The organism is Niameybacter massiliensis (genome assembly GCF_001282685.1).
GTDB lineage: Bacteria > Bacillota > Clostridia > Lachnospirales > Cellulosilyticaceae > Holtiella > Holtiella tumoricola.
In genome coordinates this window covers 2,501-117,843 of sequence record NZ_LN875033.1, presented here as the reverse complement: position 1 = coordinate 117,843, position 115,343 = coordinate 2,501, and the positions used below count along the sequence as shown (strand labels likewise).

General features: G+C 33.9%; 100 protein-coding genes, 1 riboswitch and 1 other annotated feature (2 of these 102 running past the window's edge). Of the genes, 80 read left to right on the top strand and 20 right to left on the bottom strand.

The features are described 5' to 3' along the window. From BN2390_RS02260 to BN2390_RS02245, 4 genes are all read left to right on the top strand, one after another. On the top strand, positions 1-469 hold the 3' portion of the coding sequence (locus BN2390_RS02260) for an ATP-binding protein (protein WP_053982728.1). The gene continues 242 nt to the left of window position 1, outside the view; the window shows 469 of its 711 coding nt (coding positions 243-711); its start codon lies off the left edge, out of view; it ends in the stop codon at positions 467-469. A gap of 172 nt (positions 470-641) precedes the next feature. Further along, positions 642-1,688 (top strand): P-loop NTPase family protein, encoded by a 1,047-nt coding sequence (locus BN2390_RS02255; protein WP_154668756.1) that lies wholly within the window; start codon positions 642-644, stop codon positions 1,686-1,688. A 37-nt stretch (positions 1,689-1,725) separates the two neighbouring features. Next, positions 1,726-1,923: an excisionase gene (locus BN2390_RS02250; protein WP_053982726.1), complete on the top strand. Its 198-nt coding sequence runs from the start codon at positions 1,726-1,728 to the stop codon at positions 1,921-1,923. Positions 1,924-2,022: 99 nt separating this feature from the next. Then, positions 2,023-3,273, top strand: a complete 1,251-nt coding sequence (locus BN2390_RS02245; protein WP_053982725.1) for a tyrosine-type recombinase/integrase — start codon at positions 2,023-2,025, stop codon at positions 3,271-3,273. 189 nt (positions 3,274-3,462) lie between these two features. Here BN2390_RS02245 and BN2390_RS02240 read toward each other — a convergent pair whose 3' ends face one another. After that, complete coding sequence (locus BN2390_RS02240; RefSeq protein WP_053982724.1) at positions 3,463-4,782, bottom strand: helix-turn-helix domain-containing protein; 1,320 nt, start codon at positions 4,780-4,782, stop codon at positions 3,463-3,465. Between the two features lie 238 nt (positions 4,783-5,020). On the opposite strand from BN2390_RS02240, the gene BN2390_RS02235 reads away from it, so the two are divergent. After that, positions 5,021-6,010, top strand: a complete 990-nt coding sequence (locus BN2390_RS02235) for a diaminopimelate dehydrogenase (RefSeq protein WP_053982723.1) — start codon at positions 5,021-5,023, stop codon at positions 6,008-6,010. Between the two features lie 68 nt (positions 6,011-6,078). Here BN2390_RS02235 and speB read toward each other — a convergent pair whose 3' ends face one another. The 3 genes from speB to speD are packed head-to-tail and all read right to left on the bottom strand — an operon-like array spanning position 6,079 to position 8,642. Then, positions 6,079-6,939: an agmatinase gene (gene speB, locus BN2390_RS02230; RefSeq protein ID WP_053982722.1), complete on the bottom strand. Its 861-nt coding sequence runs from the start codon at positions 6,937-6,939 to the stop codon at positions 6,079-6,081. Next, entirely contained in the window at positions 6,932-7,786 is an 855-nt protein-coding gene (gene speE, locus BN2390_RS02225; RefSeq protein ID WP_334291880.1) for a polyamine aminopropyltransferase, read from the bottom strand. Before speE ends, speB begins: the two co-directional genes overlap by 8 nt. A gap of 22 nt (positions 7,787-7,808) precedes the next feature. Beyond that, a complete protein-coding gene (gene speD, locus BN2390_RS02220) occupies positions 7,809-8,642 on the bottom strand; it encodes an adenosylmethionine decarboxylase (RefSeq protein ID WP_053982720.1) in 834 nt (277 codons plus the stop codon). Between the two features lie 441 nt (positions 8,643-9,083). Between speD and BN2390_RS02215 the strand changes: the two genes are divergently transcribed. The 9 genes from BN2390_RS02215 (at position 9,084) to BN2390_RS02175 (ending at position 22,269) form a co-directional block, all read left to right on the top strand. After that, entirely contained in the window at positions 9,084-11,477 is a 2,394-nt protein-coding gene (locus tag BN2390_RS02215) for a Lon protease family protein (protein WP_053982719.1), read from the top strand. Positions 11,478-11,621: 144 nt separating this feature from the next. Then, positions 11,622-12,110, top strand: a complete 489-nt coding sequence (gene ilvN / locus BN2390_RS02210; RefSeq protein WP_053982718.1) for an acetolactate synthase small subunit — start codon at positions 11,622-11,624, stop codon at positions 12,108-12,110. A gap of 23 nt (positions 12,111-12,133) precedes the next feature. After that, positions 12,134-13,834, top strand: coding sequence for a sensor domain-containing protein (locus BN2390_RS02205; RefSeq protein WP_053982717.1), 1,701 nt, complete (start codon positions 12,134-12,136; stop codon positions 13,832-13,834). A 151-nt stretch (positions 13,835-13,985) separates the two neighbouring features. Beyond that, positions 13,986-15,404: a transcription termination factor Rho gene (rho, locus tag BN2390_RS02200; protein ID WP_053982716.1), complete on the top strand. Its 1,419-nt coding sequence runs from the start codon at positions 13,986-13,988 to the stop codon at positions 15,402-15,404. 109 nt (positions 15,405-15,513) lie between these two features. Further along, positions 15,514-15,711, top strand: coding sequence for a 50S ribosomal protein L31 (gene rpmE / locus BN2390_RS02195; protein ID WP_053982715.1), 198 nt, complete (start codon positions 15,514-15,516; stop codon positions 15,709-15,711). 175 nt (positions 15,712-15,886) lie between these two features. Next, positions 15,887-16,831, top strand: coding sequence for a DUF1385 domain-containing protein (locus tag BN2390_RS02190; RefSeq protein ID WP_053982714.1), 945 nt, complete (start codon positions 15,887-15,889; stop codon positions 16,829-16,831). Further along, positions 16,791-17,672, top strand: a complete 882-nt coding sequence (gene prmC, locus BN2390_RS02185; protein ID WP_053982713.1) for a peptide chain release factor N(5)-glutamine methyltransferase — start codon at positions 16,791-16,793, stop codon at positions 17,670-17,672. The genes BN2390_RS02190 and prmC overlap by 41 nt, the downstream gene beginning before the upstream one ends. A 21-nt stretch (positions 17,673-17,693) precedes the next feature. Next, positions 17,694-18,767, top strand: a complete 1,074-nt coding sequence (prfA, locus tag BN2390_RS02180) for a peptide chain release factor 1 (RefSeq protein ID WP_053982712.1) — start codon at positions 17,694-17,696, stop codon at positions 18,765-18,767. 235 nt (positions 18,768-19,002) lie between these two features. Further along, positions 19,003-22,269: a 5'-nucleotidase C-terminal domain-containing protein gene (locus BN2390_RS02175; RefSeq protein ID WP_053982711.1), complete on the top strand. Its 3,267-nt coding sequence runs from the start codon at positions 19,003-19,005 to the stop codon at positions 22,267-22,269. Positions 22,270-22,359: 90 nt separating this feature from the next. Here BN2390_RS02175 and BN2390_RS21555 read toward each other — a convergent pair whose 3' ends face one another. Next, positions 22,360-22,500, bottom strand: a complete 141-nt coding sequence (locus BN2390_RS21555; RefSeq protein WP_154668755.1) for a hypothetical protein — start codon at positions 22,498-22,500, stop codon at positions 22,360-22,362. Positions 22,501-22,681: 181 nt separating this feature from the next. On the opposite strand from BN2390_RS21555, the gene BN2390_RS02170 reads away from it, so the two are divergent. The 7 genes from BN2390_RS02170 (at position 22,682) to uvrA (ending at position 32,092) form a co-directional block, all read left to right on the top strand. Continuing rightward, a complete protein-coding gene (locus BN2390_RS02170) occupies positions 22,682-23,236 on the top strand; it encodes a DUF4358 domain-containing protein (protein ID WP_053982710.1) in 555 nt (184 codons plus the stop codon). A gap of 148 nt (positions 23,237-23,384) precedes the next feature. Continuing rightward, on the top strand, positions 23,385-24,113 hold the full coding sequence (locus tag BN2390_RS02165; protein ID WP_053982709.1) for a ZIP family metal transporter: 729 nt from the start codon (positions 23,385-23,387) through the stop codon (positions 24,111-24,113). Between the two features lie 101 nt (positions 24,114-24,214). Further along, positions 24,215-26,263 carry a copper amine oxidase N-terminal domain-containing protein gene (locus BN2390_RS02160; RefSeq protein ID WP_053982708.1) on the top strand — a complete coding sequence of 683 codons (2,049 nt, stop codon included), beginning with the start codon at positions 24,215-24,217 and terminating at the stop codon, positions 26,261-26,263. A gap of 94 nt (positions 26,264-26,357) precedes the next feature. Continuing rightward, the gene (locus tag BN2390_RS02155) at positions 26,358-26,669 is read left to right on the top strand and encodes a DUF1540 domain-containing protein (RefSeq protein ID WP_053982707.1); all 312 of its coding nucleotides are present in this window, start codon (positions 26,358-26,360) and stop codon (positions 26,667-26,669) included. A gap of 69 nt (positions 26,670-26,738) precedes the next feature. After that, positions 26,739-26,903 (top strand): hypothetical protein, encoded by a 165-nt coding sequence (locus BN2390_RS21550; RefSeq protein WP_154668754.1) that lies wholly within the window; start codon positions 26,739-26,741, stop codon positions 26,901-26,903. A gap of 267 nt (positions 26,904-27,170) precedes the next feature. Then, entirely contained in the window at positions 27,171-29,165 is a 1,995-nt protein-coding gene (uvrB, locus tag BN2390_RS02150) for an excinuclease ABC subunit UvrB (protein WP_053982706.1), read from the top strand. Positions 29,166-29,266: 101 nt separating this feature from the next. Then, positions 29,267-32,092: an excinuclease ABC subunit UvrA gene (gene uvrA / locus BN2390_RS02145; RefSeq protein WP_053982705.1), complete on the top strand. Its 2,826-nt coding sequence runs from the start codon at positions 29,267-29,269 to the stop codon at positions 32,090-32,092. Between the two features lie 65 nt (positions 32,093-32,157). Here the strand turns inward: uvrA and BN2390_RS02140 are convergent, their stop codons facing one another. Continuing rightward, positions 32,158-33,285 (bottom strand): stalk domain-containing protein, encoded by a 1,128-nt coding sequence (locus BN2390_RS02140; RefSeq protein ID WP_053982704.1) that lies wholly within the window; start codon positions 33,283-33,285, stop codon positions 32,158-32,160. A 117-nt stretch (positions 33,286-33,402) separates the two neighbouring features. Beyond that, complete coding sequence (locus tag BN2390_RS02135) at positions 33,403-33,831, bottom strand: hypothetical protein (RefSeq protein WP_053982703.1); 429 nt, start codon at positions 33,829-33,831, stop codon at positions 33,403-33,405. A 134-nt stretch (positions 33,832-33,965) separates the two neighbouring features. Between BN2390_RS02135 and uvrC the strand changes: the two genes are divergently transcribed. The 10 genes from uvrC (at position 33,966) to BN2390_RS02090 (ending at position 46,285) form a co-directional block, all read left to right on the top strand. Further along, positions 33,966-35,801, top strand: coding sequence for an excinuclease ABC subunit UvrC (gene uvrC, locus BN2390_RS02130; protein ID WP_053982702.1), 1,836 nt, complete (start codon positions 33,966-33,968; stop codon positions 35,799-35,801). Between the two features lie 49 nt (positions 35,802-35,850). After that, positions 35,851-36,789, top strand: coding sequence for an HPr(Ser) kinase/phosphatase (hprK, locus tag BN2390_RS02125; RefSeq protein WP_053982701.1), 939 nt, complete (start codon positions 35,851-35,853; stop codon positions 36,787-36,789). Between the two features lie 20 nt (positions 36,790-36,809). Then, positions 36,810-37,763, top strand: a complete 954-nt coding sequence (locus BN2390_RS02120) for an ROK family protein (protein ID WP_053982700.1) — start codon at positions 36,810-36,812, stop codon at positions 37,761-37,763. 86 nt (positions 37,764-37,849) lie between these two features. Further along, the gene (locus tag BN2390_RS21320; RefSeq protein ID WP_082238540.1) at positions 37,850-38,008 is read left to right on the top strand and encodes an aspartyl-phosphate phosphatase Spo0E family protein; all 159 of its coding nucleotides are present in this window, start codon (positions 37,850-37,852) and stop codon (positions 38,006-38,008) included. Between the two features lie 121 nt (positions 38,009-38,129). Beyond that, complete coding sequence (locus BN2390_RS02115; RefSeq protein ID WP_053982699.1) at positions 38,130-39,878, top strand: ABC transporter ATP-binding protein; 1,749 nt, start codon at positions 38,130-38,132, stop codon at positions 39,876-39,878. A 13-nt stretch (positions 39,879-39,891) separates the two neighbouring features. Continuing rightward, positions 39,892-41,940 (top strand): ABC transporter ATP-binding protein, encoded by a 2,049-nt coding sequence (locus BN2390_RS02110; RefSeq protein ID WP_053982698.1) that lies wholly within the window; start codon positions 39,892-39,894, stop codon positions 41,938-41,940. Between the two features lie 52 nt (positions 41,941-41,992). Continuing rightward, positions 41,993-42,520, top strand: a complete 528-nt coding sequence (locus BN2390_RS02105; RefSeq protein ID WP_053982697.1) for a YcxB family protein — start codon at positions 41,993-41,995, stop codon at positions 42,518-42,520. Positions 42,521-42,553: 33 nt separating this feature from the next. Continuing rightward, the gene (locus tag BN2390_RS02100; RefSeq protein ID WP_053982696.1) at positions 42,554-43,540 is read left to right on the top strand and encodes an apurinic/apyrimidinic endonuclease family protein; all 987 of its coding nucleotides are present in this window, start codon (positions 42,554-42,556) and stop codon (positions 43,538-43,540) included. 114 nt (positions 43,541-43,654) lie between these two features. After that, positions 43,655-44,626, top strand: a complete 972-nt coding sequence (locus tag BN2390_RS02095) for a C40 family peptidase (RefSeq protein WP_053982695.1) — start codon at positions 43,655-43,657, stop codon at positions 44,624-44,626. A gap of 279 nt (positions 44,627-44,905) precedes the next feature. After that, complete coding sequence (locus BN2390_RS02090; protein WP_053982694.1) at positions 44,906-46,285, top strand: MATE family efflux transporter; 1,380 nt, start codon at positions 44,906-44,908, stop codon at positions 46,283-46,285. A 103-nt stretch (positions 46,286-46,388) separates the two neighbouring features. Here the strand turns inward: BN2390_RS02090 and BN2390_RS02085 are convergent, their stop codons facing one another. Beyond that, complete coding sequence (locus tag BN2390_RS02085; protein ID WP_053982693.1) at positions 46,389-46,829, bottom strand: RrF2 family transcriptional regulator; 441 nt, start codon at positions 46,827-46,829, stop codon at positions 46,389-46,391. 200 nt (positions 46,830-47,029) lie between these two features. On the opposite strand from BN2390_RS02085, the gene cysK reads away from it, so the two are divergent. The 8 genes from cysK (at position 47,030) to BN2390_RS02050 (ending at position 58,127) form a co-directional block, all read left to right on the top strand. Beyond that, on the top strand, positions 47,030-47,962 hold the full coding sequence (gene cysK / locus BN2390_RS02080) for a cysteine synthase A (RefSeq protein ID WP_053982692.1): 933 nt from the start codon (positions 47,030-47,032) through the stop codon (positions 47,960-47,962). A 146-nt stretch (positions 47,963-48,108) separates the two neighbouring features. Continuing rightward, a complete protein-coding gene (locus BN2390_RS02075; protein WP_053982691.1) occupies positions 48,109-48,297 on the top strand; it encodes a hypothetical protein in 189 nt (62 codons plus the stop codon). 113 nt (positions 48,298-48,410) lie between these two features. Beyond that, positions 48,411-49,139 (top strand): HAD-IB family hydrolase, encoded by a 729-nt coding sequence (locus tag BN2390_RS02070; RefSeq protein WP_053982690.1) that lies wholly within the window; start codon positions 48,411-48,413, stop codon positions 49,137-49,139. Positions 49,140-49,261: 122 nt separating this feature from the next. Continuing rightward, complete coding sequence (locus BN2390_RS21545) at positions 49,262-49,423, top strand: hypothetical protein (protein WP_154668753.1); 162 nt, start codon at positions 49,262-49,264, stop codon at positions 49,421-49,423. Positions 49,424-49,554: 131 nt separating this feature from the next. Beyond that, the gene (locus BN2390_RS02065) at positions 49,555-49,968 is read left to right on the top strand and encodes a hypothetical protein (protein WP_053982689.1); all 414 of its coding nucleotides are present in this window, start codon (positions 49,555-49,557) and stop codon (positions 49,966-49,968) included. A 122-nt stretch (positions 49,969-50,090) separates the two neighbouring features. After that, positions 50,091-53,507, top strand: coding sequence for a PD-(D/E)XK nuclease family protein (locus tag BN2390_RS02060; protein ID WP_053982688.1), 3,417 nt, complete (start codon positions 50,091-50,093; stop codon positions 53,505-53,507). After that, positions 53,473-57,495: a helicase-exonuclease AddAB subunit AddA gene (gene addA / locus BN2390_RS02055; RefSeq protein WP_053982687.1), complete on the top strand. Its 4,023-nt coding sequence runs from the start codon at positions 53,473-53,475 to the stop codon at positions 57,493-57,495. The genes BN2390_RS02060 and addA overlap by 35 nt, the downstream gene beginning before the upstream one ends. A gap of 17 nt (positions 57,496-57,512) precedes the next feature. Then, a complete protein-coding gene (locus tag BN2390_RS02050; RefSeq protein WP_053982686.1) occupies positions 57,513-58,127 on the top strand; it encodes a hypothetical protein in 615 nt (204 codons plus the stop codon). Positions 58,128-58,201: 74 nt separating this feature from the next. On the opposite strand, the gene BN2390_RS21540 is transcribed toward BN2390_RS02050, so the two are convergent. Beyond that, positions 58,202-58,378: a hypothetical protein gene (locus BN2390_RS21540; RefSeq protein WP_154668752.1), complete on the bottom strand. Its 177-nt coding sequence runs from the start codon at positions 58,376-58,378 to the stop codon at positions 58,202-58,204. 215 nt (positions 58,379-58,593) lie between these two features. Between BN2390_RS21540 and BN2390_RS02045 the strand changes: the two genes are divergently transcribed. The 3 genes from BN2390_RS02045 to BN2390_RS02035 all read left to right on the top strand — a co-directional run bounded on the left by BN2390_RS02045 (position 58,594) and on the right by BN2390_RS02035 (position 60,692). After that, positions 58,594-58,839 (top strand): (2Fe-2S) ferredoxin domain-containing protein, encoded by a 246-nt coding sequence (locus BN2390_RS02045; protein ID WP_053982685.1) that lies wholly within the window; start codon positions 58,594-58,596, stop codon positions 58,837-58,839. Positions 58,840-58,856: 17 nt separating this feature from the next. After that, complete coding sequence (locus tag BN2390_RS02040; protein ID WP_053982684.1) at positions 58,857-60,323, top strand: monomeric [FeFe] hydrogenase; 1,467 nt, start codon at positions 58,857-58,859, stop codon at positions 60,321-60,323. Positions 60,324-60,455: 132 nt separating this feature from the next. Then, a complete protein-coding gene (locus BN2390_RS02035; protein WP_053982683.1) occupies positions 60,456-60,692 on the top strand; it encodes a hypothetical protein in 237 nt (78 codons plus the stop codon). Positions 60,693-61,047: 355 nt separating this feature from the next. On the opposite strand, the gene BN2390_RS02030 is transcribed toward BN2390_RS02035, so the two are convergent. After that, positions 61,048-61,473 carry a DUF3783 domain-containing protein gene (locus BN2390_RS02030; protein ID WP_053982682.1) on the bottom strand — a complete coding sequence of 142 codons (426 nt, stop codon included), beginning with the start codon at positions 61,471-61,473 and terminating at the stop codon, positions 61,048-61,050. A 25-nt stretch (positions 61,474-61,498) separates the two neighbouring features. Further along, positions 61,499-63,361, bottom strand: coding sequence for a molecular chaperone HtpG (gene htpG / locus BN2390_RS02025; protein ID WP_053982681.1), 1,863 nt, complete (start codon positions 63,359-63,361; stop codon positions 61,499-61,501). Between the two features lie 274 nt (positions 63,362-63,635). On the opposite strand from htpG, the gene BN2390_RS21315 reads away from it, so the two are divergent. Continuing rightward, the gene (locus BN2390_RS21315; protein ID WP_082238536.1) at positions 63,636-63,812 is read left to right on the top strand and encodes an alpha/beta-type small acid-soluble spore protein; all 177 of its coding nucleotides are present in this window, start codon (positions 63,636-63,638) and stop codon (positions 63,810-63,812) included. Between the two features lie 89 nt (positions 63,813-63,901). Here the strand turns inward: BN2390_RS21315 and BN2390_RS02020 are convergent, their stop codons facing one another. The 3 genes from BN2390_RS02020 to truA all read right to left on the bottom strand — a co-directional run bounded on the left by BN2390_RS02020 (position 63,902) and on the right by truA (position 65,318). Then, on the bottom strand, positions 63,902-64,084 hold the full coding sequence (locus BN2390_RS02020; RefSeq protein ID WP_053982680.1) for a hypothetical protein: 183 nt from the start codon (positions 64,082-64,084) through the stop codon (positions 63,902-63,904). A gap of 9 nt (positions 64,085-64,093) precedes the next feature. Then, entirely contained in the window at positions 64,094-64,510 is a 417-nt protein-coding gene (locus BN2390_RS02015; protein ID WP_053982679.1) for a DUF5721 family protein, read from the bottom strand. A 67-nt stretch (positions 64,511-64,577) separates the two neighbouring features. After that, complete coding sequence (truA, locus tag BN2390_RS02010; protein ID WP_053982678.1) at positions 64,578-65,318, bottom strand: tRNA pseudouridine(38-40) synthase TruA; 741 nt, start codon at positions 65,316-65,318, stop codon at positions 64,578-64,580. 214 nt (positions 65,319-65,532) lie between these two features. On the opposite strand from truA, the gene BN2390_RS02005 reads away from it, so the two are divergent. From BN2390_RS02005 to BN2390_RS01935, 15 genes are all read left to right on the top strand, one after another. Next, entirely contained in the window at positions 65,533-67,428 is a 1,896-nt protein-coding gene (locus BN2390_RS02005; protein ID WP_053982677.1) for a sensor histidine kinase, read from the top strand. Between the two features lie 13 nt (positions 67,429-67,441). Next, entirely contained in the window at positions 67,442-68,239 is a 798-nt protein-coding gene (locus BN2390_RS02000; RefSeq protein ID WP_053982676.1) for a response regulator transcription factor, read from the top strand. A 328-nt stretch (positions 68,240-68,567) separates the two neighbouring features. Beyond that, positions 68,568-69,437, top strand: a complete 870-nt coding sequence (locus tag BN2390_RS01995; RefSeq protein ID WP_053982675.1) for a carbohydrate ABC transporter permease — start codon at positions 68,568-68,570, stop codon at positions 69,435-69,437. Positions 69,438-69,470: 33 nt separating this feature from the next. Next, positions 69,471-70,361: a carbohydrate ABC transporter permease gene (locus tag BN2390_RS01990; RefSeq protein WP_053982674.1), complete on the top strand. Its 891-nt coding sequence runs from the start codon at positions 69,471-69,473 to the stop codon at positions 70,359-70,361. Between the two features lie 57 nt (positions 70,362-70,418). Beyond that, positions 70,419-71,831, top strand: a complete 1,413-nt coding sequence (locus BN2390_RS01985) for a phosphoglucomutase/phosphomannomutase family protein (RefSeq protein WP_053982673.1) — start codon at positions 70,419-70,421, stop codon at positions 71,829-71,831. A 143-nt stretch (positions 71,832-71,974) separates the two neighbouring features. After that, complete coding sequence (locus BN2390_RS01980) at positions 71,975-73,585, top strand: glycoside hydrolase family 3 protein (protein WP_053982672.1); 1,611 nt, start codon at positions 71,975-71,977, stop codon at positions 73,583-73,585. An 81-nt stretch (positions 73,586-73,666) separates the two neighbouring features. Further along, positions 73,667-76,297, top strand: a complete 2,631-nt coding sequence (locus tag BN2390_RS01975; RefSeq protein WP_053982671.1) for a GH36-type glycosyl hydrolase domain-containing protein — start codon at positions 73,667-73,669, stop codon at positions 76,295-76,297. A gap of 86 nt (positions 76,298-76,383) precedes the next feature. Continuing rightward, on the top strand, positions 76,384-77,535 hold the full coding sequence (nagA, locus tag BN2390_RS01970) for an N-acetylglucosamine-6-phosphate deacetylase (RefSeq protein ID WP_053982670.1): 1,152 nt from the start codon (positions 76,384-76,386) through the stop codon (positions 77,533-77,535). A 10-nt stretch (positions 77,536-77,545) separates the two neighbouring features. Further along, entirely contained in the window at positions 77,546-78,286 is a 741-nt protein-coding gene (gene nagB / locus BN2390_RS01965; RefSeq protein ID WP_053982792.1) for a glucosamine-6-phosphate deaminase, read from the top strand. A gap of 247 nt (positions 78,287-78,533) precedes the next feature. Next, on the top strand, positions 78,534-78,791 hold the full coding sequence (locus BN2390_RS01960; protein WP_053982669.1) for an HPr family phosphocarrier protein: 258 nt from the start codon (positions 78,534-78,536) through the stop codon (positions 78,789-78,791). Positions 78,792-78,828: 37 nt separating this feature from the next. Next, entirely contained in the window at positions 78,829-80,478 is a 1,650-nt protein-coding gene (gene ptsP, locus BN2390_RS01955) for a phosphoenolpyruvate--protein phosphotransferase (RefSeq protein WP_053982668.1), read from the top strand. 11 nt (positions 80,479-80,489) lie between these two features. Beyond that, positions 80,490-81,323, top strand: coding sequence for a PRD domain-containing protein (locus BN2390_RS01950; protein ID WP_053982667.1), 834 nt, complete (start codon positions 80,490-80,492; stop codon positions 81,321-81,323). A gap of 29 nt (positions 81,324-81,352) precedes the next feature. After that, entirely contained in the window at positions 81,353-81,838 is a 486-nt protein-coding gene (locus BN2390_RS01945) for a PTS sugar transporter subunit IIA (protein WP_053982666.1), read from the top strand. Between the two features lie 326 nt (positions 81,839-82,164). Beyond that, positions 82,165-82,998: an NlpC/P60 family protein gene (locus BN2390_RS01940; protein WP_053982665.1), complete on the top strand. Its 834-nt coding sequence runs from the start codon at positions 82,165-82,167 to the stop codon at positions 82,996-82,998. A 189-nt stretch (positions 82,999-83,187) separates the two neighbouring features. After that, complete coding sequence (locus tag BN2390_RS01935; protein WP_242847636.1) at positions 83,188-83,904, top strand: polysaccharide deacetylase family protein; 717 nt, start codon at positions 83,188-83,190, stop codon at positions 83,902-83,904. Between the two features lie 59 nt (positions 83,905-83,963). On the opposite strand, the gene BN2390_RS01930 is transcribed toward BN2390_RS01935, so the two are convergent. After that, the gene (locus BN2390_RS01930; protein WP_053982663.1) at positions 83,964-84,170 is read right to left on the bottom strand and encodes an aspartyl-phosphate phosphatase Spo0E family protein; all 207 of its coding nucleotides are present in this window, start codon (positions 84,168-84,170) and stop codon (positions 83,964-83,966) included. Between the two features lie 93 nt (positions 84,171-84,263). Further along, on the bottom strand, positions 84,264-87,230 hold the full coding sequence (locus tag BN2390_RS01925; RefSeq protein ID WP_053982662.1) for a vitamin B12-dependent ribonucleotide reductase: 2,967 nt from the start codon (positions 87,228-87,230) through the stop codon (positions 84,264-84,266). 240 nt (positions 87,231-87,470) lie between these two features. Here BN2390_RS01925 and BN2390_RS01920 point away from each other — a divergent pair, with 240 nt between their 5' ends. The 5 genes from BN2390_RS01920 (at position 87,471) to BN2390_RS01900 (ending at position 91,170) form a co-directional block, all read left to right on the top strand. Then, positions 87,471-88,088: a hypothetical protein gene (locus tag BN2390_RS01920; protein WP_053982661.1), complete on the top strand. Its 618-nt coding sequence runs from the start codon at positions 87,471-87,473 to the stop codon at positions 88,086-88,088. A 108-nt stretch (positions 88,089-88,196) separates the two neighbouring features. Further along, positions 88,197-88,856 (top strand): single-stranded DNA-binding protein, encoded by a 660-nt coding sequence (locus BN2390_RS01915; protein ID WP_053982660.1) that lies wholly within the window; start codon positions 88,197-88,199, stop codon positions 88,854-88,856. A gap of 109 nt (positions 88,857-88,965) precedes the next feature. Then, positions 88,966-89,634, top strand: a complete 669-nt coding sequence (locus tag BN2390_RS01910) for a M48 family metallopeptidase (RefSeq protein ID WP_053982659.1) — start codon at positions 88,966-88,968, stop codon at positions 89,632-89,634. Positions 89,635-89,652: 18 nt separating this feature from the next. Next, complete coding sequence (locus BN2390_RS01905) at positions 89,653-90,183, top strand: cob(I)yrinic acid a,c-diamide adenosyltransferase (RefSeq protein ID WP_053982658.1); 531 nt, start codon at positions 89,653-89,655, stop codon at positions 90,181-90,183. 36 nt (positions 90,184-90,219) lie between these two features. After that, positions 90,220-91,170, top strand: a complete 951-nt coding sequence (locus BN2390_RS01900; protein WP_053982657.1) for a hypothetical protein — start codon at positions 90,220-90,222, stop codon at positions 91,168-91,170. Positions 91,171-91,306: 136 nt separating this feature from the next. On the opposite strand, the gene dapB is transcribed toward BN2390_RS01900, so the two are convergent. From dapB to BN2390_RS01885, 3 genes are read right to left on the bottom strand one after another with little or no spacing between them, the layout of a single operon-like run. Beyond that, entirely contained in the window at positions 91,307-92,065 is a 759-nt protein-coding gene (gene dapB / locus BN2390_RS01895) for a 4-hydroxy-tetrahydrodipicolinate reductase (protein WP_053982656.1), read from the bottom strand. Positions 92,066-92,089: 24 nt separating this feature from the next. Further along, entirely contained in the window at positions 92,090-92,974 is an 885-nt protein-coding gene (gene dapA, locus BN2390_RS01890) for a 4-hydroxy-tetrahydrodipicolinate synthase (protein ID WP_053982655.1), read from the bottom strand. Positions 92,975-92,994: 20 nt separating this feature from the next. After that, positions 92,995-93,993 carry an aspartate-semialdehyde dehydrogenase gene (locus BN2390_RS01885; RefSeq protein ID WP_053982654.1) on the bottom strand — a complete coding sequence of 333 codons (999 nt, stop codon included), beginning with the start codon at positions 93,991-93,993 and terminating at the stop codon, positions 92,995-92,997. A 113-nt stretch (positions 93,994-94,106) separates the two neighbouring features. After that, positions 94,107-94,290, bottom strand: a riboswitch (Lysine riboswitch). 228 nt (positions 94,291-94,518) lie between these two features. Here BN2390_RS01885 and BN2390_RS01880 point away from each other — a divergent pair. The 17 genes from BN2390_RS01880 (at position 94,519) to BN2390_RS01800 (ending at position 115,131) form a co-directional block, all read left to right on the top strand. Beyond that, positions 94,519-94,731: an alpha/beta-type small acid-soluble spore protein gene (locus BN2390_RS01880; RefSeq protein ID WP_053982653.1), complete on the top strand. Its 213-nt coding sequence runs from the start codon at positions 94,519-94,521 to the stop codon at positions 94,729-94,731. A 143-nt stretch (positions 94,732-94,874) separates the two neighbouring features. Further along, entirely contained in the window at positions 94,875-96,149 is a 1,275-nt protein-coding gene (locus BN2390_RS01875; RefSeq protein WP_053982652.1) for an ATP-binding protein, read from the top strand. Positions 96,150-96,210: 61 nt separating this feature from the next. After that, entirely contained in the window at positions 96,211-97,299 is a 1,089-nt protein-coding gene (gene dinB, locus BN2390_RS01870; RefSeq protein WP_053982651.1) for a DNA polymerase IV, read from the top strand. Between the two features lie 213 nt (positions 97,300-97,512). Next, complete coding sequence (locus tag BN2390_RS01865) at positions 97,513-98,295, top strand: class I SAM-dependent DNA methyltransferase (RefSeq protein WP_408633715.1); 783 nt, start codon at positions 97,513-97,515, stop codon at positions 98,293-98,295. A 10-nt stretch (positions 98,296-98,305) separates the two neighbouring features. Continuing rightward, positions 98,306-99,181 carry an Hsp33 family molecular chaperone HslO gene (gene hslO / locus BN2390_RS01860; protein ID WP_053982649.1) on the top strand — a complete coding sequence of 292 codons (876 nt, stop codon included), beginning with the start codon at positions 98,306-98,308 and terminating at the stop codon, positions 99,179-99,181. 373 nt (positions 99,182-99,554) lie between these two features. Then, positions 99,555-100,994, top strand: coding sequence for an N-acetylglucosamine-specific PTS transporter subunit IIBC (gene nagE, locus BN2390_RS01855; protein ID WP_053982648.1), 1,440 nt, complete (start codon positions 99,555-99,557; stop codon positions 100,992-100,994). Between the two features lie 1,035 nt (positions 100,995-102,029). Next, positions 102,030-102,875 carry a sporulation protein YtxC gene (gene ytxC, locus BN2390_RS01850; RefSeq protein WP_053982647.1) on the top strand — a complete coding sequence of 282 codons (846 nt, stop codon included), beginning with the start codon at positions 102,030-102,032 and terminating at the stop codon, positions 102,873-102,875. 66 nt (positions 102,876-102,941) lie between these two features. Next, positions 102,942-103,144 (top strand) — a binding site (T-box leader). A gap of 92 nt (positions 103,145-103,236) precedes the next feature. Beyond that, positions 103,237-105,183 (top strand): threonine--tRNA ligase, encoded by a 1,947-nt coding sequence (gene thrS / locus BN2390_RS01845; protein WP_053982791.1) that lies wholly within the window; start codon positions 103,237-103,239, stop codon positions 105,181-105,183. A gap of 114 nt (positions 105,184-105,297) precedes the next feature. Next, positions 105,298-107,271 (top strand): threonine--tRNA ligase, encoded by a 1,974-nt coding sequence (thrS, locus tag BN2390_RS01840; protein WP_053982646.1) that lies wholly within the window; start codon positions 105,298-105,300, stop codon positions 107,269-107,271. A 268-nt stretch (positions 107,272-107,539) separates the two neighbouring features. Beyond that, positions 107,540-108,031 carry a translation initiation factor IF-3 gene (infC, locus tag BN2390_RS01835; RefSeq protein ID WP_053982645.1) on the top strand — a complete coding sequence of 164 codons (492 nt, stop codon included), beginning with the start codon at positions 107,540-107,542 and terminating at the stop codon, positions 108,029-108,031. Positions 108,032-108,076: 45 nt separating this feature from the next. After that, positions 108,077-108,274: a 50S ribosomal protein L35 gene (rpmI, locus tag BN2390_RS01830; RefSeq protein ID WP_053982644.1), complete on the top strand. Its 198-nt coding sequence runs from the start codon at positions 108,077-108,079 to the stop codon at positions 108,272-108,274. Between the two features lie 25 nt (positions 108,275-108,299). Beyond that, positions 108,300-108,656 (top strand): 50S ribosomal protein L20, encoded by a 357-nt coding sequence (rplT, locus tag BN2390_RS01825; protein ID WP_053982643.1) that lies wholly within the window; start codon positions 108,300-108,302, stop codon positions 108,654-108,656. A 268-nt stretch (positions 108,657-108,924) separates the two neighbouring features. Continuing rightward, positions 108,925-112,152, top strand: coding sequence for a glycosyl hydrolase family 18 protein (locus BN2390_RS22040; protein ID WP_082238534.1), 3,228 nt, complete (start codon positions 108,925-108,927; stop codon positions 112,150-112,152). A 358-nt stretch (positions 112,153-112,510) separates the two neighbouring features. Next, positions 112,511-112,777, top strand: a complete 267-nt coding sequence (locus BN2390_RS01815; RefSeq protein ID WP_053982642.1) for a CD3324 family protein — start codon at positions 112,511-112,513, stop codon at positions 112,775-112,777. A 110-nt stretch (positions 112,778-112,887) separates the two neighbouring features. Then, the gene (locus tag BN2390_RS21305; RefSeq protein WP_082238533.1) at positions 112,888-114,261 is read left to right on the top strand and encodes a GNAT family N-acetyltransferase; all 1,374 of its coding nucleotides are present in this window, start codon (positions 112,888-112,890) and stop codon (positions 114,259-114,261) included. Positions 114,262-114,283: 22 nt separating this feature from the next. Then, complete coding sequence (locus BN2390_RS01805; protein ID WP_053982641.1) at positions 114,284-114,631, top strand: hypothetical protein; 348 nt, start codon at positions 114,284-114,286, stop codon at positions 114,629-114,631. Next, complete coding sequence (locus tag BN2390_RS01800; protein ID WP_053982640.1) at positions 114,616-115,131, top strand: hypothetical protein; 516 nt, start codon at positions 114,616-114,618, stop codon at positions 115,129-115,131. Before BN2390_RS01805 ends, BN2390_RS01800 begins: the two co-directional genes overlap by 16 nt. A 101-nt stretch (positions 115,132-115,232) precedes the next feature. On the opposite strand, the gene BN2390_RS01795 is transcribed toward BN2390_RS01800, so the two are convergent. Then, positions 115,233-115,343, bottom strand: partial view of a hypothetical protein gene (locus BN2390_RS01795; RefSeq protein WP_053982639.1) — the 3' end only. It continues 156 nt past the right edge of the window; only the last 111 of its 267 coding nucleotides appear in the window; its start codon lies off the right edge, out of view; its stop codon occupies positions 115,233-115,235.

The following is a 115,343-nucleotide window of genomic DNA, read 5'->3' as shown; positions in this document are numbered from 1 at the left end:
GTGTGAGGAAGTTCTAAATGAGTTTTATAATTCTTTTATTGAATCAGTTGAAAGTAAAGTATATAAAGAAAAATATCTTGTGTTTGATGAATTTTCAAGTTATGCATTATCTAAAGATACAAAAGAATTCAAAGAACTTATGTCAAAAATTAGCCATATTGCATTTATGGGGCGTAGCTTCGGGTACCACCTAATATTTATAAGTCAGCAATTCAATGCAAAGGTATTGGATACTGCTATTAGAGAACAATTTGGAATTAAAATATATATGGGGTCAACAATTTCAACAGAATCAGCAACTATGCTATTCCCAAATTGTGAAATCAACAAAAGCCTACATCTTCCTAGTTGTTGTGGATACATATCAACGCCTGAAAAAAATATAGATATTATTCGAATTCCTTACATAAAGGAACCAGATAAATTAAAGAAGTTATTGGTTCAAAAAGGACAGGCATATTTTGCTTAATTCGTTAAAGTGGGTGGCGGTGGCGTAGACACAAGCCATCCACTTTAACATAGGTGAGCTGTTAGTATTACCAGCTCACTTGTGTAACTGTAAATTTTATAGTTAATATCTGAGTATTCAAGAGGTCTGGGGTTACATGAAAATTGTAACTTGTGAAGGAGGAGGTGTAACTATGGGGAAATTTTCAAAAAGTATAAAAGGTCGTGCATGGATAGGAACTGTTCAGATTGCTAACATGGAGAAAGCAGGGTTATCTAAAGTAGAATATGAAAACCCGGAACAGTTAGCAGAATTTATATCTGAGACATGGTCTGCTAGTGGTAAGCGGCGTGTTGCTGGCGTTGCAGTATGTGTTAGTGCTAAGGGACTATATCACGCACATGTAGTATTATATGGAAATCTAACTACACTAGGAAATGTTGCAAAGATACTATTTGATTCGCATATTGAACCGCAATTAGGTGGTAAAAAAGAATTAAAAAGTTATTTATTAAAAGAACCGCCGTATGACGAAAAGGGTGAGCAGGTTTTACACACTAAGGGATTAGATAATATACAAGATACTAAAGGTAAAAGGTCTGATCTTGAGGATATAGAAGAGTTATTAGAACAAGGATTTACTCCAAGAGAAATAATGGAAAATTTTCCGTATAGAAAATATGAAAAGATGATAAAGTCAGCATTTATCGATAAACGAATACAAGAAACACCATTGTTAAAAGAAGATAAGAAATGTATCTGGATTGTTGGAGAAAGTGGAACAGGAAAGAGTTATTATTATTACCAATTATGCCAAGAGCATGGTGTTGAAAATATCTACTTTGCAACAGATTTTGAAAATGGTGGTTTGGACTTTTACATAGAACAAGGTGCACCGCCTATTCTTTTTATGGATGAATTTAAAGGGGATATGAGATTTGCACAGCTTTTGGTAATGTTAGATAAATTTTCAAGAGCACAGGTTCATTGTCGTTACTCAAATTGTTTCTGTCTATGGAGTACGGTAGTTATTACATCTGTTTTTCCACCAGATGAAGTCTATGCAGGAATGGTTGATGATGCAAAAAAAGATAGGGATAAAATTGACCAACTTATTAGACGGCTAGATGTGATTGAATATAGATATAAGCAAGATGGAGAATATAGAACTTTTTCTATTCCTGCAAAGGAATATGTAGATTATGATGATTTAAAGAAACGTGCATTAGAAGAAAAATAGATTACTCCTAGAGGGTGTTTGTGCAAAGGGGGATTATATGGCTAAAGAAGTACCAATATGGGAAAAATCAAATCTTACACTTGAAGAAGCATCTGCATACTTTGGGATAGGTATTAATAAGCTAAGAGACCTTACAAACGATAGGAATTGTCGTTTTGTACTATGGTGTGGTAGCAAAAGACTTATTAAGCGGAAGCTATTTGATAAATACATAGAAGAAATATATTCAATATAATCAAATATTAATGTAATTTTATAATAGACAATAAGAACACGGTTGAGATATAATAATTTTGAGCGTGTTCTCTTTAATGTTATGAAAGGAGAAATTATCATGGCAGTAGAGAGACGAAAGGATAATAAAAATCGAGTATTAAAAGATGGAGAATACCAAAGAGCAAATGGTACATTTGAGTATAAGTGGAGAGACAAAAGAGGTAAACGTCATTCTATTTATGCGAAGACCCTTGAAGAACTACGCAATAAAGAAGCAGATGTTCTTAAGGATGTATTAGACGGAATAAGAGCAGATAAAAAAGATTTCACAATAAATGATTTATATAAGCTATGGATACAGTTAAAAAGAGGATTAAAAGATAATACACTTCAAAATTATAAGTATATGTATACACAGTTTGTAGAATCAGAGTTTGGAAATACTAAGATAGTAGATTTAAAAAGGACAGATGTTAGAGCATTTTATAATCTGCTTTTGGATGAAAGAAAACTTAAAATCTCAACTATTGATAGTATTCATACAGTGTTACATCAAGTTCTAGAGATTGGGGTAGAGGATGAGTATCTTAGATATAATCCTTCAGATAATGCTTTGAAAGAGTTAAAAAGGGCTCATAATAATGACTCGGAGAAAAGAAAAGCACTTACTGTATCGGAACAAGAATTATTCGAATCGTTTTTACGTAAACAAGGGCAATATAATAGATGGTATCCTATTTTTATAATACTGCTATGGACTGGAATGAGAGTAGGAGAAATTACTGGATTGCGTTGGTGTGATATTGATTTAGAAGATGAAACGATAAGTGTTAACCATACCCTAGTTTATTATAGTAGGGGAAAAGCAGAAGGTTGTTCATTCGCTATCAATACGCCAAAGACAGAAGCAGGAAAAAGAATAATTCCTATGGTGCCAAAGGTAAAAGAAGCATTTCTTTTAGAAAGGCAATATCAAGAAGAATGTGATTTAAAGTGTAATGCAGTTGTAGATGGATATACAGATTTTATTTTCATCAATCGCTTTGGTGGCGTACAACATCAGGGAACACTTAATAAGGCATTAAGGAGAATTATTCGAGATTGTAATTATGAAGTATTAGATCATAGTAAGCAAAATGTAATTACACTCCCTAGATTTAGTAATCACTCCTTACGACATACATTTACGACAAGGATGTGTGAAGCAGGAGTAAATATAAAGGCAATGCAGGACATTCTAGGACATGCTGATGCAGAGATTACAATGAATATTTACGCAGAAGCTACAAAGGATTTTAAACGTACAGAGTTAATTAACTTTGAAGATTATTTTAATGAACAGAAGACAGTTCAAGTTAAGATAATCTAGCTTACGACAATCTTACGACAGATATACGACCACTTATATAAAGTAGCATAGAGTTTTAAAATAAATAATAAAAAGGAATATCCTAAAATAGGGATATACAGAGTAACAGAGAGTTATAAATGAAGGGGTAACATTTCCCAACAATGAAACCAATTAATGAATAATCTTAATAAAAAAGATACCCGCATATTAATATGTGGGTATCTTTTTTTTATTTAAGGTATTGTTTGCTTCAATGGAAGAAACAATATAAGGCATAAGGTTAGGTGTATCAGAATAATAGCTTAGTATAAGTATATTAAGTGTATAAGAAGCATCTACGGTTAATGGAGAACATAGTATCTTGCCATATAACTTTATAAATTCAGCCTGTGAGCTGATAGAACAAGAAGAGATATAGGTCAATGTCTGATCTAAAATAGTATTTATTCTTGAGGAATCAAGTTTTAATAATATTTGATTTAGAGCAAGGCAGGTATATTTAAGTGCAATATCAAATTCTTTCTGGGTGGCATAAATACTAGCAAGATAGCCATAGATTTCAATCAAATCATCTCCATAGCTAACTTTTTTGTAAATATGAATAAGTGGTAAGACTTTCTCAAAAAGCTTATTAGCTTGTAAGAGGTTTGAACATTCTAAATGAGTATGTATAAGATGTAGATTAATCTTGATTTCTTCTTCTAGGGCTAAATCATGCTGTTTTAATAAAGAATCATACAAGGAAATAGCTTCTTTAGGTCTGTTAAGCTTACGAAGGCAATGCGCTTTTATAAATTTTAATTCTGTTGTTAAAGTAAAATGCTCCCGATAGATGCTTATTAAATCTAATGCTTCTGCATATTTAAGGAGTTTATAATAAGAATGAATAGTATAGTTATAAACTTGTTCAGTATAACAGGAGGAACAATGAGGCTGATAATGTAAGAAGAGATATGAGTAATCCAGAACGTCTTTAAACTGATTTAAATAATAGTGACAATGCATAAGATGATAAGTTATATCGATGTATTTAGGATCCGCATCTTTTTGGTTAATACATTCTAAGCTAACTAGAAAATAAGTTAAAGCCTCTCTATAAAGGTGTTGTGATTCAAAAAAAGTACCTGCAATTTCAAAAAGAATTGTACGTTCTTGATTAAGATTATATTTTTCTAATAGGAGAGACATTTGAAAGAAATCGTTATTATGTAAAGAAGTTTTAATTAACTCAGGATGTGATATAAGATTAGAAATAAAAGTTGATGCGATAGATTGTGCCTGTATAGTAGGAGATTCTAGTAAATATTCTAGAGTGGTATTGAATGGTAATCCTTTAGCTTTACAAAGCTCCCTCATATTTTCAAATAATACTTGGGCAGTAGAGGGATTAAGAGCAGTTTTATTTGTTTCAATCATACTAAGCATATTTCTTGTAATGTATGTTCCACATAATTCGGATTGTTTAATTTTATATTGCTGACGTAATACTTTGAGCTTTTCACCGGGAGACAGAATTTTAATATCCATGATTAACCTCCAGATTATATCAAATAAGTGTTAATATAATCATATAGAAAATTGTACAAAAAGTAAATAAATATTTAGACTAATTACAAAATAATAGTATATATCTAACAAAGTGATAAAGTATGTTGACAATAAAAGGCATAAGGCATTATACTATTAGTAGTTCTTTTTAAGACTACTAATAGTGAAACTATATTGAAATAAAATAATTTAATATACTACGAGGAGGGCAATAAATATGAGTACAATTAAAGTAGGAATAGTAGGTTACGGTAATATTGGACGTGGTGTAGAGGCAGCATTAAATCAAAATCCAGATATGGAACTTGTAGCTGTTTTTACAAGAAGAGCGCCAGAAACACTTCAAATTCATAATGCTACAGCAAAAGTTGAGCATATGGATGCTTTAGAAAGTTATAAAGGTAAAATTGATGTTATGATTTTATGTGGAGGATCTGCTACTGATTTACCAGTACAAGGGCCAGAAATCGCACGTCACTTTAATACTATTGATAGTTTTGATACACATGCGCGTATTCCAGAATACTTTACAAACGTAAATGAAGTGGCAACTGAAGCTAATACAACAAGTGTTATTTCTGTAGGTTGGGATCCAGGTTTATTCTCAATGATTCGTATGATGTCAGGAGCAATCTTACCAGTAGGAGAAGATTATACTTTCTGGGGTAAAGGTGTAAGTCAAGGACATTCAGATGCGATCAGACGTGTTAAAGGCGTTAAAAATGGTATCCAATATACTATTCCAATGAATGAAGCAGTGGAGAGTGTAAGAAATGGTGAAAATCCAGAACTTGCAACAAGAGATAAACATCTTCGTGAATGTTTTGTAGTTGCAGAAGATGGAGCAGATTTAGCTGAGATTGAAAATACAATCAAAACAATGCCAAACTACTTCTCAGATTACAATACAATTGTAAACTTTATCAGTGAAGAAGAATTAAGAAGAGATCATGCAAAAATGCCACATGGTGGATTTGTATTTAGAAGTGGTGCTACAGGATTTGAAGAAGAAAGTAAACAAATTATTGAATTCTCACTTAAACTAGATAGTAATCCACAATTCACAGCAAATGTTTTAGTAGCATATGCTAGAGCAGCTGTAAGAATGAATAAAGAAGGTATGAAAGGTGCAAAATCAGTATTTGATGTACCACTTTCATACTTATCACCAAAAACAAGTATGGAATTAATGACAGAATTACTTTAATAGCTAATATAAAAAGAAGCTCATGTATTTTATATACATGAGCTTCTTTTTATATTAATAACGTTTAATTATTTATGAGCAAGAAGTAGTGCAACTTCTCGGACTACTTTACAACATACGGCAGTAGATACGCCAGATGGGTCATAGTGAGGAGACAATTCTACAATATCAGCTCCAACGAGATGGTTAAGACATGTTAATGATTTAAGAGCGGATATTAATGTATTAAAGCAGATGCCACCTGGTTCAGGGGTGCCGGTGCCAGGGAAAATTGAAGGATCTAAAACATCTAAATCTATTGTTAAGTAGACAGGGCGATCCTTTAACTTAATAGTGATATCTTCAAAGGTCTCTAAATTAAAGGGATTAAGATAAGTATGTTCTTTTGCCCAATTGAACTCTTCTTTAGTACCAGAGCGTATGCCGAATTGATAAATGCGATGATCACCTAAGAAATCCCAAGCGCGTCTAATAACAGAAGCATGTGATAGTTTTTCGCCCATATAATCATCACGTAAATCAGTATGTGCATCTAAGTGGATGATACATAAGTCAGGATGTTTTTCGTAAAGTGATTGAAGAGCAGGGAGTGAAACCAAGTGCTCTCCACCAATCATTAATGGCTTTTTATTATCATTAACAATTTGTGTGATAGTGGTTTGAATTTCTTTAAGTGCGTTTTTGGTATTACCAAATGGCAGTTCGATATCTCCGATGTCACAAAGACTATAATCTTCAAGATCTAAATCTAAATAAGGAGAATAGGTTTCAAGCCCATAAGAATCAGGACGAATAACGCTAGGGGCAAATCGAGTACCTGGCCTAAAACTAGTTGTTCCATCAAAGGGAGCACCTACTAAGACTATCTGTGAAGACTCATAAGAGGCATCAAAACCAATGAATTGTTGTGTAGTACTTACATTATGCATTTTCTAGACTCTCCTTTACGTAGGTTGGGAGCATAAAAGCGCCCATATGTAAATCTGTATTATAATAACGTGTACGAAGTCCAAAATTCATCCAGGTTTCTTTTTGAAGATCTGCTAATGGGTCATACTTTTTAGATGCAAAGCCAAATAACCAATGACCGGAAGGATATGTAGGCATATGGAATTGATAAACCTTTGCGATAGGGAATGTAGCTTTGATTTTAGAGTGTGCACGTTTCATTTCATGAGCGTAAGATTCATAATAAGGACTTTCATGTTGATTAATTAAAATACCAGCATCACTAAGTACACGTTTACAGTTGTTATAAAAATCATAAGTAAAGAGACCTTCGCCAGGTCCGATAGGATCAGTTGAATCTACTAAGATGAGGTCGTAAATTTCATCATTCGCTTCTTGAACGAATTTAAGCCCATCTTCAAAATAAAGAGTAAGACGAGGGTCTTGATCTAACTGACAAGCAGTCTGAGGAAGATATTGCTGACATAGACGAACAACACGCTCATCAATTTCAACCATATCTACTTTTTCAATATGATTATAGCGGAGAATTTCACGTGCAGTACCACCATCTCCACCACCGATAATGAGAACTCTTTTTATACTAGGATTAACCGCCATAGGAATGTGAGTAATCATATCATGATAAATAAATTCATCTTTTTGGGTTACCATCATTAATCCGTCTAGAGTAAAGAAACGACCAAAGGTATCACTTTCAAAGAAGTCAATTTGTTGAAAAGGACTTTTTTCAGAATGCAGATGCTCTTTTACTTTAATTGAGAATCTAGTATCTTCTTGATGATTCTCTGTATACCATAAATCAATCATAGTTATCTCCTTCATGTTATTAATAATCATCTATTGTAAACATGGCTTCTGTTACATTAGTGCCATAGAAAATTTCGTCCATCTCATGACGGACTTTTTTTGCAATAGATTGTGCTGTACCAGGGTGTAACTCATCTTTTGTATATCCAAATAGATAATTGTTAAGATCAAAGTTTTTTAACTTGCATTTTGTATGGAAGATATTTTCTTGATAAACATTTACATCAATCATATGATAAAGATGTTTAATGTGTTCAGGAATAAAGTTTTGGATAGAATCTATTGGATGATCGATAAAGAGTTTATTACCTGTAATATCACGTGTGAAACCACGAACTTTATAATCAAGTGTCATCATATCAGCATCAAAAGAGTGAATAAGATAGTTAAGCGCTTTTAACGGTGAAATTTCTCCGCATGTTGAAACGTCGATGTCAGCTCTAAAAGTACTAATACCATCTGTAGGATGATATTCAGGATATGTATGTACAGTAATATGGCTTTTATCAAGGTGGGTTGCAATAATCTCAGGAATTGGTCCTGGTGAAGCACATTGTTGATCAACACTAGGTTGAGGTAATGGATTCTCTGAAATTAAAATAGTTACACTGGCACCTTGAGGTTCATAGTCTTGCTTTGAGATATTAAGAATGTTAGCCCCAATAATTTGAGTAACAGTAGTTAGTATTTGTGTAAGTCTATCCGCGTTATATTGTTCATCTATATAATCAATATAAGCTTCTCGATCCTTAGGGGTTTTGGTATAGCAGATATCATACATGTTAAAACTTAAAGTTTTTGTAAGGTTATTAAAACCATGTAACTTCAGTTTTGGTACGTCTAAATGTTCCATGTGCGAATAGACCTCCTAGAAAATAATCATAAATTTTTAACATTGATATTATATTCATAGATGGAATAAGAATGCAATAGAAAATTTTATATAGCTATATATTAGGTTTAGTAATAGTGTTATTAAAATGGACAACTAATAGATGATTAAAAGTTTTTAAATACTAAACAAAAAAAGAAAAGGCTTTGTTTGTTTTAGAATATAACGTACTTATATATTAGAAGAAAAGATAAAAAACTATTATTTGATAATATAAAAAAATTAAAAATCATAATTTCAAAAAATGGATAAGTTTAGTAATGGTTTATATTAAAATTATAAATATTAAGTTTGAAAAAATTTGTTAATATCAATTTAATCTGTGAAAATATGTCAGAAATCGACGAAAATTGTAAAGCATATAAGCCTTCTTGAATATAGTGTAATTATGGGGGGGTCACTATGAAGAACAACTTAGAGCTTAAATGGGAAGAACTCAAAATCCCATATACAAATACAGGCATTACCTTTAGTACAACAGATGAAATTAAAGCGGATGAAAGCATAATCGATCAAGAAAATGCTCTGGCAACACTTGAATTTGGCTTACAGTTAGGTGCAAAAGGTTATAACATGTATATATCAGGATCAGATCAGAAAACTATTTTTGACTACGTACTTGGAAGGCTTAAGGATAAGGCAACCAAACGAAATGTTCCCCCAGATATGTGTTATATATATAATTTTGAAAACCCTTCCACACCTAAAGTTATATGGATGCAGCCAGGGGATGGTATACGCTTTAAAAATGATATGAAAGAATTTAAACAGTTTTTAATAAATGAATTAAAAGATAGACTTGATACTCTTGAGGCAGAAAAGAAAAGACAAAAATTAATAACTGAACTAGATGAAAAAAAAGAAGAGGCTTTAGCTGAATTAAAAACATATGCGAAAGACATGGGATTTCAAGTAAAAATGGCAGAAGAAGGATTAGGTTTTATTCCTCTTACATTAGAAGGAAAGCCTCTTTCAATGGATGCATATGAAAAATTAGATGATGCAGACAAACATACGATAGAAGAAGGTATAGATCAACTATCTGAGTTCTCAGAAGAAGTGCTGAAAAAAGTAAGAGATATTGAAAAGTTATATAGTCAATATATGGATGATATAGATGAAACAATTGTATTAAATGAAGTAGGCTATTACATGAAATACCTTAAAGATACCTATGGAAGCTATGATGAAGTTAGCCAATATCTAGATGATATTGCAAATGATATTTTAGAAGATGTGAGCATCTTTGCTGGGAATAGCAATAGTGAAGGGCAGGATATTAAAGGTCTTTTACCATGGCTTGGGAACAGTGGTGTTAGTGAAAAAGTTAATCATTATAGCATTAATGTACTTGTTGATAATGGGGGATTAAAAGGTGCGCCGATTATAACATCAAGAGATTTAAGCCAGGGACATTTAGTAGGAAAAATACGCATTGATACTGAAGTCACTACAAGTCATACAGATTTTAATCAAATTTCAGCAGGGATGTTACATCAGGCAAATGGAGGTTATTTATTACTTTATGTAAAAGACCTTTTAGATTATCCGGGTTCTTTTGACCTTATTAGAAGAACATTAAAGACAGGAGAGGTAAATATTGAAAGCATGGGTGGAGGAAATAACACCAATACTATTGGTATAACTCCTCAGCCTATACCTGTAGATTTTAAAGTTATTTTAGTAGGTGATTATGAGATTTATCATTTATTAACTGAAATGGATTTAAGTTTTAAAGATCTCTTCAAGATTAATATTGATTTTAAAGATACAATTACAAGTGGTGAAGTAGCTATTATGAATATAGCTAGTCAAATAAAATCTCTGTGTAATAAAGAAGATTTACCACCAGTAAGCTGTGATGGCATACTGCAACTTGTGGAGTACAGCCATAGGTTAGCGGAAAGCCAAGAAAAAATGAGTGCTAACTTACAACCTATAATGGATTTAGTAAGAGAAGCAAGTGTATTTGCACAAGGGACTATAACTAAGGATAATATTATCCAAGCAAGACGAATGAAGATGCTTTTTAAAGACACGTTACAAAAAAATATAGAAGAGAAATACGCCAAAAATATATTTTTAGTTGATGTAATGGGGAAAAAAGTAGGACAGATTAACGGATTAGCTGTATATTCAGTTGGAGATTTTTCTTTTGGAAGGCCTGTTAGAATCACAGCAACGACTTATAGAGGGAAGAGTGGTGTTGTTGATATTGAAGGCGCTGTAGGGTTAAGTGGAAGTATTCATTCAAAGGGTGTTCAAATTATTACAGGTTTCTTAGGTAATCACTTTGCACAAAACTATCCATTAAGTTTATGTGGAAAGATTTGTTTTGAGCAAAGCTATGGGGGAGTAGACGGAGACAGTGCATCAAGTGCAGAACTTTATGCAATTTTATCAAGCTTATCAGAAGTACCTCTAAGGCAAGGAATAGCAGTTACAGGTTCTATTAATCAATATGGACAAATTCAACCTGTTGGTGGTATCAATGACAAAATAGAGGGCTTTTATAGAGTCTGTAAGCAAAAAGGATTAACTGGAAAGCAGGGGGTTATGATTCCAGATCAAAATAAAGGTGATTTGGTCTTGGATGAAGAAGTAATTAAGGCTGTAGAGCAAGGGAAATTCCATATTTATGCTATTACTTCTTTTAGGGAAGGAATCGAGGTCTTAACTGGAGTACCGGCAGCTCAAGTTGAAGAACGAGTAGCGCATAAGCTAAAAATATATAGTGTGGATAGCCCAGAGAAGCTTTCTAGGTTAAAAAAACAAAAAGTTAAAAAAAGTAAGTAATAAAAAGGGACTGTTTAATGTAACAGTCCTTTTTTCATATTTATTAAGGATTATCTACAGGATGCTGAATATTATAAAAATAATAGTAAATAAAATATGGAATATGGTATAATAATTCATATAAATAAAAAGGGGAGTGACCACATGAAAAATACTATTATCTCAGTACTTGTTGAAAATAATTATGGGGTAGTTGCACGTATAGCAGGTCTTTTTACAAGAAGAGGATTCAACTTAAATAGCTTTGCTGGAGAAGAAACTCATGAAAAACAAATCTCTAGAATTACTATTTCAGTTACTGAAGATGAAAATTCTATTTATCAAATACAACAACAAGTTGAAAAGTTAGTAGATATTAAAAAGGTAAAAGTATTAGATGCTAAAAAGGATATTATAAGAGAACTTGCAATTATTAAGGTAGCATTAAAGCCGGAGTTATGTAGTAAAATTAAAGAGCTTACTGAACGTTATAGCGTAAAAGTAATAGATATTGATACTGAAGTAGTTGTATTTGAAATATGTAATAGTAAAGATATGATTGATGAATTTATTGATACAGTTAGAGACTATGAAATTATTGAAAGTGTAAGAACAGGTGTGATTGCACTACAAAGGGGTAATCAACATATCTAGTGACCAACTTAGGAGGCAGGTGAGTGGAGAACATATTGAACTTACAAGATGTCATTATAAATGAAATCTTGGCAGAACTTATTGATGAAATAGAAGATTGGTTGGTTATTTATGATAAACAGGGGAAAATGATCTATATCAATAGACACGTAGAACGCTTATCTGGATATTCAAAAGAAGAAATTTTACAAGATCCTATGAAGGCACCATGGGATATAAATACATATAATACAACCCTTAAAGAACGTGCTCTTCTTGCTATAGGACAAAATAGAAAGTTTGAGACCATTACACTAAATAAAAATAAAAAGCAAGCAGAATTTTATCTTTCATTAACATTATCCGGTATTAAGGATAGGAATGGTGAACTTGTATTATACATAGCTATAGGAAAAGATATAACAGGAGCAAAACGCTTACAAGAAAAATTACATCGATTAAAATATATTGATGAAGTTACTGGATTACCAAATCAAGCAGCTTTCATAGAACATATTTATAGTAAAGTAAAGAAAGAAAATGCAAGTTTTGCAGTTGTTTTGTTTGATATTAGCAAGATGAGCTATATTAATAATACCTATGGATTAACAACTGGTGATGCATTAATGAAGGAAATTGCAGATAGATTATACAAAGTATTACATAAGGATGGGGCGATAGCAAAACTTAATTCAGATATTTTTGCTGTAATTTATGAAGATGTAGAAGAGCAAGCAGAAGTAATTGAATTCATTAATATTATTTTTAACCATATACATAAGCCATTTAAAATTGAGGAAAAAGAAATTTATATTGAAATGTCAGTAGGAGTGAGTATGTTTCCTACTCATGCAAAAAAACCAGGACAGCTCATTAATAAAGTACAAATAGCACTTGCGAGAGCAAAAGAATGTCTAGGGAAAAATAAAGTTATTTTTTATGAAGATCAGATACAAGATGAAGTACAAATGAGGATGTTACAAGAGAGTGATATACACCAAGCATATAAAAATAATGAATTTATTGTATACTATCAACCATTTATTGATTTAGAAAGAGAAACCCTTACGGGGATGGAAGCATTACTAAGGAGAAAAAAACAAAGTGGTGAAATAGTAATGCCGAGTAAGTTTATTGATTTACTTGAGCAACTAGAACTCATTGAGCAAGTGGGTGTACAGGTCATTGAAGAAGTATGTAGACAACTAAGAGAATGGATTGATGAAGGATATAGTATTGTACCTATTTCGATTAATTTATCAATGCTTCAATTTAAAAATCCTAATCTATCTAATGATATTATTAATATGTTAGAAAAATACAATATTCCACCAAGCCTTATTGTGCTTGAGATTACGGAAAATATGGTGATACAAGAAGTTGAAATGGCACAACAAACTATTTTAGAACTTAGAAATTATGGATTTAAGATAGCCATAGATGATTTTGGAACAGGTTATTCTTCATTGGGGTATCTTAAGAAGTTTTTATTTGATCATCTAAAAATAGATATTTCGTTTATAAGAGAAATCACTAAGAATCCTCAAGATAGGGCCATAGTAAGTGCTATTATATCTATGGCAAAAGCATTGAGTTTGCAAACTATAGCTGAAGGTATAGAAACTCTTGAACAATTAGAAATTATACAAGAAATGGGATGTGAGATGGGTCAAGGCTACTTATGGGATGCACCTCTCAAACCAGAAGATATTAAAAATAAGTATCTATTAAAGCTATACAAATAAGTAAAAGAGGCAATGATTATTATTGTCTCTTTTTATATAAAGTGTAAAAGTACAAAAAATGTGAGTAATAGGTAAAAAATGACCTTGTAAATGCGGGCTTAAATATGCTACACTAAATAAAAATAATAGAAAATAAAGGAGCTAGTATTGAATGGATACAATTCAAAACATGACATTAGCTCAGTTAAGAGAACTTGCAAAAGAAAAAGGTCACAAGAATATAAGTAAGCTTAAAAAGGCTGAAATTATTGATCTTCTTATGTCTAACAATTCTAATCAAGTTGCCCCATCTTTAATTAACCAATCTGACTCTGTTCAAGAACAACAAGTAGTTCAAAGTAATTCAAGTGTAGAAATGAAAGTAAGTAATGCTTCAACCTATGAAGAAAATGTTGAAGAAGCAGAAATTGATGAAGAAGAAGTAGAAGAGCCAACACAATTAAGTCGTACAGACCGTATGACAGGTGCAGGAATTTTAGAAATTATGCCTGATGGATATGGCTTTTTACGTGCGCGTAATTTTATGCGTGGTGAAAATGACATTTACTTATCTATTTCACAAATTCGCAGATTTAATTTAAAGACGGGAGATTGGATAGAGGGGGATATGCGTAAGCCTAAAGAAGGAGAGAAGGCCGGAGCACTTTTATATGTTCATAAAGTCAATGGTGATCGTCCAGAAAAGGCTAAGTATAGACCGAACTTTGAAACACTCACACCGGTATTTCCAAAGCAAAGACTTTCTTTAGAATATGATGAAAGTGTATTATCAACTAGAATCATAGACTTAATTGCACCTATTGGAAAAGGGCAAAGGGGGCTTATTGTAGCACCACCTAAAGCAGGTAAAACTGTTCTCTTAAAGCATATTGCTAATGCGATTACACATAATCATAAAGATGTATCCCTGATCGTTCTTCTTATAGATGAAAGGCCAGAAGAGGTAACAGATATTAGAAGAAGTATAGAGGGACAAGACGTACAAGTTGTCGCATCAACATTTGATGAACCACCAGAGCATCATAAACAAGTTGTTGAGATGGTACTTGAACGTGCAAAACGTATGGTTGAACAAGGGAAAGACCTTGTTATTTTACTAGATAGTATTACAAGAATGGCAAGGGCCTATAACTTGACAATTCCACCAAGTGGACGTACTTTATCAGGAGGGCTTGATCCAGCTGCACTGCATATGCCGAAGAAGTTTTTCGGTGCTGCAAGAAAGATAGAAAATGGTGGAAGTTTAACTATTTTGGGAACTGCTCTTGTAGAAACAGGCAGTAAAATGGATGAAGTTATTTTTGAAGAGTTTAAGGGAACGGGTAACATGGAACTTGTTTTAGATAGATCTCTTTCAGAACGTAGAATTTTCCCTGCTATTGATATCTACAAGTCAGGTACTAGAAGGGATGATTTACTTTTAACACCAGATGAAGCAAATGTAGCATATAACATCAGAAGAGAGATGTCTCGTGGAAGTTCGGCAGAAGTTACAGAGGGGCTTATCAGTAAAATGCTTAAATATCCAACAAACACATTTTTTGTTGAAAAAATGAAGCAAAACCCATAGGATTTGTCCTTGCAATTTGAAAATAAGCATGATATAATACTAACGTTGTCATAATAGTATTGTTAACGTTTGAATTAACATAGAAAGAAACATGAAAGAGGTGAATAGCATGAATAAAGAAATCCAACCAAAATACGAAGAACTTGAAGTTGTATGTAACTGTGGTAACACAATTAAAACACGTTCAACTAAATCAGATATTCGCGTAGAAGTTTGCTCTAATTGTCATCCTTTCTACACTGGTAAACAAAGAGCTGCACAAGCTAAAGGTAGAATTGATAAATTCAACAAAAAATACAACGTTTAATAATCGTAAACGAGAGGGGTTGAGAGGATGGTCTCAACTCTTTTTTTTTATTCGACACGAAAGCTTTACTTTTATGTTGTATAATTTAATATAAATAGAGGTCTTAGTTCAGATGGTACTTTGATTTTATCTGAACTTTAGATTTTATAGTTTCTTAAAATGAGGAGGTGCAATAATGGCAAGAACAGACATTGGTGGCCAAGCAGTTATTGAAGGCGTTATGATGAAGGGTAGAAAAATCTACGCTGTCGCTGTTAGAAAACCAGATGAAGAGATTGTAGTTGATGTACAAGATACAAAGAGTATTTTAGACAAATATAAAATACTTAGATGGCCTATATTAAGAGGTATCGCAGTCTTTGTAGAGTCCCTTACACTTGGTGTCAAAACTTTGAGTTATTCTGCGGAAGTCTTTGGCGATGATGAAGAGCTAGAAGAAAGTAAGTTTGAAAAATGGCTTATGGAAAAATTAGGCGATAAGGCAGAGAAGTTTTTAATTGGTGTGACCATGTGTATTTCCTTTGTCCTTGCAATTGGAATCTTTATGATTTTACCAATGCTTATGAGTACCTTATTTAAAGGCTTCATAGAGTCCTCATTTGTGCTCAATTTAGTAGAAGGTGCATTTAGAATTGCCATCTTCTTAGGATATATGAAATTAGTAACTTGCTTGAAAGATATTCAGCGTACATTTCAATATCATGGAGCTGAACATAAGACAATTAACTGTCTAGAAAAAGAGCAAGAACTTACTGTAGAGAATGTTAGAAAGTGCTCTAGACTTCATAAAAGCTGTGGGACAAGCTTCTTATTTGTTGTTATGATTGTAAGTATTCTAGTATTTAGTTTATTTACAACAGAGAGTGTCTGGTTACGTATGGTAGTACGTATTGTAATGGTACCAGTTGTAGCTGGTATTTCATATGAATTTATTAGATGGGCTAGAAAAGCAGATAGTAATAAGCTTGCTATTCTTCTAAGTAAACCAGGTATGTGGCTTCAAAAATCATTTACAACTCTTGAACCAGATGATAAACAAATAGAAGTAGCGATTGCTGCAGTAAAAGGAGTTTTAGATAATGAACATAGCGAGGGAACAACTAAAAGATGCAACTGTTAATCAGATGATAGCATTAGGTAGAGACGTACTTATGAGCTATAATAAACCTGATGCAACAATCGATGCAAGATTACTTGCTCTTCATGTATTACACTGCAATATGAGTGAACTTTTGCTACATGGGAATGAACGAATGACAGAGCATTTAAAAGAATCTTTTATGTATATGATAGCAAGACGTGCTGGTGGTACACCTCTTCAGTATATTACAAATAATCAAGAATTTATGGGATTAGAGTTTTATGTAGATGAACGCGTACTTATCCCGAGACAAGACACAGAAAGTCTTATTGAGGCTATCATAAACTATAGCAAAACACATAAGTTAGCAAAAGCAGTTGAAGTAGGTGTAGGGTCTGGGTGTATTAGTGTTTCTTTAGCACATTATATAGATGGACTTATATTAGAAGGAATAGATATTTGTCAGAATGCCTTAGATGTAGCAGATAAAAATATTAAAAAACATAATTTACAAGAACGTATTACCCTCTTGAAAAGTGATGTGTTTGCAGATTATGATGGAGAAGAAGAGAGTTTAGATTTAATCGTTTCCAATCCACCGTATATTACTTTTGAAGAATGTAAGGGGCTAATGCAAGAGGTAAAAGAATTTGAACCACGTAAAGCCTTAACTGATGAAGGGGATGGGCTAAGGTTCTATCGTGAAATTACAAAAGAGGGTAAAAAGTATTTAAAACCTAATGGATTATTAGCTTATGAAATAGGTTATTTACAAGGAAAAGATGTATGTGCTATTTTAGAACAAGAAGGCTTTAAAGATGTTCAATTAATCCAAGACTTAGCACATCGTGATCGTGTTGTTATTGGTACTAAAATATAATTTTTTTAATGAGGTGAATGAATGTTTGATCAGTTAGAAGATCTGGTACAAAAATTTGAAGACATAGGTGAAATGATCAGCGATCCAATGGTTATTGCAGACCAAGACAGATGGCAAAAACTGATGAAAGAACACAGTGATTTAAGACCTATTGTGGAAAAATATAAAGAGTATAAAGATACGTTAGCAGCAATTGAAGATGCATTAATGATGCTTGAAGACAAGTTAGACGATGATTTTAGAGAACTTGTAAAAGAAGAGCTTTCAGAAAACAAAAAACGTGTTGAACCACTGGAAAATGAAATCAAACTTTTACTTCTTCCAAAGGACCCTAATGACGAGAAAAACGTTATCGTAGAGATTCGTGGTGGTGCAGGTGGAGATGAAGCAGCATTATTTGCAGCTGACCTTTACCGTATGTACAATCGTTATGCAGAACGTCAAAAATGGAAAACAGAGCTTATGGAAGTTAACGAAAGTGGTATCGGTGGATTCAAAGAAGTTATCTTTATGATTAAAGGGCAAGGTGTATATTCTAAACTTAAGTATGAAAGTGGCGTACATCGTGTGCAACGTATCCCATCAACAGAGTCAGGTGGACGTATCCATACATCAACAGTTACAGTAGCAATCTTACCAGAGGCAGAAGAGGTAGATGTAGAACTTAACATGAATGATGTACGTATTGACGTATTTAGAGCATCTGGTAATGGTGGTCAGTGTGTAAATACAACAGACTCTGCTGTACGTGCAACACACGTTCCAACAGGTCTTGTTGTATCTTGCCAAGATGAAAAATCACAGCTTAAAAATAAAGAAAAAGCACTTAAAGTATTACGTGCTAGACTCTATGATATGGAACAAGCTAAGCAACATGCAGAAATGGCAGCAGAAAAGAAAAGCCAAGTAGGTACAGGTGACCGTAGTGAACGTATCCGTACTTATAACTTCCCACAAGGGCGAGTAACAGATCACCGTGTAGGTCTTACATTACACAGATTAGATACTATCCTTGATGGTGACTTAGAAGAAATTGTTGATACACTTACAACTGTGGATCAAACAGAAAAACTTAAACTCGTAACAAACGAATAATAATATAAAAAAGCTGTTGCACTTAGTGCAGCAGCTTTTTTATGTAAATAACTTAATCAAAGATAAAAATTAGAATGAAGATAAATATTAAGTTAATATGAAATAAATTTAAAGAAAATTATAATATATTTTGATTAAAATGTTAAATATGTTACAATTATTATGAATGATAGTCCTAAATAGTAATATACATATACTGTAGGACTAAAATTACCAAAATATAGGGGGTTACAAAATGAAAAAAAGTACAAGGAAAGGTTTGAGCTTTTTACTATCTTTAGTCATGGCTTTTGCAATGATTATACCAACTTATGTAAAAGCAGCAACACCTGGCAGTACAGAAGTTAAGCTTACGATTTTGGGCACAAGTGACATGCATGGTAATTTGACAAGTTATGTGTACGAAGCAGCAAAAGACTATGAAAATAGTGGATTTACTAGAACTGCAACATTGGTTAAACAAACACGCACGGAGAATCCTAATACATTAGTAATTGATAATGGTGATACAATTCAAGGAACCATTATGACAGATGACTTATACAATACAGATTTATCTAAGCCTAATCCAGTAATGGATATGATGAACTACATTGGATATGATAGCATGACACTAGGAAACCATGAATTTAACTTTGGTGTTCCGATGATTGAAAAACTTAAAAAAGAAGCTAAATTCCCTATTCTTTCAGCTAATATTTATGAGAAAGCCACAGGAGAAAACTTTGCTACACCATACATAGTAAAAGAATTTGACGGTGTAAAAGTTGGTGTACTTGGGCTTACTGTACCTTCAGTTCCATCATGGGATGCAAATAAGGAAGGTGTTAAGGACTTAGAGTTTAAGCATATGGCTGATGAAGCCCAAAAATATGTTAAGATTTTAAAAGAGAAAGAACAAGTAGATGTTATTATTGCTACAGCTCATGCTGGTCTTGATTCAAGACATGAACAAGATGGAGGAGATGCTGCAAGATTAGTGGCAGAAAGATGTCCAGAGATAGATGCTTTCTTAGTTGGGCATGACCATATCACAGTCAATGAAAATATTAATGGTGTGCTTGTAGCAGCACCTTATAAAGACAGAGAAGTTGTTCGTTTTGACTTAACAATCAATAAAGATACAAAGAAAGTTACAGATAAGCAAACAACTATTTTGAAACTTGCAGATTATACAGCTGACGAAGGTGCAACAAAAGTAGCGGCACCTTATGATAAAGAAACAAAAGCATTTTTAGAAAATACTATTGGTGTGGCAACAGAAGACTTCCATCCAGCTTCCGAAGTAAAAGGTATTCCAGAAGCTCAAATTAAAGATACTGGTCTCATTGACCTTATTAATAATGTTCAGTTAGAAGCAACAGGGGCCGATGTTGCAGCAGCAGCATTATTTAAACCATCAGCAAACCTACCAAAAGGTGAATTAAACTTTGCTAATGTATTTGATATTTATCAATATGCAAATACATTAGTAGGTATTGAAGTAACAGGTAAAGAACTTAAAAATTATATGGAATGGTCTGTATCTTATTACAACACATTTAAACCAGGCGATTTAACAATCAGCTTTAATCCTAATATTCGTGTGTACGCTTATGATATGTTCCAAGGTGTAGATTATACAGTAGATATTAGTGAGCCAGTTGGTAGCCGTATTAAAGATGTTATGTATAAAGGGGAACCTTTAGCAGATGATACAGTACTTAAATTAGCGATTAATGACTATCGTTATAGTGGAATTGGGCCAAGTGGTGAAAAGATTATTAGTGGAACACCTTATTTCACATCAGATCCAAAAGCACTTAGAACTTACATTAAAGAGTATATTGAAAAAGAAGGTACAATTACTCCAGTAGCAGATAATAATTGGAAAATAGTAGGGAATGAATGGAATCTGGAACTTAGAAAAATAGCAGTAGAAGCTATTAACAATGGTACAATTGTACTTCCAACATCAGCTGATGGTAGAACAGTAAATGTTGGAGCTGTAACAGAATTAGACCTTATTCAAGCAGGATTACATCCAACCTATACAGACTTTATGACAGTCATTCATACAAATGATAGTCATACAAGAATTGAAGAAACATCAAGTGATGGAATGGGATTTGCTAAAGTAGCAGACAAAGTAAATCAATTAAGAACAAGATACGGAAAAGATCATGTGCTTCTTTTAGATGGTGGAGATACACTTCATGGTTTGCCACTTATCACGACAACAAAGGGCGAAGCAATGACAAAGGTAATGAATGCATTAGGATATGATGCTATGGTAGCAGGTAATCATGATTTTAACTATGGTTATGAAAGACTTATTGAACTTGATAAGATGTTAGAGTTCCCAGTCCTTAGTGCGAATGTAACTAAAGGAAATGATGATATTTTAACTCCTTACATCATTAAAGAAGTAGCAGGTAAGAAAGTAGCTATATTTGGGCTTGAAACACCAGATACAACAATTATGACACATCCAAAAAATGTAGAAGGACTTACATTTGAAGATCCAAGTAAAGCTGCCCAGAAGATGGTTAAAGAATTAGAAGGAAAAGCAGACTTTATTGTTGCATTATGCCATTTAGGATTAGACAGTAATAGTTCTATTACAAGTGAAAAAGTAGCAGGAAACGTAAAAGGCATTGACCTTATTGTAGATGGACATAGCCATACAACCTTGCCACAAGGTAAGATCGTTAATGACACATTAATTGTTCAAACAGGAGAATATACTAAGAATTTAGGGCAAGTAAATATTCTCTTTAAGAAAGATGGAACATTTGATATGGCTCCGATGCATATTACAAAAGCAGATGCAGCTAGCTTAACAGCAGATAAAGCTGTATCAGACTTAATCAAAGAGCTTAAGGCTAATTTTGATGTAGTAACAGAAGAAGTAGTAGGCACAACACCAGTTGCGCTTCAAGGAGAACGTGAATTTGTAAGAAAAGGTGAAACAAATTTAGGAAATCTTATTACAAATGCACTTATTGAAGCAACAGGAGCAGATGTAGCTCTTACTAATGGTGGTGGTATCCGTGCATCTATAGATGTAGGGGATATTACAAAGAAAGAAGTTATTACAGTACTTCCATTTGGTAACTATGGTGTAATGATTGAAGCAACAGGGCAAGAAATTAAAGATGCCCTAGAAGTGGGGGCAGCAAAATATCCAGAAGCTAATGGTGCTTTCTCACATGTGGCAGGTATGAGCTATCAGTTTGATCCAGCACAACCTGTAGGTAGCCGTATAGTAGAAGTATTAGTAAATGGAAAACCAATTGATTTAAATAAAACTTATAAATTAGCAACTAATGACTTTATTGCAGCAGGTGGAGATGGCTATGTAATGTTTAAAGGTAATAAATCATTGGGTGAATTTTCTGCACTTGATGAATTAGTTATTGAATACCTTAGTACAAAAGGTGTAGAAGGTATTGAAGTAAATGGTAGAATTGTACCTGTTACTTCAGAAGTAGAACAAGTAGAATTAAAACCAGCTGCTTAGGTATATAAAAAAGAGACATAGGGTATGACCCTATGTCTCTTTTTTATATACCTAATACTAAATTTTAAATGTAACAAGGATATGATAATATTAATGATTATTTTCTGGATTTTTGTTCCAATGTTTCTTAAAAGCAGTTGTTTGTGTGCCTGGGTCATTTTCTAGGCCACTATGTTTTCTGCTTTTTTGAGAACCTTGTTGTGGAATATTCTTTTTAATAGCTTCATCCATTTAGTATCACCTCACTTTAAATTTCTTAATTAGTATGGAATAACTAGAGAAAAAGTATTTATAAAAGATAAAAGCTTAAGTTGTAAAAAAATAACAAGTTTAAAATGGGAACTTTCTTGGAACATACCCCGTCTAAGAATACATATAAAACAATTAAACTGTATAACGAGGAGAATTCAAAATGAAAATAAATAAAAAATTAATGGCAATGATGATGACTTTAGCAATCGGAGGCGCACTTGTAGGATGTAGCAGTACACCAGAACAACCAGTAACACCACCAGAGGTTGTAGCACCAGAAGTGACACCAGAGGTAACACCAGAAGAAGTACCAGGTGAAGGACAGGAAGAACAATCAGCTTTAGCAGCAGATGTAACAAAAATTACAGAAGGTATTGAACTTCCAGGCTCAATGCCAATGACAGAAGATATGTTGAAAGATACTTATGGGATTGATACAAGCTTACTTAAAGATTACTACGTATCAATGCCAATGATGATGGTACATGCAACAGAAATTGCTATCTTCGAATTAAATGACGAAGCAGATGTAGATGCAGTTATGGCAGGAATTGAAAAAAGACAACAAGGTTTAGCAGAACAATGGAAAACATACTTACCAGATCAATATGAGCTTGTTCAAAACTACAAAACAGCTATAAAAGGCAATAAAGTATTATTTGTAGTAAGTGAATCAGCAGAGCAAATCGTAGAAAATTTCAATGCAATGAACTAATAGAGTAAATAAAAAATATCCTCTTAGACTAGTATGACTAGTCTGAGAGGATATTTTTTATGGGCTAGAAAAAGATAGGTAGCATTATGTTATAACTGGTTCTAAATAGTGTGTGCACCTCCATAATATATAAGAGGAGGTGGACAAGATGAATATTGGGAGTATGATCTTATTAGCATTATTAGCTGAAGGTTCAGGTGTTTTAATAGGAATTGTTCTCTATTATCTATTCGATATCAAAAGTAAGCGTTTAATAGGAATGCTATTTGGAACAACATCAGGTATTATGATTGCTATGATTTGTTTTGATGTATTACCTCATGCTACTAAGTCAGGGGAAACCACACTTATGATTATAGGTGTTGCCATAGGCATTCTAATAGGATTGTTCCTAGAGGATCTGACAGATTTATTAGGAAATGGTATAGGGGGCAAGCAAAATAAAACAGCACATACTGGACTAATGCTGATATTAGGGATTGCAATTCATAATATACCAGAAGGTATTGCACTAGGAACATTAGGAGCGACTTCGCCTGAAACAATTATGCAATTTGCTTTTGTAATGTGTATACATAGTATACCAGAAGCTATTGCCATAGCTATTCCACTAAAAGCAGGAAAGACTTCGGGGAAGGTAGTAGGCTGTATCCCACTAGTTTTAGGGGGAATTATGGCAGTAGGAGCAGGTATTGGATATGTAATGAGTCAAGTAGCAAGTGACTTTATAACAGTAGTGTTAGGATTAGCTGCTGGAATTATCCTCTATATTGTATGTGAAGAACTTATCCCAGAATCACGTAAAATATGGAATGGTCGTATGACAACCGTAGCAACTATTATAGGTATTATCTTAGGAATGCTTTTGATTGGATAATATTACATTTTAAATACAATTATTTCAAAATTACTTAGGTAAAGAAAAAGTATGATAAACTAGTTATAAACAGACAAATTTAGACAAGAGGGAGACTACTAATGAAAGCTAAAAATTTACTAATGAGTATTGTAGTTTGTGCATTTGCACTCACTATGCCTACTTTTGGTGAGCAACATATAGAGTACGTACAAAATAGTTACAATGAACTTGTAAAAGAAATCTCAATTAATTTGAGTACTGATAAAACAGTGCGTAACTTTAATAATACATATTACATATCAACAGACTTTATCAAAAATAACATATCAGGAGCAAGCTTAACTTGGAATAGTACGAGTAAAACCACTGAAGTAAATATCGAAGGGAAAATCTATAGTTTTAAAGCAGATGACCAAGAGCTGATTTCAAGTGGTATAAGCTATCCATTAAGTGCTCCTGTACTTGTAAAAGATAACAAAACATGGGTGCCTATGAAAGGGTTTATGGAAGCCATAGGTGGAGGCATTCAATATAATGCTTCAAATAAAACAATGAAGATACAAATGCCACTTACAGAGATTGAAAGGCTTAATAATCCTCCAGTAGCAGATTTTGGATTTGAAGCAGAGAGCTATATTGAGGGAGAAGACTTCAATGTTGTTGAAAAGAGTATGGACCCAGATGGACATTTAATAACAGATAAGTCTTGGAAAATACAAGGTGATTCTAAAGAATATAAAACTTTTGAAGAGTTAAAACCTAACTTAAAAGTAGGTACTAATATCATTAGCTTACGTGTAAAAGATAGTATAGGTAGATGGGGAGAATGGACAAGCAATGAGCTAAAAATTACTGCTAATCAAGCACCTATTGTTACTGAGCTAAAAACAGATAAAGAGTCTTATAGCCAAGGCGAGCCAATTCTCTTCAAAGATTATACTTATGAAAATGAAGAATGGGAAGAAATTGTAGAAGAAAAGTGGACCTATCAGTATATGGGACAAGAGGATAGCCAAATCCATGAAGATAAACCTTACAAACTTTTCTCAGAAGGCACTTATAAAGTAACTTTAGAAATTAAAGATAGCTTTGGGAAATGGAGTAAACCATATAGTATAGAGGTTAAAGTAACAGATAAAGTGATGCAGAGTGAATTGATGTATCGTTTTACAGAAGGTCGTATGGGCGATATACTAGAAAACTATAATAACTTTAATTTCCAAAACTTTGAGGCTATTATACCAACAAGAGCCACATATACAGGTGCAACACTTCTTATGAGTAATTCACCAGAATCTATTCCTACAAAAGGCATTCTATATGAAGATACTTTTGAAGGAGAAGGTCGTATTTTATATCATCATAAAAATGCATCAACAGATGGTAGTAAAAAACGCTTTGTTATTATAATGGAAAATATTAATGAGTTTCCTATAAAAGTTATTAATATGAATGAAAGTCATAAAGGGCCTTCTACAGATGTATTATATCTTGGGCAACAAGTAACACAAGATATACTTGGGCAAGGTCGTGAAAAACAATATACATTAGAACCAGGTGAGAAAAGATACCTTTATGATACAGGTAATAGAAGCTGGTACACAGGACAAACTATTTCAGGAATGTTAGATTTATATTCTCAAAGTCCTTTGAAGATTACAATTGCTATGGTTGGTGATAAAACAGAATTTCAACATATGGAAGGTTTAACTTACTTACCACATGATGGTGTACATACAAGAGGTACATTCCCCAATGCTGATCGTTACTATACAGTAGACATTGATAAGAGTAAGCCTTATAAGCTTATGCTAGGATTACCTTCAGGAGATATTGAACAACCTATTACAGGATATGATGCGCTTACAGGTAAGGATGCAGTAAATAAAGGTAACTATGGTGTTAAATACCATATTCAAATTACGACAGAAGAAAATACTGGTATTTTATTAAATCCAAGAGGAAATATATTTAAAGGAGCAGTCGGCTGGGTGAATGGACGTAGCTTTGCTGCACCAAGTGGTCACTTAAATGGTGGTAAAAATGCTGTAACTATAGGGACAGTTCAGCCAGATAAGAAAAAAGAGTTACTTTATATGCTTCCGAATGGTTCTTCAGCACCAGTATTGATTTGTTTTATTCCAGAAAGTATGTGGAATAATTATTAAAAATTAAATGATATAAATTAATCGTATAAAAATCCTCCAAGGTGTAAAAATAAAGGTGTATTTGAACCTAAATTACGCTAAGGAGGATTTTAAAATGCCAAAATTAAATTGTGGTGTAGAAAACTGTGCATATAATGCAGAAAGATGTTGTTGTTTAGGAAATATCAATGTGGATGGATCAAATAATACGGAGCATACAGAAGGTACTTGCTGTAATAGTTTTACAGAAGATAGTGGAGCTCATAACTGTAGTGGTGTACCAGCTGTAGATTCAGAAGTAGACTGCCAAGCTACAAACTGTACACATAATGATAATTGTAAATGTCATGCAGATAGTATTGAAGTAGTAGGAAATGGTGCATGTCGTTGTGGTGAAACAGAATGTAGTAGTTTTTGTAAAGAATAGGTAAGTATAAAGTAAGTGTAAAATCATATACTAACTATGCTTAGATGACATCTTAGGAGGAGACAGACTATGAAAAACTCAAAAAATTCAAGCTATAACAATGCATCAAATTGTGGGTCAAACTGTGGATCAAATTGCGGGAATGTAACTAATAAAGCATCAAATAATGTAACAAGTTCAACATATGATGAAGTTACAGATTGCGGTAATTGTGATCGTTGTGGTAAAAAATAGTTTAAGGTAGAATTAAATTTCTAATAAAGAGAGGCTGTTAATATAAACAGCCTCTCTTTATATTTATATAAGGTTGAATAAAACTTATTTCTTAAGATATTTGTAGAGAGAATATGTTGCATATAGATGTCGAACTGGTGTACGATAAATGGGGAGTTAAATCTTGTACAACAGCTTCTTCTTTTTTAGTACATAGTGTATGATAGAGAGAAGTAGAAGCAATACTTTTATTAGTTAATAAAATTAAGATAGAAGGGAATGAAAAGCATGGAACAAAATAAGCCCTTTAAAATAGAATCGGCATTTCAACCTATGGGTGACCAGCCACAAGCTATTGAAAAATTAGTAAAGAGCATTGAAAAGGGTAACCGATACCAAACACTTTTAGGTGTTACAGGTTCAGGAAAAACTTTTACAATGGCTAATATTATAGAAAAGGTTCAAAAACCTACTTTGATTATCGCACATAATAAAACACTAGCAGCTCAGCTCTATAGTGAGTTTAAGGAATTCTTCCCTAATAATGCAGTTGAGTACTTCGTATCTTATTATGATTATTACCAGCCAGAAGCTTATGTGCCATCTAGTGATACTTATATCGAAAAAGATTCGAGTGTTAATGAAGAAATAGATAAGCTTCGTCACTCGGCTACGGCAGCTTTATCAGAGCGTAATGATGTTATTATTGTAGCCAGTGTATCCTGTATATATGGGTTAGGTGACCCGATTGATTACGAAAATCAAGTTCTTTCGCTGCGTACAGGTACAGAAATGGATAGAGATGATGTCCTAAGAAAACTTGTGCAGATTCAGTACAATCGCAATGATATGGACTTTGCACGTTCCACCTTTAGAGTAAGAGGTGATACGGTGGAAATTATCCCAGCAGGTGCTTCTGAGAAAGCCGTTCGTGTAGAATTTTTTGGAGATGAAATTGATCGTATAGCAGAAATTGATCCTTTAACAGGTGCAGTACTAGGCTATAGAGATCATGTATCTATTTTCCCAGCATCTCATTATTCTATTAGTAGAGATAAGATGGAACTAGCTATTGAAGGCATAGAAGAAGAACTTAAAGAACGACTTGCTGAACTGAAAAATGAGGATAAATTATTAGAAATGCAACGCTTAAGTCAACGTACAAACTTTGATGTAGAGATGTTACGTGAAATGGGATATTGCTCTGGCGTAGAAAACTACTCTAGGCATTTATCAGGGAGAGAACAAGGGAGTACACCTTTTACACTTCTTGACTATTTCCCAGATGACTATCTTATTATGATAGATGAATCTCACATGACAGTCCCACAAATTCGTGGAATGTATAACGGTGACCAGGCACGTAAGAATGTTTTAGTAGACTATGGGTTTAGATTACCATCTGCATTAGATAATAGACCATTAAAATTTGATGAGTTTGAAGAAAAAGTAAATCAAATTATGTTTGTTTCAGCAACACCATCACAGTATGAATTAGAACATTCACTAAGTATTGCAGAACAGCTTATTCGTCCAACAGGACTACTTGATCCACCTATTGATGTACGCCCTGTAAAAGGACAAATTGATGATTTACTTGGTGAAATTAATAAACTGACTGCAAACGGGGAAAAAATATTAGTAACAACTCTTACAAAACGTATGTCAGAAGACTTAACAGACTACTTAAAAGAAATGGGCGTAAAAGTAAAATATCTTCACTCAGACATTGATACATTAGAACGTATAGAAATTGTACGTGATTTAAGGCTAGGTGTATTTGATGTATTAGTAGGGATCAACTTATTACGTGAAGGGTTGGATATACCAGAAGTTTCACTTGTAGCAATCTTAGATGCAGATAAAGAGGGCTTCTTACGTTCTGAGACTGCTCTTATTCAGACCATTGGACGTGCAGCAAGAAATGCAGAAGGCCATGTTATTATGTACGCTGATAAGGTAACAAGGTCTATGGAAAATGCTCTTTCGGAGACCAACAGAAGACGTCAAATCCAGATGGATTATAACGAAGCACATGGTATTGTACCTCAGACTATTAAGAAAGATATTCGTGACTTAATTGTAGCAACAAAAACAACGAAGAAAGAAGATGAATTCTTCAAAGAAAAAGATCCAGAATCTATGAATCCAGAAGAGCTTAAGAAAACAATGGATAAAGTAGAAAAGGAAATGAAAAAGGCTGCTCGTGACTTACAATTTGAACGTGCGGCAGAGCTTAGAGATACACTAATTAAGCTTAAACAGCTTTCTGTATCTAGATAAGTAATATTTTAAATTGACTAACATTACAAACGAACATATGTTTGATTTTGCCTTCTAGTATGCTATAATAACTCTAAAAAGATAGGCAAGAAGGGGATAAAATGAAAAATAAGATTATGATAAAAGGTGCGCGTGAGCACAATTTAAAGAATATTGATCTTGAACTTAACCGTGACCAGCTTATTGTTTTTACCGGCCTAAGTGGTTCAGGAAAATCTTCTTTGGCCTTTGATACGATTTATGCAGAAGGTCAAAGACGTTATGTAGAATCTTTATCGGCTTATGCAAGACAATTCTTAGGACAAATGGAAAAGCCAGAAGTAGATTATATCTCTGGACTTTCTCCAGCTATTTCTATTGACCAAAAGACAACAAGTAAGAATCCTCGTTCAACTGTAGGGACAGTAACAGAAATCTATGATTACCTTAGATTACTTTTTGCTCGTGTTGGTGTACCACATTGTCCTAACTGTGGCAAAGAAATTAAAAAGCAAACCATTGACCAAATGGTAGACCAACTGATGGAGTTACCAGAACGTACAAAAGTACAGTTACTTGCACCTGTAGTTAGAGGACGTAAAGGACGCCATGAGAAGGTTCTTGAAACAGCTGTGAAGCAAGGCTATATTCGTGCACGTATTGATGGTGAAGTTTATGACTTAACGGAAGCAGAGTTAGATTTAGATAAGAACAAAAAGCATTCTATTGATATTGTAGTTGACCGTCTTGTTATAAAGCCAGGTATTGAAAAACGCCTAACGGACTCTATTGAAACAGTTATGAAGCAATCAGGTGGACTTATGATTGCAGAAGTTAATGGTGAAGAAGAACTTAATTTTAGCCAAAGCTTCTCTTGTCCAGATTGCCAAATTAGTATTGATGAGATTGAACCACGTTTATTCTCTTTTAATAACCCATTTGGAGCATGTCCAACTTGTACAGGCCTTGGAGAAAAGCTAGAAGTAGACCCAGAACTGGTTATCCCAAATCCAGAGCTTAGTTTAAGACAAGGTGCGATTGCTGTTATAGGGTGGGGCTCTATTGCTAATCCAGATAGTTATGCTTATGCTCTTTTTGAAGCTTTAATGAAAAAATATAAATTTGATCTAGATACACCATTTAATCAGTTATCAGAGAAGGTTCAAAATATTATTCTATATGGAACAGGTGATGAAAAAGTTCAATTCACATTCCATGGAGAGTATGGAACAAGAAACTATGATTATGCTTTTGATGGTGTAGTGGGTAATACGAAGCGCCGTTATGAAGAAAGCTCTTCAGAAAGTATGCGTGATGAATACGAAAGTTTTATGACAAGTATTCCTTGTAAGACTTGTAAAGGTGCAAGACTTAAGCCAGAGGCACTTGCAGTAACAGTAGGTGATAAAAATATAAATGATGTAACTAACATGTCTATTGGAGATCTTAGAAACTTCTTCTTAGATGTAGAGCTTAGCAATAGACAAAAGGCTATCGGGGCTCAAGTATTAAAAGAGATTAATGCAAGACTTGGCTTCTTAGTGGATGTAGGGCTAGATTATCTTACACTCTCACGTTCTTCTGGGACCTTATCAGGTGGAGAGGCACAACGTATTCGTCTAGCAACTCAAATTGGTTCAGGGCTTGTAGGTGTACTTTATATTCTTGATGAACCAAGTATTGGACTTCATCAACGTGATAACGAAAGACTTATTCAAACATTAGTAAGACTTAGAGATTTAGGTAATACCCTTATTGTTGTAGAGCATGATGAAGATACTATGCATGCGGCTGACTGGATTGTAGATATTGGACCAGGAGCAGGAGAACATGGGGGAGAGATTATTGCAAGTGGTCCACTAGACACTATCTTAGCCTGTGAGGGTTCAGAAACGGGAGCATATTTAAGTGGACGTAAGCAAATAGAAATCCCAGAGCAAAGAAGAAAAGGTAACGGTAATAAAATTAAAGTTGTGGGTGCTAAAGAAAATAACCTTAAGAATTTAAGTGTTGAGATTCCTCTTGGTACATTAACTTGTATTACAGGTGTGTCCGGTTCAGGGAAAAGTACATTAATTAATGAGATTCTCTTAAAACGCCTTGCTCGTGACCTTAATCGTGCAAAGGTGAAACCAGGAGCTCATAGAGATATTAAAGGGTTAGAAAACTTAGATAAGGTTATTCATATTGATCAATCTCCAATTGGGCGTACACCACGTTCTAATCCAGCAACTTACGTTGGGGTATTTGATATGATTCGTGATGTATTTGCAGGTACACAAGAAGCTAAGATGAAAGGGTATCAAAAAGGCCGTTTCAGCTTTAACGTAAAAGGTGGACGTTGTGAAGCGTGTCGTGGAGATGGAATGCTTAAAATAGAAATGCATTTCTTACCAGATGTCTATGTGCCTTGTGAAGTATGTAAAGGAAAACGTTACAATAGAGAAACCCTAGAAGTTAAATACAAAGATAAAACCATTTCAGACGTACTTGCAATGACAGTAGAAGAAGCACTTAAATTCTTTGAGAACTTCCCAGCTATTAGCCGTAAGCTACAAACACTTTATGATGTAGGGCTTGGGTATGTAAGACTTGGACAATCTTCTACAACACTTTCAGGTGGGGAAGCACAACGTGTTAAACTAGCTACAGAACTTAGCAAACGTAGTACAGGCAAAACCATGTACATTTTAGATGAACCAACAACAGGATTACATTTTGCAGATGTGCATAAATTAGTAGGTATTTTAGATAGGCTTGTAGAAGGTGGAAACAGCGTAGTTGTTATTGAACATAACTTAGACGTTATTAAAACAGCAGATTACATTATCGACTTAGGACCAGAAGGTGGTAGCCGTGGTGGAGAAATCGTTGCAACAGGTACACCAGAGCAAGTAGCAAAAGTTGAGAAATCTTACACAGGCAAGTTCCTTAAAAAAATGTTATAAATGTATGATGTATTTCCTCTAATCATAAAAATAGGTGTTGTACTTAGTACAACACCTATTTTTATTTATCTATAAGAATATAATGTTAATTCACTATCTTCGTATTTAACAATCATACGTTCTGTAGCTGTAGAAATTATACCTGAGTATTCAGAACCACCATATTCTTTTTTGAAATCTTCAATGATATTAGTTATGAAGTTTTCAAGAACACGTTTTTCTAAACGAGTTGCATTGCTTGCAAAATCATTCCAGCTATCTTTTTTAGCTACTGGAAGGTCAGTGAAAATGTTGAAGATTACAACACCATCTACTAATTCAACTTCAGCATCAATAATTTTTACTTTTACGTCTGTCATGAGACCAGAATTGATAGCTGGAAGTTCTACTAAATCAAGAATATCTTCTTCCATGTGTTTTAATGAAGCATTACTAATCTCTGTATTGTAGTTAAATTTACCTTTTGTTGAATGAGTGAATGAACCAAGGGTTTCATCTTGGTAATCATCTTGAAGAGTACCTCTGATTTCAACAGAACCTAGATTCTTTTGAATATCTTCACAAATGTCTTCTAACATTGTATTAAGCTTAGTACTTGAGATACGGTTAAAGTCTGTTTTATCTACTTTACTGCTGTAAGATACAGTCAAGTCTAAAATTTCTTTTTTACTATCATAAGTAAGTTTGAAGTCCCAATCTACATTGTATTTATCATCATAATCATTTTCAATAGTAGCAACCATCTTTTTGATACCTGATGCTGATAAGTCTGGTTTTTTAGCTTCTTCTTCTTTTTTATCTTCTTCTTGTTTTTCATAGTATGCAACTTTTTTCTCAGCTGCTGCTAATTGGTTTTTAAGAGTAGCAATTTCTAAATTTTTATTTGCAAGCTCTTGGTCTGTTACAGATGTAGAAGGTGTTTTTGAAGAAATTTGAACAGTTTTATTTGAACTATCCCAACCTACATTGTTATTAGTCATTTGACCAGCATCACGAAGAGATACATAAACAGTACCATCGATCATGAATGGTTCATATTGAGGCGTTTGGAAACTACCATCGTATGTAACTTTAATATTGTTATAAACTGCTTTTACATTTTTTGTAAGGTTTGCTGCACTTGTAGAAAATGCACCTGTTCCAATAGCCATAGCACAACCTAATGCTAATGCTTTTTTCATTTTTTTGCTCATATAATAACCTCCTTTAAGTATACATAGTTTAAATACAAGCTGTTAAACATAAGTATACTCAATAGGAGGCAAAAATTCAATTTAACTCTGGAAAATTAATGAAATTGTAATAAAGTATTATTTGATGTCTAATTTTCCATTTTTAAACATGAAAGTATAGGTAGGTTGTTTTGCATCATCTTCTTTAATTATACCTTCAATAGGAATAGTAGTAGTACCTAGATTTGTTTGAATCTCAGATATAATAGAAGTAAGAAGTTTTTCAAGGTCAGCTTTAGAAATTTGTTTGAAGGCTTTAGCATCTTCTTTATCATATTCTATAGCAATAATAACACGGCCATTACTAAAGAGAATATCAAAATCCCAATCTACTTTAAATTGTTTATCGTAGTTTTTTTCAAGTTTATCTTCTAATTGTTCTAATACATAATTAATAGCAAGGGGATTATTAAGGTCTACTTTTGGAGCGCTTGCAAAAAGAGTGAGAGATTGGCTTGCAATAGCACCAATACATAAGGTTTTAAGGCAAAAGTTTTTAATAGACATATGAAGTCCTCCTAAAATTAAAGTCTATAAATAGTATTTAAAGTAATGAGAAGAATATTCTGGTAAAAATTAGTATATATAAACCATTAAAAGTAGTTTATACTTGAATAAGAGAAGAAAAAAGGAGTAACGCTATGTTTGATATAAAAGAAGAACTCAAAAAGTTACCAGGTTCACCAGGTGTTTATCTGATGAAGAATGAACTGGATCAAATAATTTATGTAGGCAAAGCTGTTAGTCTTAAAAATCGTGTAAAACAGTATTTTCAACAGTCAAAAAGTCATTCTATAAAAACTATTAGATTAGTAGAACAGATTAAGAGTTTTGAATATATTGTAACGACATCCGAGCTAGAAGCTTTGGTTTTAGAATGTAATTTAATTAAAAGATATAACCCTAAATATAATATAAGGTTGAAAGATGATAAACATTATCCTTATATAAGAGTAGATATTCATAATGCCTTTCCAAGGGTAACAGTAGTAAGGAAGATGAAAAAAGATGGTGCTAAATATTTTGGGCCTTATACAGATTCCAATGCTATGTGGGAAATGGTAGAGTTTATTAAGAAGACGTGGCCACTTCGTACGTGTACAAGGGTACTCCCTAGAGATATTAATAAGGAACGTGCTTGTTTGAATTATCATATTGGACAATGTAGTGGACCATGTATTGCTGAAATTAACGAAACAGACTATAAGGCAATTATAGAAGAAGTGGTATCTTTCTTAGGAGGGAAATATCAAGATATTATTAAACGTCTTGAAAAAAGTATGGAAGAAGCGTCTATGAACTTAGAGTTTGAAAAAGCAGCACTCTTAAGAGACCAACTTACTGCTATTAAAAAGATAGAACAAAAGCAAACTGCAAGTAATAGCAGTATGGAAGACCAAGATGTTATTGCTTTTGCAAGAAGTGAAAAAGATACATTAATGCAGATTTACTTTGTACGACAAGGTAAGCTCATTGGTCGAGAGCACTTCTTAATCAATGACACACAAGGAGAGGACATAGAGCAAATCTTTAGTGATTTCATTGTACAATTTTATTCAGAGGCAACATTTATTCCAAAGCAAATTCTAGTAGAGAAAATGCCAGAGGATCAACAAGTTGTTGAAGAATATTTAACCATGCATAAGGGAAGTAAAGTCAGTTTAATTCTCCCACAAAAAGGGACAAAGCATAATCTATTAGAACTAGCAAGTAAGAATGCCTATATTACTTTAAGTCAATTTGGCGATGAGATTAGGCGTCAAGAAGCAAGAACCCAAGGGGCATTGAGTGAAATACAAGAAGCTCTTGGATTTAATATACAGCTTAATCGTATAGAAGCGTATGATATTTCTAATACACAAGGGATTGAATCTGTAGGTGGTATGGTTGTCTTTGAAAAAGGTAAGCCTAAACGTAGTGACTATCGTAAATTTAAGATTAAAAGTATACAAGGCCCTAATGATTATGGAAGTATGGAAGAGGTACTAGATAGAAGAATTGCAAGGCTTGTCCAAAAAGGCGAAGAAGATAGTTTTACCAAAATGCCAGATCTAATTTTAATGGATGGTGGAAAAGGGCAAGTCGGTGTAGCAGAGAAAATATTGGATAAATATAAACTCAATATTCCAGTATGTGGTATGGTTAAGGATGATAAACATAGGACAAGAGGGTTATTGTACCAAAATGAAGAGATATTATTAAAACCCACTACAGAAGGCTTCAAGCTTATTACCCGTATCCAAGATGAGGTACACCGATTTGCTATTGAGTACCATAAGAAACTTAGAAGTAAAGCACAAGTTCAATCTGTCCTAGATGATATTAAGGGGGTAGGTAAGGAACGTAAAAAATACTTGATGAATCACTTTAAAAGTGTGGAGCTTTTAAGACAGGCATCTGTAGAAGAGATAGAATCGGTACCAGGGATTACAAAAGATGTAGCAATGAATATTTATACTTTTTTCCATAAAAGATAGATGATATAATGTAATATAGTGTAAAAAAACAGAAAAAAGGAGTAAAGGCATGTATTCTGTAAAAGTAAGTAAATTGATTGAACATTTTAAGCTAGAGCCTTTAACACCAAATATTGAGTATGAAAATAGACAAATAAAGGACTCAGATGTTAATAGACCAGCTCTTCAGTTAGCAGGGTTCTTTGACTATTTCGATCCAACAAGATTACAAATCATTGGTAAAGTAGAACATACCTACATGGAACAAATGCCAGAAGATGAGAGGAAAAAGTGTGTAGAACGTCTTATGAGCTATACAGAAATTCCTTGTATTGTATTTTGTAGAGAAGAAATAGAGCCATTCCCAGAAATGGTTGAGTATGCTGAAAAAAGTGGCATCCCATTATTTAAGACCAATATGTCTACAACTAGCTTCTTAGCAGAAGTGAATAGATGGCTACACGTAGAGTTAGCACCTCGTATTTCTATGCATGGTGTACTTGTAGATATCTATGGAGAAGGTGTACTGATTACAGGAGAAAGTGGTATTGGTAAGAGTGAAACAGCCCTAGAACTTGTAAGAAGGGGACATCGTCTAGTAGCAGATGACGCTGTAGAAATTAAACGTGTTTCAGGAACCACTTTACTTGGTTCAGCACCAGAGGTTATTCGCCACTTTATAGAAGTACGTGGTATTGGCATCGTAGATGTTAAACAAATTTTTGGTGTAGGTTCAGTTAAAGAAATGAAAAATATTGACCTTATTGTTAAATTAGAAAATTGGGATCAGAAGAAGCAATATGATCGATTAGGTTTAACAAATGAGTATATCGATATATTAGGAATTAATGTAGTAAGTCACTCAATTCCAATTAGACCAGGTAGAAATTTAGCTATTATTTGTGAAACTGCAGCAATTAACTTTAGACAAAAGAAAATGGGATATAATGCAGCAGAAGCACTTAATGAACGTGTTATGAATAACTTACAAAATAATTTTAATAATTAAAGCTTGATGGAGGATTAGGGATGTATTATATTGGTGTAGATTTAGGTGGGACAACAATTAAAGTAGGATTAGTAAATGATGAATATCAAATTATTGATAAAATTGTTATTCCTACAGGAAGAGAACGTTCATCAGAGGCAGTACTTAAAGACATGGCAGATGTATGTAGACAGATTATGAATAAACATGGTCTTACAGAATCTGATGTACACTCAATTGGTATTGGAAGCCCAGGAATTGCTTCTCCAGTTGAAGGGATTATTCACTATGCAAGTAACTTAAACTTCAATGAGGTAAATGTAAGAGAAGAAATTCAAAAGTATATTAACCTTAATGTGTATGTAGAAAACGATGCAAACTGTGCAGCTTTAGCAGAAGCTATTTGTGGTGCAGCTAAAGGTGAGAAAGATGTAGTTGTTGTAACATTAGGTACAGGTGTTGGTGGTGGGATCATCATCGGCGGTAAAGTATATAGTGGTGCTTTTTGCGGTGGTGGTGAAATTGGTCACCATGTTCTTGAGTTAAATGGTCGTCCATGTGGCTGTGGTCGTAAAGGATGTTGGGAACAATATGCTTCTGCAACAGCACTTATCAATGATGCAAAGGTAGCGGCAACAGCTAATCCAGGTTCTCTTCTTGCAACTATGGTAGAAGGAAACTTAGAGGGCATGACAGCTAAAATTGTATTTGATGCAGCACAAGCAGGTGATGTGGTAGCAAATGAAGTACTTGATCAATACTTCAAATATGTAGCATATGGTGTAGCTAACCTTGCTTATATGTTACAACCAGGTGTAGTTGTACTTGGTGGTGGTATGAGTGCACAAGGTGAGAACTTAACAGTACCTGTTACAAAATATGCACAGGCGCAGATGTGTCCAGGGCTTGAACTTAGAAATCCAGTTAGAGCAGCTATTTTAGGTAATGATGCAGGTATTATTGGAGCAGCCTTAGTAGGTACAACTCTTCAATAGTATATTTCTAGATAAAATATGTTTCAAAGGAATATTGGGAGAGATTTTGAAACATACTACGGGCATTACCTTAATAGGAGGGACATATGCTAAGGCACGAAATCGTAAGGCAAATAGAAGAGGCAAGACAAGAGCTGAATGATATGTTGGGGACTTACGAAGATGGGCAAGATGATGAAGATATTATTCATTTAAGTCAGAGTTTAGATGAGCTTATTGTACAGTATATGCAGCTCACTAAATAGACAGATTTTTTACAGATGTTAGTCATGAGATAAATCGGGACTGTTATGACATAGGTTGTAACAGTCCCTAAATTTGTATAGATAATAGCTTTTAGTATTTGGGTTTATAGGGAGGTAAAAGATGAATAGTCAAGACGTACTAAAGAAATATATTAATAAGTATAAATGGTTGTATTTAATAGGCATAATGGTTTTATTAGCGGTAGACTATATGCAACTCTTTATTCCAAAGATAACAGGTAGTGTTACAGATGGAATTAAAGATGGAAGTATGACATCAGAGGGCATACTACAAATGGTCATGCTCCTTATAGGTGTAGCCGTGATTATGGGATTATGCCGTATAGGATGGCGTTATTGTATCATTGGGTCAGCTAGAAAAGTAGAAAGAGATGTTAGGGAAGACTTATTTGAAAAATGGGTAACACTAGATAGTCAATATTTTAATGAACATAAAACAGGAAATTTAATGGCATATGCAACTAACGACTTAAATGCTATTCGTATGATGGTAGGACCTGGTGTTATTACTATATTTGATGCTGTTATTATGACAGTTATGGTTATTGGGCAAATGGCATTTGCTATAGACCTTAAGCTTACTTTGGTTGCAATTTTACCGATGCCACTTATTGCTCTTTCAAGTTACTATTTTGGAAGAATTATAAAAAAGCGTTTTAAACAAAAACAAGAAGCCTTTGCTCTTCTATCCGATAAAGTACAAGAGTCCTTTTCCGGGATTAAAGTTATTAAGTCTTTTGTACAAGAGTACTATGACTTACAAGACTTTGATGAAATAGCAGAAGATAATTATACAAAGAACTTAAAACTTGCTAAACTATCAGCATTTCTTAATCCACTTGTTATCTTTTTAGTAGGTTCAAGTTTATTAATCTCAATAGGATATGGTGGTTATTTGACTATGATTAATGAGATTACAATAGGTGAATTTGTAGCTTTCAATCAATATATTTTAATGCTAAGTTGGCCAATGCAAGCTATCGCTATGGGGATTAATACTTTTGCTCAAGGCATGGCATCTGTAAAAAGAATAGATGAAGTGTTAAGCGAAACAAGTCAGGTTCAAGATAGAGAAGATGCAGAGGTATTACCTAAGTTAGAGGGACATATTCGCATTAATCATCTTAACTTTAATTTCCCAGATAACAATCAACCAGGTTTAAAAGATATATGCTTAGAAGTTAAACCAGGTGAAACGTTAGCTGTACTTGGACGAACAGGAAGTGGGAAGTCAACATTAGTTAATTTACTTCTTAGAATTTATAATGCACCAGAGGGAAGCATCTTCTTAGATGAAACAGATATTATGGATGCAAAAATACAAGATGTCAGAAAACAAATAGGATATGTACCACAAGATAACTTCTTATTTAGTGATACAATTATGAACAATATTGGATTTGGTGTAGATCATATATCTCGTGAGACAGTAGAAGAAGCAGCCAAGAAGGCAGATGTACATAAAAATATTATCGACTTCCCACATCAATATGAGACAGTAGTAGGAGAAAGAGGAACAACACTTTCTGGAGGTCAAAAACAAAGAGTATCTATTGCAAGGGCACTTATTTTAGATACACCAATCTTGATTCTAGATGACTCTTTATCTGCAGTAGATACAAAGACAGAGGAGCTTATCTTAAATAATCTAAAAGAAGTAAGACAGGATAAAACGAACATTATTATTGCCCATCGTATTTCAACAGTACGTCATGCAGAACATATCGTGGTACTTGAAAATGGCCATATTGCTGAATATGGAGACCACGAGAGTCTACTTGCAGTTGATGGAATTTATGCAGAAATGTATAGAAAACAACAACTTGAAGAAGAGATTAGTGAGGCATAGGGGGGATATGAGAATGAAAACACAAGATAGTGGACTTATTAGACGTTTATTAGCTTATGCAAAACCATACAAAGGTTGGTTCTTTGTTGTACTGGCCTTAATGCTTATAAGTACAGTGGCTGATTTAGCTAAGCCTGTGCTTATAGGAAATGCTGTAGACTTATTTACAGAAGGTTATAAGACACCTTATATCGCTGTAACAGACTCAGAAGGTACTGTAACTTTTGAAGGGGAGAATATAAGACAGCTACAAGCAAATGATGTAGTAGATACTGTACATCAGATGATTCAGTATAAAAATGTATATTACTGGATTGATGAGATGAAGCTAGAAGATAGCAAAGCATTAGAAGGTATGACACCGGAAGATTATAGTCAAGCATTAACCATCCAAACAGAGGGTGTAAGTCTAGAATTAAATGGGAATACTTATGAAGGACGTGTACTTTTAAAAGAAGAGTTGAAAGTATTAAGAAGTCTTAATCTACCAGAGTTAGGTAGGCTTGCAATACTCTTCTTACTTGTTCTTGTTATAAGCTTTGGATTTTTATATTTACAAGCAATGATCTTACAATATATTGGACAGAAGATTATTTTAGCAGTACGCCATGAAATTTATGAAAAAATGCTTTATTTACCAGATAGATTCTATCATCAAAATCCAATAGGTAAACTGGTAACACGTGTAACAAATGATACAGAAACTTTAAATGAAATGTACACAAGTGTACTTGTAAACTTACTCAAACAAGTATTGTTCCTATTAGGGGTTATGGTCATGATGCTTGCTACAGATGTAAGAACAGCTCTTTGGGTGTTTGCACTCATTCCATTAGTAGTAGGCGCAACCTTTGTTTACAAATACTTTTCAAGAATCGCATATAGAGATGTACGTAATCGCCTAACACAAATGAATACATTTTTATCAGAGCATATTTCAGGTATGCGTATTATACAAATTTTCACAAGAGAAGATGCTAAAGTTAAACAAATGAAATCTATTAATACAAAGTTATATAAAGCAGGCATGAGAGAAATGACAGCATTCATGCTCTTTAGACCATTTATTTTCGTTCTTTCAACAGTTGGTGTGGGTCTTGTCCTTTTAGTAGGTGGAAATAGTGTACTTAAAGGTGCTATGAGCGTAGGTGCATTAATTATTATGGTTTCTTATACAAAAGATTTCTTTGGACCTATTGAACAATTAGCAGAGAACTTCAGTGTACTTCAATCAGCACTTGCTTCAGCAGAGAAAATCTTCACAATTTTAGATGAAGAGAATGAAATTAATAATGGAACTTATAAGATTGAAGAAGAGTTTAATGGCTCTATAGAATTTAAAAATGTTTGGTTTGCTTATGAGGAAGAAGAGTGGATCTTAAAAGATGTTTCTTTCACGATTGAAGCAGGACAAAAGGTAGCCTTTGTAGGTGCAACAGGAGCAGGTAAAACATCTATTCTGAGTCTAATTTGCCGTTATTATGACATTCAAAAAGGACAAATTTTAATAGATGGTAGAGATATTAAAGAATATGATATTGCTTCTTTAAGAAGTCAAGTAGGACAAGTACTTCAAGATGTATTTATGTTTACTGGAGATGTAAAAAGCAATATTCGCTTAGGAAACGACACTATTTCCCAGGAAACGATTGAAAAGGCAAGTAAGCTTGTTAATGCTCATGAATTTATTGAGAGATTACCACAAAAATACAATGAAAAAGTATTAGAAAGAGGGGCGAGCCTCTCTACAGGACAACGTCAGCTCATTTCCTTTGCTAGGGCAGTTGCTTATAACCCTAAAATCTTTATTTTAGATGAGGCCACAGCTAATATTGATACAGAGACAGAAAGCTTAATTCAAGATGCACTTTATAAGATGATGGAAGGTCGTACAACATTAATGGTAGCTCACCGCTTGTCTACAATCCAACATGCTGATAATATTATTGTGTTACATAAAGGTAAAATAAGAGAGATGGGGAACCATCAAACCCTATTAAGTAATAAGGGCATTTACTATAACTTGTACCAATTAGCATTACAAAGTCAGGTTATGTCTTAAACAAAAGATAAAAGATGAATCAGAGATATTAACAATGTAAAGAGGTGTGAAAATGACAGAAACGAATGAACTTGCAGTGAAGATTAAAATGAAAATTAGTGACGTATGGCGCTATAACGTATGGGTAGGTTACCGTACATGGTTTAGCAAAATACTTGTTGTAATAGGATTAGGTATCCTAGGATGGATAGGGTATCAATTTATCCAAAATACTGGACGTATAGATTTATTTTTTGCAGATAATATTATATGGATTATTGCTGCAGCTCTCCTTTTAATCGGGAAACCTTTTAAAATATGGAATATAACAGCATCTCAGATGCAATCACCAGTGTTTTCAGGTACAACAGAGTATGTATTTTCTAAAGAGAATATTTACCTTAAAGTAGGTGAACTAGAAGATACAGTATCTTGGGATACTTATGTAAGAATTGTAGAAACAGGCAAAGACTTCAGATTTTTTGTAGATCCTGTACAAGCACAACTTTTACCAAAGCATAATATGGATTCTGAAACTGTAGCAAAGCTTAGAGAACTCATCAAGGCAGCAAAACCAGCAACAAGTTATAAATTAAAATAGGACATTAAACAATAGGCTTAGAAAGAGGATCAAATGGAAAGATTATTTCATATTTCTACAACACCCAAATATATTGAATGGTTCAATGATGATTGGGATAAAATTAAAGCATTTAGTGAGAAACATCATATGGAGGGTATAGAGCTTGGACTTACCATGGACTATGATATCAATAAAATTCCAGAAGGTGTTGTAAAAGGTGTACACTTAAGTTTTTACCCAATGTGGTTAGACTTTTGGAGAGGCGATACAGCTAAGGTAGAAGGCTTACTAGGTGGTCACCAAGCTATGTTAGATTATTATGGTGGGGCAAGTAAAGAAGTAATGATAGAGTGCTACAAAGCACAATATGCAAGAGCAAAAGCTCTTGGGGCTAAGTATATGGTATTCCATGTAAGTCATATTTGTATGGAGGATTCATTTACTTGGCAATTTGATTACACAGATGATGAAATCGTAGATGCTACAATTGAACTTATAAATGCAGTCTTTCCAGCGGATGAAGAAGGGCCTATGTTATTATTCGAAAATCTTTGGTGGCCAGGACTTACTTATCTTGATAAACAGGTAACTAAAAAACTTTTAGACGGTGTGAAGTATGGACAAAAAGGTTTGCTTATGGATATCTCTCATTTGATTTTAACCAATCTTAAAATAGGTAATGAAAAAGCTTGTTATACTTATGTGAAAGAAGTGGTGCAAAACCTAGGAGAACTTAAAGAGTTTATCTATGGTGTGCACTTAAATAAGACACTTCCTAAACATTATATGCAACAAGATCGCAGTTACTTAGTTGAAAGGTATAGAGAAGCTAAGACACCACAACTTAAAATGCGTGTTTTAAAACAACATATACAAAAGTTAGATCCTCATCAACCCTTTGATCATGAAATTGCAAAGCAAATCGTAGAGTATATTAACCCTAAGTTTTGTGTATATGAGACGAATCCTGTAGATATATATGAAATGGCATACTTTATCAAGCGACAAAACCTTGCATTAGGTATTTCATATAAATAATATCATGATAAAATAATTAATCATGTGTATATTGTTGACAGCGTATTTCTTTTTTCTTATAATAGTTTTGTAATAATTAGTTAATAAATTATGAAAAACACGGAGGAAGTAGAAATGCAGCTGAAAAAACCATTACTCATGTTCATTGTAGTCGTATCAGCAATGTTTATGCCAACTTTTGTATTTGCTCAAGCATATGGAAAAGTTAATGTTGCTACACTTAATATGAGACAACAGCCTGATTCAAAAGCTACTAACATAGGTCAACTAGATCAAAGAGATGAAGTAGACATTATTGGACGCGCAAATGATGCATGGCTAGAGATTAAGACAAGTAGTGGGAAAACAGCTTATGTTTTTGCAGAATACGTATCTATAGAAGAAGCCCAAGGAACAATAATAGGACAAGGCGTTAGGCTTCGTGATTATCCTTCAGTAACAGGTTCAAGTGTGTTTGACACTTTAAGTAAAGGTGAAAAAGTTGTTATTGAATACGTAGTAGATGGATGGTGTAAAGTTATTCATGATGGAAGAGAAGGCTTTATTAGTCAAGAATACGTAGAGTCTAAGTTTATGAAAGAAATTAAAACGAAGACTATGGCAGAAGTAAAACGTGTCGTACCAGCTCAAAAGGTACAAGAAGCTACAGGTACAAGTAGTAATAATCAAAGTAATAGTGGAAGTACAAGTGAAAAAGAAACAGTTGCGACTTCAGGCATGAGCTTAGGCAGTACCATTGTAGAAGATGCTAAGCAGTTTGTTGGTAACCCATATGTTTATGGGGGGAATAGCTTAAGTACTGGTGTAGACTGCTCAGGATTTACACAACAAATTATGAAAAGACATGGTATTAGTATTTCACGTACATCACGTTCGCAATATGAGAATGATGGCTATCAAGTAAGCAAGAGTGAATTGCAAAAAGGTGACTTAGTTTTCTATGGCTACAATGGTTCAGTATCACATGTAGCGATTTATATAGGTAGTGGCAAAATTGTTCATGCTAATACAAGTAGTACAGGCATTATTATCAGCTCGTTAGATGGATCTGGTAAGCCATACATAGGTGCAAAAAGAGTAATTTAAGATAGATTTATCAATCTAAACATAGATTTTGTAAAAAGATGAGTATAGAGACATACAAATGTATATGGTATTACAAAGTTAATATCGTATAGAGATTTGTATGTCTTTTTTTGTTTTATCTTAGAACCTATCTGTACATATATTCTTTAAACCAATAAAGTTTATTATTCTTAGAGAAAATGATAAATAAGTATAAATATGGTATAAGAAAATACATTGATTTATTAATGAAAAGAGGTATAGAATAGAGAACGAATTGAAAATAGAGGGAGAGTAAGAATGAAAGAAAACATAAAAAATATGACAGTAGGTTCTCCGATGAAGTTAATCGCTAGCTTCTTTATGCCCCTATTACTAGGTATGTTATTCCAACAGTTTTATAGTATGGTTGATACAATGATAGTTGGAAGATTTTTGGGTGCAAAGGCATTAGCAGCAGTAGGTGGAACAGGTTCTATTAACTTTATGATTATTGGTTTTTGCATGGGTGTATGTAATGGATTTGCTATTCCAGTAGCACAGGCGTTTGGAGCAGGGGATGAATCCTCAGTAAGGAAGTATGTAGCAAATAGTGCATGGCTATCGGTTGTATTTTCACTGGTAACAACAGTAATTGTATGTGTATTATGCCGTAAGATATTAGGATGGATGGATACACCAAGTGATATTTTTGAAGGGGCATATGATTATATTTTTGTTATCTTTTTAGGGATACCTGTTATTTACTTATATAATTTATTGGCAGGGATACTAAGGTCTCTTGGAGATAGTAAGACTCCGCTCTATTTCCTTGTGATATCCTCTTTATTGAATATTATACTAGATTTGGTTGCTATTTTAGTATTAGATATGGGTGTTGCTGGGGCTGCATGGGCAACAGTTATTTCACAAGGTATTTCTGGTATTTTATGCCTTATATATATTTATAAAAAGTTTACTATTCTTAAGATAAATAAGGAAGAGTGGCAACCAAAATGGAGATATATGCGTGGGTTATGTATGATGGGTATACCTATGGGACTTCAATATTCTATTACTGCTATTGGTAGTGTTATTTTACAAACAGCTGTTAATTCATTAGGTTCTATGGCTGTAGCGGCAATAACAGCAGGTAACAAGATTAATATGCTATTTTGTTGTCCATTTGATGCGATGGGGGCGACTATGGCAACTTATTCAGGGCAAAATGTAGGTGCTGGAAAATTTGATAGAGTAACAGATGGTTTAAAAGCATGTAGTTTAATTGCGCTCTTGTATTCAATTGTTTCTTGCGTCGTATTATTTATTTTTGGAGAGCAATTATCCCTAATGTTTGTCGATGGATCAGAAGTAGACATTATAAGGGATGCAGCATTATTACTTAAATGCACAAGTACATTTTTCTTCCCATTAGCTCTTGTGAATATTGTAAGATTCACTATTCAAGGTATGGGATTTGGAAATTTAGCTATTTTAGCAGGTGTATGTGAAATGATTGCTCGTAGTGTAGTTGGTTTTGTATTTGTGCCAATGTTTGGATATACGGCAGCATGTTTTGCTAGTCCAGTGGCTTGGATTATGGCAGATTTATTCTTAATACCAGCTTATATTTATGTTATTAATAAGTTGAAGAGGAGAAACTTAGAGCAAGACCATATGAATGTGTCATTGAGTCAGTAAAAATTTAAGTTTGATATAGAAGATTTATTAATCTCTTTAAAATGATAAAAAGTAAGAAGCTACTGTCTAGATGCAGTAGCTTCTTACTTTTTTTGTGATATTTTTAAATATAAAACATATAACTTTCTTCAGGATTATATTTAGCTAATTCTTCTTTGAGCGTGGCAAGAGTAATCGTATTAAGTGTAGTATAGATGGAATCATCAAGAGTTTGCCATACAAAATGATTTATTGTTTTTTCAATAGCATCATCTGTCACAGAGCTTTCAGTTTTTTCGAATAAATTTGTTTCGATAGCTTGAAGAATTTGAGCAACAGTGATCTCTTCTAGAGGGTGTGCTAATTGATAGCCACCTTGAGCACCTTTAATAGAGATGACTAAATGAGCGCGTTTAAGTAGAGAGAAAACTTGTTCAAGATAAATTTTTGAAAGACCGAGTTTTTCAGAAATGGTGAGTATGGTTATACATTCACCAGAGGTAGAAACTTGTGCAAGTGCAAGCATAGCTGCTAAACCATAACGGCCTTTAGATGAAATACGCATAGATAATCCTCCAATACCTAGTAAACCAATATGTTTTGCTTAAATATAGTATAGAGCATAAAAAAAATAATAACAATAATAAAAATAATTTTTTAAAATAGATTGACAATTTAGAGTGAGAGGCATATATTATTAGCATAGTAAACAGATATGTTTTATAAGATAAATGAAAATAGATTATTTTATAAGGAGTGATTGATATGGCAAAAATTTATAAAGGTTTAACTGAACTTATTGGGGGAACACCTTTACTTGAACTTGTTAATTATAATAGAAATCATGATTTACCAGCTCAGATATTAGCAAAACTAGAATATTTTAATCCAGCAGGTAGTGTAAAAGACCGTGTAGCCAAAGCAATGATTGAAGATGCAGAATCAAAAGGGATTTTGACATCAGATTCAGTTATTATTGAACCAACAAGTGGTAATACAGGTATTGGTCTTGCTGCCGTAGCAGCAGCTAGAGGCTATAGAGCAATCTTAACTATGCCAGAAACAATGAGTATAGAAAGACGTAATTTATTAAAAGCTTATGGGGCAGAAATTGTTCTGACAGAAGGTGCAAAGGGAATGAAAGGCGCTATAGAAAAAGCTGAAGAACTTTCTAAAACTATTCCTAATAGCTTTATACCAGGTCAATTTGTAAATCCAGCTAATCCAACAGCACATATTCATACAACAGGCCCAGAAATTTGGGAAGATACAGAAGGAAAAGTAGATATTTTTGTTGCTGGTGTAGGAACAGGCGGTACTATTACAGGCGTAGGACAGTATTTAAAAGAAAAAAATCCTAATATTAAAATAGTAGCAGTAGAGCCTGCTGACTCACCAGTACTTTCAGGAGGTAAACCAGGACCACATAAGATTCAAGGCATAGGGGCTGGCTTTGTACCAGAGGTACTCAACACAGGTGTATACGATGAAATTATTAAAGTTAAAAACGAAGATGCTTTTACAGTAGGTAGAGAAGTGGCAAGAACAGAAGGCATTCTTATTGGGATTTCATCAGGAGCAGCTGTTTATGCAGCCACTGAGCTAGCAAAACGCCCAGAAAATCAAGGTAAGACAATAGTTGTTTTATTACCAGATACAGGTGAACGTTATTTATCTACACCATTATTTAGTGAATAATTAAAATGAAAAAGAGTTGGAGATGTTTATTGAAAGTTAGGATAAACGTATTCAGCTCTTTTTAGATAAAAAGGCATAATTAGAGTGCTTTAATAATAAGATTATAAAAGAGCTTCTTTACCATTTTTTTCAAGGGGGGCGGTCAAATGAAAAGAAATAGAAGCATTAGTGTATTTTTTATAGCTCTTCTTATTTTAATCCTACTTTTGATAGGCTATTGTACTATGAATCAACCGGAGCAGGTAAATGAAAAAGCCTCACTAAGTGAAAATATTACAGAAATAGCTATGAGCAAAAGAGGCAGTCAAATAGTAAATCATATTGCCAATATATAGGTAAGATAAGGAATATGTAAAATGCATTGTAAAGGAATGAATGACAAATATAGCTTGACAAGTATTAGACCGTTCTCTATACTAGTTCTAATTATTCAAAAGGAGGTTAGGACATGAAAAATATTGCAGCATTTTTTGATATAGATGGGACGATATATAGAGAAGGGCTTATTACTGAGGTATTTAAAAAGATGATCAAGTATGAACTCATTGATGCAAGTAAATGGCATAGTGATGTAAGACCAGCTTTTTTAAACTGGGATAAGAGATTAGGAGATTATGATACTTACTTATTGAAGATGGTTGATGTATATACAGAAGCTGTAAAGGGTACAACACCTTATCACATGTCCTACATTGCGCAAAAAGTAATAGAGCAAAAGGGAGATCGTGTATACACATTTTCTAGACAACGTATTAAAAATCATAAAGAAAACGGACATAAAGTCATTGCTATATCAGGTTCACCTATTGAACTCGTAAAAGAAATGTCTAATAAATATGATATGGATGACTACAGGGGGACAATCTATAAAGTAAATGAACAAGGTACTTATAGTGGTGACATTATTCCAATGTGGGATGCTGTAAGTAAGCGTAAATCTATCTTAGAAATGGTAGATAAGTATGATATAGATCTAGCTGAAAGCTACGCTTATGGAGATACAACGGGAGACTTAACTATGCTTAAAATGGTAGGCCATCCGTTTGCAATTAATCCAACTAAAGAATTACTGAGCAAGATTCTAGAAGATGAAGAGCTCAAACAAAAAATTACAATTATTGTAGAAAGAAAAGATGTAACTTATCGTATGTCTTTAGAGCATTTAGATCTTATTTGATAGCTTAAACCGGAACTGTAAAAATTTTGAAAAAATAAATCTAAATAGTTTGAAAACTTACTGATTCCCTCGTATAATTAGAGTATTAGTGTAATCGAATTTATCAGTTAAAGGGGGAGCATATGGGCAAAGTCAAATTCTATGAAGAGAAGTGGTTTTGGTATATTATCTTAGTAATGATTAGTATTATGTGTCTCACAAGAAGCAATAAAATTATCGTTAAGGGGAATTGCAACGGAAATGGGAATGGATCAGGTTCTAATAATACGGCCAATAATCCATGATATAAGGGAAGATGTTTTATAGATATGCACACAACTTGTTTATAAAGTTAAGTTAAAATAAATTCACTTGACAGAAGTTATGTAATGTGTAAAAATAAAACATCTTGAGTATATACAGGAAGGGGAATAGGATGAAGACATTAGAATTTTACAAACACCTCTTACAAGAAAAAGGTATCGAGCTTGAAGCGGGGGTATTAAAGAATGAAGAGCATTATTTTACAAAACTTTATGTGGCACACAAGCTTGAATCAGTAGACTGTAATGAAGAAGCGTATGAAATTTTACGTGGTCTTTATGAAAAAAGTGCAGTCCGTTATGATAGACACCTCTTTGCAAGTTATGAGGATTATTTAGAAGAAAAAGTAAAATATTTTGTAAGTCTTGCAAACTTAAGCTATAGCTTAACAGGGGAAGCAGCAAAAAGTTTACCATATTTAGATGAAGCTTTAATCACTTTAGATGGTGAAGAGAGTGCTTACCCATATATAGATAGAGATGAAATAGAAAAATTAAGAGATCATTATAGAAGCCTTGTTGGATAATCCAACAGGCTTTTTTCAATACTTGGGTCAAATTCTTACCAGGTGCATAATTACGACAAAAACGGTGTCCAAGTTACGTAGAATTGATATAATAGAAGAAAAACTAAGAAGGAGGAAGGCATGTGGTAGAGTTTGTATTAGGGGTAGCCAAGAGTGGCAAGACCACAGTATGTTACAAGGAGATTCAAGAAGCTTTAAGAGAAGAGGCATATCATAATCTTATTATGATTGTCCCAGAACAATTCAACTTACAAATACAAATTGAGCTTGCTAAGCTCCTTAAGCCTGGACTTCTTAGAACAGAAGTTATGAGCTTTAAGAACTTAGCTAAAAAAGTACTTAAAGAGGTTGGTGGGATTAAGCAACCACTTATTGACGACTTAGAGCGTGTCATGATCCTCAAAAAATTATTAGAACAGCATAAAAAAGAGTTATCTTATTATAAAACAAGTTATAACAGTGAAGGCTTTGTTGATGGCATGAATCGTCTCATTACTATTTTTGAACAAAATGAAGTGGATAAGGTGATGTTAGATGCTTTAGCAGGAGATGACAAAAGTAGTGATGTGTTCAAATGCAAGATGCAAGATATCACAGCTATTAATGAATGGTTCCATGGCTTTATTAAAGAACGTTTTGTGACTGTTGAAAAGACAATGGAGCGTTTGGCAGGCTCTATTTCTAAAAGTCATTATTTGAATGAGGCTGTTGTATGGATTGATGGATTTTATGGCTTTACAGCAACTCAGCTTAAAATTATAGAAGAGCTTATGCATAAGGTGCAAAAGGTAGTTATTACCCTTCCTATTGATCGCCACTACGATAAGGGTGAATATGTTTATCCTAATAATCCATTCTATGATAGCATTAAAAATTATCAAGCACTTATTAAGCGTTGTGAGATAAGCCAAGTAGAATTTAAAACAGAAGTGATAAAACCTGAAAATGTAGATACAGATGCCCTAAGCTATCTTAATGAAAATTATCTCAAGCCTTATGCTAAGCCTTATGGGCTACCGCAAGAAGCAGTCAAGCTTGCGACCTACGCTTCAAAAGATGATGAGGTCGTACAAGTAGCAAGGCAAATAGTGAAGCTTATTCGTGATGAAGGCTATCGCTACCATGATATGGCTGTACTTGTAGGAGATATGGGGCAGTATAAATCTACTATTGTAAGTACCTTTAAAGAATATGGTATCCCAGTATTTATGGATGACAAAAAAAGTATCCATACCAATAGTCTAGTCGCTGTGATTGATGCAGTATTAGATGTGATGACAACCAGTTGGAACTATAAGAGTATGATGACATTCTTACGATTTAATATGTTAGACCTGTCCCGTGAGGAAATAGACTTATTAGAAAACTACATGCTAGAGCATGGTATACAAAATAAGAGAAAGTGGCAGGCAGAGTGGACAAGAGAAAGTAAAGGTATGGATTTAGAAATTATTCAAGGCATTAAAGAACGTGTAATGAATCCACTCATTCATCTGGAAGAAATATTACAACAAGCCAAAGATACCAGTGGAAGAATACCTATTAGTGAAGCGAGTAAAGCAATCTATCTATTCCTTGAAGAAATTCATGCTTATGAAACCATTCAAGCACGTATTGCATATTATAAGCAGAATGGAGAACTTGCGCTTGAATTAGAAAATACCCAGATATGGGGACAAGTTGTGGATACATTAGAACGTTTAGTAGACCTACTTGGGGATGAAAAAGTAGCTTTAAAAGCTTATAAGAATATTCTTAAGACCAGCTTTGGCTATATAGAGATGGGGATTATTCCACCTTCGAAAGATCAAGTCATTGTAGGAAATATTGATAGAAGTCGTATTCCACAAGTGAAAGCGCTATTTATATTAGGCGTTAATGAAGGGGTTATACCAAAAGTAGATGAAGGTATGCCACTCTTTTCAGATATGGATAAGCTGACCTTGATGCAACTTTGTGAAACTGGAGATGAGAAGCGTTCTAGGCTATACGATGTTATGGTGAATAACCCACTCTATATGGGGCAGTTTTTAGTGTACTATGCTTTCACAAGAGCAAGAGAAAAACTTTATGTAAGTACCATACAAGCAGATGAAACAGGGAAAGCCCTAAGACCATCTATTGTATTCTATAAAATGAAGAAGATCTTTGGAATGGAAGAGATGAACAAAGATACCTTAGACCCACTTCAATTACCACGTCCAGCACTAGGGTATGTAGGCTGGGAGATGAGACGCTACTTAGATGGGCAAGGAGAAGAGGGACCATGGCAAGATGCCGTAAGTTGGTTTATGACTTCACCACAGTGGCAAGATAAGTTTAAACATCTGACAACCTATATGGCTTATAGTAATCAGCAAGACCAGCTCAAAGAAGAAAATGCGAAGCTCCTTTATAGTGAAGGCCTAGTGACTAATATATCTCAGTTAGAACTTTATCGTAACTGTCCATGTTGTTACTTTATCCGGTATGGGCTTAGAGCTTCAGAGCGTAAAGTACTTCAGTGGAATGCAGCAGATCTTGGAACACTTTTCCACCAGACATTAGAACGTTATCCAAAAGAGCTTAAAAAGCGTCAGGTAACCTGGACGACTGCTACGGAAGAACAACAAGATGAGTCTATTGAAGAAGCACTTCGCTATAGTGCGGCTAAGCTTAGTCAAAATGCGAAGCAAGATGGTAGATTTGCCTACACTTTAAAAAAGGCGAAGAAGATGACAAAACGTGCAATAGGTGCTATGACGTATCAGTTAAAGGCTGGAGAATTTGTACCAGAAGCCTATGAAGTAAGCTTTGGTAGTGAAGAGATGCCACCTATTGAAATTGTATTAGATGATGAACATACCATTTATCTACGTGGGCAGATTGACCGTGTGGATGTCTATATGAAAGATGAAGAAGAACGTTATGTTAAGGTACTAGACTATAAGTCAGGTAACAAAAACTTTAGTCTCCTAGAACTGTATCATGGTCTTCAGCTTCAACTTTTACTTTATTTAGATGCTTATCTACGTCTTAATGAGCGCAATAAAGCTGCGGGTATGTTCTACTTCCATATAGATACACGTACCATCAAGTACGAGACAGGGATGGCGCTTAGTGAAGCACTCACTAAGCAACTTAAACAATACAAATTATCAGGACTTAGTATTGATAACCTAGATATTTTAGAAAAAATGGAATCAGGCATTAAAGGAGAAATTGTACCAGCTAAAGTGAAAAAAGACGGTACACTAGGTAGTACATCTCAAGTTGCTAGCGAAAATCAGTTTAAAGCATTGATTGGCTATATGCATGATTTGATTCGTAGTTTAGGTAAAGATATGTTAGCTGGGAAAATCAGTGCAAGACCTTGTAAACTCAAAGAAAAGGATGCTTGTGCATTTTGTAAATATCATACGATTTGTCAGTTTGATCCTGCTACAAAAGACAATCATTACAATCAATTAGAGCCATTAGGCAATAAGGAAATATGGGAAAGGCTTGCAAAAGGAGGGATGAATGATGGCATGGACACCGATGCAACAAGCTGCGATTGATAAACGTGGTGCAACCATACTTGTATCAGCAGCAGCTGGTTCTGGTAAGACAGCAGTCCTTACAGAACGTGTATTTAAAAGGATTATGGGAAATGAAGAAGAAGTAGGTATAGATATTGATAGATTCTTGATTGTAACCTTTACAAGTGCAGCTGCCCATGAGATGAAAGAACGTATCGCTGATAAAATGAGCAAGGCGATAGAAACATTGCAACAAGAAGAGGAAAGTGAAAAGGCTATGGAGAAAGTTGCCTATTTAGAAAGACAACTTGCTCTTTTACCGAAGGCATCTATTTCTACCATTCACTCCTTCTGTCTTAAAGCCATTAAGAACTATTTCACCTACTTAGAGATTGATCCTAACATTAAAGTAGGCAATGAATCTGAGTTACAGGTTATGAAATTAGATATCCTAGAAGAAATGCTAGAAGAAGCCTTTGAGGAAGAAGATAACGAAGACTTCTTAGAACTTGCAGAGACTTATGGAAGCATTCGCGGATTAGAGCCATTAATGGATCTTATCTTAGATCTTTATACTTTTTCTAAGAGTACCATATTCCCCAATGAGTGGTTAGATGAGATGAGCAACAAACTTTGTGAGCCACATGAAGGGATTGGTGAATCAATCTGGGAAAGGGAACTTATAGCAGAGATTTTAGAAGACTTTAAAGATTTGAAGCTAGTCTATGATGAGGCACTTAAACTTACTCGTAGACCAGATGGGCCAGCAGCCTATGAAGAAACGTTGGTTAAAGATTTTGAACAAATTGAGTGCCTATTAGAAGTGCCAGTATCAGATGTAGAGATGCTTTTAGCTTGTATAGATGGTATAAGTTTTGGACGATTATCCAGTAAGAAGCAAGATTGTAGTGATATTCTTAAAGAGCGTGTCAAAGGCTATAGAGAACTTGCTAAGGATATTGTGAAGAAAGCTCAAACAGTAACCAAGCTTCTACGTGACCCTTATCTAAGCAGCAAGACATATAAAGCAGGTGAACTTATGCAGACACTTGTAAAATGGGTCAAAGCTTTTGATGCACGTTTTAGTGAGGCGAAGAGAGATAAAGGACTTGTAGATTATAATGACTTAGAACATTTAGCCTTAAAGCTTTTTGTAACACATGGTGAAACGGAAGATGGATATACCGAGCTGATTTATACAGAAGTTGCTAAGGAATTAGCAGATTTCTATGAGGAAATTTATATAGATGAGTACCAAGATAGTAACGCCGTGCAAGAGACGCTCCTAGGTGCTATTGCCTTAGCTAAAGAGAATGGGCCAACTCGTTTTATGGTAGGGGATATGAAACAGAGTATTTATCGCTTTAGACTTGCTAACCCACTTATTTTTGCAGATAAGTATGAACGCTATGAGAAGTTTGAAGAGGGTGCTATACAACCTGAAATCTGTATTGACCTTTCACAAAACTTTAGAAGTCGTGCCAATATCTTAGAAGCGACCAATGATTTATTCAAACAAATTATGAGTAAGCGTGTAGGAGAGCTTTGCTATGACGAAGATGCCAAGCTTAAAGTAGGTAACCATTATACAGAAGGTGACTACGAGGCCTATCAGGAAGAAGTGGCAGACCATGTGGAGGTATGCTTAGTAGAGACACAAGATACAGATAAGGAAGAGAACGAGGAAGCTTCAGGAGAAGATACACCACAAGACCTTAAAAATATAGAGGTTGAAGCACTTATGGTGGCACAAAAGATTAGTGCAATTCTAAGAGGTGAAGCTAATCCAAAGGTTGTCTATGATAAGGAAGAAGGGAAGTATCGTAAAGTAGAGCCGAGGGATATTGTAATCTTACTCCGCTCTGTACAGGAAAAAGCTAACTTATTTGAAGAAGCCCTGTTGCGTGAGGGGATAGATGCTTATGCTGATGTAAGTAGTAACTTCTTTGAGGCGATGGAAGTTCAGATTATGATAAGCCTTCTAAAAGTTATTGATAACCCAAGACAAGATATACCTCTTCTGACTGTATTACGTTCACCGATGGTAGGTTTAGATTTTGATGAGATTCTACAAGTACGTAAGCTAGATGAAGAGGTCGACCTCTATACAGCACTTTGTAAATATGTAGAAGAAAGAGAGCCATCTATAGCATTACAAGAATTTGTAAAATTACTGGCTCATTATAGAGAAGAAGCCCCACTTATGCCATTAGAAGAATTGATGGCAAGACTTTTTATAGAGACAGGTTACTATAGCTATGTAGGCATGTTACCAGCAGGGGCTAAGAAAAAAGCCAATTTGAAACTGCTCAAGAAATATGCCGAGGATTTTGAAGCCAATAATGGTGTAGGACTTTTTGCATTTTTACAATACATGGATAAGTTGAAAGCATCAGGTGCAAAAATTGGAGAAGCGAAGCTAGTAGGAGAAAGTGAAAATCTTGTTCAGATTATGACCATACACAAAAGTAAAGGGTTAGAATTCCCTATTGTATTTGTGTGTAATACCAACAAAACTTTTAACAATCAAGATATTATGAAAAACGTCCTTATGCATCATGAACTCGGTTTAGGACCAAAGTATACGGATAAAGATACCAATATTCTTTATGAAACGTTACCGTTTGAAGCCATTAAACGTCGTATTATCTCTGAGAATATTTCAGAAGAGATGCGTGTACTTTATGTAGCACTTACAAGAGCAAAAGAAAAGCTATTTATAACAGGGACAGTTAAAGATATAGATAAAGAAGTTAATAAATGGAGTCCATTTGCCATTAGAAATAGTGAAGGGATTCTACCACTAGGACTTAGAAAGTCACCAACTTATTTAAGCTGGATTGGAATGAGCTTATTCGCACATGCAGACTTTGATGATTTGCGTGCTAAACTTGGTGTAGAACCTACTTATCTCTTTGAAGGTAAAGGAAGATGGCAGCTGAGCTGTATACCTAAAGAGGCACTTCTTAGTAATCATCAAACTTTAGAAGAAAAAGTAGAACAAAGAGAAGCACTATTAGAAGATTGGAATGTAGAGACGGCATATACAGAGCATAAGGATGCCCTTTATAACTATTTGAACTATGTCTACCCCCATGAAATGGCAACAACGATGCCAGTCAAAGTTACTGTATCAGATTTGAAAAAACAAGCTATGTTAGAACATCAAGCTAAGGAAGTAAATGTTCAACAAAAAAATATGAAGGCTACAAGTATAGAGTGCCCAAGCATCCAGCGTGAGAGTAGTAGAGTGAACGCATTAGGAGAGAGTATACAAGAGGGGGATGAGTCTGTTATACTAAGTACCCAAATGTATGGACAAGATCAAGAAGAAAATACGGCATATCATATCTCTAAGCGTGTAGGTGTAGAAACTCAACAAGCTACAAAACAGGGTGTGAATGTAGTAGATGAAGTACTTGCCACATCTGGTGATGATATAAGATGGGGAATGTTTGAAGATAAGGTTGTTCCAAAGTTTATGCAACAAGAAACAACGATGCAGGCAACTGTAAGAGGAACATTAATCCACAGTGTATTTGAGCAACTCGATCTCCTCCAATGTAAAACAGCTGACCTTATTATGTCAGAACTCACACGTCTTGTAGAGACGGGTAAACTTCATGAAGAAGCAGCAAGTTTAGTAGACTTAGCAAGATTAGAGCGTATGGCTCATTCTGAAATGTTAAAACGTATGGCAGAGTGTCAGCATATTTGGAAAGAAAAAGCATTTGTTTATTTATTACCAGCTGATGAAGTAGAAGAAATCTATGATAGAGAAGAAGAAATCTTACTACAAGGGGTAGTAGATACATGCTTTATAGAAGAAGATGGTTTAGTCATTATTGATTATAAGACAGATTATATTGATAAGCATGGCATAGAAGAAGGCATTAAGCGTATTAAAGAACGCTATAGTGTACAGCTTGAACTCTATGCAAGAGCCTTAAGCGAAATTACAGGGCTTCCTGTTAAAGAGAAATGTTTATACCTTTATCATATCGATACATGGGTAACTTTAGATTAAAATGAGGGAGAATGAAGATGATTAGATTAGAACGTACAGATGTTATGAACATTGAAAATGCTATTCGCGGAGCAAGAAATCCAATGAATAGCTGGCATAGAATGGACAGTCATTATGACGAAGAAGGTAACTATATCCTTGGAGAAAATGATCTAGATTTAGGATCAAGACTTTGTAAAGCAGGAAGTGATCACCGCAAATTCTTACGTCAAATCTTTGTTTCTGTAGATATTACAGCACCTCTTTACTGGTGGAAAGAATACGATACTTACAAAGTAGGTACAACTGCAAACTCTACAAGTACAATGCATAAGATTCATAGTAAAGCTTTTGAAGTAGAAGATTTCAGCACAGATCATATGAATGAAGCAACACTTGCAACAATGGATTTAATCATTAAACAGTTAGAGACACTTCGTGTAGATTTTAACGAAACAAAAGATAAAACAACTTGGTACAGTATCATTCAATTGTTACCATCAAGCTATAATCAAATGCGTACATGTTCAATGACTTATGAGAACATCCGTAATATGTATACAGCGCGTAAACATCATAAATTAGAAGAGTGGCATACTTTCTGTAGATGGGTAGAAACTTTACCATATGCAGAGGAGTTTATAATAAAATAATAAAAAATAAAAATACCCCTAAGGTAGATTGCTTAGATAGAAGCAACAATACCTTAGGGGTATTTTTGTAATACTTAGTTTTTAGAATCCTCCTCAACCATACGCCAGCCTATATATTCAGTAAGACCTGCGCCTAGGTTATCCGTATTCATTTCTACCCCTCCACCAAGATTTTCGGTAGAGAGCATAGCTGCTAAAGGAACTTTGATAGGGGTTTCATCACATGAAACTTTACGATTTTTTGAGTTCATTTCATCAACCTCGCTTTGTGTTTGAAATGTTCTTTTAGTATTTGTAGTTATGAACGGATTATGTAATAAGAAATTTGAAATAAGCATAAGTTTAATTGAAAAATTCAATTCATCTTAGAATTATTTGATAAAAATATAACAAACTTGTTGATTTGAAGTAGAATTGAATATATTATAATATTATGTTAAATTTTAAAAATAATAAGGGGGGCACAATGAAAACAATTAGTATTTGTATAGGGAGTGCGTGCCATGTTAAGGGTTCTTATGAAGTCATTGAGGTGTTAAAAAAACTTATTGTTGAGCAAAGCTTACAAAGTGAGTTGGAGATTACAGCAGCTTTTTGTCTTAAAAATTGTGTAGATGCAGTATCAGTCAAACGTTGGGATGGTAAGGTTTTATCTGTATCCAGGGAGAATGTTTCTCAGATCTTTCAAGATGAGATTGTAGCTTATTTATAATAAGGGGGAGAAACATAATGAGAACTTTTGAAACAGATGTGCAGTGGATTAGATATGAGGTACTTAAAAAGGTTATTCAAAAAACAATAGATCAAAGTTTCGATACAACTAAATATCAAATTCCTAATGAAATTTTACCAGGGAATAAGCCGATTTCAAGATGTTGTGTCTATCATGAGAGAGCGATTATAGAAGAGAGGGTTAATTTAGCCTCTAATCTTATGCTACCAGGACAAAATATTATTCATACTATCGAAAGTGCTTGTGACGAATGTTCAAGGGAACATTATACTATTACAGATTCATGTAGAGGATGTTTTGCACAACGCTGTATGCAGGCATGTAAATGTGGTGCCATTGAGAAAATTGATGGCAAAGCCCACATTGATTATAGCAAATGTGTGAGTTGTGGGAAGTGTAAGGAGGTCTGCCCATTCAATGCTATAGTAGATAATTTAAAACCATGTATACGTGCTTGTAAGGGGAAAGCCATTCAAATTTGTGATGATAATAAAGTAAAAATAGAAGATGAAAAATGCATTAGCTGTGGTGCATGTGTTTACCAATGTCCTTTTGGTGCAATAAGTGACCAAAGTGAGATTATACCTATTACCAAGTTGATAGAGCAATCTAGAAAAGATAAAAATGTTAATGTATATGCAGTTATTGCACCAGCAATAGTCACTCAGTATACAGCTAATATTGGTCAGATTGTGGGTGCTATCAAGCAAATAGGATTTACTGATGTAATAGAGGCAGCTTTAGGAGCAGATTTAGTAGCTTATTATGAAGGAAAAGAATTTGTTGAACGTGTCATAGAGGGAGAAGAATCTTGTATGCTGACCTCTTGTTGCCCAGCATTTGTATCCTATGTAGAAAAACAGTATCCTGAGCTTGTGGGGAATATCTCTACAATGGTATCACCCATGATTGCTACGAGAAGATTGATTAAACAAATTGATGACAAGGCGGAGGTAGTATTTATAGGACCATGTATGGCAAAAAAAGAAGAAAAGCTACGTTATGAGAAAGCCGGAGAGAAAATTTATGCAATGACATTTGAAGAACTAGAAGCATTAATAGATGCCTATGGCATTAACATGAGTGAGTGCACAGAAGAAGTTTTGAATAATGCTTCATACTTTGGGCGTTCTTTTGCAAGGACGGGAGGCGTATCGGATGCAGTTGCATCCATTATAGAGACAAAAAACTTGCCACCTTCTAGTTATAGACCTCTAGTTTGTAATGGGCTACAGGAGGTAGATAAGGCGTTGAAGATTCTCAAGATGAGGAAGAATACCTTTAATTTTATAGAAGGAATGGCTTGTGTTGGAGGATGTATTGGCGGAGCAGCTTGTCTGACACATGATCCGCGCCAGAACAAGAATGTAGAAATATACGCAAAGAAGGCAGTTGAAAAAAGCATTAATGACTCTCTAAGAGTTATAGATTATACACATTTAGATTTGCATAAACCCTATTAGAGCACAAAAAGTCACCCTAAGACAGTCTTTTCCTCCCTGTGCAGTGCACAAAGACTAGACTTAGGGTGACTTTTCGTATGTGTGGCAAAGTTTGTAACTTTTTTAGACTTCCTAAGGGTGTAGTTATTACAAATGGGGAATAACGGTAGCCGTTGGTGTAGTACTCTTGGACTTACCAGGTTACACGAGCGTCTAGATGGTGTGCCTGCAGTGAAAGGGATCCCTAATGGATGTATCATGCCAGGTGTCCAAGCTGACCTTGTGTACGCTGGATTTACCTCATACGTGACCGTGGGCATAGGTTGTTTGCCATGTGTAAGAAATACATATAAAGGCGGAAGCCATTGTAAAGTTATAAGGAGCCAGTGACCTGTGGTTGCCACCACCTACAGGGCTGGTGTCTAAGAAGAGGAGTAGCAGCAAGTCGAGGGAGGAGGAGGCTTGAGAGCTACTCAGACTTCTTAGGAAGGTATCATAGAGAAAAGGGGCCTAGGACTTGTCCCATCTGATACTATATAAGGCGATTTGTTTTGCCTTATAACTATACATACGCCGCAGAGGAGCTGAATTCGTCGCTATTTTTATAAAAAGATTTGATTTAGTAAAAATTAATAAAGTATGAAGTAGTTGATTATACAATGTTGCTAAGTGATTGATTTTTAGTCTGGGCATATTCATTAAAGAAAAAGGCTAATTTACTTAAAAAGTAAATTAGCCTTTTTCTTTAATGAATATTAATCATATTATTTTTTAATGAATAGCGTTCTGCAGCTAGGTTTTGAACCAGTTCTTCAAATGTCCAGTGGATAGAGGTATCTGTTACAGTAGCCATAAGTGGTCTCGCAATACGGAACTTTTTCAAGCTCTCAATGAAAGCAGTGATTCTAGGAGAAGCCACATTATTAAAGACAATTGCCTTGTAAGGAGGTAGTTCTACCGGAGTAGATTGTTGAAGTGGATTATTCTCTAGTAGATCAAGTACAGTAGTAGTAAGTGCTGTTTTGTTTACTAGAATTTGATCACTAAGTCCAGTTAATCTTGCAATATTCTTAAGGGTTTTAAGTTCTTGTGATGTAAAACCATAAAGCATAATACAAGTTCTAGCATGTATAACTGGTCTATCGTTGTCTTGCATTTTTTCAAATGACATGGGTAGTCACCACCTAGCGTTTAAATTATTTGTTAAGTAATGTCATTAAAAGTTCGTTGTTGCGTTGTAAGAATGCTTGCATTGCCTCTGCACTTAAGGTTTGATTTGAAATAAGGGCTAAGTCATAGAGGTGATGACAAACTAAATCTTTTGTATGCGCATCTAAGTCTTTGTCAGCAAGTGTTGTGATGAGTGGGTGATTTTCATTAAGTATTAATGTTGCTTCACTTGGTGGCATGTTTGCTGTATCCATGCCATAGAGTTTCATCATTTCTTGCATACGACGGCTTTCTTCAGAAATAAGTAACATAGATGGTACAGTAGTACTCTTAAGACTTTCAAGTTTTACTTTCAGCTTATCTTGTTTTAAGATCTCACCAAAGAGTTTACCAAGTTTTTCTTCTTTAGCTGTATCAATTGCTGCGTTATCTTGTTTAAGAGCAGAAGAGATATCTGAGTCAATACGCATAAAGTGAACATCTTTGTTCTTCATTTCAGCATGAGAGATAAATGAAGAGTCAATAGGATGATTTAAGTATACAGCAGACATACCATTTTCTTTGAACATACTTACATATTGCGCTTGTTTTTCTTTGTCTGATACATAGAATACTTTGTTTTCATTGGTATCTTTAACTTTTTCAAGATAGTCTTTAAGTGTAGTATACGTATCATCTATTGTTTTATAAAGGATATAGTCGTTCATTTTATCTGCAAATTTTTCTTCTCTTAAGCAACCGTATTTAACGAATGGTGAGATAGAATCCCAACATGCTTCATAGTGCTCAAGTTCTTTTTTATAAAGAGAAATAAGCTTGTCTGCCACTTTCTTTGTAATGTAGTCAGAGATTTTCTTAACGAAGCCATCATTTTGTAAGAAACTACGTGATACGTTAAGAGGAATATCTGGACAATCAATAATACCTTTAAGAAGTAAGAGGAATTCTGGAATAACTTCTTTGATATTATCTGCAACAAACACTTGATTATTATAAAGTTTGATTTTTCCTTCTACCATTTCATATTCATTATGAAGTTTAGGGAAGTAGAGGATACCTTTTAAATTAAATGGATAATCCATATCTAAATGAATCCAGAATAGTGGTTCATTATAATCCATGAAAGTTTTGCTATAGAATGCTTTGTATTCTTCATCTGTACATTCAGATGGTTTCTTTGTATAAAGTGGAACAGGATCATTTACTGGAGTTGGTACGGTAGGTTCTTTTGTTTCACCTTCTTGAGCTGGCTCTTCTTCTTTATTGGCATCAATCACATAGATTGGTACTGGCATAAAGTTGCAGTATTTTTCAATTATAGAAGAGAGTGTGTAGTAGCTAAGGAACTCTTTGCTTTCTTCGTTTACATGTAAGATGATATCTGTACCGCGTGTTGTACGTTTACCTTCTGAAAGTTCATAAGTTGTACCACCATCGCAGTTCCAGTGAATCGCTTCACCACCCGTATAGGAAAGGGTATCAATTTCTACTGTATCAGCAACCATGAAGCTTGAGTAGAAACCAAGTCCGAAATGACCGATGATTTGATCTTTATCCATTTTATCTTGGTATTTGTTGAGGAAGTCTTCAGCACCAGAAAATGCGATTTGAGTAATGTATTTTTCAACTTCTTCTTCTGTCATACCAATACCGTTATCAGAAACAGTAATCGTACCTTCTTTTTCATTAACAGTTACTTTTACTTCAAAAGGAAGATTAAGTGTATCTGTTGTTTCACCCATATCACAAAGTTTTTTGAATTTTAAAATGGCGTCACATGCGTTGGAGATTATTTCACGAACAAAGATATCGTGATCAGAATAGAGCCATTTTTTAATAATAGGGAAGATGTTCTCACTATGAATTGATAAATTTCCTTGTTTAGACATATATAAAACCTCCTAAAGATAAAATTTGATTAAGTAATTATATAACTCCTTAAACATATCTATAATACTATTAACAAAAATTGATTGTCAACCACCTATAAGCAAGTAATCGAAAGTGTAATGCTACTTATATTTAAAATTGGAAATAAACATGCAAAACTGCCAAAATTTGCTGGTAATAATACAATGCATGTTTGGGTAAAGTATGACTATAACCAGCAACAAAAGCGCTGGTTAATAAAATCTAATTCATATTTTCAAGGAGGCAACTCAAATGAAAAACCAAGCATTAGACGCAATGAAACAAGAAGTAGCATCAGAATTAGGTGTACCATTAAAACAAGGTTACAACGGAGATATCACAGCTAAACAAGCTGGTTCTGTTGGTGGAGAAATGGTTAAACGTATGATCGCTGCTCAAGAAGCTCAAATGGGCGGACAATCAAAATAACAATTAAATAACGCGGTATCTTAACGACTTATGTAGTAGTACGAAACATAAGCAAAGGATATAGGTAGTAAAAAGGAGTAATCTTATGATTACTCCTTTTTATCGTTTATATGCTTATTTGTGTAAAATAATCCACCAATACATAAGAGCATTGCACCTATGGAAAGTAAAGTAATGAGTGTATGATGCAAAATAAAAATAGCTACTAGCAATTGGATAATTGTCATAAGTAAAAGGAGTAGAAAGCTGGTTTTTAATTTACTGTAATCCATAAGATCCCCCTATAAAAATTCATATTTAAAAAGAAAGTTTTTAATCTTAGTATCCCAAATATTTTCTGGTGATTTATCAAGTGTGAAAGTTTTATAGGCTACTCCAGTACTAACTGTAATCTCAGAAGCTTTAAAGGTGATATTAACAAAGAAAGTATCTACTTGATCGGATATGGCTTCTGTTTTTTGTTTATTGGTACATAAAATAATTTTAAAATAAGAAGGAGATTTACTTCCAGTAATAAATTGATAAATATAAGGTCGCATTTCTCCCCAAGTGAGATAGTCACTAAGACCTTCGCGCTCATCTGTATTGTAGAAATCTATATTTCTATGTCCATCTAATACGGATTTGAATGCAGTATGAATGACTGCTTCGCGTAATTGGAAACTATCAAAGAGATCTGATTTGATAAGTTTGTTCATGAATTCTTTTTTATGAGCAATAATATAAGCTTCTATAAAAATCCCTCCTTATACACTTTATATAATCTTAGTAAAGCACTTCTTCAAGGAAAAGTCCATGGCTTGGTGCAGTAGGGCCAGCTAAAGCACGAGATTTGCCTTCTAAAATGGTAAGAATAGCTTCTGGTTCCATATGACCTAGTCCTACTTCTAATAAAGTGCCTGTCATAATACGAACTTGATGTTGCAAGAAGCCATTACCATGATAATAGATAACAATACCACAAGATGTAGGCTGAATGTCAATACTGTGAATATGTTTGATCGTACTCTTCTTTTTATTTTTCATTGATGTAAAGCTTTTAAAATCATGGGTACCAAGAAGATGGGAAGCTGCTTGTTCCATTTTTTCTAAATGAAGTGATTCAGGTACATGATAAGCAAAGCGTACTGAGAAAGGGTCAGCAAAGAAGTTTGTATCAATATAGTAACCATAACGTTTTGTAAGACAGTTGTAACGTGCATGGAAACGTTCAGAAGCGTCTTTAAGACTAGTAATGGCAATATCTTGTGGAAGGTATTGACGTAAATAATGCAGAATCTCTTCTGGATTTTTATAAGTTGTTGTATGGAAGTTAGCAACTTGCATACGTGCATGAACACCTGCATCAGTACGTCCAGATGCAATAACTTGAATAGGTTCATCAAAAAGTTTTCCAAGGACATTTTCAAGTTTTCCTTGAATGGTTTTAAGTGGTTGATTACTTTGAACTTGCCAACCTAAATATTTGCTGCCGTCATAGGCAAGAGAAATTTTATAATTATACATAATAAACTCCTTTTAGGATTTCTATTTTAAGTGTTAACTAACGGATTTAATCTTATACAGTATAGCATAAGATTGAAGTCAACTAAACTAACTTAAAATAGGAGAAAAGTATAAAAAGACAAAAAATGAAAATAAAGATAGAACTTTTATGAATGTTTAATAAAAATTTATATTATGATACAATAGAGTTACGGCTTAAAATAGGGGGAAAGGGATGAATTTGGCGAAATATAGAATGAAGACCTCTATTAAAACAAAGTGGACTATTTTTGTTTTAATATTAGTAATTTATCCAACGATTTTAATTGGGTATGTAGGTTATAAAAACTATGAAGAAGTCATTACAAAGCATTTTATTAATTCGGTGCAAAAGGATGTGCTCGTAACATCAGATTGGTTTGAAGAGAAGTTGCATGATATAGAAAAGTTTCTTACAGATACTCAATATGATGAAGCTATTTATGATTTTATGCAATATTATTATGGCCGTCTGAAAATGGCAGGGATAGATCCAAAAGATCATACGCCTGAGAATATTGAGAAAATAGATAAGATGTTAATGAATGACTATAATATGAAAGAAGAAAAGGTAGGGAAGTACTTAAAGTCATTAGTTTTATCAAGGCAAGATATTACGTTAGCAGCTTATCAGTTTAGGGAACAAAATCAATTCAGTTATATGGAGTTTAGAGATGAGTTTAGGGACCGATCTAAAGCCAATTATGAGCGTGATCAATTTAATAAGTATAATGTCTTTAATAAAATTAATCAAAAGCTTGAAGATGAGGATTTGAATAAAACTTACTACATAGATGAGTTAAATAATATTTATTTTGCTCAAAAACTTTTTTATAGGGATACTTATGAACATACAGGTACAATCGTTATTAAGCTAGATAAAAAACAACTCATGCACAAGTATGAAGAGCTACTTGAAGGGGCAAAAGAAGCTATTTATATACAAGCTAATAAAGGTTCAGAGCTTGTAGCTATCGGAAATTTAACGGAGAAGAAGAAGTTTAAGTTAAATGATTTTATGGAGATGCAGCCAGAAAAAGATATTGTCTATAAAGAAGAAAATAAAAAAGAGGCGATTATCTATAATTTATTTTCTACACAAAACCTAACAGTAGGAACAGCAGTCTATATATCAACAGACATACTACTAGAAGAGATAAGAGCCTTATCAAGATTTATGTTTATGCTTTGTATTAGTACATTACCTATTTTCTTATTAGTTGCCAATAAACTTTATAAAGAGTTGATTTATCCAGTGTACCTGCTAAGTGATAAGATGCAACAGATTGAAAAGGGGGAAATGGGTGTTCAAATCAAGGGAGATTATCAAGATGAGATTGGATATGTTTACTCGTCTTTTAATAGAATGAGTAAGCAGATTCAATATCTGGTGAATTGCGTATATAGAGAACAGATTATATTAAAAAGCTCAGAGTTGAAGGCATTACAATCACAGATTAATCCACATTTTCTATACAATACATTAGAAATGATAAACTGGAAAGCACGTATGAGTGGAAATGATGATATAGCACAAATGATAGAGGCATTATCAGGGATTATGGAAGTAAATATAGATAGACGGGATAGTCATTATTTAACACTTCAAGAAGAAATAGAGTACTTGAAAAACTATATTTTTTTGATTCAAAAACGTTTTGGAGAACGTATACAGTTTGAAACGAAGGTACCAGAACATCTATTAGATTACAATATACCAAGGCTAGTACTACAACCACTCATTGAAAATGCTATTTCACATGGTATTGAGCCAGTAGGGGAAGGCATTATTAGTATTGAGGTGGTAGATAATGAAGAAGAACTTACAATCTTTATTAAAGATACAGGCGCTGGTATTGAAGCAACTAGACTAGCGTATTTACAACATGAACTTAATAATTCACAAAAAGTCTTTATTGAAAGTGAATCAGAAGAGAAGGGAAAAGGAAGAAATCATATTGGTGTTATTAATGTGCAAAAACGTATTAAGCTTTTATATGGAGAAGGATATGGGATTAATATAGAAAGTGAAGAAGGAAAAGGCACAGCCATTATTATGAAATTGCCAAAAACATCAAGTGAAACACTTTAAAGGGGGAAGGAAATTGTATAAAGTATTGATTATTGATGATGAAGTATTTATTAGAGAAGGTATGAGACAGGTTATTCCGTGGAAAGAACTAGGGTGTGAATTAATAGGTGAAGCCCAAAATGGTGAGGAGGGCATAGAAAAACTTATTCAATATAATCCAGATATTATTATATCAGACATACGTATGCCGAAGAAAAATGGGTTAGAAATGATAGATGAGATGAAGAGTATTAATCAGGAGGTACAGATTATTATTTTAACAGGATTTCGTGAATTTGAGTATGCACAACAAGCTATTCGCTTAGGTGTATTAAGATTTTTACTTAAACCTTCTAAGTTAGATGAGATTAAAGAAGCAATTACAGCAGCAGTAACCCAAATTAAGCAAAATCCACATAAAAGAGATAGAACTGAAATAGAAGCAGTAATAGAAGAGGTAGCAGCAACAGAAGTGGCTGAAATAAATAATGAAAATGAAGAGCTAGATAAACCACAATATCTAGTGAAACAGGCAATAGAATATATTAATAAATATTATAATCAAAAGCTAGATTTACAAACAATAGCAGATGAACTCTTTGTAAGTACATGGCATCTAAGCAAAGTGATTAAGAAACAAACAGGAACTAATTTTGTAGATTTATTAAATAGTGCACGTGTTGAAAATGCCAAAAAACTTTTGGTGGAAAGCAATATGAAAATTTATGAGATTGCAGAGTATGTAGGATATACAGATACAGCATATTTTTCTAAGATCTTTAAGAAAATTACACAAGTTACACCTAATGAATATCGTAACAAAATGTATTAGTAAGAATTAATAAAATAGGGAAAAAGAAAAGGCTAAAGGCACTATCTAATAGATAAGTTGAATTTAGCCTTTTTTATATTTTGTGAAGTATTCTAGTTAAGATATGATGCAATTTATCTAGCTTATCCTTAGATAAAATTATAAGAATAAATAAAACACAAAAGTATGAGCAAATTTAAACAATAAACAGCAAGATAGGCATATTCAAACTGTATATTTATAGTGATATAATTAAATCAAGTTAAAAACTTACTGGCATTTCGTACATTTTGTACTAAAGGATAAGTAAGTAACAAGATATATGCAAAATAAGAAAGGGGGCTTTTAAGTGATTTATAAGGACAAGAAAATTATAGTATTATTTTTATTTCCAGCAATCTTATTCTTAGTAGGTTTCTTATACATTCCATTTTTAATGAGTGTAGCAAATAGTGCCTACAATATCACTGACTTGGCAGGAATCAACAAAACATTCATTGGGTGGGGGAATTATGCTGAGTTAATACGTGATGTTAATATTCACACAGCTATTAAGAATACCTTCATCATGATGATACTTTGTGTAGTGTTTGAATTAGGTTTAGGTGCATTGTTTGCACTATTTGTAGATGGTATTAGAAGAGGTGCAAAATTCTATAGAACTGTATTCTTCTTCCCAGTAGTTATCCCTGCAACAGCAATTGGTCTTATGTTCGTACTTTTCTATGATTATAATATTGGGTTATTCAATCAACTAATCATGAAATTTGGCGGAGATAAAGTACTTTGGATGACAGAAGCTTCAGCAATCTATATGATTGCAATTCCAACAATTTGGCAATATGTAGGCTTCTATTTTGTTCTTGTGTTAACAGGTATTTCAGCAATTCCAGAAGATATTTATGAATCTGCTTACCTTGATGGTATTACAGGTATTAAAAAGACAATTTACATTACGATTCCTCTTATTAAAGGAGTACTTAAATCAAGTTTGATTCTTGTTATAACAGGTGCACTAAAGATCTTCGACTTGGCATGGACTATAGCACCTAAAGGGGTACCTAGTGGGAAAAGTTACTTGTTAGGTACTTATCAATACAATATGGTTTATGAAGCGTACCGAGTTGGTTACGGATGTGCTATTGCTGTACTGATTGTAGTACTTGGTCTTGGTATATCTCTTTTAGTTAATAAGTTCTTAAAAGAAGAAGAATTATAGAAAATGAAAATGATAAAGGAGAGGGGTGTGGTTATGGCCAAAGATTTAGCTACCGTTAAGGCAAAGGATCTTAAACTCAAAAAGAGCTCTGGGCCAATAGAACAGTTCTCAATAGGAAAAGTATTTATTCATATTATACTTTTACTTTGGGCGAGTACGACAATTTTCCCATTAGTTTGGGTTCTTAATAACTCTTTTAAATTAAAAGGAACAATCTTAATTGACTCATTTAGTCTTGTAAAAGAACCAGTCATTACAAACTATATAACAGCTTTTGAACGTATGAATATTGGAAGAGCGTATATGAATAGTTTAATTATTTCAGGTACAGTAGTAGTTGGAGTAATGCTATTTGGTGGTCTTGCGTCATATATTTTAGCGAGGTACAATTTTAAAGGTAAGTTAGTTATTCATTCAATGGTAATGGCAGCATTATTATTCCCTGCATTTGCAACAATCGTTCCAGTATTTACAATGCTTTATAATGCAGGTCTTACAAATACTCATCTTGGTGTTATCTTACCTCAAATAGCAGGTAACTTAGCATTTGCCATTACGATTATGGTAGGATTCATGTCTACTATACCTATGGAACTTGAAGAAGCAGCAGTAGTAGAAGGCTGTGGAGCATGGCAAATCTTCTGGAAAATTGTTGTTCCAATTTCAAAACCTTCATTTGCAACAGTTGCAATCTTTACATTCCTATGGTCATACAATGACTTATTTATGCAAAAAGTTATTATTCGTAAAACACAAGTACGTCCAATCTGTGCATTACTTGATACAATTAGATCACAATATGGTACAGATTATGGCTTAATGTGTGCTTCAGTAATACTAGTAGTAGTACCGGTACTTATAGTATACTTATTCTTACAAAAGTACATTATCAAAGGGCTTACAGCTGGTGCTGTAAAAGGATGATGTAAAACTTGGGGAAGTGTTACGCAATATTAAGTAACCAAAAAGGAGAGAAACATAATGATTAAATTTGGTACAGGTGGCTGGAGAGCTATCATCGGTGAGGATTTTATTAAAGATAATGTTTTACTTGTAGCGCAAGCTGTAGCTAATATTATGAAGTCAGAAAATGTAACTGAAAAAGGATTAGTAGTGGGATATGATAGACGTTTCCTATCAGAAAGATCTGCAATATGGGTAAGTGAAGTTATGGCAGGAAACAATATACCGGTTCAAATTATTAATAAAATTTCTCCTACTCCTCTAATTATGTACTATGCAAAAACTCGTGGCAATCATTATGGTATGGCTATTACCGCTAGCCATAACCCAGCTGATTATAATGGAATTAAAATCTTTACACTTGGTGGGCGTGACGCAACAGAAGAAGTAACAGAAAAAGTTGAAGCAATCATTGCTACTCTTACAAAAGAAGATGTACAACATATGGATTATGATGAGGCTAAAGAAAAAGGTATTATCAAAGAAGTAAATCCTTTCAATGAGTATATTGATACTATTTTAGGCATGCTGAATGTAGAAGCAATTCGTGAAAAAGAACTTAAGGTACTTGTAGACCCAATGTTTGGAGTATCTAAGAATTCTCTTCAGGCACTTCTTATTAGTTGTCGTTGTGAAGTAGATGTTATCCATGATCGTCATGATACAACATTTGGAGGAAGACTTCCTTCACCAAGTGCAGTAACACTTAGTAGACTTGCAAATATGGTTGTTGAAAAGAAATATGACATTGGTATTGGTACAGATGGTGATGCTGATAGACTTGGTATTATTGATGAAAAGGGTGATTACATACATCCAAATGATATTATGGCATTATTATACTACTATCTTCTTAAGTACAAAGGATGGCAAGGTGGGGTAGTAAGAAATATTGCTACAACACATCTCTTAGATGCTATTGCTGAGCGCTTTGGTGAGAAATGTTATGAGGTTCCAGTAGGATTTAAACATATTTCAGCTAAAATGGATGAAACAGATGCAGTAATTGGCGGAGAAAGTAGTGGTGGTCTTACAATTCGTGGTCATATTAAAGGTAAGGATGGTATCTTTGCGGCTGGCTTACTTGTAGAAATGATGTGTGTAACAGGTAAACGTCTTGGAGAGATGCTTGATGAAATTCATCATGAATTTGGTGACTTTGTTATGACAGAAGCAGATTGTCGCTTCTCACATGCTAAGAAAGATGAGTTAGTAGAATTATTATTCCATGAAAAGAAACTTCCTACATTCAATACTCCAGTTGCAAAAGTAAGCTATGAAGATGGATGTAAGGTTTACTTTGAAAATGGAGGATGGATTATTGCACGTTTCTCAGGTACAGAACCTCTTATTCGTGTATTTGCAGAAATGTCAACTAAAGCAGAAGCAGAAGCAATTAGTAAAACAATGCTTGATTTCTTAGGATTATAAGTTTTAAGGCAATCCCCTATTACCCCCAGGGGGATTGTCTTAAACTTGTTAAGTAATGTTAGGTAATAAAAAGAAATATATATAGTAATTTTGATAGATATAGTGGTAAAATAGAATATATTTTATCTATTTAGGAGGAAAACATGTTTAACGTACAAGAAGTCTTTAGTCAAATGACACTCCGTGAAAAAATCGGACAAACATTTCTTCAATATTATCAAGGGTATGAGGATCTTCCAGAGTCTCTTATTGAAATGAATAAACGTACAGAATTAGGTGGAATCATCTTTTTCTCCGGAAATAACGTAAGAAGCCTTGAACAATTCCGTGAAATGAACAAACGTATTCAAGCTCATGCACAAGAAAATCGTTTTGGTATACCAATCCTTCTTACTATTGACCAAGAAGGTGGACAACTTACAGCTATTCATCAAGGAACAACCATGTTCCCAGGTAACATGGCAATGGGGTTTGCAAATGATGAAGAGATGGCTTATAAACAAGGTGCACATGTTGCGAAAGAGTTACAATATGCGGGTATCGATGTATGTTATGCACCAGTATTAGATGTAAGCTATGATAGAGTAAATGGTGTACCAGTAGTAGATAATCGTATGTATTCAAGTAAACCAAATGTTGTTGCAGATATGGGAACAGGATTTATTAAAGGTCTTGAAGAAAATGGCATTGCTGCATGTGGTAAACACTTCCCAGGTATGCGTTTAACACAAGAAGATACACACTTTAAGATGGACGTACATCCAGGAGATATGAAACGTCTTGAGGAAGTAGAACTTGCACCATACAAAAAAGCAATTGCTAATGGCCTTGGTTGTGTCATGATGCACCATGGTATTTTCCCACCACTTGATGGGGAGAAACCAGCTTCAATGTCTAAAAAGGTAGTGGATTACTTAAGAAATGACCTTGGATTTAAAGGGCTTATCGTTACAGATGACCTTATTATGAAAGCAGTACTTGATGCATATGGAGAAAGACAGCCATTAGTAGAAGCTATGAATGCTGGTTGTGATCTTCTCATGTCTACATGTGCAGGTGAATGGTATGTTGATTTCATGGAAGAATGTGTACAAAATGGTACAATCTCAGAAGAACGTATTAATGAAGCATGTCTTAAAGTACTAGAATATAAAGCAACATATAACTGTGGAACATTCCCAGAAGAAAAAGAATTTGATAAAGCAAAAGGTGATGAAATCGCTTATGAGATTGCTAAGAAGTCTCTTATTCTTTATAAAGGAGAAAAAGCTGACTTCCCAGTGAAATTAGATGAAAAGCAAAAGTTAGGGATTATCTTTGGAAATCCAGCACGTCTTGTTATGAGTGATGCGATTAACCTTTATGATAAACTCTCTATTGAAGAAACAGTTAAGAAACATGGTTACCATAATAATACAAAAGAAGTAATTATGCCATGGAGACCAACACACATGGAAATGGTATCTGTAGGTGATATTGCAATTATTTCTGACTTTGTCATCTTTACAACAGTAAATGCTTATTGCTTTGAAGAACAAATTGAAACAATTAAATATATCCGTGACTTCTGCCCAACAAAGAAAATTATTGGAGTAGCAACAAGAAGTCCAGAAGATGCAAAACCTTTAGCAGAGTATTGTGACTATGTTATTGTTACCGGTGGGTTAACACAAGTTACACTTGATGCATTAGTAGAAGCAGTCTTCGGTGATGGAGACTTTGAATTTAATCCAGCAAAACAATTATTTGAATAAACTTCTGACAGGGGCCACTTTGTAAACAGGGTTTACAAGTGGCTACTTGTATGTATAAAAAATAGACGAGAGGTGAATAAAATGAGCTTTTTTAATAATGTTAATAAATATGTAGCAGAATATCATACTTTGCAAAATAATCCTATTGTGGCAAAGGAAAAAGCGATGCCAGGGAAGGCTTACTTTATTGAAGATAACAATATTTTAGCTATTCCAAGAGAGGATGGAGATTGTAGATATCCATTTGGACAAAATGGATTTAACTATTGGGTATATGCATCAGGCTATCTTCATTGTAATGAAGGGCTTTTCTCACCTTATTTAAGAGCATCTGAGGGGCAAGAACCCAAAATTGCTTTCTTTGCAGGATTTAAAGGAGAGGAAGGGTATAAAGTTATTCCTATTCTTTCAGTACCAGTTATGGATGAACAAGTCCAAACAGAAAGATATACTGTCTTCACAAAAGCAAGTGCCTATTATGTAACAGAGGCAGAAGGGATTACTTTTGCTATCCGTACTTTTGTAGATGCTGATAAAAAGATGTACTATACAATATCAGCAACAAATAATACAGATGAGAAAAAAGAATTCTTTATATCATCATACTTTAATCCATTCTTGAAGAATGCAGTGATGGAGGGTGCAGAAAACCGTTGGTTTAGACAATGTACAGTACTTCCTGCAAACGAAGGACAAAACCTTGATAACTTCTTGATTGAAGTTTATGAAGAGAGAGATAGAGGGGCAATGGCTCCAAACTATGGTGTATTTACAAGAAACCTTACATTAAGTGAAGGGGCAGCACTTGTAAAAACTGAAGAAACAGCATCACGTAATGATTATGTAGGGGGTGTGAGAAGTTCACTTCATACACCAGCATCACTTTACAGAGGAACATTTGGTGAGAACACTAAGAAAGTTGCAACATTTACAGAAGTATCAGTAGCTGCTGATATGCTGCATTTAGAGTTAGAGGGAAAAGCGCATATACGTGAAGATATAGTTATGACATACTGTTTTGAAGATGAGGATATGGAAGTAGCTATTAAAGAAGTACCAACACCAGAAGTGATTGACAATGCTGAAGCTACAATTATTGATGCCGAGGCAAAACACGGAGAAACGATGAAAGCTGAGTTTGGTAAACGTCTTCATGGTGAAATCAAAGAAGAAGTATTTAACGCATTCTTTGAACATCTCAAAAAACAAGTTGAGTTCTGCTCAGTTATTAAAGGTTATATCCAACTTTCTAGCTTCTCACTTATTGGGATTCGTGATGTATTCCAAGCCCTTGAAGGTCTAGTATTCTATGAACCAGAAGTAGCAAGAGCAAAGATGTTAGAAGCACTTAACTTTGTACAACCAGATGGACGTTGCCCAAGACAATATTCTCTTCCCAGATTTGAAGGGGATACACCTAATATGGACCTTAGACCATTCATTGATCAAGGTGTATGGGTGATTTCAACGATTGCAACTTATCTTCGCTTTACACAAGATTTCAACTTCTTAGATGAAACATGTGGGTATTATGACTTTGTAAATGACAAAGCACATCTAGCTAAAAAATCAGATAAGACAAGTTCAGTCTTAGATCATTTATTTGATATTATGGACTACCTTCTTACAAATCGTGATCATGAATACACAAAATGTGTATGTGCCCTTTATGGTGATTGGAATGATGCTCTTGATGGACTTGGTGTAAGTAAACGTAAGGACCGTGAATATGGTACAGGTGTATCTGTCATGGCTACACTTCAAGTTTACCAAAACTGTCATGAGATGATTGAGCTTCTTGAAATCTTAGGAGCAGATAAGTATGCAGATAAAATTGCTGAATACAAACAAGCAATGGCAGAGATTGAAGAAGGTCTTGTTAAATATGCAATTATTCAAAATGAAGCAGGCGAAACCCGTCTAGTGCATGGATGGGGAGATGAAAGAAGCTACTTTGTAGGAAGCTTTGATGACCCTGATCATCAATCACGTGATGGTATTACATCAAATGCATTCTGGGTACTTGCGGGAATGTATGATAAAGATATGAGTATTAAAGATACTATACTTTCTGCATATGATCGTTTAGGCTCTAAATATGGTCTTAAAACATTTGAACCACACTTTGAAAAAGGTACACCAGGTGTAGGACGTATTCCAAACTTACCAAAAGGTACAGCAGAAAATGGTGCAGCGTACATCCATGCAAGTACATTTGGGGTTATGTCACTCTTTAGAATGGGTGAAACAGATCGTGCTTGGGAAGAACTTTCAAAATGCTTACCATTTACACATGAAACAGTGTCTGTATCGCCATACGTTATGCCTAATTCATACGGTTTCAATGAAGAGAAACAAATTGATGGTGAATCTATGCAAGATTGGCAAACAGGCAGTTCAAACGTTGTTCTTAAAACATTCATTAGATTTGTTTTTGGTATAGAGCCACAGTACAAAGGTATTTGGATTCAACCATCGAAAAATATACCATTTGAAACAACAGAGTTCACTATTAAAGTTAGGGAAAGTTACTTAACAATTAAGTACTCTAATAATCAAAACGCTGATAATAAGGCAGCTGGACGTGTCTTTAAAGTTAATGGAGAAGTGCAACAGGGAATTTATGATGATGTGATGAAGCTTAATAAATTATGGTTATCTAATGACTTTATTACAAATAACAAAGAAATTATTGTAGAAGTTCTTGACTAATTTGATAGTTAGAGTAACAATAATGTTATAGTTACTTTTAGGCACTTATTAATAAGTGCCTAAAAGTATGTAGAAGGAGGGGTACAATGAAAGCTATAGTAAATGGAAAAATTCTATTTGATGGACAAATAATAGAAGGGAAGGCACTGTTATTTGAACAAAAAATAGTAGGTATAGTTGATCTAAATGAAATCCCAGCAGATGCAGAACAAATTGATGCAGAAGGTAGATTTATTGCACCTGGTTTTATTGATGTTCATATCCATGGTTATGATACAAAAGATACTATGGATGGTACAGAAGATGCTATACGTACAATCGCAAAAGGAATTGCTAAAAATGGTGTAACCAGTTTTTTACCTACAACCATGACAATGTCAAGAGAAGAAATTGCAACAGCGCTAGAAGCATGTAGAGTAGTAAAAGCAGAAGGTAGTGAAGGTGCTGAAGTATTAGGTGTACACATGGAAGGTCCTTATATTAATGAAGCTTTTAAAGGAGCCCAAAATGGCAAGTATATTCAACAACCTAACACAGAAGCAATTGAGTTTGTAAAAAGCTATCAAGATATTGTAAGACTTATTACAGTTGCACCAGAGGTAGAAGGAGCAAAAGCATTTATTGAAGAAATTTCTAAGAATACAGGTATTACTTTATCTATGGGACATACAATGGCAGATTTTGATCAAGCAATGGAAGGAATTGATGCAGGTATTACACATACAACACATCTTTTCAACGCAATGACACCATTACACCATCGTAATCCAGGGGTAGTAGGTGCAGCATTAGCATCTGAAAAAGTAAGCTGTGAGATGATTTGTGACACAATCCATGTCAATAAAGGGTTATACCCACTTGTAATCAAGGCTAAAGCTCCAGATAAATTTGTACTTGTTACAGATTGTATGTGTGCAGGTGGTTGCAAAGAAGGACAGTACGCTTTAGGTGGACAAGCTGTATTTGTAAAAGATGGCAGTGCACGTCTTGAAGATGGTACATTAGCAGGTAGTATTCTTCGTCTTAATGTAGCACTTAAAAATGTAATCGAACATACAGAATATGGTGTTGAAAAAGCTATTGAATTTGCAACAATTAATCCAGCGAAAACAATAGGTGTAGATACTTTTAAAGGTACGCTTGATACAGGAAAAGATGCAGATATTATTCTTTTTGATGATGAAATTAACATTTACCATGTAATCAATAGGGGGAAAACAATCTATGAAAACAATTAAGATCAACAACATGACAATCTATGTTACTAAAAACTATGATGAAATGAGTAAAAAAGGTGCTGAGATTATTGCAGAATTTTTAAAAGTAAAACCAGCAGCTAACTTAGGTCTTGCTACAGGTGGTACACCAGTTGGGATGTATAAAGAGCTTATTGAAATGAACAAAAAAGGCGAAATTAGTTTCAAAGAAGTTTCAGCTTATAACTTAGATGAGTACTATCCAATTGAAAAAACAAATGACCAAAGTTATGATTACTTCATGAAAGATAATTTATTCAATCATGTAGATATCAATATCAATAATACTCATATTCCAAATGGAATGGCAGCTAACTGTGAAGCAGAAGGTAAAGCTTATGATGAGCTTGTACGTGCTACAGGTGGTGTAGATATTCAAGTATTAGGTATTGGCGGAAATGGTCATATTGGTTTTAATGAACCAAGTGATATATTTGAACCAATTACACACCAAGTAACATTAGATGAAAGAACAATTCAAGATAATGCTAGATTCTTTAACTCAATTGATGAAGTTCCAACACAAGCTATTACAATGGGAATTGGTACAATTATGACAGCTAAAAGTATCTTACTTTTAGCAAGTGGTAGTGGAAAAGCTACAATTCTTAGAGAAATGCTTTTAGGTAAAGTTGACCCACGTGTACCAGCTTCAATTTTACAATTCCACAAAGATGTTAAAGTTGTTTTAGATGAGGAAGCAGCAGCAGAACTTTTAAGTGAAATTAAATAAAAAAGCAATACTTTAATTATGGTATATAGTAGATGTTGACAGATAAAAAAATGTTAGATATAATCTCTATAGATAATTAATATAGTTTACAAGTGTGTTACTGACTCGATCAGGCATAAACTTTATCTTTTCCTTTTAAATAAGGGAAAATACTGTTTATGCCTTTTTTTAATTTCAGTAATAAATCTCGGTAAAACATAGCAAAATATATAGATAGTAAGTCTAAAATTTGAAGGAGGAATATATTATGAAACAATTAGTTGTAACAATTCAAGGTGAAGCAGGATTACACGCAAGACCAGCAGGAGCAGTAGTTAAAAAAGCAGGTGAATTTGCGTCTAAAATTACAATCGAAAAAGATGGTAAATCAGTAGATGCTAAAAGATTATTAGCAGTTCTTTCTTTAGGAGCAAAACAAGGTGATGAACTTACAATCACAGCAGAAGGTGCAGATGAAGAAGCAGCAGCAGTAGCAGTTAAAGAAACAATCGAAACAAATCACTAGAATTCGAATAAATCACTAGAATATAGGAGTGGACAAGATGATATTAGATGGAATTGGGGCTTCTAGCGGTGTAGCTATAGGCAAAGTATTCATAAAAAAACAAGGCACATCAAAAGTTCCAAATACAAAAATTGAGAATGTTGAAGCCGAAATCAAGCGTTTTGAAGAAGCAAAAGAAGAAGCGTTAAAAGAGCTTCAAGTATTATATACAAAAGCAGTTGAAGAAGTTGGTGAAGAACACGCAGGTATTTTTGATGTACATCAAATGCTTGTACAAGACTTAGATTTAAATGATCAAGTTGTAAACTTTATTACTGAAGATAAATATAATGCAGCTTATGCAGTATCTGAAGCAGCAGTAATTATTGCAGCAATGTTTGAAAGCATGGATGATCCTTACCTACAAGAACGTGCAGCAGATATTCGCGATATCTCAAAACGACTTATTGGGATTTTAACAGGAGAAAAAGAAGTATCTTTAGCAGACCTTCAAGAACCTGTCATCTTAGTAGCAAAAGATTTATTCCCATCTGATACCATTCAAATGAACAAAAAATTTGTTTTAGGATTTATAACAGAAGATGGTGGAAAGATGTCTCATTCTGCTATTCTAGCAAGAACAATGCAAATTCCAGCGGTAGTAGGTTTGGAAAATGCATTAACAAAATTCAATAATGATGATATAATTATTCTTGACGGTAAAAACGGTAAAGTATACACAGAACCAACTGAGGAGATGGTAGCTGAGTGGACTTTAGAACAAGAAAAATACAGAAACTATAAAGAAGAGTTACAAAAACTTATTGGAACTCCAAATGTAACAATTGATGGTGTTCATATTGAAGTTAATGCAAATATTGGTAGCCCAGATGACATAGAGAACGTACTTGCAAATGATGCAAAAGGTGTTGGGTTATTTAGAAGTGAATTCCTTTACATGGATGGTAAAGCATTACCAACAGAAGAGATGCAATATGAAGCTTACAAAAAAGTTTTAGAAGCAATGGAAGATCGCGTTATTATTAGAACATTAGACGTAGGTGGGGATAAAGAACTTCCTTACTTAAATATTCCTAAAGAAGAAAATCCATTCTTAGGATATCGTGCAATTCGTGTATGTTTAGATCAACCAGAACTTTTCAAAACACAATTACGTGCCCTTTTAAGAGCAAGTGTACATGGTAAATTAGGTATTATGTTCCCAATGATTGCTACTGTTGATGAAATTAAAGCAGCAAGAAAAGTACTTGAAGAAACAAAACAAGAACTTCTTGCAGAAGGTATTGCAGTAAGTGAAGATATCGAAGTAGGTATGATGATTGAAACACCAGCAGCAGCACTTGTATCAGACTTACTAGCAAAAGAGGTAGACTTCTTTAGTATTGGAACAAATGACCTTACACAATATACAATGGCTGTAGACCGTATGAATGCAAAAATTGCTCATTTATATGATACACATAACTTAGCAATTTTAAGAAGTATTAAAATGGTTGCAGATAATGCTCATAAAGCAGGTATTTGGGTTGGAATTTGTGGAGAATCAGCAGCAGATACTACATTAACAGAAACATATCTAGCTATGGGAATTGATGAACTTTCTGTAAGTGCACCTTCTGTACTTGAAGTAAGAAAGAAAATACAACAAGTTGATACACAGAAAGCTAAGGCATCATTAAATCTGTAGGAGGTAAAGAGATGGAGTACCAGATCATAAAAGTGTTTAATAATAATGTGGTGTTGGCAAGTCAGGAGCAAGATCAAGTTATTTTGGTCAGTAAAGGTATTGGTTTTGGCAAGAAGACAGGTGACACCATAAAAGAAAATGCTAATATTGAAAAAGTATTCCATGAACTTCCAACAGATGCAGAACATCTCGATTTGAAAGAGATGAATGCATTAACACGTAAGATTAAACAAGTTACACATAAAATTATTCAAATTGCAGAAGAAAATCTAGGTTCCTTAAATGAGAATAGTGAAAAGATGCTTAAAGAGCATATAGAATTTGCGATTGAACGTTTAGGGATGGGCCTTACTATAGAGAATCCTTTTATAGAAGAGATTATTGATTTATATAAGAAAGAATTTGAGATTGCTGGAATTGCAAGAGATTATATAAATGAAACAATAGGAATAGACTTAGGTGAAGAAGAACAAGGTTTTATTGCACTCCATTTACGTTCAGCAACAAGAAATAAACCTGTTACTGAAATTATGAAAATGACACGAATTTATAAAGAATGTTTACACATTGTAGGCCAACAATGTAATGTTGATATAAATCATGAAGGTGTAAAAAAAGAATTTCATACTATGCTTAAGTTTTATATAGATAATGGAAATAAATATAATGATATAGAAATGCTTATTAAGAAAGAAGTAGCAAAACATCTTAAGGGTGCATATAAAGCAGCACAGATGGTAACTGTATATCTAGAGAAAGAGAGAAAAGTACAGTTTAAGGAAGGATTAATAGCTTATATGGCTGTTGATATTCAAAAGCTTATTTCTTTAAGTAAGATTAAATAAAAATAATGGATTAATTTAAGGAGGCTACTATGTTTGGTTTCTTCAGTAAGTTTAAAGGTATTGAATTATGTTCTCCAATGACAGGTGAAGCAATAGATTTATCACAAGTACCAGATCCAGTTTTCTCAGAAAAAATGGTAGGAGACGGTATTGCTATTATTCCAACAGAAAAAGTTGTAGTAGCACCATGTGATGGTAAAGTAGTACAAATCTTCCCAACAAATCATGCCATTGGTATTGAAAGCACATCAGGATTAGATTTACTTATTCATATTGGTATAGACACAGTTGATTTAAAAGGTGAAGGTTTCAAACGACTTGTAGAAGAAGGAGATACAGTTAAACAAGGTGATCCTATTTTAGAGGTTGATATTGAACGTGTTAAAGAACTTGGTAAACCACTTACATCTCCATTTGTTATTACAAATACTGATGAAGTTGAGTTTAAAAACCGTACAACAGGAAAAGTAGAAGCTGGAAAAACTTCTGTAATGACTTTAAAGAAAAATAAATAATCGTAATAAATAAGAAAACAGTAAATGAAAATTTACTGTTTTTTTATTTATTTTTATAGAGAGGACAAGTCGTTTAATGTGGATATTTAGAGGTGAGATAGAAAGAAATAATTGAAAAAATATGGAAGTGTTGTGTAAATGCACAATAAAACATATAAACACATTGTAAAATAGTAACTAACTTACAATTAAGAGTAAAAAAAGTGTGGATAAAGTAGCCACAATAGCTTGACAAAAATAAATAATACACATATAATAATTATGTAACAATTACTTAATAAATATAACGACTTAAATAGATAAATATAAATTATAGGGGGTAACAAATGACTATCAAACAATTTATGGGTATTACGATGTTATCAATTGTCGGATTAGGAAGTAGTACTTATGCAAATACGGTAGAAAATGTAGCACCTCAGCAAGTTATTACAGAAGAGGGGTTCGTATTAACAAAGAATACAGCAATTAATAGTATGTCAAATGTATCGGCTGTTTTAGGAACTCAAATCATAGAAGAAAATATAATTACTAATGTAGATAAAAAAGAAGGCCTTGTATCATGTGTTGTTGTTGATGAGGCAACAGTAAGAAGAGAACCAAGTCCAGATTCAGATATTATTAACTTTATTGCAAAAGATGTACCAGTATTTGTAACAAAAAGAATTGATAATTGGTACCATATCCAAATTGAAGGTATTGATGGTTACATATATAAGGATCAGCTCAATGAAGATACTCTTGGTTTAATTCCTTATACAAAGACAGCAGTAGAAGAGCCAGAACAAGCAGAAACATATTTAGGTGAAGAAGTTATTGCTTATGCAAAGCAATTTTTAGGAAATCCATATGTATATGGTGGTAATAGTCTTACTAAAGGAGCAGATTGCTCAGGATTCGTACAACAAGTATATAAAAACTTTGATATTAGCTTACAACGTAGCTCAAGATCACAATTTGCAAGTAACGGTACAAAAGTAAGCAAAAATGATTTATTACCAGGAGATCTTATATTCTATGGTTATAATGGAAATATTGATCACGTAGCAATTTATGCAGGTAATGGATCAATCATCCATGCAAGTACTCCTAAAACAGGTATTACAATGGGTGAATTAAATTATGGAAAACCAATCATCGGAATTAAACGAGTAATTTAATAAGTGAGAGTAGAAGAGATCATGGAAATATGGTCTCTTTTTTGTATATATAGTTATTGAGATTTTGGGAGTAAAATAGATAATTTGTGGAGAATTAAGAGGACTTGCATTTAAGAATGTGAATAATTTTATAAGAATAGAAAAAACTAGGAAAGAAAAAGAAAATATAAAATGAGTGGAGGTTGAATAGTGAAACGCAAGCATATTATAACTTTTATACTTATTAGCGTAATGATATTGAGCCAAGTGATAGTACAGGCCAGGTTACTTCCTATTTATTCTGTTTCGACAAATGATAAAAAGGTATCACTAACATTTGATTGTGCATGGGGAGCAGATGATATTGATGATATACTAGCCACATTAAATCAAGAGGGGGTTAAGGCTACATTTTTTATGGTAGGAGATTGGATGAGAAGTAATCCTGAAGCAGTAAAAAAAATAGCAGAATCAGGTCATGATGTAGCTAACCATTCAGATAGACATCCTCATGTGACCAATATGTCTAAAGAGGATATTAAGAAGGATATCCGATTTGCTCATAATACGATTAAGGAATTAACAGGACAAGACTGTATACTATATCGTGCACCTTATGGAGAATATAATGATACAGTAGTAGAAGCAGCTACAGAATGTGGTTATTATACGATTCAATGGGATGTAGATTCTTTAGATTGGAAGAACTACGGCAAGCAAGAGATGATAGATCGTGTATTGAAACATAAGAACTTAGCACCTGGTTCTATTGTGCTATTACACAATGCTACAAAGTATACAAAAGATGCGCTACCTGAAATTATTAAAGGACTTAAGGCGAAAGGGTATGAGATTGTACCTATTTCTGAGTTGATTATAAAAGATGGTTATACAATTGATCATACAGGAAGACAATATAAACAATAAAAAAGGCCTGCTACAAAAGTAGCAGGCTAAATTTATTTTATACCTAAGGGGGTATAAGTTTATGTCGTAAAAGGATGAGAGAAATTTAAATATTCATTATAAAAGTCAAGTTGCGTTTGAAATGCTGGAAGCATAAGTTCATCTAAATGTCTACTAAGTGATAGCACTTCTTCTGATTGTAAATTATACTGTCCGTCAATGATAGCTTGCACAAGTTGTTTTTTTGTTTCAAGGATAGATTCTTGGTCTAGCATTCTATTACGCATGCTATTTTCGCCCCATTTCACAAAGTATGTTAACATGATGTCACTTAAGCTGCCTACTATATAAAATATGCAAAAACTGTAAGAATGTTACTATTAACTACATCCAGTTGTTGTACCACATTCGGCACATACTTTACATGTGCCATTTTTAATGAGTTTGGTACTACCACAGTTTGGGCAAAGCTCACCTTCTAGTGAAAAATCAGAATGGCTAGTAGACGTTCTGATAGTCTCAGCAGTAGGAGGGAAAGCTATATTAGCAGATAAGCAGGAACGTGTAGAGATTGATTGTGAGTCTGGTTTAACTTGGCAGTAAGTAAAGTCTCCTAATTCAATATCGATAATCTTGCTAATAAGATCAGAAATAGAATCTACACGTTTAATATAAGGGTGTCCTCCTACAAAGCCACTAGGCTCGAACTTTTGTCCTCGATACATTTTAGCAATATCTTGAGCGGGTACACCATACTGGAGCATTTCTGAAATAGTTGTAGAAATACTATCTAAAAGCCCTTTTACAAGAGAACCTTGTCTACCTGCGGATACATAAATTTCACCAAGTTTTCCATTATCAAAGAAGGATACTGTAATATATAGCTTTAATCCATTAATTTCAGCTTCATGTACATGTGCATTACGAATGCCTGTAGGCTTGGTGCGAATAGGTGTGTAATGCTTTTCAGGATGTTTAACATAGTCTAGAAGCTCATTGTATGATAAATCTTCTAACTTTTTGATACCAGTAGTATTAAGACTTGTGCTAAGAGGTTGAGAGGCTTTACAGCCATCTCGATATAGAGCGATAGCCTTCACACCTAATTCAAAAGAGAGCCTATAAATATTCGAAACATCTTGTTCAGTAGCATCATGTGGTAAGTTTACTGTTTTAGAAATGGCACCTGATACATGTGGTGTAAGGGCAGCCATCATTTTAACATGGGCCTCAGGTGAGATATAACGAACGCCTGAACCACATTTATTAGCGGTATCAAAGATTGCATAATGTTCTTGCTTAAGGTGTGGGGCGCCTTCAATTTTTCCATCAACTAATATGCTATAGCCATCACGTTCTTCTTTTCTCATAATATAGTCAATAATTGCTTGAGCTTCTTGTTGGTTATAACCTAATTTTTTTAGCGTAAGAGGAAGAATGGGATTAACAATTTCCATAAAGCCTCCACCTACTAATTTCTTATAAGTTACATGACTAAAGAAAGGTTCCGATGAAGTTGTAGCACAGTCCATAGCAAAGGCAATTGTACCCGTTGGTGCTAAAACAGATACCTGGGCATTTCTATATCCATTGGTCTCTCCAGATTCAAGGGCTTTATTCCATACCTCTTTTAAGGCATGGCTAAGTGTACTTTGATGTAAGTTCGCTAAAGCTGAATGAGAGATAGTAGGTGGGAGATAGCCCAATCCTTCAAATTGAGGTTGTATAAGTTGTAATCCACTGCAACGTGCATGATTGCGTAGTACACGCATCATATAAGGCTTGTTTTGCTCAAAGTAGGTAAAGGGGCCTATTTCTTGAGCCATTAAGCTAGAAATATAATAAGCCTGACCTGTAAGTAAGCTCATAAGGCTAGCGCCAATAGTACGAGCGGCTTCACTATCATATGGAAGTCCCATAAGCATAAAGAGTGCACCTAGATTAGTTAGCCCTAAACCAGTTGTTCTAAAGTGATAAGAACGTTCAGCAATTTCAGGAGTTGGGAACTGACCATGATGGATAGTAGCCTCTAATACTAGCTGAATAAGCATGATGCAGTGAAGGTAGCTTTCAATATCAAAAGTATCTGTATCAATATCATAGAATTTTAGGATGTTGATACTTGCTAGATTACAAGCTGTATCATCTAAGAACATATACTCAGAACATGGATTACTTGCATGTATACGATTCTTAGGATCATCGGCATTGCCATTTTCGCCAGCAGGACAAGTATGCCAAGCATTAATTGTATCATCAAACTGAATACCGGGGTCACCACAACGCCAAGCAGCATGAATGATTTGTTGCCATATATCTTTTGCAGGAAGTGTTTGATGAATAGTGTGGTCTACACGATTAATTTGTGAGAATGTAGCTTCAGGATCATTTAAAGAATTCATAAAACTATCACTAACACGGATGGAGTTGTTAGCATTTTGGCCAGATACAGTAGCGTAGGCTTCTCCATCGAAGTGTGTATCATATCCCATCTTACCTAATGCAATCACTTTATCTTCTTCTTTTGATTTCCAATTGATAAATTCGAGGGAGTCAGGATGTTCTAAGTCTAGAACATTCATTTTAGCGGCACGTCTTGTTGTCCCACCAGATTTGATAGCACCGGCATTGCGGTCAAAGACTTTTAAGAAACTCATAAGACCAGAAGATTTGCCACCGCCAGAAAGAAGTTCGCCTTCAGCACGAATAGATGACCAATTGGTACCTACTCCAGAGCCATATTTGAATAGTCGTGTTTCAGTAGTAAGTTGATCTGTAAGGGATTTAGGACCAAGTAGAGAATCCTTGATACTTACAATAAAGCAGGCAGAGCCTTGTGTACGTGTATAGGTGTCAGATGCTTTAACGACACATTTTTGTGTTTGGTCAAAGAAGTAGTGGCCTTGGCCTTTACCTTTAATACCGTAGGAAAGAGCTAAACCGGTATTAAACCATTGTGGACTGTTGGGTGCCCACATTTGCATAAGCATCATATAGGCTAGCTCATTATAAAAAGTATTTTTATTTGAATGGTCAATAAGGCCTTCATCTAAAGCAGCATTTACCCAGAAGTTAACCATACGATGGACAAGTTGTTTAAAGGAGGTCTCGTATCCCAAATCAGTTGGAATACCACTTTTACGAAAATATTTGCTTACAATGATGTCACAAGCAGATTGCGAAAAGTGTTCAGGAAAATCTAAGTCTGTCATATGTACGAGCACTTTACCAGTCATATGATCTGTGAGGTGGACATTTACTTTTTTCCATTTAACTAAGTCATAAACAGATTGGTTATCTTTGAGTTGGACTGTGAAGTGGGGTTTTAATAAATTTTTTAACATCATTTTAAACCTCCAATAATTTTATCTTAAAAGAATGATTATTAATTAACTCCTAATCTAACACAAAAAGAAGAAATTAACAAGGAGAAAAAAGTGACATATATAGTATCTAGAAATAAAAAAAATCAATATATATACACTGTGTCAAGATTGCCAAAGTTTATAGAACATAAAATAGAATGCTTAGTAAACACTAAAATTACAACATGAAATTATCATTTTTTACATAAGAGGAGGTTACTTATGATTACATTAGCTGTAAACAGTTGCGCGGAAAGTAGTAAAAAGGCTTTACAACTTATTTATGATCAAAGTATGCAAAAAGGATTAAAGCTCTTGCATATAAAACCTCAAGATACGTCTGTATATTTTAATAATAAAAGAATTCCTTTAAGGAATTATATTAATACATTACAGGATAAAGAAGCACCAGACTTATTAGTCGTTGAACTTACTAAAGAGGGAATTGAAAAAGCAATTTATGAAAAAATTAAATTTAATGTAGCACTTTTCTTTGATAAACCTCTTACCAAGCATATCTTAAGTAAAAATGGCATTTATACGAGACTTTTTAAGCTTATTCAAGCAACCTATTATATCATTCCTGAAACCTATCATCATAAGAATCAAAAATATATTACCTATGGATGGAGTGAAGCAGCGAATATATCTGCTTCTAGTGCAGAATTACAAGTTGATGGTTCTTTAAGCTTACAGTGTTGTGTTAATCCAAGTGAGGTAATACCAGAAGGTACATTAGATGTACTGCGAGAATTTACAGTAGAGGTACCTTTTAACAACGTAGAGGCAGCTCTAGCGGGTATTGCAACAATGATGATTTATGGAATAGAAATTAATTAGGATAAATGTTAAAAACTGTAATAAACTTGTACCATTGTTAATATAAATGATAGTGACAAAAGAATCAAATCAATACAGAACAATAAGAGGATAAGGGAGAGGTGTAAGATGATAGAACACATTTTAGAAAATAATGAAGTACTTATAATAGGAAAAGCGGTAAGTGAACTCACGTATAGCCATAAAGTATATGGAGAAGGATTTTATAGTTTTAATTTAGAGGTTCCTAGATTAAGTGATTCCGCAGATATTTTACCAGTGACAGTTTCTGAAAGGCTTCTAGCTCCACTTGGAAATATTCAAGGTAAAGTATTAGATATAACAGGACAATTTAGATCTTATAATCAGTATGAAGAAGGAAAGAATCGCTTAATTTTAACTATATTTGCATTAGAAGTAAAAGAAGTATCAGAAGAAGAAATGAAAAAAAATAAAAATACTATTTATTTAAGTGGCTTTGTATGTAAAGATCCTGTTTATCGTACAACACCTTTCGGTAGAGAGATTACAGATTTATTACTTGCAGTAAATCGTTCATATCATAAATCTGACTACATACCATGTATTACGTGGGGAAGAAATGCAAGGTATGCGCAAAATCTTAAAACAGGTGCTCATATTGAATTATGGGGTAGAATTCAAAGTAGATCTTACCAAAAGAAATTAGAGACAGGAGAAGCTATGAGTAAGGTAGCTTATGAAGTTTCTATCTCTAAAATGGAGATATTAGAAGAGGAAACAACTCCAATTGAGGGAGGAGAATCCTAAAAGAAAGTATAGGTGAAGGAATCGGCACAGAACCTTAGTGACGATTCCTTTTTTAGTGGAAAAATTCTTTATTTTAGAGTATAATCTAGGGATAAGAAAGGGAGAAAATATGTATAAGCTTGTTAGACAAAAGAGAAAAACACTTGCCATTTATATACAAGATGATTTAACAGTTTTAGTAAAAGCTCCATATACAATAAACAGTAAGATGATAGATGAATTTGTAGCTAAACATCAAGAGTGGATTAATAAAACAGTAGAAGAGAAACAGCAACGATTACAAGCAAAGGACTGGCTTGCAAAAAGAGAAATTTTATATTTAGGGGATAAATTAGCAGTTGAGATAGAAGAAAGTTTAACATTAAAATCAACTATTACAACAAGTGATAAGCACTTTATTATTATTACTCCGAATAAAAATGACCTCTTTCTTATAAAAAAACAGGTTGAAATGTACATGAAGAAACAAACACTAAAGTTACTGACACAGTTTACACAAGAGTATTGTGACTTATTAGGGTGTAAATATGAAAGAATAACCATCAGAAAACAAAAGACAAGATGGGGAAGTTGTTCTGCAAGAGGAACATTATCGTATAACGTAAGACTAATAGGTGCGCCAATAGAAGTTATTCGATATGTAGCTTTACATGAAGTTGTACATTTAATTCATTTTGATCATAGTAAGGCCTTTTGGCATACTATAGAACAAATTATGCCAGACTATAAGTTAAGGCAAAATTATTTAAAAGAAAACGCAAATATTTTAAACATATAAATTGAAGAGGTGACAAAGATGAAACAAGGACTTACGCAGGTTTATTGTGGACCAGGTAAAGGTAAGAGTACAGCAGCTATTGGGCTAGGAATACGTGCACTAGGCAATAACCTAAAAGTCATTATGATTCAATTCCTTAAAAATGACAATACAGGTGAATGCAAGACATTAAAGTCATTAGAACCTGGATTTAAAGTTTTTCACTTTGAAAAGGAAAGAGGATTTACTTGGACCTTATCAGAGGAGGAAAAAGCAGAGCTTGCTCAAGAGATTCACATGGCACTTAAATTTGCTAAAAAAGTAATGGATACAGGAGAGTGCGATATCCTCATTTTAGATGAAATTTTAGGCGTACTTCAACTTGGATTTGCAGATTTAAAAGAAGTTTTACAGCTTGTAGATGATAAGCCAGAATTTATGGAACTTGTACTTACAGGGCGTCAATTACCAGATGAGCTAAAAGAAAAAGCTGATTATGTAAGTTATATTGATGCAGTAAAACATCCAATGGAAAAAGGGATTCAAGCAAGGGCTGGTATTGAATTTTAAATGTATACCAAAGAGAAGGTTAAAGAGGGGATTAGGATGAAAAATAATTTATTAAGTTTCGGTATTGGGGCTGTGACGTATTTATTACTTATTTTACTAGCTTATTTTAACTTTGAACTATTTAAGTTTGCACCAATCCTTATTGTGCTAGGGACATGTGGAACCTATTTGTTATTAGGGTATCTATTAGATAAAAAAGGAATATGGGGAAGTAGAATAGCTATCTTCTTAACCTATATAGGAGCAGGTATTATTTATGCAGTAGGAAGAGGGATCCAAAGTACAGAACTTATTACTGTATTTAGAAGAATGGTACCTCAAGTATATCATTCTATCGGTAAACTAGGTGGAGCGATAGGGGTAGAAATTTCAAGAGATGTAGATGTAGCTATTGGGCTTGCTGTATTCTTAATTGTAGCATTAGGAATGTTAGAATTAGGTAGAATCATTAGAGGGAGCAAAGGTCAAGCTTGGGGTGTATGCTATAATTTGATACTCACAGGAACAGGTTACTTCTATCTCTTTATGATAACTCACATTATAGTAATGTCCTTCCCGACACTAATAAACGATTCGAAACAAAAGATGATTTTTGGAGCCATCATGACAATAGTCATTTTTGTAACATGTTTCTTCTTAGGTAAGCTTTGTCGTACACTACAAAGTAGAGTGTTACAATGCTTATCTAGCTGTGGTATAACAGTTATGTTATTTGTGTTATATGGGTTAGGCGTATTTTTAATATGGGATATAGGAATCTATGAACGCTATATGTTACCTGTTGCAACTTCATATATAGGTACATTGTGCAGGTCACTTGGTGTAGTACTTGGAGCCAAGGCTCAAGTGATTAGTCAATATGGAGTAGTCGCAAGTAGTCTTATGATTTTAGCACCTACTTTACTTATTATAGCTGGTAAATTCTCTTCTTTAGATAAAACAAAGACTGAAGAAGTAGAAGTTTTAAAAGAAATAATAATAGAATAGAAGAGGCTGTTGCAAAAGACGTAAATAGCGTATAAAAAGTTTTGATATATGAAAATGAGCTATAAAACTAATTAGAAGTTTAGTTTTATAGCTCATTTATTTGTTAAGACAATAATTATTAATTATATGACAGTCTTTATTGATTTAAAAGATGTTCCATATTATATAGTCCAGGTGTTTTAGGAGCTAAGAAAGCAGCAGCTTTAAGAGAACCTACTGCAAAGACTTCTTTAGATGCTGCAGAATGAGATAAAGTAATCACTTCATCATTTCCAGCAAATAAGATGTCATGTTCGCCTACAATAGTACCACCACGTACTGCGTGAATACCTATTTCGTTTTTAGGACGTTTTTCACGTACACCTGAACGGTCATATCTTAATTCATAATTTTGATCAAGAGTATCTGTAATTGCATTTGCAATAGCAAGTGCAGTACCGCTTGGAGCATCAACTTTTTGATTATGATGTTTTTCAATAATTTCAATGTCAAATCCGCAATCAGCGAGTACTTCTGTTGCACGTTTTGCTAATGTAATAAGAAGATTGACACCAAGAGACATGTTAGCAGAAAAGAAGATAGGAATCTCTTTACTAGCCTCATGTAAGAAGTCTATATCTTCAGGAGAAAGTCCGGTTGTACAAACAACAACAGGAATTTTCTTTGAAATAGCATGCTCAAGAAGAGGTCTAACAGCACTAGCAGTAGAAAAGTCGATAATAACATCTACAGGCATAGTACAGTTTTCGATACGATCGAATACAGGAAAAGCATTTGGTACAGAAAGATTAGGGTCTACACCAGCTACGATGTTTAAGTTTTGATGGTCTTTAACGATACGTGATATGGCTTGCCCGATTCTTCCATTACAACCATGTAATAATATATTGGTCATGTGTGTCACCCTTTCTATAAAGTATTAGTCAATAAGTGAAACTGCACGAAGGGCAGCTTTAACTTTTTCTTCGTTAGTTGGCTCTAAGTTTGTTAGAGGTAATCTACATGGACCAACTTCAAATCCCATATAATTAAGTGCAGCTTTAACCGGAATTGGATTAACTTCACAGAAAAGTGAATCTACAAGAGGAAGATAATCTAATTGAAGGTTAAGAGCCTCACGAGTCTGACCTTGAAGGTATAAATTAACGATATCATGAGTCTCTTTAGGAGCAACGTTTGAAAGTACAGAAATAACACCTTTACCACCAAGTGCAAGTACAGGAATAATCTGATCATCGTTACCAGAGTAGATAGCAAAATCAGGTCCGCATAAACGAGCAATTTGTGCTACTTGTGAGATATTGCCGCTAGCTTCTTTGATACCAACTACATAATCACGTTTTGAAAGCTCATAAGCTGTTTCAGGAGCAATGTTAACACCTGTTCTAGAAGCCACACTATAAAGGATCATAGGAACATCGCAAGCTTTACCAATAGCATCAAAATGTTCAATAAGTCCTTTTTGAGTTGCTTTGTTGTAGTAAGGTGTTACTTGGAGTACTCCATCTACACCGAGAGCTGCAGCACGTTTAGTAAGAGTAATACCATGGCGTGTATCATTGCTACCAGTTCCAGCAATAACAGGAACGCGACCATTTGTGCGATCTACAGCTATTTTAATACATTCTAGTTGTTCTTCATCTGTCATAGTAGAAGCTTCACCAGTTGTACCACAAATTATAATAGCATCTGTATGATTATTTATTTGAAAATCAATTAATTCTTCTAACTTACCAAAGTTAATACTTCCGTCTTCGTGGAAAGGTGTAACGATAGCTACACCTGCACCTTCAAAAATTGCCATTTATCATCAGTCCTTTCGATTTACATCATATGTTGGATAATCCATTCAGCGATCTGAACCGCATTGCTAGCAGCACCTTTACGAATGTTGTCTGCTACAACCCATAAGTTCACACCGTTATCAACACTTTCATCACGACGAATACGTCCTACAAAGACTTCATCATGACCAGTAGCGTTTATTGCAAGTGGATAAACATTATTAGCAACATCATCTTGAATAATAATGCCTTCACCTTTTGAAATTACATCTTTAAGTTCATTTATCTCAAATGGTTTATTAAGTTCAACATTTATACTTTCGCTGTGGCTGTTGAAAACAGGTACACGTACAGTTGTAGAAGTGATACGAAGAGACTGATTATCAAAAATCTTACGTGTTTCTTCTACCATTTTCATTTCTTCTTTTGTATAACCATTTTCTAAGAATACATCAATGTGAGGTAAGCAGTTATTTGCGATTTGATGAGGGAATTTTTTAGGTGCATTACCTTTAAGTCCTTCTTCAAGATCACTCCAGCCCCCCATACCAGCGCCTGATACAGCTTGGAAAGTAGTGTAAACTATTCTCTTAATACCATAGTATTCATTGAGTGGTTTAAGTGCAACAACTGCCTGGATAGTTGAGCAGTTAGGATTTGCAATAATACCTTTATGTGATCTAATTGCTTCTGGATTAACTTCAGGTACAACTAGAGGAACATTTGGATCCATACGCCAAGCAGAACTATTATCAATAACAATACAACCGCTTTCGGCAGCAATTGGAGCGAATTTTAAGCTTGTGCCACCACCGGCAGAGAAAAGAGCAATATCAATTTGGTGTTCTTTGAAACTTGTTTCAGTAAGTTCAAGAACAGTGTATTCTTTACCCATGAAAGTAAGTGTTGAACCTGCTGAACGAGCAGATGCAAATACATAGAAGTTTTCAATAGGTAAGTTCTTTTCTTCTAACACCTTTAAGAATGTACGCCCTACCATGCCTGTTGCGCCAACAACAGCTAAATTAATTTTTTTCATAATTAAATCCTCCCTAAAATTGTTAAAATAATAAAAGCCAGCTTAGTGGGTAAGCTGGCTGTGAATCCAAATGATGTAAAGTCATTTATAAAAATCATTTACGAAAATCATTTAAACACAGTAGCACACCACCTATTGTATAGCAAAAGGTGACAGTTGTATAGTTATTAACTATACCCCCAGGAACAAAGTGTGCAAGCGTTTTACTCCTTCGGCGATACGTCCTTTCCTATTTAGTCATTTCTTCTTGCAAAGATCATAAAAAGTACTGATAAGCATCGCGCCTCTACGTGATTGGAAAAATGCGTATTTAATTGTGTCTAATGATAGCATGGGTTAAAAGATGTGTCAAGGTTATAAAAATTAAAAATAATTACAAACAATTATATATAACCATATAAACAATATTATATGCATGATTTGAGAAAAGGTGTAAGAAAAATAAAAAAGTAGGGTAAGGGTGTATATTTTAAGGATAAACTATCCATACTTTAGAACATGAATACAAAAAAGGAAGGGTATATTATGAACAATAATGGAAATTCAAAAGAAAAGTTATTTGATGCACTTTCACCAGATCAAAAAATGAAATTAGAGATTGCAGAAGAACTTGGACTTTTAGAAAAAGTACAAAAAGATGGATGGAAAAGCTTATCACCTAAAGAAACAGGACGCATTGGTGGACTTATGACTAAGAAGAAACGTGAACTTAAAAATAAAGAAAATGAAAATATGTAAAGAATAGTTGAAAGGAAATAGACATTGAAAACAGGAAACTGATTCAATGTCTATTTTTTTATGCGAAAAAAGAATTTTGAATTGAAAGAAATATTGTGATAGGATAGGCATAAGAAAATTTGAAAGAGAAATGATGTGATTGTATGAAAGCAAATTTAAAATTGATGAAGTCCTGGTTTGTAAGATTGTGCGTACTTAGAAATTTAAGACAAAGTGAGTTAATAAGTCAATTAGAAGAGGTCATTGAACATTTTTTAGAAGAGAAGGACTTAGAAATATTAATTGAAGCCTATAATAGCTTTACTTATAAATTTTATACTATACAGCCTTATCAATCTTTAAAAGGTTATATAGAAAATAAGCTTTTATATGGAGAAAATCTTATAACATATTATTTGGAGCAAGAAAAATTAATCCCTCAAACTATTAAGCAAAGTTTAGAAGTAGAATTAAATCTTTTAGAACAAATAAGTGGTATAAACTCTAGGATATTTAAACAAATTTTATTAGAACATAAAGATGCAGTTTGTATGCAAGGAGCAATAGAAGGACTTTTAGATTGGGGAAATGAGGAAGAGCGTTGTGTCGAAGTATTAGGAAGAGAGGGATGGGGGGATAAAGCAGAAACTTTACTTGAGTTTTATCATCAGAGAGGTTGTGGTAATTTTGCTAGATACTATGCATTTAAATGGGATGATAGTAAAGGATATAAGGAGATTGTAGGTATTAAGAAACCTGACTCAATAGGGCTTAATGATTTAATTGGCTATGAGTTACAAAAACAAGATATATTAAAAAATACTCATACCTTTTTAAAAGGATATCCAGCCAATAACCTGCTTTTATATGGAGCTAGGGGAACAGGTAAATCTTCTATGGTAAAAGCTATACTTAATCATTTTGCAAGTACAACAAAGTTAAGAATGATAGAGATAAGAAAAGACCAGTTAATGCATTTAAAAGAGTTAATGGGGTTAATTCAAAATAAACCTTACTATTTTATTATTTTTATAGATGATTTGGCCTTTGAAGATAAAGAAGAAACTTATACAGCGCTTAAAACCATTTTAGAAGGTGGATTAGAAGAAAAGCTAAAACATATGGTTATTTATGCAACGTCTAATCGTAGACATCTTATTCAAGAACAGATGAGTGAAAATGAGTTACATGGAAACGATACAGTAGAAGAAAAACTTTCTCTTTCTGATAGATTTGGTATGCGAATTGGTTTTAGTAGTCCTAATAAAAAGGAGTATTTAGATATTGTAAAGGGAATTGTAGCCCAGAGAAATATTCAAATAGATGAGCAGGTTTTAGAAAGAGAAGCATTGAAATGGGAAATGTGGAATAACGGAAAATCAGGACGTACAGCTAAACAATTTGTTAATTACATAGAGGGAGAGTTAGAATCTTTATAGAACATTTGAGGAAAAAATGATACACTAATACGGTTAAACTAGGAACAAAGGGGAGTGGAGTATGCGCAAGATTATACACGTTGATATGGATGCTTTTTTTGCACAAGTAGAAATGCGTGATAATCCACGCCTAAAAGGTAAGCCACTTATTGTAGGTGGTGATCCTAATGAACGTGGTGTTGTAGCAACGTGTTCTTATGAAGCGAGAAAGTATGGGATTCATTCTGCAATGCCAGGAAAAACAGCAAAGGTACTTTGTCCCCATGCTATTTTTGTTAGACCGCGTTTTGAAGTATATAAAGCTGTATCAGCTCAAATAGGTGAGATTTTTAGGCGTTATACAGATAAAGTAGAGTTTTTATCATTAGATGAAGCCTACCTAGATGTAACAGAAAATAAGAAGCAAATGTCCTCTGCTACACAGATTGCTAAGGAAATTAAAGCAGCTATATGGAATGAACTGCATTTAACGGGTTCGGCAGGGGTATCTTATAATAAATTTTTAGCTAAGATTGCATCAGATTATGAAAAACCTAATGGTTTGACAGTTATTACGCCCGATAAGGCACAAGAACTTTTAGATAATCTACCTATTAATAAGTTTTTTTTAGTAGGTAGAGTGACTGCAGAGGAATTGAAGAAAATAGGAGTACATTACGGAAGAGATTTAAGGAACTTAGAGCTGAGTTACTTAGTAAGTGTATTTAAAAAACGAGGTTATCTTTTATATGACTTTGCAAGAGGAATTGATGAGAGAGAAGTGGAATGTAGCAGGGTACGCAAGTCAATAGGAGCAGAGACAACTTTTAATGAAGATATACGTTTAAGTAGTATAGAAGCTAAAGAGGCTTTAGAAGCACTGGCGGAAGAAGTAAGTTTAAGAGTAAAACGTCGAGGTGTATGGGGAAAAAATGTAACCTTAAAAGTTAAGTTTAGTGACTTTAATCAAATTACAAGAAGTATGATGACCAGTTCTTCTATTATTGAGCCGCAAGAAATTATGAATTATGTGGAACAATTGATGCATAAAGTGGATAACTTAGATGAAAAGGTAAGATTATTGGGGATTACATTATCTCATCTTATGACTGAAGATGAACGTAAGCATGAAAATATTTCATTATTTGAATATATGGATAGTTTGAAATGAAAAATAGACCATGAGAACGAGTTTCTCATGGTCTATTTAGTGGATTGAAGGGAGAAAAATTTATGTCTATCATTAATATAACCAAATCAAGTATAATTTATGATAGAAACCAAAAGAATATTTTATTAGAAGGAATTAATATGTAAATTTTAAATTACATTTGCATAGAAAAAACTGCTAGTGTACAATAAAGTTTAGTCGTCAGATAAAGAGGTGGAAAAATTGGACATTTATAATGATTTTGCAATGATTTATGATACTTTTATGGAAGATACACCTTATGTACAATGGGTAGACTTTATACAAAGTGTGATTAAAGAACACGGTATTGAACCTAAACTTATTTGTGATTTAGGTTGTGGCACAGGAACAATGTGTGAACTCTTTGCTGATCGTGGTTTAGACGTTATTGGGATAGATGGGTCAGAAGAAATGTTGATGATTGCTAGGGAAAAGGAATTAGAAGCTGGGCGTGGCATCTTATACCTTATGCAAGATATGACAGAGTTTGAGCTTTATGGAACAGTTGATGTTATTTATAGTAGCTGCGATAGTATTAATTATCTTATGGAAGAAGAAAAAGTACTATCTATGTTTAAATGGGTAAATAATTATCTTGAAAAAGACGGATTATTTATCTTTGATGTGAATTTACCACATAAATATAAAACCCTTCTAGGGGATAAAGTATTTGCAGAGCAGACAGAAGAGGCCGCATATATTTGGGAGAACTTTTATGATGAAAAACAACAAATCAATGAGTTCTATGTAAGCTTCTTTGTACAAGATGAAGATGGACGTTATGATCGTTTTGAAGAAGTCCATTATCAAAAAGCTTATTCAATAGAATGTATTAAACAAATCATCGAAAAAGCAGGCTTAGAACTTGTTGCAATTTATGATGATTATACACATAAATCTTATAATGAAGAGACACTTCGTGCTACTTTTGTAGCAAGAGAAAAACAAGTAGACGGAAAAGTTTACGTGGACTAAGGAGGATATGATGAAAAACTATATTGTAAGAGGAACAGATAGTAGTAGACAATTTAGATTTTTTGGTGCGAATACAACAGAACTTGTGAATGTTGCAACGGCACATCATGGTACATCACCAGTAGTATCAGCAGCACTTGGACGTACAATGACAGGTACACTTATGATGGGTGCTATGTTTAAAAATGACTCTGATAGAGTATGTGTTATGATTAAAGGGGATGGCCCTATCCAAGGTATTACAGTAGAGGCTGATGCAAAAGGTAATGTTAAAGGTTACCCTCATCAAGCGATTGTAGATATTCCTAAAAAGGAAAATGGTAAGTTAGACGTAAGTGGTGCAATAGGAAATGCTGTCATGACAGTAATTAAAGATATTGGTATGAGAGAACCATATACAGGACAAGTACCTATGCTTTCAGGTGAAATTGCAGAAGACTTTAGCCTTTACTTTGCAGACTCAGAACAAACGAATACAGCAGTTATTCTTGGTGTACTTATTGACCGTGACTATAGTATTAAACAAGCTGGTGGAATTATTATTCAAGTACTTCCAGATGCTACAGATGAGGCAATCACACAAATAGAAGAAAGACTTAAGACTTTTACATCTCTTACAAGTTATATGGATGAAGGTAAATCTATTGAGGATATAATTAAAATGCTTCTTGGAGATGATATTGACATCATGGATACGATGGAAGCTAGATTCAAATGTGATTGCTCAAAAGAACAAATGGAACGTGCTCTTATTAGCTTAGGAAAACAAGAACTTACAGATATCGTAAATGATGATCAAGAAGATCTAGAACTTGTATGCCATTTCTGTAGTACAAAATATGAGTTTGATAAAAAAGATTTAAAAGAAATTTTAGATGAACTTTAAAAAAATTTAAATAAAACATTTAAACAATAATAAATGCACAAATGAAAATTGGTGTTTTAGTATAAAACAGACTAAATGCACAAAAAAATGTTTTGAATTGTTGACAACCATGTTGGGATTTGCTAAACTAATTTTAGCAAATATCGAACGGGGTGTTACTGGTAAAGCAGGCAAAACCAAATTTTGCGGACATAAAAATACATATTTTAGTAATTTAAAATATATATTTTTTGTGTGTCCCAAAATTTGGTTTTTTTGTTTTCTAGGAAACGTACGATATTAAGCGGTGAAGGTGGATAAACTGTACATATTATACTTATTAAAACATATCACCTTTAAAAATGAACAAATACAAAATAAGGGGGAAATAATTATGATGAAGTATCTTCAAAAACTCGGTAAATCATTAATGCTCCCGGTAGCATGTTTACCAGTTGCAGGTATCCTTATGGGAATAGGATACTGGATTGACCCAAACATTATGATTACAGGAGATGCAAATGTTGTAGCAACATTCTTGGTTAAAGCAGGTGGTGCTTTAATTGATAACATGGCTATTTTATTTGCAATTGGTGTTGGTGTTGGTATGTCTGATGATAAAGATGGAACATCCGGACTTGCAGCATTAGTATCATGGTTAATGATTACTAAATTATTATCAACAGGAACAGTTGCGGCATTAACAGGTGCAGAAGCTAATATGGCATTTGGAAAAATAGAAAACCAATTCATTGGTATTCTTGCAGGTATTATAGGTGCTACATGTTACAACAAATTCAAAAATACTAAGTTACCAGATTTCTTATCATTCTTTAGTGGTAAGCGTTGTGTAGCAATTGTTACAGCAACAGTCAGCCTTATTGCAGTATTAATCTTATTCTTTGTATGGCCTATTCTTTATACAGGACTTGTGGCTATTGGTAAAGCAATTATTAGTACAGGTGCAGTTGGGGCAGGTATCTATGCATTCCTTAACCGTTTACTTATCCCAGTTGGTCTTCACCATGCACTTAACTCAGTATTCTGGTTTGACGTTGCAGGAATCAATGACTTAGGTAACTTCTGGGCAGGTACAGGTACACTTGGTCAAACAGGTATGTACATGTCAGGATTCTTCCCAGTTATGATGTTTGGTTTACCAGCAGCAGCTTTAGCTATGTATCATACAGCTAAAGATAACAAGAAAAAAGTAGCATTTGGTTTATTAAGTGCTGCAGCACTTTGTTCATTCTTTACAGGGGTTACAGAACCACTTGAATTTGCATTCATGTTCTTAGCTCCAGTATTATACTTAATCCATGCTATCTTAACAGGTATTTCAGCATTTATTGTAGCTTTATTACCAGTAAGAGCTGGTTTCAACTTTAGTGCAGGTCTTGTTGACTTAGTACTTAGTTTAAAAGCACCAATGGCACTTAACCCATTATGGTTAGTTCCAATTGGCTTAGGTTTTAGTGTAGTTTACTATGCAGTATTTAGATTTGTTATTACTAAATTCAATCTTAAAACACCAGGTAGGGAAGACGATGATGTTGATGGAGATGAAACACAAGTAACTCTTGCAAATAATGACTACACAGCAGTAGCTAAAACAATCTTAGAAGGTCTTGGTGGAAAAGGTAACGTTGCATCTATTGATAACTGTATCACACGTTTAAGACTTGAAATCAAAGATTACACATTAATTGATGAAAAGAAAATTAAATCATCAGGTGCTCGTGGTGTTATGAGACCAAGCAAAACAAGTATCCAAATTATTATTGGAACACAAGTACAATTTGTTGCTGATGAATTAGCAAAACTTTGTAAATAAAAAAGACTATATAGAAGGGCTACTACGCAAAATGCGTAGTAGCCCTTCTTATACGTTGAATTATAGAATAAATATTTTATAGAGTGAGGGTGTGCTTATATTTAGTCTACTTGCGTGAGTTAGCTAGGTGGATTCTCCTCCACCTGCTACACTCAGCTTTCAGAGAAATGTAACTCATTCAAAATAATAACGGTGTGAACTCGCTACGCTCAAACAGCACACCTAAAACCATTATTTTTTTATTTCGTACATTTCTTATCTGAAAGCTACGTAGGCAGATTCCGGAGAACGCACCTATCCAGCTCACTGAATCAAGTCTACGAATATGCCTCCCTCACTTTGTGGACTGTGCCGGCGGAGAGATTACTAAACTGCATGTAGCTTATATTCTAAGTCCATCCTCGAAAAAAGCTCCAGTGAGGTTACCCACGTATTACTGCCCTTTTCTACTCACGAAGGTAAGTTTTCACTTCCAGTGACACCCCGTGGTGAAGAGATAGGAGTAAATGTTTCTTCTTCGGAAGGCAAAATCTTGCAGGTATCAATGCCTTTTGCTACTGGGTTAAGTAAGACACGCTTTGTAGAATTGATAGTGCTTTTGATTTAAACTTCTAAATGATTAAGCATTTTCACATGAAAGATGTTTAGAAAATACATCAGTAGTTTAGCTATTTTTCTATCGGAAGGGGCTATTATGTGATGGGCTGTAAGGTAAGTTATTGTATGGAAACTTCCTCCGCAGACTTTTTAGAGAGGCTTAGTGAATGGAATCAAACTGGTTTTAGGGAAATGTTTGAAGAAAAGTGAACTTGTTTTCTGAGTTTTGACCGTTAGTTTGATGAAATGAACTTAGCCTCTCTTAAAGGTTGAGGACTAAAAGTTGGAGTATAATAAGCTTGCCTACATGCCCTCACACTTAACCAAATATTTATTTTATCCTCATACTAAAAATATTCAAAAAGAACATTTAATATTGGGGAAAGTGAACAAGTGGTCACTCATATATTGAATTAGAGGAGTCAGAGGAGGCATACAATGATTCAATATAAAGTCTGGACACAAAAGTATGGAGAACCTTTTAAGACGAAACTAGAGAGTGCTTTAATAGAGCAAAAGTTTCAAGGAGAGAAATGGGAAGAAGAGCACTTTGCGCATATAGATAGTTTTAAATTTACTCCGAATAAAAAAGATAAAGAGCAAAGCTTGAATAATATGGTAACTTTAATAGGAGATTTTATTCAAGAGGAACTTTTAAAGGGATTTGCAAAAACTTATTTAAGGGCTCGTAAAGACTTAGATAAAATGGAGAAAAGAGAAATAGAAAAATTATTTATCCATAATAACTATATAGCTAAGGAAGATGGTGTATCTTATATTTCTTATTATGTAATTTATACTCCTATATATAAAGAATTAGAGAAATATAAGGAAATTAACATAGATGGCTGGATTACTTTTAGAAGTGAAAAATATAAAGTAATCCTTGAAGATGTAATAGAACAGACCATATATGACTATGAGATGCAAAAAGACTATATACAATTTATAAATTTTTTGCTACAAATGAAGGGATTACAGGAAGAACAAATAGAGCTTGTTCATTTAGTGCCTAGACAGGATGGTACTATTTTATTGTTTGATGAAGAAGAAAAAGATCAAACGGATTATTGGACCAAACTGTATTGTGAAGACTTGGAAGATGAAGCACTTACTATAGAAGACCGCGTGTTGCATATGCTTATCACTTTATCTCCAAAAGAGATTGTATTACATGATTTCTATGAAAAATTAAATAAACCATTTTTAGAAACACTCAAGACTCTTTTTAGAGATCAACTTATATGTTGTAAAGGCTGTGAGTTTTGTCAAAAACAGCTGTAAAAAACTACTATGTTAAGAATGGTGTTGACAGTGATGGGGAATTTGAATAGAATGAGTATAGAATATTTAAAAACGTTGAAGAGACAAGTAGCTTATAGAACTTTTTCAGAGAGAAGATGCGTTGGTGGGAGCATTTTTAAAGCAATATAGGTGAAGACCAACTCTGAGTGATTGAGAACCAATCCGTTGACTACGTTATAGTCGAAACAAGAGGTTTCTAAAAGAAACAATAAGGGTGGAACCGCGGGAAATGTACTCTCGTCCCTTTTCTAGTTTTTGTGGCTAGAAAAGGACGAGAGTTTTTTGATGCCCAAATTCTAGAAATAGTACACACTATATTGAAAAGGGAGGGAATGTTATGATTAACATTACTTTAAAAGATGGTGTTGTAAAACAATACGAAGCAGGTATTAGTGTACTAGATGTAGCAAAAGACTTAAGCGAAGGCTTAGCAAGAATGGCTTGTTGTGGTCTAGTAAATGGTGAAAGAGTAGATCTTAGAGATACTTTAGATCAAGATTGTGAGTTAGAAATTGTAACTTTCAAAGATGCAGATGGTAGATGGGCATTCCGTCATACAGGTGCTCATATTTTAGCTCAAGCAGTTAAAAGACTTTATCCAGATACAAAACTTGCAATTGGACCAGCTATAGAAGATGGTTTCTATTATGACTTTGATAGCGCAAGACCTTTCACAGAAGAAGATTTTGTAGCCATTGAAGCTGAAATGAAAAAAATCGTAAAAGAAAAACTTGCTATTGAAAGATTTGAGCTTCCTCGTGAAGAAGCTATTAAAATGATGGAAGAAGCAGGTGAACCTTATAAGGTAGAGTTAATTCAAGATCTTCCAGAAGGTGAAGTGATTTCCTTCTATAAACAAGGTGAATTTGTAGACCTTTGTGCAGGCCCTCACCTTATGACTACAAAACCAGTAGAAGCTATTAAACTTCTTTCTGTTGCAGGTGCATACTGGAGAGGTAGTGAAAAGAATAAAATGCTTTCTCGTATTTATGCAACAGCATTTGCAAAAAAATCAGAGTTAGCAGATCACTTAGCTAAAATCGAAGAAGCTAAAAAACGTGATCATCGTAAATTAGGGCGTGAACTTGAATTATTCACAATCCTTGATGAAGGTCCTGGTTTCCCATTCTTCTTACCAAAAGGAATGGAACTTAGAAACACACTTATTAATTATTGGAGAGAAATTCACAAAAAAGCGGGTTATCAAGAAATCTCTACTCCAATTATTTTAAATAAAGATTTATGGCTTACAAGTGGACACTGGGATCACTACCGTGAAAACATGTACACAACAGTCATTGATGAAATGGATTATGCGATCAAGCCTATGAACTGTCCAGGCGGTATGTTAGTGTATAAGACAAAGATGCGTTCTTATCGTGACCTTCCACTTCGTATGGGTGAATTAGGACTTGTACACAGACATGAGCTTTCAGGTGCGTTACATGGTCTTATGCGTGTACGTAACTTTACTCAAGATGATGCACATATCTTTATGCTTCCAGAACAAATTAAGAGTGAGATCAAAGGTGTTGTAACACTTATTGATGAAGTTTATAAAGCATTTGGTTTCAAATATAAAGTAGAAGTTTCTACAAGACCAGAAGATAGTATGGGTAGTGATGAAGCTTGGGAAACAGCAACAGAAGCTTTAAAAGAAGCTTTAACAGATTTAGGCTATGATTACAAAATCAACGAAGGTGATGGCGCATTCTATGGTCCAAAGATTGACTTCAAACTTGAAGACTGCTTAGGTAGAACATGGCAATGTGGTACAATCCAATTAGACTTCCAACTTCCAGAACGCTTCGAACTTGAATATGTTGGAGCAGATGGTGAAAAACACAGACCAGTTATGATTCACCGTGTTATCTTAGGAAGTATTGAACGTTTCATTGGGGTTATTACAGAACACTTTGCAGGTGCATTCCCAACATGGCTTGCTCCAGTACAAGTAAAAGTACTTCCTATCTCAGAAAAATACCATGAGTATGCTGAAAAAGTTCAAGCAAGCTTATTAGATGCAGGTGTAAAAGTTGAAATTGATGAACGTGCAGAGAAGATTGGTTACAAGATTCGTGAAGCACGTATGGAACGTGTACCATACATCTTAGTTGTAGGTGCTGAAGAAGAAGCAGAAGATAAGGTAGCTGTTAGAAGTCGTGAAAATGGTGAAGAAGGCAAGATGCCACTTCAAGATTTCATTGGCAAAATTACAGAAGAAATTAAAACTAAGTATAACTACCTAGTTTCAGGCAATAAAACAGAAGAAACTACAGAAGAATAAACTTAAAAGTTTAGAAGACTAAAACAGTATCTAAGTAAGGGCTGAAGTTTATTTGTAATATAAACTTTAGCTCTTCTTAATATAAAGAAACTATACAATATATAGAGGTGAAAAATGATTAATATTACTTTAAAAGATGGTACTAAGAAGCAGTATGAAGCAGGTATCACTATTTTAGATATTGCTAAAGACCTTAGTGAAGGTTTAGCACGTGCTGCTTGTGCAGGTAAATTAAACGGTGAAATGGTAGACCTTAGAACACCAGTTACAGAAGATGCGAGTATTGAAATTCTTACATTCAATGATAAAGAAGGGAAATGGGCATTCCGCCATACAGCAGCTCATATTTTAGCTCAAGCAGTTAAGAATCTCTATCCAGATGTAAAACTTGCTATTGGACCAGCTATAGAAGATGGTTTCTACTATGATTTTGATCGTGAAACAGCATTTACAGAGGAAGAATTTAAAGCCATTGAAGCTGAAATGAAAAAAATTGTAAAAGCAAAACTTCCTATTGAAAGATTTGAACTTCCTCGTGAAGAAGCTATTAAAATGATGGAAGAAGCAGGTGAACCATATAAAGTAGAACTTATTCGTGACCTTCCAGAAGGTGAAATTATTTCTTTCTATAAACAAGGCGAATTTGTAGACCTTTGTGCAGGTCCTCACCTTATGAGTACAAAACCAGTAGATGCTTTTAAAATTCTTTATGCTGCAGGTGCGTACTGGAAAGGTAATGAGAAAAACAAAATGCTTGCTCGTATCTATGCAACAGCATTCCCTAAAAAAGCTGAGCTTAATGAGCATTTAGAAAAACTTGAAGAAGCTAAAAAACGTGATCATAATAAACTTGGTCGTGAACTTAAACTCTTCACAACAGATGAAGCAGTAGGACAAGGGCTTCCACTTATGATGCCAAAAGGTGCACGTGTTATCCAAACACTTCAAAGATGGGTAGAAGATGAGGAAGAAAGACGTGGCTATGTACTTACAAAAACACCAAGCATGGCTAAAAATGACCTTTACAAAATTTCAGGTCACTGGGATCACTACAAAGATGGTATGTTTGTAATGGGAGAAGAAGAAACAGATAATGAAATTATTGCACTTCGTCCAATGACATGCCCATTCCAATTCTGTATCTATAACTCAGAGCAACACAGCTATCGTGATCTTCCTATCCGTTATGCTGAAACAGCTACCCTTGCAAGAAATGAATCTTCAGGAGAAATGCATGGACTTATTCGTGTAAGACAATTTACACTTGCAGATGGACATATTGTATGTACACCAGAGCAACTTGAAGATGAATTTAAAGGATGTCTTGACCTTATCAAATACATTATGAATACACTTGGTATTGATAAAGATATTTCTTACAGATTCTCTAAATGGGATCCATCAAATACAGAGAAATATATTGATAACCCAGCAGCTTGGGAAGAAACTCAAGTTATCATGAAAAATATCTTAGATCATCTTGATATTGACTATACAGAAGCAGAGGGTGAAGCTGCATTCTATGGCCCAAAACTTGATATTCAATTTAAAAATGTACATGGTAAAGAAGATACAATTATCACAATCCAAATTGACTTTGCATTAGCAGAACGTTTTGGTATGACTTATGTAGATTCAAATGGAGAGAAGAAACGTCCATACATTATCCATCGTTCATCAATTGGATGTTATGAAAGAACACTTGCTATGCTTATTGAAAAATATGCAGGGGCGTTCCCAGCATGGCTTGCACCAACAGCAGTTAAAGTACTTCCTATTTCAGATAAATATGCTGATTATGCAGCAGAAGTTACTAAAGCACTTAAAGATAACGGCGTAAAAGTTGAAGCAGATTACAGAACAGAAAAAATCGGTTACAAAATCCGTGAAGCACGTATGGAACGTGTACCATACATCTTAGTTGTAGGTATGGATGAAGAAGCGAATAGAACTGTATCTGTAAGAAGCAGACAAAATGGTGATGAAGGTGCTGTAGCACTAGACATATTTGTAAGCCGTGTTTCAAACGAAATTAAAACTAGATATAATTACCATCTAGAAATGAAGGATCAAAACGAGAACAACTAGTTGACAAACCTAATTGTCTATGGTAAGATTTCATATGTTATCAGATGCAAGTAGAAGCTATCTCTTCTCACCTTACAACGACTTAAGTTCGTAAGGTCATACTAATTGAATTTTAAATCGACAGATTTAGTATGATATAGAAAAGAAGTGGGTAGGTTGAATGCATCTATCCACTTCTTTATTTTAGTGCGTTCACATCAACGCAAAAAGAGATGTTTAAATTCATACAGGCAAACAAATTTAGGAGGTGCCCATTATTAACGAATTAATGATTAACGAACAAATTCGTGACAAAGAAGTAAGACTTATTGGTGCAGATGGAGAGCAAATTGGTATTGTATCAATTAGAGACGCTCAACAAATGGCCAGTGAAAAAAATCTTGATCTTGTCAAAATTGCTCCACAAGCAAAACCACCAGTATGTAAGGTGATGGATTACGGTAAATACAAATTTGATGCAGCTAAGAAAGAAAAAGAAGCTCGTAAAAATCAAAAAACAGTTAGTGTTAAAGAAGTTAGATTTTCAGCAAGTATTGATAAACATGACTTCGAAACTAAAGTCCGTAATGCTCAAAAATTCTTAAAAGCAGGGGACAAAGTTAAAGTATCAGTTATGTTCCGTGGACGTGAGATGATGCATACACAAAAAGGTGTTGAGATATTAGATCAAGCAATGTCACTTCTCGAAGAGTATGGCGTAGCTGAAAACAGACCTAAATTAGAAGGTAGAAACATGGCTATCGTGGTAGCACCAAAATAGTTACCTTAAGATAAAAATTAAATTATTAAAAGGAGGATCCTACTCATGGCTAAATTAAAAACAAATAGAGCAGCAGCAAAACGCTTCAAAGTAACAGGATCAGGAAAACTTAAAAGATCAAAAGCATACACAAGTCACATCTTAACAAAAAAATCTCCTAAGAGAAAACGTAACTTAAGACATGCTGGACTTGTTGATTCAACAAACGAAAAACAAATGAAACGTTTATTACCACATTTATAAGAAAAAGCAGTAGGAGGTTAGGAACATGGCGAGAGTAAAAGGTGGCATGGCTACTAAAAAAAGACGTAACAGAGTATTAAAATTAGCTAAAGGCTATAGAGGCGCGAAATCTAAACAATTCAGAACAGCTAAACAAGCTGTAATGAAATCATTAAGCTACTCATATGCTGGTAGAAAACAAAGAAAACGTGAATTCAGAACATTATGGATTGCTCGTATTAACGCAGCAAGCAGAATGAACGGTTTATCATACAGCCGTTTCATGAATGGTCTTAAAAACGCTAACATCACAATCAACAGAAAAATGTTAGCTGATATGGCTATCAATGATGCAGCAGCTTTCACAACATTAGTTGAAACAGCTAAAGCTAACTTAAAATAATTTAAGCTAATTTAAAATATTTCAAGTTAATATAAAAAGAGGTCTAGGCAATTATGCCTAGGCCTTTTTTGGTATATAAAATCTATTTTTTATAGAACGTAAGGGATAGTAGAAAGTTTTAAGTAAAGTAAGGACATTAAGAGGACAAATAAGGGACAAGTAGGATGTTGACCTAGGGACATAAGTTGCGAAATAATGTAGATGACCAATATAAGTAATAAATGGAGATAAATATAAAAATATTTAAATATATAAGAAGGAGCTTAATATGAAATTAGGTAAGATAAGAAAACTTATGGCAGTTGTTCTTGGTATGACTATGGTATATGGTGCTATCCCAACTTTTGGGACAGTATTGGCAGTTGAACAAGATAGAGTAGCAAGTAGACCGGAAGATTTAGAAAGAAAAATTGTAGGTTATTTTCCAGAATGGGCATATAAGTCAGCAGAGCATAATTATTTTAATGTAACAGATTTACAATGGGAAGAACTAACACATATTCAGTATTCTTTTGCATTTGTAGATGAAAAAACAAATCAAATTACTTTCTCTGATCGTGAAGCAGCGATAGAGGAAACATTTGAAGGCATGGATTTAAGTTATAATGGAAAACCTGTAACACTTGATCCAAACTTACCTTATCAAGGACATTTTAATATTCTTCAACAAATGAAAAAGCAGTTTCCAGATGTAACATTATTAATGTCAGTAGGTGGATGGGCTGGTTCACGTGGATTCTACACAATGATGGATACAGACCAAGGTATTGATACATTTGTACAATCATGTGTTGACTTTATTAGAACATATGGATTTGATGGTATTGATATTGACTTTGAATTCCCATCATCAACAAGCCAATCAGGGAATCCAGATGATTTTGATGTATCTGAGCCACGTCGTCAAACAATTAATAAACGTTACAATGTGATGATGAAGAAATTAAGAGAAGGACTTGATAAAGCTGGTAGAGAAGATGGAAAATACTATATGCTAACAGCTGCTGTGTCAGCATCTTCATGGGTGTTAGGTGGTGTTGAGTCTAATGAATATGCTAACTACTTAGATTTCTTAAGCATTATGTCTTATGACTATCATGGTGGATGGAATCAATATGTTGAAAACCAAGCTAATATTTATCCAGATCCAGCAGATACAGAAACAAAAGGAATGATTATGCCAGTATTAGGTATGGATTGGTCATACAATTACTATCGTGGTGTACTACCTCCGGAAAAAATTCTTATGGGGATTCCTTACTACACAAGAGGTTGGGAGAATGTACAAGGCGGAGATGGTACAGGTTTACATGGTAGCAGTAAAACACCAGCAACAGGTAAGTACAATATCTGGGGAGATTATGATACAACAGGCTATCAGATACCAGCAGGTGCAAACCCATTATGGCATGTACTTAACTTAATGGAAGAAGATCCAAATTTACAAGTATATTGGGATAATGTTGGTAAGGTACCACATTTATGGCAACCAGATGAACGTGTATTCTTAAGCTATGAAAATGAAAGGTCAATAGATGAACGCTTAAAATATATTGAAGAGAAAAACTTAGGTGGTGCATTAATCTGGGTTATGGATGGTGATTATGGTTTAAATCCAAACTATGTACCAGGTTCAACAGATATTAATGAAGGTAAGTACACCTATGGAAATACACTTACTAAGAGATTAAGTGATGGTCTTGAAGTAATGGGGCCAGCTAACAAAACAGATGAGAGTTTAAAAGGAACATCAGAAATTGGTGTTGAAGTAGAGCTAAAAGGTAACTATGATCATCCAAACTATACATATGAATTTATTATTACAAACCATACAGATGAAGAAATTAAAGGTGGATGGGAAATTGCTTTTGATTTACCAAAGTCAGCTGAATTCAAATCTACTTGGGGTGGAACAGTAACAAAACAAGATAATGGTGAATTCACAAGAATAACTATTCAATCTTCAGGATGGCAAAACTTAGCAGCAGGTGCAACAACTAATCTTCAAGGAATGATCGGTTTATGCTTTAGTGGTGTAAGAAATATTACGTTTAATGGTATGATACCAGCAGGAAAAGATGCAAATGTTAATCAAGCTCCAGTATTTATAGGCATAGAAGATGTAATTTTAACAGTAGGGGATACATTTGATCCTATGGCAAATGTAGTAGCAACAGATAAAGAAGATGGAGATTTAACAGAAACAATTACAGTAGAAGGTGCAGTAGATACAACAACTGTAGGTCAATATACATTAACTTATACAGTGTCAGATAGCCAGGAAGTTACAACAACAGTAGTACGTAATGTTGTTGTAAAAGAAAATACAGCTCCAGTTATTACAGGGGCAGACAATATTGAAATTAATATAGGACAAGATTTTGATAAGATGGCTGGTGTAAGAGCACATGATGAGGAAGATGGTGACTTAACAACAGCAATTCAAGTAGTAGGAAATGTAGATACAAACAAAGAAGGTACTTATGTACTAACTTATAAAGTTGTAGATTCAAAAGGCTTAGTAACAGAAGTAGAGCGTCAAGTAGTCGTTACAAAATTACCAAATACAGCACCTGTTATCAGTGGTGTAGTAGATGTAGAAATTAATGTAGGTGAAGACTTTGGTGTAATGCATGGTATTAGTGCATATGACAAAGAAGATGGTAACTTAACAGGAGCAATTCAAGTAACAGGTCAAGTAGATACAAGTAAAGAAGGAACATATATTTTAATCTATACTGTAGAAGATAAAGATGGTGCACTCACATCACTAGAGCGTCGTATAGTGGTAACTAAAGTACCAAATACAGCACCTGTTATTCGCGGAGCAGAAGATATTGTACTTGAAGTAGGGGATGCTTTTGATGTAATGGCTAATGTAAGTGCCTATGATAAAGAAGATGGTGATTTAACACATGCAATCAAACTAGATGGTTTTGTAGATGTAAATGTACCAGGTAGCTATGAAGTCATGTATACAGTAACAGATAGTGAAGGTTTAACAACGATTGTTGTAAGAAATATCACAGTTAAAGAAGTACCAACAACACCAGAACCAGGTGATACATATAATCCAGAAAGAATTTATAATACTGGAGATAAGGTTATCTACAAAGGTGAAGAGTATACTGCAAAATGGTGGGTACAAGGTGAAGCGCCAGATAACAGTAGTGCATGGGAGAAAGCACCTCAAGTTAATGAAGATGGTACACAAGTTTATATTCCAGGTAAAGCTTATGTAGAAGGGGACCGCGTAAACTACAATGGACAAGTATATAAAGCAAAATGGTGGACAAATTCAACTCCAGGTAGTGATAGTAGTTGGGAGTTAGAAGGTGCTGGTAACAGTGATGAAGATCAATCAAATGATAATAATTATGTACAAGGTGGAACATATGTAGGGGGCGATATTGTAACTTACAATGGAGAAACATATAAAGCGAAATGGTGGACAACATCAACTCCAGGCAGTGATGAAAGTTGGGAAAAACTATAATAGCTAAGATATAGAAATGCTATATAGAATGAATAATTAAATTATCAATAAAGGTCTATGGAACGAGTTATAATTTTCTAGTTTCATAGACCTTTATTTGTTTATGGGATTATGCAATAGACCTAAAAAGATATTGAAAAGTATGAAGATGATATAATATGATAAGAACATATTAATAAATTTTAAAGCGAGGAGGAAGAAGTATGATTTGTACAACAAGAGTTAGTAGTTGCTCAGCAGGATCTATTAATAGATAAAGGCGATTGCCTGAACTGAGCTTAGTTTAAAGTCGCCTGCTCTATTTCATAGATACTGCACCTTGGAGAATGACAACATACTTTCTAGGGAGAGCGATATTATGAAATATAGAAAAGCAGAAGATATATTACCACAAGAATTATTAGAACAAATACAATACTATATACAGGGTGAAATACTTTATATACCCAATAAAAAGGGACATAAAAAGAAATGGGGAGAATGCTCAGGGGGAAGAAGTTATTTAGCTATGCGCAATGCTGCGATTAAGGAAGCATATGCAAGTGGAGAAAGTTGTGAAACTTTAGCAAGTTCTTATCATCTGAGCTTAGCAAGTATTAGAAAGATTGTATATGGTAGTAAATAAAAAATACATGATAGACATTTTATAGATTGCATTATAGACAGTAGAGTCATTATGATAAAAGTAATGGCTCTACTGTTTTTTCTTTAGGACAGAATAAAGGAGAGAAGAAAATGCAATTGATTGATATTACAAAGGGATTAAGATTGAGAAGATATGATGGTAACTATGATTTTGCATTAAGCTGGTATCAAGATGAAGAAATGTTACGTCTAGTAGATGGAAAAGATGCAAGCGTATATGATGCATTAAAGCTTGCAAGAATGTATAACTATTTAAATGAACAAGGAGAACTTTATTTTATAGAAATACAGGAAGAAGATGAATTTAAGCCTATAGGTGATGTTACATTATGCAAAGATGATTTGCCTATCGTAATAGGGGAAAGTAAATATCGTGGAAAAGGAATAGGTAAGCAAGTTATAGAAGTTTTAAAAGAAAGGGCACGAGAGTTGGGGTACACTACTCTAGGCGTAAGAGAAATTTATAATTATAATAATGCTTCAATAAGATTATTTGAAAACGTAGGTTTTATAAAAGATAAGTCAACTGTAGATGGATTTAGTTATAGATATGATTTGATAATGAAAAGGGGGAGTGAAGAAATGAAATGTTGTTATTTAGGTGAAGAATATACTGAGGAAATTGTACAACTTATGAGTAAGTACAATAAGTTACTTCAATATAGGATAGGGTATTGTTCAGTAAAACCGGAGAGTATTAGAGCGGATGTCAAAGAATCTTTTGCTGATCCTGAGAATAAAACTGTAGGTATTTTGCAGGATTCAAAACTTGTAGCAGTAATTGGTCTAGAGATTGATGAGGCCAAGCAAGTAGTAGAAATGGTAGGTCCTTTTGTAGAGGGGAAGGAAAAACAAATGTGGCTAGAACTTAGTGAACAGCTTATAAGTTTTGTGTTAAAAGAACTAGGGAATGCCTATACCTATAAGTTTTTTATTCATAAAGAGCATGAGTGGTGTAAATCATTACTTCGTTCAATGCATACGCATTTTATGGGGGATGAATATACTTTGAGAATTTATCCTAGTAACATAGGTGCATTAGAAGAAGAATACTTAGTAGAAGTACCATCGGTTGAAGAATATGAAGAGGTAAAAGCACTTCATGATCTAACGTGGCCAGGGGTGTATTATAGTGGAGAAGAAATAGTCACAATGTTAGATGAAGGACATCAAGTCTTTATTGTAAAGCAAGGAAAAGAAATAGTAGGATATACGTTTATTGAGCAGCAGCTTTCAGGTAAAAGAGGGTATATACATTTTCTAGCAGTTAAAGAAGCTTATAGAGGGAAAGGCATAGGAAGAGCACTTTTACAGTATGCTATTAAATGGTCTATGCAAGATGCAGAAGTTGAGAAGGTTTGTTTATGTGTAGAAGTAGAAAATGAGAATGCTTTAAAACTATACTATGGGATAGGGTTTGAAATAGAAGAAGCATATGAGGCTTATCATATAGATAAAAGTTGAAATTAATAGATGAGGTAGAACAATGAAAATAATTGATACATATGAAGAAATAAAAAAGTTAGAATCAAGCATGCGATTAAATACTACGGCATTTTTAGAAGAATGGAAAAGATATATAGCAAATATATCTCCGTTATTAGTAGAAAAGCTGATTCAAGATAGTAATAATTATAATCTAAAAAAGGAAGTAATACCTGTTATTGAACAAGCTTTTAGTGAGGAGGATATTTTAAGACAAGTTCATGAAATTTTTTTAGAGGTAACTAAAGATTTATCTAAAAAGGTAGAAAATAATTTAAAATACCAGTTGGATATAGATATTATCTTTTATTTAGGACTATGTAATGGAGCAGGTTGGCAACTAATATAGGAAACAGAAAAGTTATTCTATTAGGCATTGAAAAGATAATAGAACTTAAGTGGTATAATACAAAAAGTATGATTGCATTAATCTATCATGAAATTGGACATATATGGCATGATCACATATTAGAAAATAGTCCTCAACTAGATACCCAGTGGGAACATTCATTATGGCAACTCTATAGAGAAGGAATGGCGATGTATTGTGAGCAATTACTATATAACGATCATTCATTTTATCATCAAGATACTAATGGATGGCTTATATGGTGCAAAGAAAATAAAAAACAATTAATAAAAGAATATAAGTTAAGACTTGATAAGAATGAGAGTACACAGGAGTTTTTCGGAGATTGGCATAGCTATAAAGGGCATTCTGATATAGGTTATTACATAGGATGTGAATTTGTAAAGTGGCTTATTGCTAAATATAGTATCGTAGAAAGTTGCCATATGGATATGAAAAGTATGTTGTATGAACTAGAAGAGTATATGATGGCAGAGTAAAATTCATATTTTTAGTTATTTTAATTTTAAAGAATTAAAGTGAAATCATAAAAAATTAAAATTAACTAAATGGAAATAGAAGACAAAGGTAGGTTTGTCTTCTATTTTTGTATGTAAATAAAATAAATATTACTAAGTAGACAAAGAATACAACATATAAAAGAGGTAACAAGAAAAGGATTGACTTTAAAGATTAAATGTAAAACCAAAAA

What these genes read in the sequence shown, in the direction of transcription:
- uvrA (WP_053982705.1), top strand. Translation starts at nt 29,267, where the DNA reads ATGAAAAATAAGATTATGATAAAAGGTGCGCGTGAGCACAATTTAAAG.
- BN2390_RS02240 (WP_053982724.1), bottom strand. Translation starts at nt 4,782, where the DNA reads ATGGATATTAAAATTCTGTCTCCCGGTGAAAAGCTCAAAGTATTACGT.
- BN2390_RS01905 (WP_053982658.1), top strand. Translation starts at nt 89,653, where the DNA reads ATGAAACAAGGACTTACGCAGGTTTATTGTGGACCAGGTAAAGGTAAG.
- BN2390_RS21315 (WP_082238536.1), top strand. Translation starts at nt 63,636, where the DNA reads ATGAAAAACCAAGCATTAGACGCAATGAAACAAGAAGTAGCATCAGAA.
- BN2390_RS01815 (WP_053982642.1), top strand. Translation starts at nt 112,511, where the DNA reads ATGAAATATAGAAAAGCAGAAGATATATTACCACAAGAATTATTAGAA.
- BN2390_RS01920 (WP_053982661.1), top strand. Translation starts at nt 87,471, where the DNA reads ATGATTACATTAGCTGTAAACAGTTGCGCGGAAAGTAGTAAAAAGGCT.
- BN2390_RS21550 (WP_154668754.1), top strand. Translation starts at nt 26,739, where the DNA reads ATGAAAAACTCAAAAAATTCAAGCTATAACAATGCATCAAATTGTGGG.
- BN2390_RS02105 (WP_053982697.1), top strand. Translation starts at nt 41,993, where the DNA reads ATGACAGAAACGAATGAACTTGCAGTGAAGATTAAAATGAAAATTAGT.
- BN2390_RS01930 (WP_053982663.1), bottom strand. Translation starts at nt 84,170, where the DNA reads ATGCGTAATAGAATGCTAGACCAAGAATCTATCCTTGAAACAAAAAAA.
- BN2390_RS01990 (WP_053982674.1), top strand. Translation starts at nt 69,471, where the DNA reads ATGGCCAAAGATTTAGCTACCGTTAAGGCAAAGGATCTTAAACTCAAA.
- BN2390_RS02235 (WP_053982723.1), top strand. Translation starts at nt 5,021, where the DNA reads ATGAGTACAATTAAAGTAGGAATAGTAGGTTACGGTAATATTGGACGT.
- BN2390_RS02160 (WP_053982708.1), top strand. Translation starts at nt 24,215, where the DNA reads ATGAAAGCTAAAAATTTACTAATGAGTATTGTAGTTTGTGCATTTGCA.
- BN2390_RS01805 (WP_053982641.1), top strand. Translation starts at nt 114,284, where the DNA reads ATGAAAATAATTGATACATATGAAGAAATAAAAAAGTTAGAATCAAGC.
- BN2390_RS01925 (WP_053982662.1), bottom strand. Translation starts at nt 87,230, where the DNA reads ATGATGTTAAAAAATTTATTAAAACCCCACTTCACAGTCCAACTCAAA.
- BN2390_RS21545 (WP_154668753.1), top strand. Translation starts at nt 49,262, where the DNA reads ATGGGCAAAGTCAAATTCTATGAAGAGAAGTGGTTTTGGTATATTATC.
- BN2390_RS21555 (WP_154668755.1), bottom strand. Translation starts at nt 22,500, where the DNA reads ATGGATGAAGCTATTAAAAAGAATATTCCACAACAAGGTTCTCAAAAA.
- prmC (WP_053982713.1), top strand. Translation starts at nt 16,791, where the DNA reads ATGAACATAGCGAGGGAACAACTAAAAGATGCAACTGTTAATCAGATG.
- prfA (WP_053982712.1), top strand. Translation starts at nt 17,694, where the DNA reads ATGTTTGATCAGTTAGAAGATCTGGTACAAAAATTTGAAGACATAGGT.
- hslO (WP_053982649.1), top strand. Translation starts at nt 98,306, where the DNA reads ATGAAAAACTATATTGTAAGAGGAACAGATAGTAGTAGACAATTTAGA.
- BN2390_RS01910 (WP_053982659.1), top strand. Translation starts at nt 88,966, where the DNA reads ATGTATAAGCTTGTTAGACAAAAGAGAAAAACACTTGCCATTTATATA.
- ilvN (WP_053982718.1), top strand. Translation starts at nt 11,622, where the DNA reads ATGAAAAATACTATTATCTCAGTACTTGTTGAAAATAATTATGGGGTA.
- BN2390_RS02135 (WP_053982703.1), bottom strand. Translation starts at nt 33,831, where the DNA reads ATGTCTATTAAAAACTTTTGCCTTAAAACCTTATGTATTGGTGCTATT.
- BN2390_RS02155 (WP_053982707.1), top strand. Translation starts at nt 26,358, where the DNA reads ATGCCAAAATTAAATTGTGGTGTAGAAAACTGTGCATATAATGCAGAA.
- dapB (WP_053982656.1), bottom strand. Translation starts at nt 92,065, where the DNA reads ATGACCAATATATTATTACATGGTTGTAATGGAAGAATCGGGCAAGCC.
- BN2390_RS02110 (WP_053982698.1), top strand. Translation starts at nt 39,892, where the DNA reads ATGAAAACACAAGATAGTGGACTTATTAGACGTTTATTAGCTTATGCA.
- BN2390_RS21540 (WP_154668752.1), bottom strand. Translation starts at nt 58,378, where the DNA reads ATGAACTCAAAAAATCGTAAAGTTTCATGTGATGAAACCCCTATCAAA.
- BN2390_RS01915 (WP_053982660.1), top strand. Translation starts at nt 88,197, where the DNA reads ATGATAGAACACATTTTAGAAAATAATGAAGTACTTATAATAGGAAAA.
- dinB (WP_053982651.1), top strand. Translation starts at nt 96,211, where the DNA reads ATGCGCAAGATTATACACGTTGATATGGATGCTTTTTTTGCACAAGTA.
- BN2390_RS02075 (WP_053982691.1), top strand. Translation starts at nt 48,109, where the DNA reads ATGAAAAGAAATAGAAGCATTAGTGTATTTTTTATAGCTCTTCTTATT.
- BN2390_RS02190 (WP_053982714.1), top strand. Translation starts at nt 15,887, where the DNA reads ATGGCAAGAACAGACATTGGTGGCCAAGCAGTTATTGAAGGCGTTATG.
- BN2390_RS02255 (WP_154668756.1), top strand. Translation starts at nt 642, where the DNA reads ATGGGGAAATTTTCAAAAAGTATAAAAGGTCGTGCATGGATAGGAACT.
- BN2390_RS01980 (WP_053982672.1), top strand. Translation starts at nt 71,975, where the DNA reads ATGTTTAACGTACAAGAAGTCTTTAGTCAAATGACACTCCGTGAAAAA.
- BN2390_RS01960 (WP_053982669.1), top strand. Translation starts at nt 78,534, where the DNA reads ATGAAACAATTAGTTGTAACAATTCAAGGTGAAGCAGGATTACACGCA.
- BN2390_RS02020 (WP_053982680.1), bottom strand. Translation starts at nt 64,084, where the DNA reads ATGGATTACAGTAAATTAAAAACCAGCTTTCTACTCCTTTTACTTATG.
- nagE (WP_053982648.1), top strand. Translation starts at nt 99,555, where the DNA reads ATGATGAAGTATCTTCAAAAACTCGGTAAATCATTAATGCTCCCGGTA.
- rpmE (WP_053982715.1), top strand. Translation starts at nt 15,514, where the DNA reads ATGAATAAAGAAATCCAACCAAAATACGAAGAACTTGAAGTTGTATGT.
- truA (WP_053982678.1), bottom strand. Translation starts at nt 65,318, where the DNA reads ATGTATAATTATAAAATTTCTCTTGCCTATGACGGCAGCAAATATTTA.
- BN2390_RS02085 (WP_053982693.1), bottom strand. Translation starts at nt 46,829, where the DNA reads ATGCGTATTTCATCTAAAGGCCGTTATGGTTTAGCAGCTATGCTTGCA.
- BN2390_RS02030 (WP_053982682.1), bottom strand. Translation starts at nt 61,473, where the DNA reads ATGTCATTTGAAAAAATGCAAGACAACGATAGACCAGTTATACATGCT.
- ytxC (WP_053982647.1), top strand. Translation starts at nt 102,030, where the DNA reads ATGATTCAATATAAAGTCTGGACACAAAAGTATGGAGAACCTTTTAAG.
- BN2390_RS21305 (WP_082238533.1), top strand. Translation starts at nt 112,888, where the DNA reads ATGCAATTGATTGATATTACAAAGGGATTAAGATTGAGAAGATATGAT.
- BN2390_RS02100 (WP_053982696.1), top strand. Translation starts at nt 42,554, where the DNA reads ATGGAAAGATTATTTCATATTTCTACAACACCCAAATATATTGAATGG.
- rpmI (WP_053982644.1), top strand. Translation starts at nt 108,077, where the DNA reads ATGGCTAAATTAAAAACAAATAGAGCAGCAGCAAAACGCTTCAAAGTA.
- BN2390_RS02250 (WP_053982726.1), top strand. Translation starts at nt 1,726, where the DNA reads ATGGCTAAAGAAGTACCAATATGGGAAAAATCAAATCTTACACTTGAA.
- uvrB (WP_053982706.1), top strand. Translation starts at nt 27,171, where the DNA reads ATGGAACAAAATAAGCCCTTTAAAATAGAATCGGCATTTCAACCTATG.
- BN2390_RS01975 (WP_053982671.1), top strand. Translation starts at nt 73,667, where the DNA reads ATGAGCTTTTTTAATAATGTTAATAAATATGTAGCAGAATATCATACT.
- dapA (WP_053982655.1), bottom strand. Translation starts at nt 92,974, where the DNA reads ATGGCAATTTTTGAAGGTGCAGGTGTAGCTATCGTTACACCTTTCCAC.
- BN2390_RS02090 (WP_053982694.1), top strand. Translation starts at nt 44,906, where the DNA reads ATGAAAGAAAACATAAAAAATATGACAGTAGGTTCTCCGATGAAGTTA.
- speD (WP_053982720.1), bottom strand. Translation starts at nt 8,642, where the DNA reads ATGGAACATTTAGACGTACCAAAACTGAAGTTACATGGTTTTAATAAC.
- BN2390_RS02140 (WP_053982704.1), bottom strand. Translation starts at nt 33,285, where the DNA reads ATGAGCAAAAAAATGAAAAAAGCATTAGCATTAGGTTGTGCTATGGCT.
- BN2390_RS02015 (WP_053982679.1), bottom strand. Translation starts at nt 64,510, where the DNA reads ATGAACAAACTTATCAAATCAGATCTCTTTGATAGTTTCCAATTACGC.
- nagA (WP_053982670.1), top strand. Translation starts at nt 76,384, where the DNA reads ATGAAAGCTATAGTAAATGGAAAAATTCTATTTGATGGACAAATAATA.
- BN2390_RS01950 (WP_053982667.1), top strand. Translation starts at nt 80,490, where the DNA reads ATGGAGTACCAGATCATAAAAGTGTTTAATAATAATGTGGTGTTGGCA.
- thrS (WP_053982646.1), top strand. Translation starts at nt 105,298, where the DNA reads ATGATTAATATTACTTTAAAAGATGGTACTAAGAAGCAGTATGAAGCA.
- BN2390_RS02065 (WP_053982689.1), top strand. Translation starts at nt 49,555, where the DNA reads ATGAAGACATTAGAATTTTACAAACACCTCTTACAAGAAAAAGGTATC.
- rplT (WP_053982643.1), top strand. Translation starts at nt 108,300, where the DNA reads ATGGCGAGAGTAAAAGGTGGCATGGCTACTAAAAAAAGACGTAACAGA.
- BN2390_RS01985 (WP_053982673.1), top strand. Translation starts at nt 70,419, where the DNA reads ATGATTAAATTTGGTACAGGTGGCTGGAGAGCTATCATCGGTGAGGAT.
- BN2390_RS01900 (WP_053982657.1), top strand. Translation starts at nt 90,220, where the DNA reads ATGAAAAATAATTTATTAAGTTTCGGTATTGGGGCTGTGACGTATTTA.
- addA (WP_053982687.1), top strand. Translation starts at nt 53,473, where the DNA reads ATGGCATGGACACCGATGCAACAAGCTGCGATTGATAAACGTGGTGCA.
- BN2390_RS02050 (WP_053982686.1), top strand. Translation starts at nt 57,513, where the DNA reads ATGATTAGATTAGAACGTACAGATGTTATGAACATTGAAAATGCTATT.
- BN2390_RS02005 (WP_053982677.1), top strand. Translation starts at nt 65,533, where the DNA reads ATGAATTTGGCGAAATATAGAATGAAGACCTCTATTAAAACAAAGTGG.
- BN2390_RS01945 (WP_053982666.1), top strand. Translation starts at nt 81,353, where the DNA reads ATGTTTGGTTTCTTCAGTAAGTTTAAAGGTATTGAATTATGTTCTCCA.
- hprK (WP_053982701.1), top strand. Translation starts at nt 35,851, where the DNA reads ATGTATTCTGTAAAAGTAAGTAAATTGATTGAACATTTTAAGCTAGAG.
- BN2390_RS22040 (WP_082238534.1), top strand. Translation starts at nt 108,925, where the DNA reads ATGAAATTAGGTAAGATAAGAAAACTTATGGCAGTTGTTCTTGGTATG.
- BN2390_RS02170 (WP_053982710.1), top strand. Translation starts at nt 22,682, where the DNA reads ATGAAAATAAATAAAAAATTAATGGCAATGATGATGACTTTAGCAATC.
- ptsP (WP_053982668.1), top strand. Translation starts at nt 78,829, where the DNA reads ATGATATTAGATGGAATTGGGGCTTCTAGCGGTGTAGCTATAGGCAAA.
- BN2390_RS02115 (WP_053982699.1), top strand. Translation starts at nt 38,130, where the DNA reads ATGAATAGTCAAGACGTACTAAAGAAATATATTAATAAGTATAAATGG.
- nagB (WP_053982792.1), top strand. Translation starts at nt 77,546, where the DNA reads ATGACAATCTATGTTACTAAAAACTATGATGAAATGAGTAAAAAAGGT.
- BN2390_RS02070 (WP_053982690.1), top strand. Translation starts at nt 48,411, where the DNA reads ATGAAAAATATTGCAGCATTTTTTGATATAGATGGGACGATATATAGA.
- BN2390_RS02095 (WP_053982695.1), top strand. Translation starts at nt 43,655, where the DNA reads ATGCAGCTGAAAAAACCATTACTCATGTTCATTGTAGTCGTATCAGCA.
- BN2390_RS02245 (WP_053982725.1), top strand. Translation starts at nt 2,023, where the DNA reads ATGGCAGTAGAGAGACGAAAGGATAATAAAAATCGAGTATTAAAAGAT.
- speB (WP_053982722.1), bottom strand. Translation starts at nt 6,939, where the DNA reads ATGCATAATGTAAGTACTACACAACAATTCATTGGTTTTGATGCCTCT.
- rho (WP_053982716.1), top strand. Translation starts at nt 13,986, where the DNA reads ATGGATACAATTCAAAACATGACATTAGCTCAGTTAAGAGAACTTGCA.
- BN2390_RS02045 (WP_053982685.1), top strand. Translation starts at nt 58,594, where the DNA reads ATGAAAACAATTAGTATTTGTATAGGGAGTGCGTGCCATGTTAAGGGT.
- cysK (WP_053982692.1), top strand. Translation starts at nt 47,030, where the DNA reads ATGGCAAAAATTTATAAAGGTTTAACTGAACTTATTGGGGGAACACCT.
- infC (WP_053982645.1), top strand. Translation starts at nt 107,540, where the DNA reads ATGATTAACGAACAAATTCGTGACAAAGAAGTAAGACTTATTGGTGCA.
- uvrC (WP_053982702.1), top strand. Translation starts at nt 33,966, where the DNA reads ATGTTTGATATAAAAGAAGAACTCAAAAAGTTACCAGGTTCACCAGGT.
- BN2390_RS02165 (WP_053982709.1), top strand. Translation starts at nt 23,385, where the DNA reads ATGAATATTGGGAGTATGATCTTATTAGCATTATTAGCTGAAGGTTCA.
- BN2390_RS01880 (WP_053982653.1), top strand. Translation starts at nt 94,519, where the DNA reads ATGAACAATAATGGAAATTCAAAAGAAAAGTTATTTGATGCACTTTCA.
- BN2390_RS21320 (WP_082238540.1), top strand. Translation starts at nt 37,850, where the DNA reads ATGCTAAGGCACGAAATCGTAAGGCAAATAGAAGAGGCAAGACAAGAG.
- BN2390_RS01875 (WP_053982652.1), top strand. Translation starts at nt 94,875, where the DNA reads ATGAAAGCAAATTTAAAATTGATGAAGTCCTGGTTTGTAAGATTGTGC.
- BN2390_RS02040 (WP_053982684.1), top strand. Translation starts at nt 58,857, where the DNA reads ATGAGAACTTTTGAAACAGATGTGCAGTGGATTAGATATGAGGTACTT.
- BN2390_RS01885 (WP_053982654.1), bottom strand. Translation starts at nt 93,993, where the DNA reads ATGAAAAAAATTAATTTAGCTGTTGTTGGCGCAACAGGCATGGTAGGG.
- BN2390_RS02120 (WP_053982700.1), top strand. Translation starts at nt 36,810, where the DNA reads ATGTATTATATTGGTGTAGATTTAGGTGGGACAACAATTAAAGTAGGA.
- htpG (WP_053982681.1), bottom strand. Translation starts at nt 63,361, where the DNA reads ATGTCTAAACAAGGAAATTTATCAATTCATAGTGAGAACATCTTCCCT.
- BN2390_RS02035 (WP_053982683.1), top strand. Translation starts at nt 60,456, where the DNA reads ATGGGGAATAACGGTAGCCGTTGGTGTAGTACTCTTGGACTTACCAGG.
- BN2390_RS02175 (WP_053982711.1), top strand. Translation starts at nt 19,003, where the DNA reads ATGAAAAAAAGTACAAGGAAAGGTTTGAGCTTTTTACTATCTTTAGTC.
- BN2390_RS02215 (WP_053982719.1), top strand. Translation starts at nt 9,084, where the DNA reads ATGAAGAACAACTTAGAGCTTAAATGGGAAGAACTCAAAATCCCATAT.
- BN2390_RS01940 (WP_053982665.1), top strand. Translation starts at nt 82,165, where the DNA reads ATGACTATCAAACAATTTATGGGTATTACGATGTTATCAATTGTCGGA.